General features: G+C 71.4%; 94 protein-coding genes and 3 tRNA genes (1 of these 97 running past the window's edge). 45 read left to right on the plus strand and 52 right to left on the minus strand.

What is annotated here, in order from left to right; genetic code table 11:
• The 3 genes from IE278_RS26820 to IE278_RS26830 form a co-directional block, all read left to right on the plus strand.
• The coding region (locus tag IE278_RS26820; RefSeq protein ID WP_189775844.1) for an HAD family hydrolase at positions 1–764 on the plus strand (764 nt) is incomplete at its 5' end.
• Positions 765–980: 216 nt separating this feature from the next.
• Positions 981–2,018: a rod shape-determining protein gene (locus tag IE278_RS26825; protein WP_189775845.1), complete on the plus strand. Its 1,038-nt coding sequence runs from the start codon at positions 981–983 to the stop codon at positions 2,016–2,018.
• Positions 2,019–2,076: 58 nt separating this feature from the next.
• On the plus strand, positions 2,077–3,780 hold the full coding sequence (locus IE278_RS26830) for a GAF domain-containing protein (protein ID WP_189775846.1): 1,704 nt from the start codon (positions 2,077–2,079) through the stop codon (positions 3,778–3,780).
• Between the two features lie 393 nt (positions 3,781–4,173).
• Here the strand turns inward: IE278_RS26830 and IE278_RS26835 are convergent.
• From IE278_RS26835 to IE278_RS26845, 3 genes are all read right to left on the minus strand, one after another.
• Positions 4,174–4,250 (minus strand) — tRNA-Ile (locus IE278_RS26835).
• Positions 4,251–4,427: 177 nt separating this feature from the next.
• Positions 4,428–4,500: transfer RNA gene (locus IE278_RS26840), tRNA-Asn, on the minus strand.
• 6 nt (positions 4,501–4,506) lie between these two features.
• Positions 4,507–4,579 (minus strand) — tRNA-Asn (locus IE278_RS26845).
• 164 nt (positions 4,580–4,743) lie between these two features.
• Here IE278_RS26845 and IE278_RS26850 point away from each other — a divergent pair.
• The 4 genes from IE278_RS26850 (at position 4,744) to IE278_RS26865 (ending at position 10,535) form a co-directional block, all read left to right on the plus strand.
• Positions 4,744–5,052, plus strand: a complete 309-nt coding sequence (locus IE278_RS26850) for a YtxH domain-containing protein (protein ID WP_189775847.1) — start codon at positions 4,744–4,746, stop codon at positions 5,050–5,052.
• Between the two features lie 172 nt (positions 5,053–5,224).
• Positions 5,225–6,679, plus strand: coding sequence for an FGGY family carbohydrate kinase (locus IE278_RS26855; RefSeq protein WP_189775848.1), 1,455 nt, complete (start codon positions 5,225–5,227; stop codon positions 6,677–6,679).
• A 194-nt stretch (positions 6,680–6,873) separates the two neighbouring features.
• Positions 6,874–8,607 carry an ABC transporter ATP-binding protein gene (locus IE278_RS26860; RefSeq protein ID WP_189775849.1) on the plus strand — a complete coding sequence of 578 codons (1,734 nt, stop codon included), beginning with the start codon at positions 6,874–6,876 and terminating at the stop codon, positions 8,605–8,607.
• Positions 8,607–10,535 carry an ABC transporter ATP-binding protein gene (locus IE278_RS26865; RefSeq protein WP_189775850.1) on the plus strand — a complete coding sequence of 643 codons (1,929 nt, stop codon included), beginning with the start codon at positions 8,607–8,609 and terminating at the stop codon, positions 10,533–10,535. Before IE278_RS26860 ends, IE278_RS26865 begins: the two co-directional genes overlap by 1 nt.
• 215 nt (positions 10,536–10,750) lie before the next feature.
• On the opposite strand, the gene IE278_RS26870 is transcribed toward IE278_RS26865, so the two are convergent.
• The 5 genes from IE278_RS26870 to IE278_RS26890 form a co-directional block, all read right to left on the minus strand.
• Positions 10,751–12,067, minus strand: coding sequence for an RNA polymerase sigma factor (locus tag IE278_RS26870; RefSeq protein WP_189775851.1), 1,317 nt, complete (start codon positions 12,065–12,067; stop codon positions 10,751–10,753).
• Between the two features lie 179 nt (positions 12,068–12,246).
• A complete protein-coding gene (gene dnaG / locus IE278_RS26875; protein WP_189775852.1) occupies positions 12,247–14,157 on the minus strand; it encodes a DNA primase in 1,911 nt (636 codons plus the stop codon).
• Positions 14,158–14,213: 56 nt separating this feature from the next.
• Complete coding sequence (locus tag IE278_RS26880; protein ID WP_189775853.1) at positions 14,214–15,479, minus strand: NAD(P)/FAD-dependent oxidoreductase; 1,266 nt, start codon at positions 15,477–15,479, stop codon at positions 14,214–14,216.
• A gap of 115 nt (positions 15,480–15,594) precedes the next feature.
• Entirely contained in the window at positions 15,595–16,953 is a 1,359-nt protein-coding gene (locus IE278_RS26885) for a deoxyguanosinetriphosphate triphosphohydrolase (RefSeq protein ID WP_189775854.1), read from the minus strand.
• 112 nt (positions 16,954–17,065) lie between these two features.
• On the minus strand, positions 17,066–17,842 hold the full coding sequence (locus IE278_RS26890) for a sirohydrochlorin chelatase (protein WP_189775855.1): 777 nt from the start codon (positions 17,840–17,842) through the stop codon (positions 17,066–17,068).
• A gap of 198 nt (positions 17,843–18,040) precedes the next feature.
• Here IE278_RS26890 and IE278_RS26895 point away from each other — a divergent pair, with 198 nt between their 5' ends.
• The 3 genes from IE278_RS26895 (at position 18,041) to IE278_RS26905 (ending at position 21,638) form a co-directional block, all read left to right on the plus strand.
• Entirely contained in the window at positions 18,041–18,760 is a 720-nt protein-coding gene (locus IE278_RS26895) for a SanA/YdcF family protein (protein WP_189775856.1), read from the plus strand.
• Between the two features lie 153 nt (positions 18,761–18,913).
• Positions 18,914–19,213, plus strand: coding sequence for a hypothetical protein (locus IE278_RS26900; RefSeq protein WP_189775857.1), 300 nt, complete (start codon positions 18,914–18,916; stop codon positions 19,211–19,213).
• A gap of 256 nt (positions 19,214–19,469) precedes the next feature.
• Positions 19,470–21,638 (plus strand): molybdopterin oxidoreductase family protein, encoded by a 2,169-nt coding sequence (locus IE278_RS26905; RefSeq protein ID WP_189775858.1) that lies wholly within the window; start codon positions 19,470–19,472, stop codon positions 21,636–21,638.
• Positions 21,639–21,700: 62 nt separating this feature from the next.
• Here the strand turns inward: IE278_RS26905 and IE278_RS26910 are convergent, their stop codons facing one another.
• The gene (locus tag IE278_RS26910; protein ID WP_189775948.1) at positions 21,701–22,129 is read right to left on the minus strand and encodes a gamma-glutamylcyclotransferase family protein; all 429 of its coding nucleotides are present in this window, start codon (positions 22,127–22,129) and stop codon (positions 21,701–21,703) included.
• 316 nt (positions 22,130–22,445) lie between these two features.
• Between IE278_RS26910 and IE278_RS26915 the strand changes: the two genes are divergently transcribed.
• Positions 22,446–23,333, plus strand: coding sequence for an aminoglycoside phosphotransferase family protein (locus IE278_RS26915; RefSeq protein ID WP_189775949.1), 888 nt, complete (start codon positions 22,446–22,448; stop codon positions 23,331–23,333).
• Positions 23,334–23,369: 36 nt separating this feature from the next.
• Here IE278_RS26915 and IE278_RS26920 read toward each other — a convergent pair whose 3' ends face one another.
• Positions 23,370–23,993: an NADPH-dependent FMN reductase gene (locus IE278_RS26920; protein WP_189775859.1), complete on the minus strand. Its 624-nt coding sequence runs from the start codon at positions 23,991–23,993 to the stop codon at positions 23,370–23,372.
• Positions 23,994–24,317: 324 nt separating this feature from the next.
• Between IE278_RS26920 and IE278_RS26925 the strand changes: the two genes are divergently transcribed.
• On the plus strand, positions 24,318–24,881 hold the full coding sequence (locus IE278_RS26925; RefSeq protein ID WP_189775860.1) for a GVDTG sorting domain-containing protein: 564 nt from the start codon (positions 24,318–24,320) through the stop codon (positions 24,879–24,881).
• Positions 24,882–25,001: 120 nt separating this feature from the next.
• Positions 25,002–25,634 (plus strand): class F sortase, encoded by a 633-nt coding sequence (locus IE278_RS26930; protein ID WP_373312089.1) that lies wholly within the window; start codon positions 25,002–25,004, stop codon positions 25,632–25,634.
• A 68-nt stretch (positions 25,635–25,702) separates the two neighbouring features.
• On the opposite strand, the gene IE278_RS26935 is transcribed toward IE278_RS26930, so the two are convergent.
• The 3 genes from IE278_RS26935 to IE278_RS26945 all read right to left on the minus strand — a co-directional run bounded on the left by IE278_RS26935 (position 25,703) and on the right by IE278_RS26945 (position 28,629).
• Positions 25,703–26,485: a sulfite exporter TauE/SafE family protein gene (locus tag IE278_RS26935; RefSeq protein WP_189775861.1), complete on the minus strand. Its 783-nt coding sequence runs from the start codon at positions 26,483–26,485 to the stop codon at positions 25,703–25,705.
• A gap of 119 nt (positions 26,486–26,604) precedes the next feature.
• Entirely contained in the window at positions 26,605–27,258 is a 654-nt protein-coding gene (locus IE278_RS26940) for a response regulator transcription factor (protein WP_189775862.1), read from the minus strand.
• A gap of 60 nt (positions 27,259–27,318) precedes the next feature.
• On the minus strand, positions 27,319–28,629 hold the full coding sequence (locus IE278_RS26945; RefSeq protein ID WP_189775863.1) for a sensor histidine kinase: 1,311 nt from the start codon (positions 28,627–28,629) through the stop codon (positions 27,319–27,321).
• Positions 28,630–29,011: 382 nt separating this feature from the next.
• On the opposite strand from IE278_RS26945, the gene IE278_RS26950 reads away from it, so the two are divergent.
• The 5 genes from IE278_RS26950 to IE278_RS26970 all read left to right on the plus strand — a co-directional run bounded on the left by IE278_RS26950 (position 29,012) and on the right by IE278_RS26970 (position 35,281).
• Positions 29,012–30,265, plus strand: coding sequence for an NAD(P)/FAD-dependent oxidoreductase (locus IE278_RS26950; RefSeq protein ID WP_189775864.1), 1,254 nt, complete (start codon positions 29,012–29,014; stop codon positions 30,263–30,265).
• Entirely contained in the window at positions 30,265–32,898 is a 2,634-nt protein-coding gene (nirB, locus tag IE278_RS26955) for a nitrite reductase large subunit NirB (protein WP_189775865.1), read from the plus strand. The genes IE278_RS26950 and nirB overlap by 1 nt, the downstream gene beginning before the upstream one ends.
• Complete coding sequence (gene nirD / locus IE278_RS26960) at positions 32,895–33,263, plus strand: nitrite reductase small subunit NirD (RefSeq protein WP_189775866.1); 369 nt, start codon at positions 32,895–32,897, stop codon at positions 33,261–33,263. Before nirB ends, nirD begins: the two co-directional genes overlap by 4 nt.
• Before the next feature lie 225 nt (positions 33,264–33,488).
• Positions 33,489–34,649 (plus strand): alkaline phosphatase PhoX, encoded by a 1,161-nt coding sequence (locus IE278_RS26965; protein ID WP_189775867.1) that lies wholly within the window; start codon positions 33,489–33,491, stop codon positions 34,647–34,649.
• Between the two features lie 191 nt (positions 34,650–34,840).
• The gene (locus IE278_RS26970; protein ID WP_189775868.1) at positions 34,841–35,281 is read left to right on the plus strand and encodes an excalibur calcium-binding domain-containing protein; all 441 of its coding nucleotides are present in this window, start codon (positions 34,841–34,843) and stop codon (positions 35,279–35,281) included.
• 153 nt (positions 35,282–35,434) lie between these two features.
• Here the strand turns inward: IE278_RS26970 and ppdK are convergent, their stop codons facing one another.
• Positions 35,435–38,209, minus strand: coding sequence for a pyruvate, phosphate dikinase (gene ppdK, locus IE278_RS26975; protein WP_373312090.1), 2,775 nt, complete (start codon positions 38,207–38,209; stop codon positions 35,435–35,437).
• Between the two features lie 448 nt (positions 38,210–38,657).
• On the minus strand, positions 38,658–39,875 hold the full coding sequence (locus IE278_RS26980; RefSeq protein WP_189775869.1) for an ROK family protein: 1,218 nt from the start codon (positions 39,873–39,875) through the stop codon (positions 38,658–38,660).
• 145 nt (positions 39,876–40,020) lie between these two features.
• On the opposite strand from IE278_RS26980, the gene IE278_RS26985 reads away from it, so the two are divergent.
• Both IE278_RS26985 and IE278_RS26990 read left to right on the plus strand, forming a co-directional pair.
• Complete coding sequence (locus IE278_RS26985) at positions 40,021–41,613, plus strand: MGH1-like glycoside hydrolase domain-containing protein (protein ID WP_189775870.1); 1,593 nt, start codon at positions 40,021–40,023, stop codon at positions 41,611–41,613.
• Positions 41,610–43,556: an amylo-alpha-1,6-glucosidase gene (locus IE278_RS26990; RefSeq protein ID WP_189775871.1), complete on the plus strand. Its 1,947-nt coding sequence runs from the start codon at positions 41,610–41,612 to the stop codon at positions 43,554–43,556. The genes IE278_RS26985 and IE278_RS26990 overlap by 4 nt, the downstream gene beginning before the upstream one ends.
• A gap of 135 nt (positions 43,557–43,691) precedes the next feature.
• On the opposite strand, the gene dusB is transcribed toward IE278_RS26990, so the two are convergent.
• The gene (gene dusB, locus IE278_RS26995; protein ID WP_189775872.1) at positions 43,692–44,870 is read right to left on the minus strand and encodes a tRNA dihydrouridine synthase DusB; all 1,179 of its coding nucleotides are present in this window, start codon (positions 44,868–44,870) and stop codon (positions 43,692–43,694) included.
• Positions 44,871–44,950: 80 nt separating this feature from the next.
• On the opposite strand from dusB, the gene IE278_RS27000 reads away from it, so the two are divergent.
• The gene (locus IE278_RS27000; protein WP_189775873.1) at positions 44,951–46,393 is read left to right on the plus strand and encodes an MFS transporter; all 1,443 of its coding nucleotides are present in this window, start codon (positions 44,951–44,953) and stop codon (positions 46,391–46,393) included.
• 246 nt (positions 46,394–46,639) lie between these two features.
• Here the strand turns inward: IE278_RS27000 and IE278_RS27005 are convergent, their stop codons facing one another.
• Positions 46,640–47,665 (minus strand): helix-turn-helix transcriptional regulator, encoded by a 1,026-nt coding sequence (locus IE278_RS27005; RefSeq protein WP_246570709.1) that lies wholly within the window; start codon positions 47,663–47,665, stop codon positions 46,640–46,642.
• A 112-nt stretch (positions 47,666–47,777) separates the two neighbouring features.
• Between IE278_RS27005 and IE278_RS27010 the strand changes: the two genes are divergently transcribed.
• Positions 47,778–49,208, plus strand: a complete 1,431-nt coding sequence (locus tag IE278_RS27010) for an MFS transporter (protein WP_246570710.1) — start codon at positions 47,778–47,780, stop codon at positions 49,206–49,208.
• Between the two features lie 18 nt (positions 49,209–49,226).
• Here IE278_RS27010 and IE278_RS27015 read toward each other — a convergent pair whose 3' ends face one another.
• Entirely contained in the window at positions 49,227–49,421 is a 195-nt protein-coding gene (locus IE278_RS27015) for a hypothetical protein (RefSeq protein ID WP_189775875.1), read from the minus strand.
• Between the two features lie 29 nt (positions 49,422–49,450).
• Between IE278_RS27015 and IE278_RS27020 the strand changes: the two genes are divergently transcribed.
• Positions 49,451–49,804, plus strand: coding sequence for a hypothetical protein (locus tag IE278_RS27020; RefSeq protein WP_189775876.1), 354 nt, complete (start codon positions 49,451–49,453; stop codon positions 49,802–49,804).
• Between the two features lie 61 nt (positions 49,805–49,865).
• Positions 49,866–50,066, plus strand: coding sequence for a hypothetical protein (locus IE278_RS27025; RefSeq protein ID WP_189775877.1), 201 nt, complete (start codon positions 49,866–49,868; stop codon positions 50,064–50,066).
• Between the two features lie 82 nt (positions 50,067–50,148).
• On the opposite strand, the gene IE278_RS27030 is transcribed toward IE278_RS27025, so the two are convergent.
• On the minus strand, positions 50,149–51,531 hold the full coding sequence (locus IE278_RS27030) for a glycine--tRNA ligase (protein ID WP_189775878.1): 1,383 nt from the start codon (positions 51,529–51,531) through the stop codon (positions 50,149–50,151).
• 231 nt (positions 51,532–51,762) lie between these two features.
• On the opposite strand from IE278_RS27030, the gene IE278_RS27035 reads away from it, so the two are divergent.
• From IE278_RS27035 to IE278_RS27050, 4 genes are all read left to right on the plus strand, one after another.
• Complete coding sequence (locus IE278_RS27035) at positions 51,763–52,740, plus strand: metal ABC transporter substrate-binding protein (RefSeq protein ID WP_189775879.1); 978 nt, start codon at positions 51,763–51,765, stop codon at positions 52,738–52,740.
• 62 nt (positions 52,741–52,802) lie between these two features.
• Positions 52,803–53,603 carry a metal ABC transporter ATP-binding protein gene (locus tag IE278_RS27040; protein ID WP_189775880.1) on the plus strand — a complete coding sequence of 267 codons (801 nt, stop codon included), beginning with the start codon at positions 52,803–52,805 and terminating at the stop codon, positions 53,601–53,603.
• A gap of 5 nt (positions 53,604–53,608) precedes the next feature.
• Positions 53,609–54,523, plus strand: coding sequence for a metal ABC transporter permease (locus tag IE278_RS27045; protein WP_189775881.1), 915 nt, complete (start codon positions 53,609–53,611; stop codon positions 54,521–54,523).
• Positions 54,524–54,582: 59 nt separating this feature from the next.
• Positions 54,583–55,002: a Fur family transcriptional regulator gene (locus IE278_RS27050; protein ID WP_189775882.1), complete on the plus strand. Its 420-nt coding sequence runs from the start codon at positions 54,583–54,585 to the stop codon at positions 55,000–55,002.
• Positions 55,003–55,095: 93 nt separating this feature from the next.
• Here IE278_RS27050 and IE278_RS27055 read toward each other — a convergent pair whose 3' ends face one another.
• The 5 genes from IE278_RS27055 to IE278_RS27075 all read right to left on the minus strand — a co-directional run bounded on the left by IE278_RS27055 (position 55,096) and on the right by IE278_RS27075 (position 58,790).
• A complete protein-coding gene (locus IE278_RS27055; RefSeq protein WP_189775883.1) occupies positions 55,096–55,947 on the minus strand; it encodes an isoprenyl transferase in 852 nt (283 codons plus the stop codon).
• Positions 55,948–56,006: 59 nt separating this feature from the next.
• Positions 56,007–56,759, minus strand: a complete 753-nt coding sequence (recO, locus tag IE278_RS27060) for a DNA repair protein RecO (protein ID WP_189775884.1) — start codon at positions 56,757–56,759, stop codon at positions 56,007–56,009.
• A gap of 46 nt (positions 56,760–56,805) precedes the next feature.
• The gene (locus IE278_RS27065; protein WP_189775885.1) at positions 56,806–57,021 is read right to left on the minus strand and encodes a hypothetical protein; all 216 of its coding nucleotides are present in this window, start codon (positions 57,019–57,021) and stop codon (positions 56,806–56,808) included.
• Between the two features lie 661 nt (positions 57,022–57,682).
• On the minus strand, positions 57,683–58,552 hold the full coding sequence (locus IE278_RS27070; RefSeq protein WP_373312091.1) for a DUF2637 domain-containing protein: 870 nt from the start codon (positions 58,550–58,552) through the stop codon (positions 57,683–57,685).
• Positions 58,545–58,790 carry a hypothetical protein gene (locus tag IE278_RS27075; RefSeq protein ID WP_189775887.1) on the minus strand — a complete coding sequence of 82 codons (246 nt, stop codon included), beginning with the start codon at positions 58,788–58,790 and terminating at the stop codon, positions 58,545–58,547. Before IE278_RS27075 ends, IE278_RS27070 begins: the two co-directional genes overlap by 8 nt.
• A 417-nt stretch (positions 58,791–59,207) precedes the next feature.
• On the opposite strand from IE278_RS27075, the gene IE278_RS27080 reads away from it, so the two are divergent.
• Positions 59,208–60,821, plus strand: coding sequence for a subtype B tannase (locus IE278_RS27080; protein ID WP_189775953.1), 1,614 nt, complete (start codon positions 59,208–59,210; stop codon positions 60,819–60,821).
• An 87-nt stretch (positions 60,822–60,908) separates the two neighbouring features.
• On the opposite strand, the gene IE278_RS27085 is transcribed toward IE278_RS27080, so the two are convergent.
• Positions 60,909–61,355 carry a protein-tyrosine phosphatase family protein gene (locus IE278_RS27085; RefSeq protein ID WP_189775888.1) on the minus strand — a complete coding sequence of 149 codons (447 nt, stop codon included), beginning with the start codon at positions 61,353–61,355 and terminating at the stop codon, positions 60,909–60,911.
• Positions 61,352–62,122, minus strand: a complete 771-nt coding sequence (locus tag IE278_RS27090) for a FadR/GntR family transcriptional regulator (protein ID WP_189775889.1) — start codon at positions 62,120–62,122, stop codon at positions 61,352–61,354. The genes IE278_RS27085 and IE278_RS27090 overlap by 4 nt, the downstream gene beginning before the upstream one ends.
• Before the next feature lie 231 nt (positions 62,123–62,353).
• Between IE278_RS27090 and IE278_RS27095 the strand changes: the two genes are divergently transcribed.
• The 5 genes from IE278_RS27095 (at position 62,354) to IE278_RS27115 (ending at position 69,094) form a co-directional block, all read left to right on the plus strand.
• Positions 62,354–63,982: an ABC transporter substrate-binding protein gene (locus IE278_RS27095; RefSeq protein ID WP_189775890.1), complete on the plus strand. Its 1,629-nt coding sequence runs from the start codon at positions 62,354–62,356 to the stop codon at positions 63,980–63,982.
• Between the two features lie 97 nt (positions 63,983–64,079).
• On the plus strand, positions 64,080–65,042 hold the full coding sequence (locus IE278_RS27100) for an ABC transporter permease (RefSeq protein ID WP_189775891.1): 963 nt from the start codon (positions 64,080–64,082) through the stop codon (positions 65,040–65,042).
• A complete protein-coding gene (locus IE278_RS27105; RefSeq protein ID WP_189775954.1) occupies positions 65,042–67,057 on the plus strand; it encodes a dipeptide/oligopeptide/nickel ABC transporter permease/ATP-binding protein in 2,016 nt (671 codons plus the stop codon). The genes IE278_RS27100 and IE278_RS27105 overlap by 1 nt, the downstream gene beginning before the upstream one ends.
• A gap of 1 nt (position 67,058) precedes the next feature.
• Positions 67,059–68,159, plus strand: coding sequence for an oligopeptide/dipeptide ABC transporter ATP-binding protein (locus IE278_RS27110; protein ID WP_246570711.1), 1,101 nt, complete (start codon positions 67,059–67,061; stop codon positions 68,157–68,159).
• Positions 68,159–69,094 (plus strand): dihydrodipicolinate synthase family protein, encoded by a 936-nt coding sequence (locus IE278_RS27115; RefSeq protein ID WP_189775892.1) that lies wholly within the window; start codon positions 68,159–68,161, stop codon positions 69,092–69,094. Before IE278_RS27110 ends, IE278_RS27115 begins: the two co-directional genes overlap by 1 nt.
• Before the next feature lie 196 nt (positions 69,095–69,290).
• On the opposite strand, the gene IE278_RS27120 is transcribed toward IE278_RS27115, so the two are convergent.
• The 6 genes from IE278_RS27120 to leuA all read right to left on the minus strand — a co-directional run bounded on the left by IE278_RS27120 (position 69,291) and on the right by leuA (position 77,698).
• A complete protein-coding gene (locus IE278_RS27120) occupies positions 69,291–70,505 on the minus strand; it encodes a sialidase family protein (protein WP_189775893.1) in 1,215 nt (404 codons plus the stop codon).
• Positions 70,506–70,633: 128 nt separating this feature from the next.
• Positions 70,634–71,302, minus strand: a complete 669-nt coding sequence (locus tag IE278_RS27125; RefSeq protein ID WP_189775894.1) for a response regulator — start codon at positions 71,300–71,302, stop codon at positions 70,634–70,636.
• Positions 71,299–72,543, minus strand: a complete 1,245-nt coding sequence (locus IE278_RS27130) for a sensor histidine kinase (protein ID WP_189775956.1) — start codon at positions 72,541–72,543, stop codon at positions 71,299–71,301. The genes IE278_RS27125 and IE278_RS27130 overlap by 4 nt, the downstream gene beginning before the upstream one ends.
• A gap of 191 nt (positions 72,544–72,734) precedes the next feature.
• Complete coding sequence (locus IE278_RS27135; protein ID WP_189775895.1) at positions 72,735–74,858, minus strand: MMPL family transporter; 2,124 nt, start codon at positions 74,856–74,858, stop codon at positions 72,735–72,737.
• A gap of 234 nt (positions 74,859–75,092) precedes the next feature.
• Complete coding sequence (locus IE278_RS27140) at positions 75,093–75,803, minus strand: tellurite resistance TerB family protein (protein WP_189775896.1); 711 nt, start codon at positions 75,801–75,803, stop codon at positions 75,093–75,095.
• A 173-nt stretch (positions 75,804–75,976) separates the two neighbouring features.
• On the minus strand, positions 75,977–77,698 hold the full coding sequence (leuA, locus tag IE278_RS27145; protein ID WP_189775897.1) for a 2-isopropylmalate synthase: 1,722 nt from the start codon (positions 77,696–77,698) through the stop codon (positions 75,977–75,979).
• 615 nt (positions 77,699–78,313) lie between these two features.
• On the opposite strand from leuA, the gene IE278_RS27150 reads away from it, so the two are divergent.
• The 4 genes from IE278_RS27150 to IE278_RS27165 all read left to right on the plus strand — a co-directional run bounded on the left by IE278_RS27150 (position 78,314) and on the right by IE278_RS27165 (position 82,478).
• Positions 78,314–79,384, plus strand: coding sequence for a M4 family metallopeptidase (locus IE278_RS27150; protein WP_189775898.1), 1,071 nt, complete (start codon positions 78,314–78,316; stop codon positions 79,382–79,384).
• Positions 79,385–79,423: 39 nt separating this feature from the next.
• Positions 79,424–79,690, plus strand: a complete 267-nt coding sequence (locus tag IE278_RS27155; RefSeq protein WP_189775899.1) for a protealysin inhibitor emfourin — start codon at positions 79,424–79,426, stop codon at positions 79,688–79,690.
• 113 nt (positions 79,691–79,803) lie between these two features.
• Entirely contained in the window at positions 79,804–81,204 is a 1,401-nt protein-coding gene (locus tag IE278_RS27160; RefSeq protein WP_189775900.1) for a GH1 family beta-glucosidase, read from the plus strand.
• Entirely contained in the window at positions 81,201–82,478 is a 1,278-nt protein-coding gene (locus tag IE278_RS27165) for an MFS transporter (protein WP_246570713.1), read from the plus strand. Before IE278_RS27160 ends, IE278_RS27165 begins: the two co-directional genes overlap by 4 nt.
• A 180-nt stretch (positions 82,479–82,658) precedes the next feature.
• Here IE278_RS27165 and era read toward each other — a convergent pair whose 3' ends face one another.
• Positions 82,659–83,618 (minus strand): GTPase Era, encoded by a 960-nt coding sequence (gene era, locus IE278_RS27170; RefSeq protein WP_189775901.1) that lies wholly within the window; start codon positions 83,616–83,618, stop codon positions 82,659–82,661.
• Positions 83,619–83,814: 196 nt separating this feature from the next.
• Between era and IE278_RS27175 the strand changes: the two genes are divergently transcribed.
• Complete coding sequence (locus IE278_RS27175) at positions 83,815–85,170, plus strand: ammonium transporter (protein WP_189775902.1); 1,356 nt, start codon at positions 83,815–83,817, stop codon at positions 85,168–85,170.
• Complete coding sequence (locus IE278_RS27180; RefSeq protein ID WP_189775903.1) at positions 85,167–85,505, plus strand: P-II family nitrogen regulator; 339 nt, start codon at positions 85,167–85,169, stop codon at positions 85,503–85,505. Before IE278_RS27175 ends, IE278_RS27180 begins: the two co-directional genes overlap by 4 nt.
• A gap of 77 nt (positions 85,506–85,582) precedes the next feature.
• Here IE278_RS27180 and IE278_RS27185 read toward each other — a convergent pair whose 3' ends face one another.
• From IE278_RS27185 to IE278_RS27215, 7 genes are all read right to left on the minus strand, one after another.
• Positions 85,583–86,053, minus strand: coding sequence for a hypothetical protein (locus IE278_RS27185; RefSeq protein WP_189775904.1), 471 nt, complete (start codon positions 86,051–86,053; stop codon positions 85,583–85,585).
• Between the two features lie 443 nt (positions 86,054–86,496).
• The gene (locus tag IE278_RS27190; RefSeq protein WP_189775905.1) at positions 86,497–86,850 is read right to left on the minus strand and encodes a cytidine deaminase-like protein; all 354 of its coding nucleotides are present in this window, start codon (positions 86,848–86,850) and stop codon (positions 86,497–86,499) included.
• A 23-nt stretch (positions 86,851–86,873) separates the two neighbouring features.
• Positions 86,874–87,233, minus strand: a complete 360-nt coding sequence (locus IE278_RS27195; RefSeq protein WP_189775906.1) for an MmcQ/YjbR family DNA-binding protein — start codon at positions 87,231–87,233, stop codon at positions 86,874–86,876.
• On the minus strand, positions 87,230–88,543 hold the full coding sequence (locus IE278_RS27200; protein ID WP_189775907.1) for a hemolysin family protein: 1,314 nt from the start codon (positions 88,541–88,543) through the stop codon (positions 87,230–87,232). The genes IE278_RS27195 and IE278_RS27200 overlap by 4 nt, the downstream gene beginning before the upstream one ends.
• Positions 88,540–89,037, minus strand: coding sequence for an rRNA maturation RNase YbeY (ybeY, locus tag IE278_RS27205; protein WP_189775908.1), 498 nt, complete (start codon positions 89,035–89,037; stop codon positions 88,540–88,542). The genes IE278_RS27200 and ybeY overlap by 4 nt, the downstream gene beginning before the upstream one ends.
• A gap of 12 nt (positions 89,038–89,049) precedes the next feature.
• Positions 89,050–90,108 (minus strand): PhoH family protein, encoded by a 1,059-nt coding sequence (locus IE278_RS27210; protein WP_189775909.1) that lies wholly within the window; start codon positions 90,106–90,108, stop codon positions 89,050–89,052.
• A 194-nt stretch (positions 90,109–90,302) separates the two neighbouring features.
• Positions 90,303–91,412 (minus strand): carbohydrate kinase family protein, encoded by a 1,110-nt coding sequence (locus tag IE278_RS27215; RefSeq protein ID WP_189775910.1) that lies wholly within the window; start codon positions 91,410–91,412, stop codon positions 90,303–90,305.
• A 304-nt stretch (positions 91,413–91,716) separates the two neighbouring features.
• On the opposite strand from IE278_RS27215, the gene IE278_RS27220 reads away from it, so the two are divergent.
• Positions 91,717–93,048, plus strand: a complete 1,332-nt coding sequence (locus tag IE278_RS27220; RefSeq protein ID WP_189775911.1) for an MFS transporter — start codon at positions 91,717–91,719, stop codon at positions 93,046–93,048.
• Between the two features lie 22 nt (positions 93,049–93,070).
• Here the strand turns inward: IE278_RS27220 and IE278_RS27225 are convergent, their stop codons facing one another.
• The 9 genes from IE278_RS27225 to hrcA all read right to left on the minus strand — a co-directional run bounded on the left by IE278_RS27225 (position 93,071) and on the right by hrcA (position 103,636).
• Entirely contained in the window at positions 93,071–94,072 is a 1,002-nt protein-coding gene (locus IE278_RS27225; RefSeq protein WP_189775912.1) for an adenosine deaminase, read from the minus strand.
• Positions 94,073–94,092: 20 nt separating this feature from the next.
• The gene (locus IE278_RS27230; protein ID WP_189775913.1) at positions 94,093–94,998 is read right to left on the minus strand and encodes a ribonuclease Z; all 906 of its coding nucleotides are present in this window, start codon (positions 94,996–94,998) and stop codon (positions 94,093–94,095) included.
• 6 nt (positions 94,999–95,004) lie between these two features.
• The gene (locus IE278_RS27235) at positions 95,005–95,358 is read right to left on the minus strand and encodes a histidine triad nucleotide-binding protein (RefSeq protein WP_189775914.1); all 354 of its coding nucleotides are present in this window, start codon (positions 95,356–95,358) and stop codon (positions 95,005–95,007) included.
• Between the two features lie 132 nt (positions 95,359–95,490).
• Positions 95,491–98,742, minus strand: coding sequence for a S41 family peptidase (locus IE278_RS27240; RefSeq protein WP_189775915.1), 3,252 nt, complete (start codon positions 98,740–98,742; stop codon positions 95,491–95,493).
• 90 nt (positions 98,743–98,832) lie between these two features.
• A complete protein-coding gene (locus IE278_RS27245) occupies positions 98,833–99,369 on the minus strand; it encodes a hypothetical protein (RefSeq protein ID WP_308434947.1) in 537 nt (178 codons plus the stop codon).
• A gap of 172 nt (positions 99,370–99,541) precedes the next feature.
• Positions 99,542–100,288, minus strand: coding sequence for a 16S rRNA (uracil(1498)-N(3))-methyltransferase (locus IE278_RS27250; protein WP_189775916.1), 747 nt, complete (start codon positions 100,286–100,288; stop codon positions 99,542–99,544).
• Positions 100,285–101,370 carry a nitronate monooxygenase gene (locus IE278_RS27255; protein WP_189775917.1) on the minus strand — a complete coding sequence of 362 codons (1,086 nt, stop codon included), beginning with the start codon at positions 101,368–101,370 and terminating at the stop codon, positions 100,285–100,287. The genes IE278_RS27250 and IE278_RS27255 overlap by 4 nt, the downstream gene beginning before the upstream one ends.
• A 109-nt stretch (positions 101,371–101,479) precedes the next feature.
• A complete protein-coding gene (dnaJ, locus tag IE278_RS27260; protein WP_107016318.1) occupies positions 101,480–102,619 on the minus strand; it encodes a molecular chaperone DnaJ in 1,140 nt (379 codons plus the stop codon).
• A complete protein-coding gene (hrcA, locus tag IE278_RS27265; RefSeq protein ID WP_189775918.1) occupies positions 102,620–103,636 on the minus strand; it encodes a heat-inducible transcriptional repressor HrcA in 1,017 nt (338 codons plus the stop codon).
• A gap of 249 nt (positions 103,637–103,885) precedes the next feature.
• Between hrcA and IE278_RS27270 the strand changes: the two genes are divergently transcribed.
• Complete coding sequence (locus IE278_RS27270; RefSeq protein ID WP_246570715.1) at positions 103,886–104,674, plus strand: MBL fold metallo-hydrolase; 789 nt, start codon at positions 103,886–103,888, stop codon at positions 104,672–104,674.
• A gap of 79 nt (positions 104,675–104,753) precedes the next feature.
• Positions 104,754–105,563 (plus strand): DUF3097 domain-containing protein, encoded by an 810-nt coding sequence (locus IE278_RS27275; RefSeq protein WP_189775919.1) that lies wholly within the window; start codon positions 104,754–104,756, stop codon positions 105,561–105,563.
• A gap of 169 nt (positions 105,564–105,732) precedes the next feature.
• Here IE278_RS27275 and hemW read toward each other — a convergent pair whose 3' ends face one another.
• Positions 105,733–106,965, minus strand: coding sequence for a radical SAM family heme chaperone HemW (gene hemW, locus IE278_RS27280; RefSeq protein WP_189775920.1), 1,233 nt, complete (start codon positions 106,963–106,965; stop codon positions 105,733–105,735).
• A 75-nt stretch (positions 106,966–107,040) separates the two neighbouring features.
• A complete protein-coding gene (locus IE278_RS27285) occupies positions 107,041–109,242 on the minus strand; it encodes a SpoIIE family protein phosphatase (RefSeq protein WP_246570717.1) in 2,202 nt (733 codons plus the stop codon).
• A gap of 181 nt (positions 109,243–109,423) precedes the next feature.
• Here IE278_RS27285 and IE278_RS27295 point away from each other — a divergent pair, with 181 nt between their 5' ends.
• Entirely contained in the window at positions 109,424–113,500 is a 4,077-nt protein-coding gene (locus tag IE278_RS27295) for a HAMP domain-containing protein (RefSeq protein WP_246570725.1), read from the plus strand.
• Positions 113,501–113,518: 18 nt separating this feature from the next.
• Positions 113,519–114,103, plus strand: coding sequence for a response regulator (locus tag IE278_RS27300; RefSeq protein ID WP_189775921.1), 585 nt, complete (start codon positions 113,519–113,521; stop codon positions 114,101–114,103).
• A 200-nt stretch (positions 114,104–114,303) separates the two neighbouring features.
• Here IE278_RS27300 and IE278_RS27305 read toward each other — a convergent pair whose 3' ends face one another.
• Positions 114,304–115,343, minus strand: partial view of an AMP-dependent synthetase/ligase gene (locus tag IE278_RS27305; RefSeq protein ID WP_189775922.1) — the 3' portion only. It continues 847 nt past the right edge of the window; 1,040 of the gene's 1,887 nt are visible here — the last part of the coding sequence; the start codon falls outside the window, past its right edge; it ends in the stop codon at positions 114,304–114,306.

Consider the following 115,343-nt stretch of genomic DNA (forward strand, 5'->3'; position numbering starts at 1 on the left):
CCCCGCCGCGCGGTCGGCCGGGGCCGGCGGCGCGGCGCCCGGAGCACGCGGCCGCGGCCGCGGCCCTGCTGGAGCGCCCCTGCGTACTCCTCGGCTTCGACGGCCCCCTCGTCCGCCTCTACACGAGTGACACCGAGAAGCAGGCCACCCGGGAACTCGCCGCGCTCCTCGCCGAGCTGCGGGACCCCGAGGCCGCGCTGAGGGGCGAGCCGCTCTCCCCTCAGGGCGGACCCACGCAGCCGCTGGAGGGGCGCTCGAACCCCCTCGACCTGCTGCGCGCCTTCGCGGGCCATCCGCTGGGCGCGGATCTGCGCCGACGGCTCAACCGGATCGAGGAGCGGGCCGTGTCGACCGCGGCGCCCACCCCGTTCTCGGACGCCCTGATCACCACGCTCAGCTCGCTCGGGCGGCGCACCGCCGTCGTCGCGGACAACGCGCCCAGCGCCGTCTGGAGGTACCTGCACTCCCACGGCAGGCTGACCGGCCTGGTGACCGGCGGGGTGCACGGCCGCGCGGACGACCTGACCCTGCTGATGCCGAACCCCGACTGCCTCCTGCGCGCCCTGGACCACCTCGGCGTGCCGCCGAAGGACGCCGTACTGGTCGGCTCGTCGGTCGCCGAACTGACCGCGGCGCGCGCCGCCAGCGTGCGCTTCCTCGGCTACACCCGCTCCGAGGGGCACAAGCGGCGCCTGGTCGGCGCGGGCTGCGAGGTGACCACGGCCTCCTGGGCCCCCCTCCTCCGGTCCCTCCCCAACACCTGAGCCCCCCTCGGCAGCCGGGGTGCCCGCCCGTCAACTGCCGGCCCGTCCGCCGTCCGCTGCCCGCTGCCCTCCGCCCTCCGCCCGCGAAGACCACCCGTCCAGCGGCACCCCGCCCGGCCCACCCCGAAAGGCGACGCCCCGTCAGTTCCCGCACTATGCGTAGGAGGACCGCCGCCCGGTGGAGTCCCACGGTCTGTGCTCTCGGGAGGACCCGCCATGACCGCCAGCCTGGAGCAGTTGCGCCGCTGCCATTTCGCCGTCGACCTCGGCGCGGCGAGAACGCGCGTCTTCGTGAAGGGGGCCGGGCTGATCGTCGACCAGCCCAGCGTCGCCGCGGTGAACACGAAGACCGGCGCCCTGATCGCGGTCGGCGAGTTCGCCGAGAAGATGACGGGCCGCACCCCCCACTACATCCGTGTCGTACGCCCCGTCTCGGGCGGCACGGTCGTCGACATCGAGATGGCCCAGCGCATGCTGCGCCAGCTCCTCGGCGACAAGGTCCGCCGCACCCTGCGCCGCAAGCCCCGGCTGCGGGCCGCCGCCTGCACCCCGCACGACTCCGACCCGCTCGCCCAGCGCGCGACGGTCGAGACGCTCGTCGGTCTCGGCGCCCGCCGCGTCGAACTGGTCGACACGCTCATCGCCGCCGGTGTCGGCTGCGGACTGCCCGTGGAACGCCCCGAGGCCACCATGATCATGGTGTGCGGGGCCGCCGCCACGCAGGTCGCCGTGCTGTCGCTCGGCTCGATCGTCACCGCCGAACGCATCCCCGTGGGCGGCGAGGCCATCGACCACGCGATCGTCCAGCACCTGCGCCACCACCACGAGTTGATGCTCCCCTCGCAGTCCGTACGCCCTCTGCAGCTGGCCCTCTCGGGAAACGGGCTCACCTCGCAGGGCCCCACGTCCACCGAGATCCACGGCCGGGACGTGGCCACCGGCCTCGCCCGTTCCGTACAGGTCGACACCGCCGCCGTGCGCGACGCCATCCAGACCCCGCTGACCGCCGTGCTCGACGGCATCGGCAAGGTGCTGCGCGTCTGCCCGCCGGACCTGGTGGCCGACCTCGTGGACCGCGGGATCATGATGGTCGGCGGCAGCGCGCTGCTGCCGGGCCTCGACCAGATGCTGCGCCAGGCCACGGGGATGCCGGTGCACATCGCCGAACGGCCCGACGTGTGCGCGGTCCTCGGCCTGGGCGCGATGCTGGAGGGCCGTATCGAGCCCCTGGTCCTCGACTCGACGGCCGGCTGAACGCCCGCCCGACCCCGCAGGCACAGCACCCCGAGCCCCCGCCACCGCCACCACACCCATGACGGAACCCACGCCACCCCCGGACCCCGCGGACCCGCCGGACCCCGCGAACCCGTCGGACCCGCCGGACCCACTGGGACGGACGGACCCCACCGACTCCGCCGCCCCGGACCACCCGCGGCCCTCCCCGGACCTCCCCCGCCTCCCCCTCCCCCGTCTCCTCGAAGCCGTACTCGGTGTCGGCAGCGATCTCGAAGTGCGCGCCACGCTCCAGCGCATCGTGGAGAACGCGGCGGCGCTGACCGGCGCCCGGTACGCGGCCCTGAGCGTGCTCGCCCCCGGCGGCAGCGGCCTGGCGGAGTTCTGCACGGCCGGGCTTGCGGCGGCCGAGCGCGCGCGTATCGAGCGGCCGCCCAGCGGACGCCGGGGCCTGCTCGGCGCGCTCGTCCACGAGTCCGCGCCGCTCAGGCTCACCGACCTGACCGCCGACCCGCGCTCGTGCGGCTTCCCGCCCGGACACCCGCGGATGCGCAGCTTCCTCGGCGTACCCCTGTTCGTGGAGGACGAGGTGTACGGCAACCTCTACCTCACCGAGAAGCGCGGCGGCCCCTTCACCGACGAGGACGAGCAGATGGCGCGGCTGCTGGCCGCCCAGGCGGGCATCGCGATCGGCAACGCCCGTCTGTACGAGACGGCCCGTCAGCGGGAGCGGTGGATCGAGGGCGCGGCGGCGGTGACGACGGCGCTGCTCACCGGTGAGGCGGCGGCCGACGCGCTGATGACGGTCGCCGAGCGCGCCCGCGTCCTCGCCGACGCGTCGGCCGGGGTGATCCTCCAGCCCACGGACGAGGGCGGCATGGAGATCGTCACGGCGTCGGCGCCGGCCGGCCGGGGCGGTCTGATCGGCACGACGATCGCGCCGGGCAGCGCGGTCCTGGAGCAACTTCTCGGGGGCGAGCCGGTGTTCCTGGACGACTCGGCGACCGACGCGCGGATGACGACCCCCGTACGGCACCGGTTCGGGCCGAGCATGATGCTGCCGCTCCAGGCCGGGGGCCGGCTCATCGGCACCCTCGCCCTGCCGCGCCGGCGCGGCGATCCCCCGTACAGCCCGGCCGAGAAGCTGCTGGCCACGCAGTTCGCCTCGCAGGCCGCGCTGGCGCTGGTGCTGGCGGACGCGCGGCAGCGCCGGGAGCGGCTGGCGGTCTTCGAGGACCGCGACCGGATCGCCCGTGACCTGCACGACCTGGTCGTCCAGCGGCTCTTCGCCACCGGCATGATGCTGGAGTCCACGCAGCGCCGCACGGCCGCGGAGGAGCGGGAGGCGGAGGTCCACGCGACGATCGGGCGGGCCCTCGACGAACTCAGGTCCACCGTCCAGGAGGTCCGTACGACGATCTTCGCCCTGCAGCAGCCGCCCGCGGACGCCCCGACCAGTTTCCGGGGCAAGGTGCTCCGTGAGACGGCGGGCGCGGCGGCGGCTCTCGGCGTCCAGCCGTCGGTCCAGTTCACGGGGCCGGTCGACACGCGGGTCCCGGACGCGGTGGCGGGGCAGCTCCTCACGGCCCTGCGTGCCGCCCTCGCCACGGCGTCGCACCGGGCCGGCACGACCCGTATCGGGGTCACGGTCGACGCGACGGTGAGCCTGCCGGACGGCCGCCCGGGAGTACGCCTGACGGTCTCCGACAACGGCACCCCGGCCCCCGCCACGGCCGCCCCCGGCCAGGAGGGCACCACGACGACGTGGCAGGCCCCCCTCTGACCGCCCCCGGCCCGAAGCCCTGACGCGATCGGCCCCGATCCCCGACGCGATCCCCGACCGAGCGAGACCACGCCCCGCGGGAAGGCGACCACGCGAAGGGGCGCAGGGAACGGCGCGGGCAACGACGAGGTACCCGCACCCGTCTCTTCGGGCCAGCCCTCACCCGGAAGGGCCGACGCGGGGCCCGGGACAGGGGTCAGGGACGCTGTTCGATCAAGGTCGGGCGGGCGGTTCCGCAGCGTCCGAGCGGTGCGGCGGCGTGGGTCGTCCGCCGGGCGAACCGACCCGCGGGGCCCTGTCTCACAGAAGCCGCGAGGAGGGTCGCAAGGACCCCTCAACTCGCCTGATCCTCCAGCGACGTTGCTGGTCAGATCGTTTCTCCACGCGTAGCGCTGGTGGGGCGGGTGGGACTCGAACCCACGGCCGGCGGATTATGAGTCCGCTGCTCTAACCGGCTGAGCTACCGCCCCATTACGGCGCGTCGCGCACATGTGTGCGCGCCGTCTGCCGCAGCATAGCCGCTCATACGATCTCCTGCTTCGGATGGTCGACTTCGCCTGCCCTCTAGGACCTCACCTGGGGCGCAGCGGTTCCCACGGCCATGAAAAAGGACCCCGATGGGGTCCATGGGGTCCTCGTTCACACTGCTCTCCCGACTGGACTCGAACCAGTAACCTGCCGGTTAACAGCCGGCTGCTCTGCCAATTGAGCTACGGAAGACCGAAGCTCCCCCGACTGGACTCGAACCAGTAACCTGCCGGTTAACAGCCGGCTGCTCTGCCAATTGAGCTACAGGGGATTGCCTCGTTTGCATCGAACGTAGCTCCCTGGGTATTCGCCAGAGGGCGTGCGCTCGCTGCGACACATACATTAGCGCAAGCAGGGGGGTGCTTCGCCAATCGGTAACCCGCCTGCGACCGACGCCGCCGCAAAGGACCGATCCACAAGAGGAAGGGTGGCCCCATGCGCTACCGGCTCACGTTCGTCGTCGGACTCGCTCTGGGATACGTGCTCGGCACACGCGCCGGGCGCGAGCGCTACGAGCAACTGAGGAAGACCGCCCGGCAGGTCTCGCAGAACCCGGCGGTGCGCAACACCGCCGAATCGGCGGCCCAGCAGGGCCGGGTGATCGCCGGGAAGGCGTTCCACGTGGTGAGCGAGAAGGTCGGCGACCGGGTCCCCGACTCGGTCTCCGAGCGGGTGCGCTCCCTGCGCGAACGCAACGCGAACGGCACCCGTACCGAGGACGACTGGGGCACGAGCAACACCTAGCCGCCCTCTCCGGCACGGGATCAGTCCCCCCGCCCGAGGGGCGCGGGGCTGTGACATCGCGGCTCCGCCGCGGGGCGCGACCAGCCACAACGGCGCCGCGGACGAAGCGGAACGGGCACCCCGACGACGCCCACGGCCCGAGCCGGCGCGGCGATACGGCAGAATTTCCGCCATGGGGATAGTCGCCGGGCTGGACAGTTCGCCCGATTTCACACGCATCGTCGTCTGCGACGCGGACAGCGGAGCCGTACTCCGGCAGGGGTATGCCCCGCATCCGTTGGACGGCTCGGCGGAGGGCTCCCGGCCCTCGGACGTCGACCCGCAGGCCTGGCTGCTCTCCCTGGGCGAGGCCGCGGGCGGCGGCCTCCTGGAGGGCGTCCAGGCCATCGGTGTGTCCGCGCAGCAGAACGGCCTCGTCCCCGTCGACAGCCAGGGCAACACCATCCGCCCCGCGATGGTCGGCGGGGACAAGCGTGCCCAGGTCGCCGCCGCCGACCTCGTCGACGCGCTCGGCGGGCGGGAGGCCTGGGCGCAGGCCGTGGGCTCCGTGCCGCAGGCGGCGCAGCCGGTGACGAAGCTGCGCTGGCTGGCGCGGACCGAGCCCGAGGCGGCGGCGCGCACCGCGATGCTGCTCCAGGCGCACGACTGGCTGGTGTGGCAGCTGCTCGGCAGGCCCGCCCGCCGCACCACCGACCGGGGCGGCGCCTCCAGCACCGGTTACTGGTCGGCGGCGACCGGCGCGTACCGGCCTGATCTGGTGGAGCTGGCGCTCGGCCACCAGGCGCTGCTCCCCGATGTGCTCGGACCGTGGGAGGCCGCGGGCACGACGCCCGAGGGGCTGCTGATCTCGGCGGGCACGGGCGAGACGATGGCGGCGGCCTTCGGTCTGGGCATCGGTCTCGGGGACGCGGTGGTGTCGCTCGGCGCCTCCGGTTCCGTGATGGCCGTCCACCACGAGGCACTGGTCGACTCCTCCGGCATGATCACCTCACTGGCGGACGCGACCGGTATGCATCTGCCGGTCGTCACCACGCTCAACGCGGTACGGGCCCTGCGCGGGGCCGCCGAGATGCTGGGCGTACCCGATCTGGAGGCCCTCTCCGACCTGGCGATGAAGTCGACCCCGGGCTCCCACGGGCTGGTCATGCTGCCGTATCTGGAGGGTGAGCGGACGCCCAATCTGCCGCACACGGCGGGCACGCTGGCCGGGCTGCGGCGCGAGTCGATGAAGCCCGAGCATCTGGCGCGGGCGGCCTTCGAGGGCATGCTGTGCGGGCTCGCCGACGCCCTGGACGTGCTGCGCAAGCGGGGCGTGGAGGTCCGGCGGATCTTCCTGCTGGGCCAGGCCGCGGAGCTGGGCGCGGTGCAGGCGTGCGCGCCCGCGCTGCTCGGTACGCAGATCGTGGTGCCGCAGCCCGCGGACTACGCGGCGATCGGCGCGGCCCGGCAGGCCGCGTGGGCGCTCGGTGTCCAGCAGGGCACCATCCAGCCGGGTCTGCCGCCCGTCTGGCAGGGCGCCGCCGCGCAGGTCCTGGAGCCGGGCGAGGAGCTGGCGGTGGGGCAGGCGGTGCGTCAGCAGTACGTGTCGGTACGCAACCAGACCCACCCGGGCGCCTTCCGGTCCTGAAGTGACCTGAAATGATCCGGGAGGGACACGGGGGTCCTGACGGGATCCGGGGGGCGGCCTACGACTTCGGACCGAAAGCTGGTCCGCTCTTGGACCTCTCTTGGGTTAATCAGTTGAGGTAACACCGGGGGAGTGTTCGACGATGGGGGCCAAGGGCAACCAACCGCCCCGCCGCCGACCCCGAGAGACCCAGCGTGCTCATAAGACTTCTGCGTACCTATCTCACGCCCTACAAGAAACCCATCGGCCTGCTCGTCCTGCTCCAGTTCCTGCAGACCTGCGCCACGCTCTTCCTGCCGACCCTGAACGCCGACATCATCGACAACGGTGTCGTGAAGGGCGACACGGGATACATCCTGAACTTCGGCGCCCTGATGATCGGCATCTCGCTGGCGCAGGTCGTCTGCAACATCGGCGCCGTCTACTACGGCGCCCGTACGGCCTCGGCGGTCGGCCGGGACCTGCGGGCCGCCGTCTTCGACCGGGTGCAGTCGTTCTCCGCGCGTGAGCTGGGCCAGTTCGGGGCGCCCTCCCTGATCACCCGTACGACGAACGACGTCCAGCAGGTGCAGATGCTGGCCCTGATGACGTTCACGCTGCTGGTGTCCGCGCCGATCATGTGCGTGGGCGGCATCGTGCTGGCGCTCGGCCTGGACGTACCCCTGTCCGGGGTGCTGCTCGCCGTCGTGCCGGTGCTCGGGATCTCGGTCAGCCTCATCGTGCGGCGGCTGCGGCCCCTGTTCCGGACGATGCAGGTGCGCCTGGACACGGTGAACCGGGTGCTGCGCGAGCAGATCACCGGCAACCGCGTCATCCGTGCCTTCGTGCGCGACGCGTACGAGGAGGAGCGTTTCCGGAAGGCCAACACCGACCTCACCGAGGTGTCGCTGGGGACCGGGCGGATGCTGGCGCTGATGTTCCCCATCGTCATGACGGTGGTGAACGTCTCATCGATCGCCGTGGTGTGGTTCGGTGCCCACCGCATCGACAGCGGCGGGATGCAGATCGGCGCGCTGACCGCGTTCCTCGCCTATCTGATGCAGATCGTCATGTCCGTGATGATGGCCACCTTCATGTTCATGATGGTGCCGCGCGCGGAGGTGTGCGCCGAGCGCATCCAGGAGGTCCTGGAGACCTCCAGCAGTGTGGTCCCGCCGAAGGCTCCCGTCCTGGAGCTGCGGCGGCACGGTCATCTGGAGCTGCGCGGGGCGGGCTTCCGCTACCCGGGCGCCGAGGAGCCGGTCCTGAAGGCCGTCGACCTGGTGGCACTGCCCGGCGAGACGACCGCCGTCATCGGCTCGACCGGCAGCGGCAAGTCGACCCTCCTCGGTCTTGTCCCCCGGCTGTTCGACGCCACGGACGGGCAGGTGCTGGTCGACGGCGTCGACGTCCGGACGGTCGAGCCGCGGCTGCTGGCGCGCACGGTGAGCCTCGTACCGCAGAAGCCGTATCTGTTCGCGGGGACGGTGGCCACCAACCTGCGGTACGGGAATCCGGACGCCACGGACGAGGAACTGTGGCACGCGCTGGAGGTGGCGCAGGCCAAGGGCTTCGTGGAGGGGCTTGAGAACGGGCTGGACTCGCCGATCGCGCAGGGCGGCACGAACGTGTCCGGCGGTCAGCGGCAGCGGCTCGCCATCGCCCGGACCCTCGTACAGCGTCCCGAGATCTATCTCTTCGACGACTCGTTCTCCGCGCTCGACTACGCGACGGACGCGGCGCTGCGTGCGGCGCTCGCGCGGGAGACCGCCGAGGCGACCGTCGTGATCGTCGCCCAGCGGGTGTCGACCATCCGCGACGCCGACCGGATCGTGGTCCTCGACGAGGGCCGGGTCGTCGGGACAGGACGCCATCACGAGCTGATGGCGGACAACGAGACCTATCGGGAGATCGTGCTCTCGCAGCTGACGGAAGCGGAGGCAGCCTGATGGCCGGGCCCATGGGGCGCATGATGGCCGGGTCGGGACCCGACCATCACTCGATGGATTTCAAGGGGTCGGGCAAACGGCTGCTGGCGCAGTTCAAGCCGCAGCGCGCCACGCTGTACGTGATGCTCGCCGCCGTGGTCTGCAGTGTGGGCCTGTCGGTACTGGGGCCGAAGATCCTGGGGCGGGCCACCGACCTGGTCTTCGCCGGGGTCGTGGGGCGGGAGCTGCCGGCCGGGCAGTCGAAGGCCGAGGTGCTCGCGGCGATGCGGGAGCGCGGCGACGGCGGTATGGCCGACATGCTCTCGGGCACGGACTTCACCCCGGGCCAGGGCATCGACTTCGACGCGGTCGGCGAGGTGCTGGGGATCGCGCTGGTGGCGTTCCTGCTGGCCGGTCTGCTGATGGCGACGGCGACCCGGCTGGTGAACCGGGCCGTCAACCTGACCATGTACAAGATGCGCGAGGACGTGCAGACCAAGCTGTCGCGGCTGCCGCTGTCGTACTTCGACAAGCGGCAGCGCGGTGAGGTCCTCAGCCGCGCCACGAACGACATCGACAACATCGGGCAGACCCTCCAGCAGTCGATGGGCCAGCTCGTGAACTCGCTGCTGACCATCGTCGGCGTGCTGATCATGATGTTCTACGTGTCGTGGCTGCTGGCGCTCGTCGCGCTCATCACCGTGCCGCTGTCGTTCGTCGTCGCGACCCGGGTCGGCAAGCGGTCGCAGCCGCACTTCGTGCAGCAGTGGCGGACCACCGGCAAGCTCAACGCGCACATCGAGGAGATGTACACCGGGCACAACCTGGTGAAGGTCTTCGGACGGCAGGACGAGTCGGCGGCGCAGTTCGCCGAGGAGAACGACAAGCTGTACGAGGCCGGGTTCCGGGCGCAGTTCAACAGCGGGGTCATGCAGCCGCTGATGATGTTCGTGTCGAACCTGAACTACGTGCTGGTGGCGGTGGTCGGCGGTCTGCGGGTGGCCTCCGGCTCCCTCTCGATCGGTGACGTCCAGGCCTTCATCCAGTACTCCCGGCAGTTCTCCATGCCGCTCACCCAGGTCGCCTCCATGGCGAACCTCGTGCAGTCCGGGGTCGCCTCGGCGGAACGGATCTTCGAGCTGCTGGACGCGGAGGAGCAGGAGGCCGACCCGGTGACGGGGGCGCGACCGAAGGAGCTGCGGGGCCGGGTCGCCCTTGAGGGCGTCTCCTTCCGGTACGACCCGGAGAAGCCGCTCATCGAGGACCTGTCGCTGTCGGTGGAGCCGGGCCACACGGTCGCCATCGTCGGCCCGACGGGCGCCGGCAAGACGACCCTGGTGAACCTGCTGATGCGGTTCTACGAGACCACGGGCGGCCGGATCACCCTCGACGGGGTCGACGTCGCCACGATGTCCCGCGACGAACTGCGCTCCTCCATCGGCATGGTGCTGCAGGACACCTGGCTGTTCGGGGGCACGATCGCCGACAACATCGCGTACGGGGCCTCATCCGAGGTCACTCGCGGGGAGGTCGAGGAGGCGGCTCGGGCGGCCCACGCGGACCGGTTCGTGCGGACGCTGCCCGACGGGTACGACACCGTCATCGACGACGAGGGGGCGGGGGTCAGCGCCGGTGAGAAGCAGCTGATCACGATCGCTCGGGCGTTCCTGTCCGATCCGGTGATCCTCGTTCTCGACGAGGCGACGAGTTCTGTGGACACCCGGACGGAGGTGCTCATCCAGAAGGCGATGGCGAAGCTCGCGCACGGGCGGACGTCGTTCGTCATCGCTCATCGTCTGTCGACGATTCGCGATGCCGACACGATTCTCGTCATGGAGGACGGGGCGATCGTGGAGCAGGGCGCGCACGCGGAGCTGCTGGCGGCGGGGGGTGCGTACGCGCGCCTGTACAAGGCCCAGTTCGCCCAGGCAGCGGTAGAGGTCGACTGACCTTTCGTCTCGCCCCCGCCGCCCCTACCCGACCCGTCACTGACTCGGGGGCGCTGCCCCCGAACCCCCGCTCCTCAAACGCCGGAGGGGCTGAGGTGTCGCCGGACGGGCGTATGTCTTTCAGCCCGTCCGGCGTTTGAGGACAACGGGGGCGAGGGGGCGGAGCCCCCATGCAGTGACGGGAAGGGTAGGGGCGGCGGGGGCGCGGAAAAGTCCTAGTCCAAGTAGCCGCGGAGTTGGTCCGCGAACGCGTGGTCTCGGAGTTTGTTGAGGGTCTTGGACTCGATCTGGCGGATGCGTTCGCGGGTGACGCCGAAGATCCGCCCGATCTCCTCCAGGGTGCGGGGCCGGCCGTCCGCAAGCCCGTAGCGGAGCTGGACCACCTTCCGTTCCCGCTCCCCCAGCGTCGACAGCACCGCCTCCAAGTGCTCCCGCAGCAACAGGAACGCCGCCGACTCCACAGGACTCGCCGCATCCCCGTCCTCGATCAGGTCACCGAGCGCGACATCGTCCTCCTCCCCCACCGGCGCGTGGAGCGACACGGGCTCCTGGGCGAGCCGCAGCACCTCACTGACCCGCTCACTGGGCAGGTCGAGGTGCGCCGCGACCTCCTCGGGCGTCGGCTCGTACCCCCGCTCCTGGAGCATGCGGCGCTGCACCCGGACGACCCGGTTGATGAGTTCGACCACGTGGACGGGGACCCGGATGGTGCGGGCCTGGTCCGCGAGGGCCCGGGACATGGCCTGGCGGATCCACCAGGTCGCGTACGTCGAGAACTTGTACCCCCGGGCGTAGTCGAACTTCTCGACCGCCCTGATCAGCCCCAGGTTGCCTTCCTGGACGAGGTCGAGCATGGTCAGCCCGCGCCCCACGTACCGCTTGGCGACGGAGACGACGAGCCGCAGGTTGGCCTCGATGAGGCGCCGTTTGGCCATCCGGCCCATGACGACCAGTTTGTCGAGGTCGAGGGCGAGTTGGCTGTCGAGGTCGGAGGCCAGCCGGAGTTTCTCCTCGGCGAAGAGCCCCGCTTCGACCCGGCGGGCGAGTTCGACCTCCTCCACCGCGGTGAGCAGCGGGATCCGGCCGATCTCCCGCAGGTACTGGCGGAACAGGTCGGAGGAGGGCCCGCCGGTGTCGGCGCGTCCGCGCGGCACCTCCACCGGCTCCGGCGTCTCGGTCTCGCTCTCCACGAGGACCGCGGCGGGCGGCTCCGGCGTACTCTCCGGCTCCGGTGCGCCCTCGGGGTGGCTCTCGGGGTGGTGGGCGGCACGGTTCTGCGGTGGTACGGCCGCGAGGACATCGGCGTCCGTGTCCTTGTGCGCGGGGTGCGCGGGGTGCGTGCTGTTGTCGGTCAGGGTCTGGGTCTGCACGGGGGCGACCTCCAGGAATGTCGCTGCTGAGGCGTGCGGCAGCGGTACGTCGGGGATGGGGTCGACGGCCTCGCCGCTGTCCATCCCGAAGTCATTGAGCGGAACCGCGGGGACTTCGGACCCGTCGCGTTCGGGTCGGCCGCGCTCCGAGGACTCAGGCACCGGAACCCAGTGTGGAGTACGACACATCCTCGCCACGAGGGGCGTGCGGTGACTTTTTGAGTCCTGTCCGTGACTGCGTGGTTACCCTCGCGGAAAGTGCGTGTGCTCGCCGTGCCCTGATCTGGCATGTTCCCCGGGCGGCCGGTCCGCGCCGATGCGGAACCGGTCCGTCGGCCCGCTCAGAGCGCGGCCGGGCCCTTTTCGCGCAGGGCCTGGTCGTACTGCTGGAGCACCCACAGCTCGTTCTGCACGGCGGCCAGCTGGGCCGGGTCCCCCTGCGCGCTGGCGCGCGCGAGTGCGCCCTGGACGTCACGGACCCGGCGCTCGACGGCGCGCCTGCGGACGGTCACCAACTGCTCGCCGGCGTAGGCCTCGTCGACGGTCTTGCGCATGATGGCCTCGACGGCCAGCTCCGTGACCATGGCGCGAACCACGTCGTCCCGGGCGGCCTCGCGGACCTGTACGAGGTATTCCTGCGGGTCCTGGACGCCGTACTCCGCGCCGCCCGCCTCCATGATCGTCTCGCGGACGGCCGCGTACGGCGGGGCGGTGAACTCGTCCACGCCGTACGCGTCGAAGGCCGGGGAGACCAGGTCGGGGCGCTGCAGGGCCAGCTTGAGCAGTTCGCGCTCGGTGGCGAACACCGGGTTGCGCAGGGTCAGGGCCGGGCCGGAGGGGGGTCTGGGACCGCTGGTCTCGTACTGCTGCTGCGGGGGGCGGCCGTTGGCCGTCGGCGCGGGGCCCTTGCCGCCGCGGTCGCGGGCCCAGCGGGCCATCTGGGCGACCCGCTTGACGACGAACTGCGTGTCGAGGATGCCGAGCATGCCGGCGAGCTGGACGGCGACCTCGTGCTGGGCGCCGCTGTTCTTGATGCGGGCCACGACGGGCGCGGACTCGTCGAGCGCGGCGGCGCGGCCCGCGGGGGTCTCCAGGTCGTAGCGGGCGATGATCTGGCGCAGGGCGAACTCGAAGAGCGGGGTGCGCGGTTCGACGAGGTCGGCGACGGCCGCGTCGCCCTTGGCGAGGCGCAGGTCGCAGGGGTCCATGCCGTCGGGGGCGATCGCGATGTAGGTCTCGGCGGCGAACTTCTGGTCGTCCTCGAAGGCGCGCAGGGCGGCCTTCTGGCCGGCCGCGTCCCCGTCGAAGGTGAAGATCACCCGGGCCGAGCCGTTGTCCATCAGGAGCCGTCGGAGGATCTTGATGTGGTCGTTGCCGAAGGCGGTGCCGCAGGTCGCGATGGCGGTGGTGATGCCGGCGAGGTGGCAGGCCATCACGTCGGTGTAGCCCTCGACGACGACGGCCCGGCTGCTCTTGGCGATGTCCTTCTTGGCGAGGTCGATGCCGTAGAGGACCTGGGACTTGCGGTAGATCGGCGTGTCGGGCGTGTTCAGGTACTTCGGCCCGTTGTCCGACTCGTAGAGCTTTCGGGCGCCGAAGCCGACGACGTCGCCGCCGATGTCGCGGATCGGCCACATCAGCCGGCCGCGGAAGCGGTCGATGGGGCCGCGGCGGCCCTCCTGGGCGAGGCCGGAGAGCAGCAGTTCCTTGTCGGTGAAGCCCTTGCCGCGCAAATAGCGGACGAGGTGGTCCCAGCCCTGGGGGCTGTAGCCGACACCGAAGTGCGTGGCGGCAGCCTGGTCGAAGCCGCGCTCCGCGAGGAACGTACGGCCGGCGTCGGCCTCGGAGCCGGTGTCGAGCTGTTCGACGTAGAACTTGGCGGCGGCCTGGTGGGCCTCGACCAGGCGGATCCGCTCGCCGCGCTGGTGGGAGGGGTTGTACCCGCCCTCTTCGTAACGAAGGGTGATGCCCGCCTGGCCGGCGAGGCGCTCGACCGCCTCCGAGAAGGTGAGGTGGTCGACCTTCATCACGAACGTGATGGTGTCGCCGCCCTCCTGGCAGCCGAAGCAGTGGAAGAGCCCCTTGCTCGGGCTGACCTGGAAGGAGGGCGACTTCTCGTCGTGGAACGGGCACAGTCCCTTGAGGTTTCCGCCGCCCGCGTTGCGTAGTTGGAGGTACTCGGACACCACGGCGTCGATCGGGACCCCGTCCCGAACCGCCTTCACGTCCTCGTCGTTGATCCTGCCGGCCACGCGCCGAGTCTACGGGGACGGTGTGACAGCGGAGTCCCCCCGAGTCCCTCCGTCGGTCATGGGACCAGGCTGTCCAGCGGAACGTGCGGGTCCGCGAGCGCCTCGGTGTCCACCTGCACCCCCGTGCGAATCAGCTGCTGGATCGGTTCTGTGACGTCCCACACATTGACGTTCATCCCGGCGAGCACGCGCCCCTCCTTCACCCAGAAGGCGATGAACTCGCGCTTGCCCGCGTCTCCCCGGATCACCACTTGGTCGTACGTCCCCGGGGGCGCCCAGCCCGAGTACTCAAGCCCTACGTCGTACTGGTCGGAGAAGAAATAGGGCACCCTGTCGTACGTCGTTGCGCGGCCCAGCATCGCTCGGGCGGCGGCCGGGCCGCCGTTCAGCGCGTTCGCCCAGTGCTCGACGCGCAGCTGCTTGCCGAACAGCGGGTGGGGGAAGGCGGCCACGTCACCGGCGGCGTAGATGTCGGGGTCGGAGGTGCGCAGCCGCTCGTCGACCGCGATGCCGCCGCCGTGCGCCCGGTCGGCGAGCTCCAGGCCCGCCGCCTCGGCGAGGCCGGTGCGCGGGGCCGCGCCGATCGCGGCCAGGACGTCGTGCGCGGGGTGTTCCTCGCCGTCGTCGGTACGGGCGGCCAGGACCATGCCGTCGTGGCCGGTGATCTCGGTGAGGCGGGCGCCGAAGTGGAAGCGGACGCCGTGCTCGCGGTGCAGGTCGGCGAAGATCTCGCCCAGCTCGGGTCCGAGGACGCCGTGCAGCGCGGTCTGCTCGGGCTCGACGACGGTGACCTCGGCCCCGTACTCCCGGGCCGCCGCGGCGATCTCCAGGCCGATCCATCCCGCGCCCGCGATGACCAGGTGGCCGTTGTCGCGGCCGAGGGCGGCCAGTACGTTCTTCAGGCGCTCGGAGTGGGCGAGGCGCCGCAGGTGGTGGACTCCGACGAGGTCCGTGCCCGGGATGTCGAGGCGGCGCGGTTCGGCGCCGGTCACGAGCAGCAGCTTGTCGTAGTGGACGAGTGTGCCGTCGTCACCGAAGCGGACGGTCTTCGCGGTCCGGTCGATCGCGTCGACGGTCTGGCCGAGGTGCAGCTCGACGTCGTTCTGCGCGTACCAGGCGGGCTCGTGGACGAAGACGCTGTCGCGCTCCTCCTTGCCGAGCAGGTATCCCTTGGACAGCGGCGGCCGTTCGTACGGGTGGTCCCGTTCGTCACAGATCAGTATCACCCGGCCGTTGAAGCCCTCCGCCCGGAGCGTTTCGGCCGCCTTGGCGCCGGCCAGGCCTCCTCCGACGATGACGAATGTCTGATCTGCGTCGACCACTTGATGCCTCCTCGTTACGGTGTCGCCACCTGCGAGCGTCCCGCACGCAGGGTGATGGGGGAAGAGGGAGCGGCCCCTTCAGGCCACGCAGGGTCACTTCCGCCCCCTCCGGACGTCACATCTGCACCCTGAGCCTCGCATGCAGTGATCGTGCGGCGGCGTCCGTGAGCGAGGCGATCTGGTCGACGATCACCCTCTTGCGGGCCCGGTCGTCGCACGCCTCGTCGAACAAGGCCCGAAACTGCGGGTCGAGGCCTTCCGGCGCCCGCGCGGTGAGCGCCTCTGCCAGCTCGGCGACGACGATCCGCTGGTCGGCGCGGAGCAGCTCCTGCTCGGCGCGCTGCATGACGTACCGGTCGGCGACGGCCTTGAGGACCGCGCACTCCAGGCGCGCCGCGCGCGGGACGACCAGCTCGGCGGCGTACCGCGTGAGCCTGCCCGTCCCGTACCTCGCGCGGGTGGCGCTCTCGGCGGCGAGGCAGAACCGGCCGATGAGCTGGCTGGTGGCGTCCTTCAGCCGGGCCTGGGCGACGGCCGAGCCGTCGTAGCCGTTCGGCCACCACTGCTGGGCCAGGAGCCGGTCCAGGGCCTCGGCCAGCTCCGCGGGGTCGGTGTCCGCCGCCACGTACCGACCGACGGCGACCTGGAAGATCTCCTGGCGCTCGGGCTCCGCGTGCAGGCAGCCGGGGTCGATGTGCCCCGCGTGCAGACCGTCCTCCACGTCGTGCACCGAGTACGCCACGTCGTCGGCCCAGTCCATGACCTGGGCCTCGAAGGTGGTGCGGGTGCCGGGGGCGCCCTCGCGGATCCAGTCGAAGACGGGGCGGTCGTCGTCGTAGACCCCGAACTTCGGGGAGTGCGGGTCGGTGGGGTGGGCGCCGCGCGGCCAGGGGTACTTCGTGGCGGCGTCGAGGGTGGCGCGGGTGAGGTTGAGGCCGACGCTGACCAGGCCGTCACCGTCCGCGAGGGCCGCCGCCGGGACGGCCGCGCCGCGCACGAAGCGCTTGGGCTCGATACGGGTGAGGAGTCTGAGCGACTGGGCGTTGCCCTCGAAGCCGCCGCAGTCCTCGGCGAACTCGTTCAGCGCCTGTTCTCCGTTGTGCCCGAACGGCGGGTGGCCCAGGTCGTGGGAGAGGCAGGCCGCCTCCACGAGGTCGGGGTCGCAGCCGAGGGCGGCGCCCAGCTCGCGGCCGACCTGGGCGCACTCCAGGGAGTGCGTCAGACGGGTGCGGGGGCTGGCGTCCCAGACCTGACTGCGTGTGCCGGGGGTGACCACCTGGGTCTTGCCCGCGAGACGGCGGAGGGCGGAGCTGTGCAGTACGCGGGCGCGGTCTCGCTGGAAGGCGGTGCGGCCGGGGCGTTTGTCCGGCTCGGTGGCCCAGCGGGCCACTGACTTGGGGTTGTAGGCCGGGGGGTCGGACCGGTGCTCTTGGGTCTGCCGGGGGCGGGTGGTTTCGGTGCTGGTGCCTTCCATGTCTTGACAGTAAGCGGAGGGGCTGACAAATGGGGTGTGCGGGTGGGGGTGGGGGGGTTGCGCCGTTCCCCGCACCCCTGAAGGGCGACGGGCTGCGCCGTTTTCCGTGCCTCTAAGCCGTTGCTGCCAGGGTGGTGGTCAGTGCCTCGTCGTAGCGGTGCAGAGTCAGGTGGGCCATTGCCGGGTGGGCACCCAGCGGGGGCGATGCCAGGCCGGGGGCCGCCGCCGCGCACTCCGTCGCGAAACGGCCGGGGGCCGTGAAGTACGAGGCCACCGCGACGCGGGGGCGGCCCCGCGCGGCGAACGCGCGTACGGCGGCCGCGACCGTGGGTGCGCTCGCGGAGGCGTACGCGGGTACGACGGGTACGCCGAGGCGGTCCGCGAGCAGCCCGGCGGTGCGGCGGGTGTCGACGGCCGCGTCGGGGTCGCGCGAGCCGGCCGCGGCGAGCACGACCGCGCTCGTCCGGCGCTCGGCGGCGTCCGGCGTGCGCCAGCCGGCCTCGACGAGCCGCTCGTACAGCGTCTCGACGAGCAGCGGGTGCGGGCCCAGCGGACCGGCGATCCGGGTGTGCGCCGACGAGGCGGCGGCGGCCTTCGGGATGTCCCGCTTGACGTGGTGGCCGCGGCTCAGCAGCAGCGGTACGAGGACCGCGTCACCGGTGCCGAGGGCGGCGAGCGTGTCGGGCAGCAGGGGTTCGTTCAGCTCGATGTGCCCGAGGTGCACGGGCAGACCGGGGCGCAGCTCACGGATCCGCTCCATGAGGGTCCGTACGGTGCTCAGGGCGCGCGGGTCGCGGCTGCCGTGGCCCACCAGGACGAGCGCGGGCGGGGCGGGACGCCGGGTGCCGAGCCGACTGCTTCTGTTCCGGTTCATGAGGTGCGCCGTCATGCGTCAAGGGTGCAGGCAGGAGGTTGCTACCCCGTTGCGCCGCCGTCACGGGGCTTTTCCGGGGCTTCACGGTGGGGTGCGCGGCCGTGTGAGGTGCCGGACGAGGTGCCGTGTGAGGTGTCGCGCCCTGCGCGGAGTGAACCGGATGACCGTGTGCCGCGTCTCCCGGAGCGAGGCCACCCGGGGAGGGACCGTCCCATGCGTCGTCCGAGACGTCCGCGACTGCCGCAGTTCCTGCGACCGCGGCTGCCGCGTACCCGTACCGGGCAGCGCCGGGCCGTGCAGGCGGTGATGGCCGGGTGTGTGCTCGCGCTGCTCCCCGCGACCTGGATGTACGCGGTCACGGGCGACCGGCTGCGGACCGCGGCGGACGTGCCGCGCACCGAGGTCGCGGTCGTCTTCGGCGCCGGGCTGTGGCAGGGCGAGCCGTCCCCGTACCTCGCGCACCGGCTGGACGCGGCGGCGGAGCTGTACCGGTCCGGCCGTATCCAGGTGGTGCTGGTCACCGGCGACAACAGCCGCGAGGACTACGACGAGCCGGACGCCATGCGCGCCTATCTCACGAAGCGGGGTGTGCCCGACGGGCGGATCGTCAGCGACTACGCCGGCTTCGACACCTGGGACTCCTGCGTACGGGCCAAGAAGATCTTCGGCGTGGACGAGGCCGTACTGATCAGCCAGGGCTTCCACATCCGGCGGGCGGTCGCGCTGTGCCAGGAGGCGGGCGTGGCGTCGTACGGGGTCGGGGTGGACGCCGTGCACGACACCACCTGGTACTACGGCGGGGCCCGCGAGGTGATCGCGGCGGGCAAGGCGCTCCTGGACGCCGCCTTCGAGCCCGACCCCCTGTTCCTGGGACCCCAAGAACCGGGCGTGGAAAGGGCGTTGGCGTCCGCCAAACGGTCTGCCGGGCAGTAGCGACGAGAGGGATGTCACGCCGCCGACGGGGTTTGGCGGCGGTCGCTCACCCTGCCGCGTGAAAGCGGGGTCGATGCGTTCTGTAGTCAACTGACTACGGATAGTGTCTTTTTCAGCAGCCCGGACCTTCAACCGGGCTTGATGGAAGGACACATGATGACTGGACTTCGTACCGCTTTCGTCGCCGCCATGGCGGCCGCGCTGCTGTCGGTGCCCGGTGCCGTGGCGACCGCCTCGGCGGACAGCGACGAGTCGCTGCGCGAGCCCGGATGTGCCAAGCTCGGCGCCTCCGGCTGGGGCTGGGCCGACATCCACAACGTGTGCGGCCACACGATCTCCGCCTCTGTCGAAGTCGACGGGTGGGACCCCAGCTGTATCCAGATCGGACCCGGTGGGGTCGGGCGCATCGGCCTGGAGGCGGGCGACGAGCCGTACTACGCGTACGAGTGCTGAGCGGGGCCGCGCGAGCTGATCGGGTGTGCGGGGCCGGGTGCGCGTGGCCGCGCGTGCCCGGCCGGGCGAGCGCGACCGGGTGAGCGCGGTCTCCGGGCGGGCGGTGGGGCGGGAGCACTGGCGGGTGCTCCCGGCCCGCCGCCCCTCCTCATGCGGGCGCCCTCACGGTCGGCCGCTGCCGGCGGGGAGGTCCCCGTGCCTGCCGCGTAACGGGGTGCGTCGTGCCGTGTAACACGTCCGACGCACGCTGGGCGGTATGCAGACCTCCGTGACGCCCACCCACTGCCCGTACTGCGCGCTGCAGTGCGGCATGAACCTGACGCCCGTGCCGGACGGCGACGGCGGCAGCGTGGTCGAGGTGACGGAACGCGCCGACTTCCCGGTGAACCGGGGCGCCCTGTGCGGCAAGGGCCGCACCGCGCCCGCGCTGCTCTCCTCCCGGGTGCGGCTGACCTCCCCGCTGATCCGCAGGGACGGCGAGCTGCGCCCGGCCGGCTGGGACGAGGCGCTGGACCGGATCGCCGAGGGGCTGTCCCGCACGCGTACGGAACATGGCCCGGACGCGTGCGGGGTCTTCGGCGGGGGCGGGCTGACCAACGAGAAGGCGTACACACTCGGCAAGTTCGCCCGGGTCGCGCTCGGCACCTCGCAGATCGACTACAACGGACGTTTCTGCATGTCGTCCGCGGCGGCCGGCGGCATCAAGGCCTTCGGCCTGGACCGAGGGCTGCCCTTCCCGCTGGAGGACATCCCGAGGACGGGCTGTGTCGTCCTCGTCGGCTCCAACCTCGCCGAGACGATGCCGCCCGCGCTGCGCTACCTCACGGAACTGAAGGAGAACGGCGGCACGTTGATCGTCATCGATCCGCGCCGCACCCGTACCGCCGAACAGGCCGACCTGCATCTCGCGCCGCGGCCCGGCACAGATCTCGCCCTGGCGCTCGGGCTGTTGCACCTGGTGGTGGCGGAGGGGCGTACGGACGAGGCGTACATCCAGGAGCGCACGAGCGGCTGGGAGGAGGCGCGGGCCGCGGCGATGGCGCACTGGCCGGAGTACGTGGAACGGATCACGGGGGTGTCCGTTCCCCAACTCCGCGAGACCGTGCGGATGTTCTGCGAGCCGGAGTCCGCGATGGTGCTCACCGCGCGCGGGCCCGAGCAGCAGTCCAAGGGCACGGACACGGTCGGCGCGTGGATCAACCTCTGCCTGGCGACCGGGCGGGCGGGCCGGCCCTTCTCCGGGTACGGCTGCCTCACCGGACAGGGCAACGGGCAGGGCGGGCGTGAACACGGGCAGAAGGCCGACCAGTTGCCCGGCTACCGCAAGCTCGACGACCCGGCCGCGCGGCGGCACGTGGCCGAGGTCTGGGGTGTCGACCCCGACTCGCTGCCGGGGCCCGGGCGCAGCGCGTACGAACTGCTCGACGCCATGGGTACGGACATCCGCTCGCTGCTGGTGATGGCCTCGAACCCGGTGGTGTCCGCGCCCCGGGCCGCCCATGTCGAGGAGCGGCTGCGGTCGCTGGACTTCCTGGCCGTCGCCGACGTGGTGCTGTCCGAGACGGCGGCGCTCGCGGATGTCGTGCTCCCCGTCACGCAGTGGGCCGAGGAGACGGGCACGACGACCAACCTGGAGGGGCGGGTGCTTCTGCGCAAGCAGGCGATCACTCCTCCGGAGGGCATCCGCAGCGATCTGTACGTGATACGTGAACTCGCCGCCCGGCTGGGTGTGGAGAAGGGCTTCCCCACGGACCCGGAGGAGGTCTTCGAGGAGCTGCGGCGGGCGAGCGCGGGTGGGGCCGCGGACTACTCGGGGATCACGTATCGGCGGCTGGCGGAGGAGAACGGGGTGTTCTGGCCGTGTCCCGCGGAGGAGCCCGGTGGTCCGACGGGGGTCGCCGCCGGTGCCGGTGCCCCTGCCGGTGCGGGTGCCGGTGCGGGCGGGGTGCATCCCGGTACGCCCCGGTTGTTCCTCGACCGGTTCGCCACGCCCGACGGGCGGGCCCGGTTCGTCGCCGTGAACCATCGGCCGCCGGCGGAGGAGCCGGACGAGGAGTACCCGGTGCTGCTCACCACGGGGCGGGTCGTCTCCCAGTACCAGTCGGGTGCGCAGACGCGGCGCGTCGACGAGTTGAACGCCGCCGCGCCCGGTCCGTTCGTGGAGCTGCATCCCCGGCTGGCCGAGCGGCTGGGGGTCGTGGAGGGGGAACCACTGGCCGTGGTGTCGCGGCGGGGGCGGGCGGTGGCGCCGGCGCGGATCACCACCGCGATCCGGGCCGACACGGTGTTCATGCCGTTTCACTGGCCGGGGGAAGGGCGGGCCAACACGTTGACCAATCCCGCGCTTGATCCGGTGTCGCGGATGCCGGAGTTCAAGGCGTGTGCGGTTCGGGTGGAGCGGGTGGCGGGACGCGGCGGGCGGTGAGGGCTGGTTGCGCCGTTCCCCGCGCCCCTGAAAGGCGAAAGACTGCGCCGTTCCCCGGGCCCCTAGAGGGGGTGCCAGTTGCCGTTGTTGATGAGGGTGCCGGTCGCTCTTAGTTCTGTTGCTACCGCTGGGGCGGCCACGTATACCCAGGCTCGTATGCGTGTGGCGTCCGTCAGACGGGTCACGTCTCTGGCCACTCGTTCGTAGAGGTTGGCCGGGTTGCCGGGGGTGTACTCCTCCAAGTGGTCGAGTGCGGCCAGGAGTTGGGTGTACTCGGCGGGGTCCGCTGTGACGAGGGTGCCGTGGACCACGCCCCCTTCCTCGGGTGCCTCGACGGCGTACGGGTAGCCGGGACCGTCGTACAGCAGCGCGCCCGTGAGGATCGCCGGGGTCTCCGAGAGTGTGCGGCCACGAAGGAAGATGTCGTGGTTCCTCTCGCCTCGCAGCAGCGTCCCGTAGACGAAGAACGGCAGTTGGCTCACCGTAACGATTCTTGCTCCTCGCACGTCCGCCCACCACGACGGGAGGTCCGGTCAGCCGCCACCGCGTGCGTGTCGTGCGATCCGGCCGCGCCCCCGTCGGGTGCGAACTCCACGCGTAAGAGGTCCAGTTCGCACCAGACGGACCTGCCGACGGTCAGCGTGTCCACGCCCCACCGGTCGGCCACGTGCCCGACGATCAGCTGAGCGAGACTCCGTGTCATTCCTCCACACCCTCGGCAAGGAGCCCTGAACAGTGCCCGCGTTCCGCTATCGCAAGTCCACGTACAGCGACGACCTGGCCGGGTGCGTCGAGACAGCCCCCAAGATGCACCCCGACGAACTCGACATCGACGGGGCGCTCGTCGGGCGGCTCGTCGCCGAGCAGTTTCCGGGGTGGGCCGGGCTGTCCGTGGTGAAGGTCGCGTCCGCCGGGACCGACAACGCCATGTACCGGCTCGGCGCCGACATGGTCGTACGGCTGCCGCGGCGCCCCGGCGGCGCGGGGCAGGTCGAGAAGGAGCAGCGCTGGCTGCCCACGCTCGCGCCGCGGCTGCCGCTCGCCGTCCCCGTGCCGCTCGCGGAGGGCGCGCCCGGGCAGGGGTACGCGCTGCCGTGGGGTGTGTTCCGGTGGCTGGACGGCGAAAACGTCTACGACCGGCCGCTCGGCGGGGGCGCCGCGCTCGCCGACGCCGCCGTCGAGCTGGGGCGGTTCGTCGCCGCGTTGCGGGAGGTCGACGCCGGGGGCGGGCCGCCCTCCTGGCGTGGCGGGCCCCTCACCGACGACCGGCACGTCCGGGCCGCGATCCGTGAGCTGGGCGCCGACGGCACGTTGGACGCGAGCGAAGCGACCGCCGGCTGGGAGGGCGCCCTGCGGGTCCCCCGGTGGACCGGCGAGCCCGTCTGGCTGCACGGCGACCTCCTGCCCGGCAATCTGCTGGCCCAGGACGGCCGCCTCAGCGCGGTCATCGACTTCGGCGGGCTCGGCACCGGCGACCCGGCGGCCGACGTACTCGCCGCCTGGGCCGTGTTCGACGCCGGGACCCGGCCCCTGTTCCGCGAGGCCGCCGGCGTCGACGACGACACCTGGGCCCGGGGGCGCGGCTGGGCCCTGTACTTCGGGCTGACGGCCGCGCACCACTACCGGGTCACCAATCCCGTACTCGCGGCCGTGGGCCGCCGGGCGGTGGCGGAGGCGCTCGCGGACGCCGGGTGACAGGCCGGGTGACTGCCCGGGTGACTGCCCGGTCGGTCAACTGCCGTACGGGCGCACCGCCTTGGCGTCCCGTAGCGCCGAGGCCCACCACGCCAGCTGGTCCAGCATCACCTTCGCCGCCGCGTCCGGCGCCGCGGGGTCCCGGTGGCGGCCCTCGTCGTCGAAGGACGCGCCCGCGTTGTGGAAGGACACCGTGTCGCGGACGGTGACGGCGTGCAGCTCCGCGAAGACCTGGCGGAGCTGTTCGACGGCCCGCAGGCCGCCCGAGACCCCGCCGTACGAGACGAAGGCGACCGGCTTGGCCCGCCACTCCTCGTAGTGCCAGTCGATGAGGGCCTTGAGGGATGCCGGGAAGGAGTGGTTGTACTCGGGGGTCAGGACGACGAAGGCGTCGGCGGCGGCCAGCTTGGGCGTGACCTTGGCCAGCTCGGCGGTCACTTCGGGGGGCGGGGAGTAGGAGAGGGCGGTCGGCAGCCTCGTATCGGCCGTGTCGACGACCTCGGCCGTGAGGTCGTCGCGTTCGCGGAACCGGCCGAGGAGCCAGTCCGCGACGACGGGACCGAAGCGGCCCTCGCGGTTGCTGCCGACGATGACGGCGACCTTGAGGGGGGCCGGGAGAGACACACTGAGAGGGGCGGAGACGTCCGCTGTCGGGTTCATGGGACCGAGCCTCACACCTGAACCAAACTTGAGGTCAAGCCGATGACGCGTGGACTCCGGCGCGTACCGGTCACCCGTTCACACGTGCCGCCCGCCGTCTTCGGGTTCTTGTCGCCGAGGCGTCGCCCGTACGCCGGTGACCTGCTGAAACGTCCCCGGATTGGCCGCGCGCGGCTTCCGTCTGACACCCGTTCACCGCACTTCTGACGTGACATCAGGAGGCGGGTGCCCGCGACTGCCACTTACCTCGGTAGGGCAGGGCGTGACCGACGCAGCGACACATGGCGGTGTCGCGGGTCGCGCCCCCTCGGAGGAGCCAGCACGATGTGTACAGCCCGCCTGCTGACCGGTACCGCGCTCGCCGTCGCCTCGGCGGCCCTCTGCGCGGCGCCCGCGTACGGGGCGCCCACATATGGGGCGGAGGCGGGGCCGAAGGCGGGTACCGGGTCCATCGAGCTGTATCCGTCCACCGTCGCGCCCGGCGCCGAGGTCACCGTCAACACCGCCTCGTGCGAGGCCGACGACGCCGTGTCGGGTGACGCCGGGGCCGTCGGCGCGGGCGGTTTCACGCTGATCCCCAGCGCGCACGAAGGGGACGCGGTCGGCCACTTCGAGGTGCCGCCGTCCGCGCAGCCCGGCACGTACGAGATCGTCGTGCGCTGTTCGAGCGGTACGCGGATGACGGGCGACCTGGTGGTCACGCTCACCTCCACCCAGGAGAGCAGGCCGCAGACGCAGGTCCATCCGCGCGGAAGTGTGAAGACGGGGGTCGGCGGCGCACTCGGCCCCGACCCCGTGCAGACCGCGGCGGGAGTGGCCGCCCTGGCCGTCGCCGCCGCGGGCGGTACCTGGCTCCTGCATCGCCGGGCGAGAGGCGACGGGATCTGACGGACATCCTCCGCTGTCCACCGGTACCGCCGTCCCCTCCCCCTCCCGGCCCGACGCCCCTCGCGGCCCGGAGGGGGACGCGGGACCCGAAGAACCGTCACAGGAGGAGAGGGGGCCCACGTGCGGGTGCGTCCGTTCAGCAATGTCTCGATAGCCGCCGCCACCCTCGTCGCGCTGCTCTGCGGGGCCTGGCTGCTGCACCGCGGCGCCCAGACGCACGCGCCGCCCCAGCCGTCCGCCGCGCAGGCCCGCGCGGGCGGCCATGTGGACCGGCCCGCGGCCGACGCGCTGCCGCACTCGCCGCCCGACCGCGTCCGCATCCCCTCGATCCGGGTGGACGCCCCCCTCATGGGCCTCGGCCTCTCCCCGCAGGGCAGCCTCGACGTGCCGCCGGCCGCCAGGAAGAACCTGGCCGGCTGGTACGAGGCCGGTACCGCGCCCGGTGAGAAGGGCACCGCGATCGTCGCCGGCCATGTCGACAACGCCGAGGGACCCGCCGTCTTCTACCGGCTCGGCGCCCTCAAGAAGGGCAGCACGATCGAGGTCGGACGCCGGGACGGCAGCGTCGCCCTCTTCTCCGTCGACACGGTCGAGGTGTACGACGCCCGCGACTTCCCGGACGAGCGGGTGTACGGGGCCGCGGGGCGCCCGGAGCTGCGCGTGATCACCTGCGGGGGCGGCTACGCGGCGGGCACCGGCTACCAGGGGAATGTGGTCGTCTTCGCCCATCTCACGGGCAGCCGCCGGGCCTGACCGTCGGGGGACGGTGGGGGGCGGTGGGTCTGACCGCCCGGGGGGGGGACAGTGGGGGGCGTTGGGGCTCAGAGCCAGAAGTCGTACGCCAGCTTCGCCACCAGCGCGAACACCACCGTCAGCAGCACACCCCGTACGAAGCCGCTGCCCTTCTTGAGCGCGGTGCGCGCCCCGGCCATCGCGCCGACGAGGTTGAACACGGCCATCAGCGCGGCCAGCTGCCAGAACACCGTGCCCTTCCAGGCGAAGGTCGCCAGCGCGCCCGCGTTCGTGCAGCAGTTGATGATCTTCGCGGTGGCGGAGGCCGACACCAGGTCGAGGTGGAGCAGCGCGGTCAGGGCGAGGACCAGGAACGTGCCCGTGCCGGGGCCGACCAGCCCGTCGTAGAAGCCGATGCCCAGGCCCGCTAGTCCGATCGCGGCGAGGACGCGGCGCGGTGAGACGGGCTCGGTCGAGGGCGCCGTACCGAACGCGGGCTTCAAGATCACGAAGGTGCCGACGCCGAGCAGGACGACCATGACCACCGGTTTCAGGATCTCGGTGCTCATCCCGGTGGCGACGAACGCCCCGGCCGTGGACCCGGCGAGCGCCGCGAGCCCGATCCGTATCGCCGTGCGGACGTCCACGGGCGCCTTGCGCGCGTACGTCACCGCCGCGCCCGTCGTCCCGACGATCGCCACGGCCTTGTTGGTGCCGAGCGCGTACTGGGCCGCCGAGCCCGAGTTCGGCAGGCCGAGGAGCAGGGCGGGGAGGAGGAGCAAGCCGCCGCCGCCCACGACCGCGTCGATCCAGCCGGCCGCGAGGGCGGCGAGGCACAGGACGACGACCATGGTCAGCGATATGTCGGGCATGATCGCGACCCTATGGACGGGATAGATGCGCCGTCCATGAATTTCTTGAAGCTTGAGGGTCTTCTGAGGTAGCGCCGAGGCAGTGCTGCTGAGCAGCGCGTCGGTAGTGCCGTACGAGGTCAGGCGGCCGTCGTCTTGAGGTAGCGCAGTACCGCGAGGACCCGGCGGTTCTGGGTGTCGGAGGGCGGCAGGCCGAGCTTGGCGAAGATGTTGGCGATGTGCTTCTCCACGGCCCGTTCCGAGACGGTGAAGGACGCGGCGATCGCCTGGTTCGTACGCCCCTCGGCCATCAGCGCCAGCACCTCGCGCTCGCGGGGCGTGAGGGCGTCCAGGGCGGTGGCGCGGCGGCTCGCGCCGAAGAGCTGGGCGACGACCTCGGGGTCGAGGGCGGTCCCGCCCGCGGCGATCCGCTCCAGCGCGTCCACGAACTCGCCGATGTCGACGACACGCTCCTTGAGCAGGTAGCCGACGCCGCCCGGGTGGGTGCCGAGGAGCTGGGACGCGTACTTCGTCTCGACGTACTGGGAGAAGATCAGCACCCCGGTGGTGGGGTGGTCGGCGCGCAGCCGTACCGCCGCCCTGATCCCCTCGTCCGTCTGGGTCGGCGGGAGCCGGATGTCGACGACGGCGGCGTCCGGGCGGTGCTCGGCCACGGCGGTCAGCAGGGCGTCGGCGTCCCCGACGGCCGCGACGACCTCCACGCCGCGCAGCTGGAGGAGCTGGGACAGGCCGTCGCGCAGGAGGGCGGAGTCCTCGGCGATGACAACGCGCATGTGCTCCTCGTCAGCATGAAGACCGGAAGACCGGCAGATGTCGGTGCGGGGGTCTGTCGCTCAGTACGGCAGCTCGACCGTGACCACCGTAGGGCCTCCCGGTGGGCTGTCGCAGGTGAGCGTGCCGTCGACGGTCCGTACCCGGGTCAGCAGGCCGGTGAGTCCCGAGCCCGCGCCGATCGCCGCGCCCCCGCGGCCCTCGTCCCGGACGGTGAGCGCGAGCAGCCCGGCGCGGGCGGTCACCCGCACCGTGGCGCGCGGCGCTCCGCTGTGTTTGGCCGCGTTGGCGAGGAGTTCGGCGACGCAGAAGTAGGCGATCGACTCGACGGCGGGCGCGGGGCGGTCCGCGACGTCGGTGACGACCTCGACGGGCAGGGCCACGTCCGCGGCGAGGGTGGCGAGGGCCGTGTCGAGACCCTGGTCCAGTACGGGCGGATGGATGCCCTTGACGAGATGGCGCAGGTCGGCGATGGCTTGCTTGGCGTTGCCCCGGGCGGTGTCCACGACGGCGAGAAGCCGCTCGTGGTCCACGTCCGCATGCGCCTCTGTACCGATCAGCTCGCGGATCATCGTCAGCTGCATGGCGAGCCCGACGAGCCGGGCCTGTGTCCCGTCGTGCAGGTCGCGTTCGATGCGGCGGAGGGTGGCCGCCGCGTCGTCCACGGCCTGCGCGCGCGTCTCCTCCAGGGTGCGGATACGGCGGTCCGCGGCGCTCGGGCCGAGCGTGGCGGTGAGCAGCAGGCGGTGCGGGGTGAGGGCGTGGCGCATCAGCCAGGGCGCGGCCGACAGGAGCAGGAGGCCCGCGGTCACCGGGATCAGCCACCGGGGCCAGGAGTCGAGCTGGACGCCGAGGACTTCGAGGGACACGTGCCGTACGGAGTCGCCGTCGCGCACGGTGTGGTCGTTCCAGCGCTTGAGGAGGGGGTGGAGGGCCAGCTGGGTCCCGTAGGCGTACGTGCCGAGGGCGGCCGCGTAGGCGAGTACGGCCGTGAAGGGCACGCCGAGCGCGCAGCCGACGGCGCGCCAGCCGGTCCGGCCGAGGAGCAGGGCGCGGCGGCGGCCGAGTACGCCGCGCGCGACGGGTGTCGGCGGCTCCTCGATGTCCAGGTGCAGGAGGCGGCGTGCGAGGGCCCGTTGGAGCGCCCCGAGCGCGAGCGCGCCCCGCACGGTCAGCGCGAGGACCCACAGCCCCAGCGTGGTCACGGACAGGACCCCACCGACGAGCAGCCCCGCGAGGGTCAGCAGACAGCCGACGAGGGCGAGCGGAAGCGCGACGAGCGCGTACAGGAGCCCGGCGAGGGCCCGCGGCGCAAAGGCCCCGAGCGGCCACCGAGCGACCGCGCGCACCCCCGCGGGAGTCAGGTGCCGCATCCCTACCCCCTCGCCCTCATCGCGCCGCCGACAGCCCGGATTACGCCGCCCGCACGGGTCGCGCGGCTCGCGCGGGCCGCGCGGGTCGCACGGACCACACGGGTCACACGGGTCACACGGTGGCCCGGCCCCCAAGCCTTCCGTGTTCCGGGCCCGCGGGCGATGGTGCCCGCACGGGGGTGAAGGGTTCGGCTATCCCCACCCCGGGGCCCGGCCTGGCCCTCACTCCGGAGCCAGGCCGAGGGCCAGGCCTGCTCACCAGGCACTCTCCCCCGGGGGTGGGAACCCTCACATCCGGGGGTGGGGGTCGCTGAGGGCAGCGTTCCTCGTGGGAAACAGTTGTGATGCTGCCGGGTAACACCGGCACCGCACGCTGCCGTACATGACCTCGAATACGCGTGTGGTGGTGATCGGCGCCGGCCTCGCGGGCGTACGGCTCGCCCGCAGGCTCGGAGAGCTCGGCGTGTCCGCCGTACTCGTCGGCGAGGAGGAGCACCCCCCGTACAACCGGGTGCTGCTCGCGGAGGTCCTGGCGGGGCGGTACGCCCCCGAGGTCATCGCGCTCCCGGCGCCCGAGCGGCTGACCCGCGGCCGGGTGGTGCACATCGACCGCGCCCTGCGGCACGTACACCTCGCCGACGACACGGTGATCGCATACGACACGCTGGTCCTGGCCACCGGCTCGAACCCGGTACTGCCGCCGCTGCGCGGCCTGTTCGCCCCGGACCGGCACGAACTGCCCGCGGGCGTCCACGCGTTCCGCACGATGGACGACTGCCTGGGCCTGTCCGCCGCCGTACGGCAGGACACCCGGGCCGTCGTCATCGGCGGCGGACTGCTCGGCGTCTCGGCCGCCCGCGCCCTCGCCGAACGCGGTGCACAGGTGGTCCTGGCCCAGCAGGGCGAGCGCCTGATGGAACGTCAACTGGACCCGTCTGCTTCCAAGTTGGTGCACCGGCACCTCAAGAACCTCGGCGTCGAGGTGCACACCGAGACCCGGGTGCGCGGCGTGCGCTGCGTCGAGGGCGCGGTCCGCTCGGTCGAGATGGCCGACGGCTACACCCTCGGCGCCGACCTGGTGGTGCTGGCCTGCGGAGTGCGTCCGCGCGCGGGCCTCGCCCAGGACGCGGGTCTCGCCGTCCACAAGGGCGTCATCGTCGATAACGAGCTGCGCACCTCCGACCCGCACATCCGGGCGATCGGCGACTGCGCGCAGCACGACGGCCAGGTGTACGGGCTGGCCGCGCCCGCCCTCGAACAGGCCGATGTCCTAGCCGAGTTGCTGGCCGAGTCGCCCATCGCGTCACCGGCGGGTGCCGCCGGTTACAGCGGCACCCGTGCCCTCACCCGGCTGACACTCGCCACCGGCAGCTCCCACACCTCCGGGGGTCCTCTCGACCTCGCCGCCTTCGGGGAGCACACCGCGCTCCCCGGGGACGACGTCATCCAGCTCACCGACGCCACCCGCGGCACCTACCGGAAGGTCGTCGTCCGCGACGACCGCCTGGTGGGCGGCGTACTCGTCGGCGAGCTCGGCACCGTCGGCGCGCTCGCCCGCGCCTGGGAGGGAGCGGAACCGCTCCCCGCGGACGGCGCCCCGCTGCTCCACCTGCTCACCAACGATGGAGGCTCCTGATGTCCACGACCGCACCTGTGGGAACCGGCCCCCGCCCCACGATCGTGCTCGTCGGCCACGGCATGGTCGGCCAGCGCTTCCTGGAGGCGCTCGCCGAGCGCGGCCTGACCGCGACGCACCGGGTGGTCGTGCTGTGCGAGGAGCCGCGGCCCGCGTACGACCGCGTACAGCTCACCTCGTACTTCTCGGGCCGTACGCCCGAGGAACTGTCCGTCACGGACATGGAGTTCATCGCGGAGCACGGGATCGAGCTGCACCTCGGGGACCCGGCCGAGACCGTCGACCGGGCCGCCCGTAAGGTCACCGCCCGCTCGGGCCTCGTCGTCGGCTACGACACGCTGGTCCTCGCCACCGGTTCGTTCCCCTTCGTGCCGCCCGTGCCGGGCAAGGACGCGGAGGGCTGCTTCGTCTACCGCACGATCGAGGACCTGCTCGCCATCGAGGAGTACGCGAAGGCGCGGGCGACGACCGGCGCGGTGGTCGGCGGCGGACTGCTCGGACTGGAGGCCGCCGGCGCGCTGAAGGGGCTCGGACTCGCCACGCACATCGTGGAGTTCGCGCCCCGGCTGATGCCCGTCCAGGTCGACGAGGGCGGCGGCGCGGCGCTGCTGCGCACCATCGAGAACATGGGCCTCACCGTCCACACCGGCACGGGTACGCAGGAGGTCGTCACCGGCGACGACGGCGCGGTGACCGGCATGAAGCTCTCCGACGGTTCGACGGTCGCCACCGACCTGGTGGTGTTCTCGGCCGGGGTACGCCCCCGTGACCAGCTCGCCCGCGACTGCGGGCTGACCGTGGGCGAACGCGGCGGCATCAGCGTCGACGACCAGTGCCGTACCGTCTCCGACCAGCGGGTCTTCGCGATCGGCGAGTGCGCGCTGGCCTCGGACGGCCGGGTGTACGGGCTGGTGGCGCCGGGTTACGAGATGGCGGAGACGGCCGCCGCCACGATCGCCGCCGAGACGGCCCCCACCGAGACCGCCGACGAGGCCGCCTTCACCGGGGCCGACCTGTCCACCAAGCTGAAGCTGCTCGGTGTCGACGTCGCCTCCTTCGGTGACGCGCACGGCGCCGCCGCCGACTGCCTCGACGTCGTCTACGCGGACTCCCGCTCGGGCACGTACAAGAAGCTGGTCATCGGGCCGGGCGGGGAGCTGCTCGGCGGCATCCTGGTCGGCGACGCGGACGCCTACGGGACCCTGCGGGCGTTCACCGGTTCGGTGCCGCCGATCGCCCCCGAGCAGCTCGTCCTCCCGGCCGGCGCGGGCGCGCCCGTCCAGCTCGGCCCGTCCGCCCTTCCGGACGAGGCGATCATCTGCTCCTGCCACAACGTCACCAAGGGCGCGATCCGCGGCGCGGTCACCGAGCACTCCTGCACGACGGTCCCCGAGGTCAAGAAGTGCACCAAGGCCGGTACCGGCTGCGGCAGTTGCGTGAAGGTCCTCGGCCAGCTGGTCACCTCCGAGCTGGAGGCGAGCGGCGTCGAGGTCGACAAGGGCCTGTGCGGCTGCTTCTCCCAGACCCGCGAGGAGCTGTACGAGATCGTCCTCGCCCTGCGCATCTCCTCGTACCAGCAGCTCCTCGACCGGTACGGCCGCGAGAACGCGCGGGGCGGTGACGGCTGCGAGGTCTGCAAGCCCACGGTCGGCTCGATCGTCGCGTCGCTCGCGCCCACGATCGGCGCCGAGGGGTACGTCCTCGGCGGCGAGCAGGCCGCCCTCCAGGACACCAACGACCACTTCCTCGCCAACCTGCAGAAGAACGGCTCGTACTCGATCGTGCCGCGCATCCCCGGCGGCGAGATCACCCCCGAGAAGCTCATCGTGATCGGGGAGGTGGCGCGGGACTTCGGCCTCTACACGAAGATCACGGGCGGCCAGCGGATCGACATGTTCGGCGCGCGCGTCGAGCAACTTCCTTTGATCTGGGCGCGGTTGGTGGACGCGGGCTTCGAGTCCGGGCACGCGTACGGGAAGTCGCTGCGGACGGTGAAGTCGTGCGTGGGGCAGACCTGGTGCCGCTACGGCGTCCAGGACTCGGTGCGCATGGCGATCGACCTGGAGCTGCGCTACCGGGGACTGCGGTCCCCGCACAAGCTCAAGTCGGCGGTGTCCGGGTGCGCCCGTGAGTGCGCCGAGGCCCAGTCGAAGGACTTCGGCATCATCGCGACGGCGGCCGGGTGGAACCTGTACGTCGGCGGCAACGGCGGCGCCACCCCGCGCCACGCGGACCTGCTGGCCCAGGACCTCTCCGACGCCGAACTGATCCGCCTGATCGACCGGTTCCTGATGTTCTACATCCGTACGGCCGACCGGCTGGAGCGCACCTCGACGTGGCTGGAGCGGATCCCCGGCGGTCTCGACCACGTCCGTGACGTGGTCGTGGACGACTCGCTGGGCATCTGCGAGGAGCTGGAGTCCCTGATGACGGCGCATGTCGCCGCGTACCGCGACGAGTGGGCCGAGACCATCAACGACCCGGAGAAGCTGTCCCGCTTCGTCTCGTTCGTGAACGCGCCGGACACGCCCGACCCGGTCGTCGGGTTCGTCCCCGAGCGCGACCAGATCAAGCCCGACCTGCCGCTGCTGACCATCGGCACCCGTCCCCTGGAAGGAAGCGCCCAGCGATGACGCTCGCACCGGAGACCACGACGCTCAGGGTCCAGCTGCGGCTGGCCGGCCCCGACGGCACCGACGACGACTGGTTCGCGGTGTGCGACCTGTCCGTGCTGATGCCTGGGCGGGGGGTGGCGGCGCTGCTGCCCGACGGGCGTCAGGTGGCGCTGTTCCTGGACCGCACGGGGCGCATGTACGCGATCGACAACCGGGATCCGTTCTCGGGGGCGGCGGTCCTCTCGCGCGGGCTGACCGGGTCCCACGAGGGCCGCCCGTTCGTGGCCTCCCCGCTCCTGAAGCAGCGGTTCGACCTGGCGTCGGGGGTGTGCCTGGACGACGAGTCGGTACGGGTGACGACGTACGAGGTACGGGCGCGCTAGGGGGCTTCCCTGCGCCGTTCCCCGCGCCCCTTGGGGGCGGGGGGGAACTGCGCGGCTCACCTCGGGCGGCCCGCACCTGCGTCCAGCCCTTCCCATTCCCAGTGGACGAGCCCTCGTCATTGCGTGGCCACGACACGTCCACCCCCCGCTTCTAAGCTGCCGACGTTGCGCGACCCCGTCCCCGACCGGTGGACGGGGCAGCCTCGGCACCCCCTTGGAGCGACAGTGGAACGTCGTACTCTCCTGCGCGCGGCCGTACTCGGTGGTTCATCGGCCGTCTTCGGCGGCACCCTGTGGCGCGGCGCCGCCCACGCCGCGCCCGCCCAGCCCGGCACGGGCCCGTACGGGGCACTCGGCTCGGCGGACGCGAACGGCGTCAGGCTGCCGAGCGGCTTCACCAGCCGGGTGATCGCCAGGTCGGGCCAGACGGTCACCGGTACCTCGTACACCTGGCACAGCGCCCCCGACGGCGGGGCCTGTTACGCCGACGGCACAGGGTGGATCTACGTCTCGAACTCGGAGATCAACCCGTCCGGCGGTACCAGCGCCGTGAAGTTCTCCTCGGCGGGCGCGATCACGGGCGCGTACCGCATCCTGTCCGGCACGCGGCAGAACTGCGCGGGCGGCAGGACACCGTGGAACACCTGGCTGTCCTGCGAGGAGGTGTCGCTCGGGTACGTCTACGAGACCGACCCGTGGGGTGTGAACGCCGCCGTGCGCCGCGACGCGATGGGCCGTTTCAAGCACGAGGCCGCCGCCGCCGACCCGGTGCGCAAGGTGGTGTACCTGACCGAGGACGAGACGAACGGCTGCCTGTACCGCTTCGTGCCGACGACCTGGGGCAGCCTCTCCGCCGGCACCCTCCAGGTCCTGGTCGCCGGTACCGCCACCTCCGGCTCCTTCACCTGGGCGAACGTGCCCGACCCGGACGGCTCCCCCACCACGACCCGTACGCAGGTCTCCGGTTCGAAGAAGTTCAACGGCGGCGAGGGCTGCCACTACGCCGACGACACGGTCTGGTTCACCACCAAGGGCGACAACCGCGTCTGGCAGCTCAACCTGAACAGCGACACCTACGAACTGGCCTACGACGACTCGCTCGTCACCTCCGGCACCGCCCCGCTGACCGGCGTCGACAACATCACCGGCACCTCCTCCGGTGACCTGTTCGTCGCGGAGGACGGCGGCAACATGGAGATCTGCGTGATCACGCCCGACGACGTGATCGCCCCGTTCCTGCGCATCGACGGCCAGTCCGGCTCGGAGATCACCGGACCCGCCTTCTCCCCCGACGGCTCCCGTCTCTACTTCTCCAGCCAGCGCGGCACCAGCGGCAGTTCGTCCGGCGGCATCACGTACGAGGTGAAGGGCCCGTTCCGCGCGTAACCCCGTCCGAGGCTTTACAGAAGACGGGCCCGTGAGCGGAGAGTTACCGTCCGGTCACGTCACGTTCGCATCACGGGTCCGTCATTCCGCCGCAGCACCGAGAGCCCCTCTCATACTTTCGTCACCTCACATCCGACTGATCACCCTCGTGATCATGCATACGGATATCGACAGATATCTGGGGGCTCACCGTGAACCTGTTCCGCAAGTCCGCCTCCGTGGCCGTAGCCGCGCTGGCCGTCGCCGCCTTCTCCGCAACCGCCGCCGAGGCCCACGACGGCCTGCACCCGTTCAAGAACTGCACCGAGGCGTACGAGAACGGGTACTCGAACATCGTCAAGGGCGACGACCACTACGGCGAGCACCTCGACCGCGACAAGGACGGCATCGGCTGCGACCAGCCGCCCGCCGACTTCGTCCCCGCGAGCGACCAGGACACGGACAACCAGGGCACGGACGGCCAGAACGCGGACAGCCAGGACACGGACTCCGGGCAGGAGAAGAAGTCCCCCGACCTGGCGGAGACCGGCGGCAGCGGCGCCACCCCGTACCTCGCGGCGGGCGGCGCGGCCGTCCTGCTGGCCGGCGGCGGCGTGCTGTTCACCCTGCGCAGGCGCCGCGACATCCGCTGACCCCGCCGCGCCCGCGGTCAGGGGCACGGACACGCACAAGAAGAGGCGGCGCCCCCGCACAGGGCGTCGCCTCTTCCTTTTCGTGCACCGGTGCCGCGGTCCGTCGGTGAGGGTGGGATGGCGGACCGCGGCCCCGGAGCCCTGCGGGGCGGCCTACCGGTGGTCGCTGCCCGTCGAGGTGGAGGCCGCGCGGCCCGCTTCCAGACGAGCGACCGGGATGCGGAACGGTGAGCAGGAGACGTAGTCGAGTCCCACCTCGTGGAAGAAGTGGACCGACTCCGGGTCGCCGCCGTGCTCGCCGCAGACGCCGAGCTTGAGGTCGGGGCGCGTCTCACGGCCCGCCTTCACCGCGTCGCGTACGAGCTTGCCGACGCCGTCCCGGTCGATCGTCTCGAACGGGGAGACCCCGAAGATGCCCTTCTCCAGGTAGGCCGTGAAGAAGCTGGCCTCCACGTCGTCCCGGCTGAAGCCCCAGACGGTCTGCGTGAGGTCGTTCGTGCCGAAGGAGAAGAACTCCGCCGCCTCCGCGATCTGACCGGCGGTCAGCGCGGCGCGCGGCAGCTCGATCATCGTGCCGAGGGAGAGTTTCAGGTCCACGCCCGTGTGCTCCTGCACCTCGGCGATGACCTGCTCGGCCTCCTCGCGGACGATCTCCAGCTCCTGGACCGTGCCGACGAGCGGGATCATGATCTCGGCGCGCGGGTCGCCCTTGGCGTTCTTGCGCTCGGCGGCGGCCTCGGCGATCGCCCGTACCTGCATGGTGAACAGGCCCGGGATGACCAGCCCGAGGCGTACGCCGCGCAGGCCCAGCATCGGGTTCTGCTCGTGCAGCCGGTGGACGGCCTGGAGGAGTCGCAGTTCGTTCTCGTGGGGGTCCTGGCGGGCCTCCGCGAGCGCCACCCGCACCGACAGCTCGGTGATGTCGGGCAGGAACTCGTGCAGCGGCGGGTCCAGGAGCCGGACGGTGACGGGCAGGCCGTCCATCGCCTCGAAGAGCTGCACGAAGTCCTGCTTCTGCAGCGGCAGAAGCTCCTTCAGGGACTCCTCGCGCTCGGCGTCGGTGTCCGCGAGGATCAGCCGCTCCACCAGCTCGCGCCGGTCGCCGAGGAACATGTGCTCGGTGCGGCACAGGCCGATGCCCTGGGCGCCGAAGCGGCGGGCGCGCAGCGCGTCCTCGGCGTTGTCGGCGTTGGCCCGCACCCGCAGGCGGCGCTTGCGGTCGGCGAAGGCCATGATCCGGTGGACGGCCTCGACCAGTTCGTCGGCGTCGTCGGCGCCCGCGTGCATGCGGCCCTCGAAGTACTCCACGACGGGGGACGGCACCACCGGGACCTCGCCCAGGTAGACCTTGCCGGACGAGCCGTCGATGGAGATGACGTCGCCCTCCTCCACCACGTGCCCGCCGGGGACGGTCATCCGGCGCCGCTTGGTGTCGACCTCCAGCTCCTCCGCGCCGCACACACAGGTCTTGCCCATGCCGCGGGCGACGACGGCCGCGTGGGAGGTCTTGCCGCCGCGCGAGGTGAGGATGCCCTCGGCGGCGATCATGCCGTCGAGGTCGTCGGGGTTGGTCTCCCGGCGGACCAGGATGACCTGCTCACCGGAGCGCGACCACTTGACGGCCGTGTACGAGTCGAAGACCGCCTTGCCGACCGCGGCGCCCGGCGAGGCGGCGATGCCCCGGCCGATCTGCGACACCTTCGCCGTGTCGTCGAAGCGGGGGAACATCAATTGCGCGAGCTGGGCGCCGTTGACGCGCTGCAGCGCCTCGGCCTCGTCGATGAGGCCCTGGTCGACGAGCTGGGTGGCGATCCGGAAGGCGGCGCCGGCCGTCCGCTTGCCGACGCGGGTCTGGAGCATCCACAGCTGCCCGCGCTCGATGGTGAACTCGATGTCGCACAGATCCCGGTAGTGGTTCTCCAGGGTCTTCATGATCTGCATGAGCTGGTCGTACGACGTCTTGTCGATCTGCTCCAGATCGGCGAGCGCGACGGTGTTGCGGATGCCCGCGACGACGTCCTCGCCCTGCGCGTTCTGCAGGTAGTCGCCGTACACGCCCTGGTGTCCCGAGGCCGGGTCGCGGGTGAAGGCGACGCCGGTGCCCGAGTCGGGGCCGAGGTTGCCGAAGACCATGGAACAGACGTTGACGGCGGTGCCGAGGTCGTGCGGGATGCGCTCCTGGCGGCGGTAGAGCTTGGCCCGCTCGGTGTTCCAGGAGTCGAAGACCGCGTGGATGGCGAGGTCCATCTGCTCGCGCGGGTCCTGCGGGAAGTCCCGGCCGGCCTCGGTCTTGACGATCTTCTTGAACTTGGTGACGAGCTTCTTCAGGTCGGCCGCTTCGAGATCGGTGTCGACCGCGACCTTCTTGGTGTGCTTCGCCGCCTCCAGCGCGTCCTCGAAGAGCTCGCCGTCGACGCCGAGGACGGTCTTGCCGAACATCTGGATGAGCCTGCGGTACGAGTCCCACGCGAAGCGGTCGTCGCCGGCCTGCTTGGCCAGGCCCTGCACGGACTTGTCGGAGAGGCCGATGTTCAGGACGGTGTCCATCATGCCGGGCATGGAGAACTTGGCGCCGGAGCGGACCGAGACGAGGAGGGGGTCGTCGGCCTGTCCGAGCTTCTTGCCCATCTTCGCTTCTAGGGCGTCGAGGTGCGCACTCACCTCGTCACGCAGTGCCGCGGGCTCGTCGCCGCTGTCGAGGTAGGTCTTGCAGGCCTCGGTGGTGATGGTGAAGCCGGGAGGGACGGGAAGGCCCAGGTTGGTCATCTCCGCGAGGTTGGCACCCTTGCCGCCGAGGAGATCCTTGAGTTCCTTGTTGCCTTCGGTGAAGTCATAAACGAACTTCACGCTCCCGGCGACGCTCTCGACACTGCTGCCGACGCCGCTGTCGCCGCTCGCGGCTACGTGGGGATCTTTGTTTTCCGACACGGGTCTCGACTCCTCGACGACGCGGTGGCTGCCCTGACGACGGGGAACATACCCAGATCGAAGGCGTCTGGGTACGTCCACTTGTGCGTCATACGGCTGTAACCACGCGTCCGCCAGCAGATCGAAAGTCAAGGGACGGTAAGCCGATGGGGCGTACAACGTTCACTTCTTGAAGGCAGCGGCGCCCACAGACCCGGCAATGCGCTCAACTGAGCGGCTATCGGCACGTCTGAGTTCACGTCGTCAATGATCAAAGGGTGGCACTGAGTGCCACCCTTTGGAGAAGTGCAGCCATCCATGATCCGCTCATCTGAGCGAAACATTGATCATGCGTGGCGAGAATCACGCCGTTTTCCGCGCCCGGATTTCACCATGCGGACGCGTTCCCCGACCGGAAACACCACCGTCACACCGCCGCGCACGGGTGCCCCGCACGCGCCCCGTCGCCTCACACACCCAGGACGAGCAGGCGCTCCTCGATCCGCTCGGGCGCGTACAGGTGCTCCACGACCAGCGCACCGGCCCCGACCAGGGCCGCCCGGTCGCCGAGCCTGGACGTGACCACGTCCAGGTGTGCGGTGGAGCGGGGCAGGGCCCGCTGGTAGAGCAGTTCGCGCACACCGGTGAGGAAGGCGGTTCCGGCCAGATCCCCTGCGATCATCAGGACCCCGGGGTTCAGCAGGGTCACCACCGTGGCCAGGACGTCACCGACGTGCCGCCCCGCCTCCCGCGCGAGCGCCGCCGCGCCGGGGTGCCCCGAGGTGAGCAGATCGCGTACATCCGAGCCCGACGCCGCCGGAACCCCCGTCTCCGCCAGTCTGCGCGCCACGGCGCCCCCGCTGGCGACGGCGGCGAGACAGCCGTACGAACCGCATCTGCACAGCGCGTCGGCGCCCTCCGGGACCCGGATGTGCCCGATGTCCCCGGCCCCGCCGTCGATGCCCCGGTAGATCGTGCCGCCGACGACCACGCCCGCGCCGATACCGGTGGAGACCTTCACCAGGACGAAGGCCGAGCAGTCGGGGTGGGCGGTGCGCTGCTCCCCGTACGCCATGAGGTTGGCGTCGTTGTCGACCAGGACGGGGACCGGCCCGGCGCCCGTGTGTTCGGTGAAGGCGCGCGTCAGGCGGGCCCTTATGTCGTAGCCGTCCCAGCCGGGCATGATCGGCGGCTGGACGACCCGGCCCGTGTCGGAGTCCACCGGCCCCGGCACGGCGAGCCCGATCCCGCACACCTCGGCCGCCCGGTGCCCGGCCTTCTCGAGCAGTTCGGCGAACCAGCGGCCCAGTTCGCCGAGGACCACGTCCGGGCCGTCCTCGACGAGCAGCGGCCCGGCGTGCTCGGCCAGCAGCTCACCGGTGAGGGACAGCACGGCGGCGCGCGCGTGCCGGGTGTCGAGGTCGGCGGCGAGAACAACAGCGTGGGAGTCGTCGAACTCCAGGCGCACCGACGGGCGTCCGCCGAGCGGTGAGTCCACCGGGCCCGCGGCACCCTCGCGCAGCCAGCCGGCCCGGAAGAGTCGGTCGAGGCGCTGTCCGACGGTGGCCCGGGACAACCCGGTGACCTGTTGCAACGCTCCTCGGGTGGTGGCGCGCCCGCTGCGCACCAGCTCCAGCAGGTCGCCGGAGCTGGCCTGGCTCCCGGCCTTCCCGGTCCTGACGGCCATTCCGCTCCTCCCTACGGTCCCGGTCATACAGACCCCTTGCGTTCCCCAACTCTGCATTACATATTGAGTTCTGCGTGTTAAATAGACGTAACTCTACGGTGGTTACTGCCGAACCGATCGGCCGCATGTCTTCGGGGAGACCTGAGTGGACCGCACGACCCAGCTCACCGCCCGTCCTACCGCCCGCCGCACCGTGCACCACGACCTCGGCCTGGCGGGAACGGCCGTATACGACCCGGTCGATCCGCTCGATCCGGTCCGCCAGGCGGAGTCGCTGCACGCCAGGGCGGCCCGGGTGCTGGACACCAACTGGACGGGCACATCCACGGTGCCCTCGCGCAGCCTGTATCCGCACCAGTGGTCCTGGGACTCCGCGTTCATCGCGATCGGACTGCGGCACTTGTCGCCGCTGCGGGCCCAGACCGAGCTGGAGACGCTGCTCGGCGCGCAGTGGGGCGACGGCCGGATCCCGCACATCGTGTTCAACCCCTCCGTCCCCCTCGACGCGTACTTCCCGAGCCCGGACTTCTGGCGCTCCTCGACCGCGGGGCGCACGGCGGGCGCTCCGCGCACCGTACAGACCTCGGGCATCGTGCAGCCACCGGTGCACGCGCTCGCCGTGTGGCTCGTGCACTCCGCCGACCCGGGTCTTTCCCGGTCGAGGTCCTTCCTGTCCCGGATGTACCCGCGCCTCGCGGCCTGGCACCGCTATCTGCTGCACCGCCGGGACCTGGGCGGCGGGGGGCTCGCCTCGGTGGTCCACCCCTGGGAGCAGGGCATGGACAACGCGCCGAGCTGGGACGCGCCGCTGTCCCGCGTCACACCGGCCCCGGCCCGTTCCTTCCGCCGGGCCGACCTGGACCACGGCGCCGCCGAGGACCGGCCGACGGACCTGGACTACGGCCGGTACGTACGCCTGGCGGCGGACTACCGGGACGGCGGGTACGCGGACGGGGGTGCCGCGGACGGCGGTCACGGAGGCGGCGGGCGCCTCGGCAGCGGTGTCGGCGGCCGGATGGGCAGCGTCGGTGGCGGTGGCGGTGGATTCGCCGTGGAGGACCCGTCGTTCAACGCGCTGCTGATCGCCTCCGAGCACGCCCTGGCGCGGATCGCCCGGGAGCTGGGCGCGACGGGCACCGCCCGGCACGCGCGCGCCGAGCGGCTGACGGCGGCGCTGGTCGAGCGGCTGTGGGATCCGGCGCAGGGCATGTTCTTCTGCCGGAACGTGCGCACGGACGAGCCGATCCCCGAGCGCGGGGTCTCCGGTCTCGTCCCGCTGATCCTGCCGACCCTGCCCCGCGAGACGGCCGCCACGCTCGTACGGACCCTGCGCGGGCCGCACTTCGGGCTCGGCGACACGACCCGGCTCGTACCGAGTTACGACCTGACCGGGCACGCCTTCGACCCGCACCGGTACTGGCGGGGACCGGCCTGGTTCAACACCAACTGGCTGGTGGAGCGGGGGCTCCGGCTGCACGGGGAACTCTCCGTCGCGGCCGGGCTGCGCGGCGCCCTGCTGGAGACCGCGGACACGTCCGGGTTCGCCGAGTACGTGGATCCGTACACCGGTGAGGCCTGCGGGGCGCTCGGTTTCAGCTGGACCGCGGCGCTGACGCTGGACCTGCTGCACGAGACGCCGCGGACGCCCCAGGGGCCCGACGCGGCGCACGGCACGACCGAAGAGTTGAGCACGACGGAGAAGTTCGGCGAGGGTGCCTTGGGAGGGGACCTGCGATGACGGACCGGCAGCATCTGCTCGTACACGGCGGGACGTTCGTCGCGGTGGGCGACGGCGGGGACATCAGCGGAGTACGCGGCGGGGGCGGGTCGCACTCCGCTCCCGACGGGATGTTCGTGCGCGACGCCCGGCATCTGAGCCGCTGGCAGCTGACCGTCGACGGCGCGGTGCCCGAGGCGCTGTCGCCGGTGACGGACGGCGACAGCGCGCGCTGCGTCCTCGTGCCGCGCGGCGGCCGGCAGGAACCGCCCGCCCACACCCTCTTCCGCGAACAGGCCGTCACCGACGGCTCGTTCGTCGAGTCCCTGCGGATCACCAGCAACCGCCCGGTGCCGACGACGGTCCGCGTCGCGGTCACCGCCGACGCCGACTTCACGGACCAGTTCGAACTGCGCTCCGACCACCGGACGTACGCGAAGACCGGCGCCGTACGCTCCCGCCAGGTCCTCGACGACGGGGTGGAGTTCCGCTACCAGCGCGGCGAGTGGCGGTCCTGTACGACCGTCACCTGTGAACCCGCGCCCGACGGCGTCGAGGAGACCGGCACGGGCGCGCGGCGCCTGGTGTGGGCCCTCGACCTCGAACCGCACGGCTCGGCCGAACTGGCCCTGCGGGTGGCGGCCCGCCCGCACGGCATGCCGGCCCCGCAGGTGCCCCCCACCCCGGCCGTCGCGAACGCCCGACTCCTCGCGCTGGAAGGGGAGTTCGCGGAGGGCGTGCCGTTCCCGAGCGGCTGGCCCGAGCTGGCCGCGGCCTGTGCGCGGGGCCTGGCCGACCTGGCCGTGCTCCAGGTACCGGCGACGGGTCCCGACGGGGAGGAGCTGCGGGTGCCGGCGGCCGGGGTGCCGTGGTTCCTGACGCTGCTCGGCCGCGACGCGCTGCTGACCTCGCTGTTCGCGCTCCCCTACCGGCCGCAACTGGCCGCCGCCACCCTGCCCGCGCTCGCCGCCGCCCAGGCCACCGAGGTCGGCGTGGGCACGGTGGCCCAGCCGGGCAAGATCGTGCACGAGGTGCGGCACGGGGAACTGGCCCACTTCGGACAGGTGCCGTACGGGCGGTACTACGGCTCCGTCGACGCGACCCCGCTGTTCCTCGTGTTGCTCGGCGCGTACGTCGAGCAGACCGGTGACACCGCCCTGGCCCACCGCCTGGAGCCCAACGCCCGTGCGGCGATCGGCTGGATGCTGGACCACGGCGGACTGACCTCGCGCGGCTATCTCGTCTACCGCGCCGACGAGGGCGGCCTCGCCAACCAGAACTGGAAGGACTCCCCCGGCGCGATCTGCTCGGGCGACGGCAGCCGGCCGACCGGCCCGGTGATGGCCGCGGGGGCGCAGGGGTACGCGTACGACGCGCTGCGCCGGACCGCGCAGCTCGCCCGGACGGTGTGGGACGACGAGGTGTACGCGGCACTCCTCGAACAGGCCGCCGGGGATCTGCGGGACCGGTTCCAGCGGGACTTCTGGATGGCCGACCGCGCCTTTCCCGCGCTCGCCCTCGACGGCGACGGGAACCACGTCGACGCGCTCGCCTCCGACGCGGGGCATCTGCTGTGGTCCGGGCTGCTGGACAAGGAGTACGGCGAGCTGGTGGGGCGGCGGCTGCTGGAGCCGGACTTCTTCTCCGGGTGGGGGGTGCGGACGGTCGCCTCGGGGCAGCCCGCGTACCACCCGCTGTCGTACCACCGGGGGTCGGTGTGGCCGCACGACAACGCGCTGATCACGTTGGGGCTGGCGCGGTACGGCCTGCACGACGAGGCGCGGGCGGTGGCGCACGGGCTGGTGGACGCGGCGACCGTGGCGGGGTATCGGCTGCCGGAGGTGCTTGCGGGGTACGGGCGCGGTACGCATGCGGAGCCGGTGCCGTATCCGCACGCGTGCGTGCGGGAGTCGCGGTCTGCGGCCGCGCCGCTGGCGTTGCTCACCGCGGTGGGGGGCGCGTAGTCGGGTGCGGGCCGGTGGGGGCGGGCCCAAAGGACTGCGCCGTTCCCCGCGCCCCTGAAAGCCACAAGACTGCGCCGTTCCCCGCGCCCCTTGAAGGGCGCGGGGAACGGCGCAACAAGGCCCCGCGGAGCACCGTCACCCCCCGGACGTGTCCAACTCCGCATCCTCACTGACGCTGGCACAGTCATACGGATCCCTCAACCACCCGTCCGGCAGGACAACCCGCCCATTGCCGGACGTACGCCCCCGCGGCCCATCCGCCCCCACCGGCCACGGCTGATCGAGCTCCAACTCCTCCAGCCCCTCGGCCAGTTCACTCAAGGACGACGTGACGGCGAGCCGCCGCCGCATCTCCGACCCGACCGCGAACCCCTTCAAGTACCACGCCACATGCTTGCGGAAGTCGATGACCCCGCGCGCCTCGTCCCCGATCCACTCCCCGAGCAGGGTCGCGTGCCGCACCATGACGGCCGCGACCTCGCGAAGGGCCGGCTGCGCGTACTGCCCGCCCCGTCCCTCGAACGCCGCGACCAGGTCACCGAACAGCCACGGCCGCCCGAGGCACCCCCGGCCCACGACGACCCCGTCGCACCCGGTCTCCCGCATCATCCGCAGCGCGTCGTCGGCGGACCAGATGTCCCCGTTGCCGAGGACGGGGATCTCCGGAACGTGCTCCTTCAGCCGAGCGATGGCGTCCCAGTCGGCGGTCCCGCCGTAGTGCTGCGCGGCGGTGCGCCCGTGCAGCGCGATCGACGTGACACCCTCCTCGACCGCGATACGGCCCGCGTCGAGGAACGTGATGTGGTCGTCGTCGATGCCCTTGCGCATCTTCATGGTGACCGGCAGGTCCCCCGCCCCGGCCACCGCCTCCCGCAGGATCGCCCGCAGCAGCGGCCGCTTGTACGGGAGGGCCGAGCCGCCGCCCTTGCGGGTCACCTTGGGCACCGGGCAGCCGAAGTTCAGGTCGATGTGGTCGGCGAGGCCCTCGTCCGCGATCATGCGGACGGCCTTGCCGACGGTCGCGGGGTCGACGCCGTACAGCTGGATCGAACGCGGGGTCTCCGACGCGTCGAAGCGGATCAGCTGCATGGTCTTCTCGTTGCGTTCGACCAGCGCCCGCGTGGTGATCATCTCGCTGACGAACAACCCCTTGCCCCCGCTGAACTCCCTGCACAGCGTACGGAACGGGGCGTTCGTGATCCCCGCCATGGGCGCGAGCACGACGGGCGGCTGGACGGTGTGCGGCCCGATCTGCAGAGCGGTGTTCACCGTGGACGCGAGTGCGGCAGGGGGCGCGGAAGTGGGCGTGGACATTCCCCCATTGTCACGTACGCCGACCCATGGCGGTAGTCGTTAGTTAGGCACACTACCGACATGAGCGTAACCTTGTACCCATGCCTGAGCTCAGCCCCCGCCGGCGTCAGCTGGTGCTCGCGATCTGCTGCATGAGTCTGCTGATCGTGAGCCTCGACAACACCGTTCTCAACGTCGCGCTCCCCTCCATGCAGAAGGATCTGCACGCGAGCCTGGCGGGCATGCAGTGGACGATCGACGCGTACACGCTGGTGCTCGCCTCGCTGCTGATGCTCGCGGGCTCGACCGCCGACCGCATCGGCCGCCGGAAGGTCTTCATGGCGGGCCTCGTCGTCTTCACCGTCGGCTCGGTCCTGTGCTCGCTCGCGCCGAACCTCGAATCGCTCGTGGCGTTCCGCATGATCCAGGCGGTCGGCGGCTCGATGCTCAACCCGGTCGCCATGTCGATCATCACCAACACGTTCACGGACCCGCGCGAGCGCGCCCGCGCGATCGGTGTCTGGGGCGCGGTGGTCGGCATATCCATGGCCGCGGGCCCGCTGGTCGGCGGCCTCCTGGTGGACTCGGTCGGCTGGCGCTCGATCTTCTGGGTCAACCTGCCGGTGGGCCTGGCCGCGCTCCTGCTCACCCTGCGGTACGTGCCCGAGTCCCGCGCCCCGAAGGCGCGCCGCCCCGACCCGGTGGGGCAGCTCCTGGTGATCGCGCTGCTCGGGTCGCTGACGTACGCGATCATCGAGGCGCCCAGCTCGGGCGCCGGCAAGGTCCTCGTCTTCGGCGGGATCGCGCTCGTGGCGCTCGTCACCCTCCTCTGGTACGAGCCGCGGCGCGACGAACCCCTCATCGACCTGCGCTTCTTCCGGTCTGCGCCGTTCAGCGGGGCGACGGTGGTGGCGGTCAGCGCGTTCGCGGCGCTGGGCGGCTTCCTCTTCCTCTCCACGCTGTACCTCCAGAACGTCCGAGGCCTGAGCGCCCTCGACGCGGGCCTGTGGATGCTCCCCATGGCGGCGATGACCTTCGTCTGCGCCCCGCTGTCGGGCCGCCTGGTGGGCAACCGCGGACCCCGCTTCTCCCTCCTGATCGCCGGTACGGCGATGACGGTGAGCGGGGTGCTGTTCGCGGCGTTCGAGGCGGAGACGGCGAACGTGACGCTCGTCATCGGGTACGTGCTCTTCGGGCTCGGCTTCGGTTTCGTGAACGCGCCCATCACGAACACGGCGGTGTCGGGCATGCCCCGCGCGCAGGCGGGGGTGGCCGCGGCGGTGGCGTCCACGAGCCGCCAGATCGGCCAGACGCTGGGCGTCGCGGTGATCGGCGCGGTCCTGGCGTCGGGAGTCGGTACGTCGTCCTACCGGGACACGTTCGTCTCGGCGGCGCGTCCGGCGTGGTGGATCATCGCGGCGTGCGGCCTCTCGGTCCTGGTGGTCGGCGCGGTGTCGAGCGGCCCCTGGGCCCGCGCCACAGCCGCCCGCACGGCAGACCGCCTCTCCTCCCCGGAGGTGAAGGAGTCGGCGGGGATCGCGTAAGGGCCCTCACGAAGCCCCGTGGGGGACGGCGACCCCGGTGGATGCTGGCCGCGCCGTTCCCCGCGCCCCTCGGGGCGGGGCTGCGCCCCAGCCCTCGACCCTCAAGGGGCGCGGAGAACGGCGCAGTCTTTCGCCCTTCAGGGGCGCGGGGAACGGCGCAATCTTTGAGCTTTTCAGGGGCGCGGGGAACGGCGCGGCCAGCCCCCACCGGCCGCACCCGACAACCAGCCGCGCGCAGCCCAGCCCTCAGGGGCGCGGGGAACGGCGCGAGGCGGCGAGTGCGTGGAGCTCCTCCAAGCGCCCCCGCGACTCCTCGTCCGCAGCCGCGTACGTGACCATCCGCGGCCCCTCCCCCGGCCCCAGCCAAAGATCCGTATGGACGAGCGTCAACCGCCCCACATACCGGTTGTCGAACAGCTTCGTCTTGCTGCGCGCCCCCACCACCTCGTGCCGCTCCCACACCTCCCGGAACTCCTCCGACTCCGCGCACAGCCGCTTGAGCAGCATCTTCCACGCGGGATCGGCCAGATGCCCGGCCATGGAGCCCCGGAACTTCGCGGCCATCAGCCGCACCGTCTCGTCGAGCAGCACGATCGAGGAGCGCCACTGCTCGTTCGTGGTGACGAGGAGCATGCAGTTGCGGTCCTCGGGCGGCACCTCGTCGAGGTCGCACAGCAGCAGCCCGTACGTGCGGTTGTACGCGAGGACGTCGTACCGGCTGTTCTGGATACAGGCCGGCAGCGGCTCCAGCTGCTCCAGCGTCTGCAGCAGCGCCGGAGTGATCGTCGGGCAGCGCGAGGCCGGGGTGGGATCGACGGCCGCGGCCAGCTGGAAGAGGTGGGCCCGCTCGTTCGAGTCGAGCATCAGCGTGCGGGCGAGCGCGTCGAGGACCTGCACGGAGACCTGGATGTCCCGGGCCTGTTCGAGCCACGTGTACCAGGTGACGCCGACCGAGGAGAGTTGCGCGACCTCCTCCCGGCGCAGGCCGGGGGTACGCCGTCGGCGGCCCCGGGGCAGCCCCACCTGCTCGGGGGTGATGTGCTCACGGCGGTGGCGGAGAAAGGCGGCCAGCTCATGCCGCCGAATCTCAGACTCCCCGACCCCGACCCCGACCTCGACCCCGGCCCCGGCGTCCGCCACCCCCACCCCGGTGACACCACCCGTCACCCCGGTGACCGTGCCCGCCACCCCGGCGAGCGCGCCCGTCACCACCATGACCCCGCCCGTCCCCGTACCCGTCCCCGCCGTCGTCCGCTCGGCCATGGTCGTCATGTCTCCAGCCTGCCGTCCCGCGGCCCTGTCGCGGACCCTGTTGCCGGGTACTCCTTCTACCAGGATAAGGAGACTCTGGTACCCGTCTGCGAGCAGGCGCAGGATCGGTCCCGTGACCGAAATCCTCGCTCCCCGCACCACCCCCTCCGCGACCGCCGGCCCACCCGTGCTCGGCGCGCTCGGGCTGTTCACCGTGCTGCTCGGCGCGGCCCTGCCCCTCATCGACTTCTTCATCGTGAACGTCGCCCTGCCCACGATCGGCCACGACCTGGCCGCGAGCGACTCCGTCCTGGAACTCGTCGTCGCCGGCTACGGGGTCGCGTACGCCGTGCTCCTCGTCCACGGCGGACGGCTCGGCGACATGTTCGGCCGCCGCCGGCTCTTCCTCGGCGGCATGGTGGCCTTCGGCCTGACCTCGCTGGCGTGCGGCCTCGCCCCCACCGCGTGGACGCTCGTCGTGGCGCGCGTCGCCCAGGGCGCGGCGTCCGCGGCGATGCTCCCGCAGGTCCTCGCCACCATCCAGTCGGCGACCCAGGGCCCGCGCCGCGCCAGGGCGATGGGCCTGTACGGGGCCACGGCCGGGCTCTCCATGGTGGCCGGGCAGATACTCGGCGGCGTCCTGGTCGCGGCCGACATCGCGGGCACCGGCTGGCGCGCGGTCTTCCTCGTGAACGTACCGGTCGTACTGCTGGGCCTCGTCCTGGCCGCCCGGGCCGTCCCCGAGACGCGCTCGCAGCACCCGCAGCCGGTGGACGCCCCCGGCACGGTCCTGCTGGGCGTGGCCCTGGTGTCGCTGCTGGCCCCGCTGACCGAGGGCCGGGCGGCGGGCTGGCCGCTGTGGACCTGGCTGTCCCTGGCCCTGTTCCCCGTCGCCGCGACCGCCTTCTACCTGGTGGAACGCCGTGAGGAACGCCGGGGCCGCACCCCGCTGGTCCCGCCGAGCCTCTTCGCCAATGTGCCCCTGCGCCGCGGCCTGATCATGATCCTCCCCTTCTCCATCGGGTTCAGCGGCTTCATGTTCGTCATCGCGGTGGCCCTCCAGGAGGGGGTCGGCCTGAGCCCGGTCCGCGCGGGCCTCACCCTCGTACCGATGGCGGTGTCCTTCTTCGTGGCCTCGCTCCTGGGCGCCCGGCTGGTGGCCCGCTGGGGTACGCGCGTGGTGACCGCGGGCGGCCTGCTCCAGGCGGTCGGTGTGGGCGTCCTCGCCCTCACCGTGTGGGGTTCCTGGCCCGACCTCGGCGGTCCGCAGCTCTGGCCGGGCCTGATGATCGCGGGCGCGGGGCAGGCCCTCCAACTGCCCGTCCTCTTCCGCGTCATCCTCTCCGAGGTGCCCGCTGCCCGCGCCGGCGTGGGCAGCGGAGTGATGATCACCGCCCAGCAGTCCGCGCTGGCCCTGGGCGTGGCCACCCTCGGCACGCTGTTCCTCACCCTGGTACCGGGCCGGGGCATGGGCGACGCCCTGGCCACCACCCTGCTGGTACAGCTCGCCGCCGTCGTCCTGACGACGGGCCTGAGCCTGCGCCTGCCCCGCCGGATCGCATGAACCACCTTTGCGGACCGGTCAGCTGGGGAACATCCCCGCGATCACGTTGACCCAGGTGCCGGTGAGGCCGGCCGCCGCGTCGGAGGCGAGGAAGGCCGCCAGGGCCGCGATGTCCGCGATGTCCGCGATCCGGGACGAGCGCTTCGTCATCCGCAGGCTGTCGAGGTGCGCGCGGATGCCTTCCACGGCGGCCTCGTCCGCCGCGGGGCGCACCCGCGGCGCTCAGCTTCTCGGGGGTGAGGGTGTCGACCACGCCCGCGGTCCGGATGCCGAGGGCACGCACCCCGGCGGGACCGGCCTCCTGGGCGAGTTGGCGGATCAGCGCGTCGAGCGCGCCGTCGGCCGCCCCCGTACCGCCCAGCACCGGACTGCCGTTGTGGGACCCGCTGTTGAGAGCGAGGATCACCCCGGGCCCCTGGGCGGACGCCGGCCCGCTCGGCCACCGAGGCGGCGTGCGCCTCGACGGCGCCCTCGTCACCGGCATCGAGCACGTCGCACTCGGCCCCGGTCGCGTCGGCCGGCTTCCCGGCCATGCCGACACGCTGGTGCCGTACGCGGAATGCGCACAGAACTCACCGCTTACGAGCCCCCGTTGATGTTGTTCTTGTTGCACACTCCATAGCGCGCGCAAGGTGAGCGCGACCACCAGGAGGCGTCATGCTGCAGATCAACACCAGCAAAGTCAGCCGCTGGGACCAACACGGCCGCGAGCACGTCGTACGGGTACAACGCACGGGCATGCAGCGGACGATCAGATGCGACACGTGCGGCTGGCGCAAGCCGGCCCAGTTCCTGCCCTGGCTGAAAGCGGAGGAACACCTCACGGAGGCCCACCAGGCAACGGTGGACCCCAGCTGACCCCAAAAAAGATTGCGCCGTTCCCCGCGCCCCTTTTCAGGGGCGCGGGGAACGGCGCAATCTTTTGCTTCTAGGGGCGCGACTAGCAGCCGATGAGGCGGCTCGCCAGGTAGCCCTCGATCTGGTCGAGGGACACCCGCTCCTGCTTCATGGTGTCCCGCTCGCGAACCGTCACCGCGTTGTCGTCGAGCGTGTCGAAGTCGACGGTGACACAGAACGGCGTACCGATCTCGTCCTGCCGCCGGTAACGCCGACCGATCGCACCGGCGTCATCGAAGTCGATGTTCCAGTTCTGCCGCAGAGCCGTCGCGAGACCCTTCGCCTTCGGCGAGAGCTCCGGGTTGCGGGACAGCGGCAGCACCGCGACCTTCACCGGCGCGAGCCGCGGGTCGAGCCGCAGAACCGTCCGCTTCTCCATCTTGCCCTTGGCGTTGGGCGCCTCGTCCTCGACGTAGGCGTCCAGGAGGAACGCCAGCATCGCGCGGCCGACACCGGCCGCGGGCTCGATGACGTACGGGGTCCAGCGCTCGCCGGCCTCCTGGTCGAAGTAGGACAGGTCCTGGCCGGACGCCTTGGAGTGCGCGGACAGGTCGTAGTCCGTGCGGTTGGCGACGCCCTCCAGCTCACCCCACTCGTTGCCGCCGAACTGGAAGCGGTACTCGATGTCGGCGGTGCGCTTGGAGTAGTGCGAGAGCTTCTCGGCCGGGTGGTCGTACCAGCGCATGTTCTCCTCGCGGAGACCGAGGCCGGTGTACCAGTTCCAGCGCTCCTGCATCCAGAACTCCTGCCACTTCTCGTCCTCGCCCGGCTTGACGAAGAACTCCATCTCCATCTGCTCGAACTCGCGGGTCCGGAAGATGAAGTTGCCGGGCGTGATCTCGTTGCGGAAGGACTTGCCCATCTGCGCGATGCCGAACGGCGGCTTCTTGCGCGAGGTCTGCTGGACCTGGGCGAAGTTGGTGAAGATGCCCTGCGCGGTCTCGGGGCGCAGGTAGGCGACGGAGCCGCTGTCCTGCGTCGGGCCGAGGTGCGTGGAGAGCAGGCCGGAGAACTGCTTGGGCTCGGTGAACGTGCCCTTGTTGCCGCAGTTGGGGCAGTTGAGGTCGGCGAGCCCGTTCTCGGGGAGGCGGTTGTGCTTGGCCTCGTACGCCTCCTCCAGGTGGTCGGCGCGGTACCGCTTGTGACACGAGGTGCACTCGGTGAGCGGGTCGGAGAACGTGGCGACATGGCCGGAGGCCACCCAGACCTCGGTCGCCAGGATCACGGACGAGTCGATACCGACGACGTCCTCGCGCGACGTCACCATGTAGCGCCACCACTGACGCTTGATGTTCTCCTTGAGCTCGACACCCAGCGGCCCGTAGTCCCAGGCGGCTCGCTGGCCGCCGTAGATCTCACTGCACGGATAGACGAAGCCACGGCGCTTGCTCAGGCTGACGATGGTGTCGATCTTGTCGGCGGCCACGGTGCTCTCTTCATTACGACGACGGGCGTTGAAGCGGATTGCTTCACAGCGATTGCTTCAGAGCGAATGCCTCAGATTACCGGCGGCCCCGCCCCCCGGATCAAATCGGTTGGGGTACGGGCCGGACGCCGCCCCCGCGCTCATCGTCACAGCCCTCGCATACCGGGATGAAGTCCAGATCACAGGGCAGCTTATTGACAATCGTTTCCACATCAGCTGAAAATGAGTGTCATGAACGTACGACGACGCCACATATCCGCCACCGTGATCGCGGCGGCCACCGCCCTCACGCTCGGCTCCCTCTCCGCCTGCTCGTCCGACTCCAGCGCGGCCGACGGCGAGGGCGGCAAGCTCGACGTCGTGGCGTCGTTCTACCCGCTGCAGTTCCTCGCCGAGGAGATAGGCGGGAGCCACGTCAGCGTGAACACACTGACCGAGCCCGGTCAGGAGCCTCACGACCTGGAGATCAGCGCCAAGCAGACCGCGCAGCTCCAGGAGTCGGACGTGGCTCTCTACCTGAAGGATCTCCAGCCCTCCGTCGACGAGGCGATAGGCCAGTCCGAGGTGAAGACGAAGGTCGACGCGGCCACCCTCACCACCCTGGAGAAGCACGGCACCGAGGTCGGCGGCCACGCGGCCGAGCACGAGGACGAGGACGAACACGGCCACGAGGACGAGGAAGGTTCCGGCCTCGACCCGCACATCTGGCTCGACCCCGTGAAGTACGCCGAGGTCGCCGAAGGCGTGGGCAAGGCCTTCGAGAAGGCCGACCCGGACAACGCGGCGACGTACAAGAAGAACACCGCGGCCCTGGTGAAGAAGCTGGACGGACTCGACACCCGCTTCGAGAACGGCCTGGGGGACACCAAGACCAAGGTCTTCATCACCACCCACGCCGCCTTCGGCTACCTCGCCGAGCGCTACGGCCTCACCGAGGAGGCCATCAACGGCCTGGACCCGGAGAGCGAACCCAGCGCCAACCGCGTCAAGGACCTTGAGAAGATGGCCAAGGCCGACGGTGTCTCCACGGTGTTCTACGAGACGCTCGTCAGCGACAAGACCGCCAAGACCATCGCCGCGGACGCGAACCTGAAGACCGATGTGCTCGACCCGATCGAGGGCATCACGGAGAAGTCCAGGGGCGACGACTACATCCAGGTCATGGACGCCAACCTCAAGGCCCTGCAGACGGCCCTGGGCGCCGAGTGACCGTGAAATGACAGCATCATGAGCAGCACGATCACCCCGATCAGCCTTCGGAGGACGTCGGCATGACGAACGAGTCCGGCACACCGGCCGCCGACCCGCGCCCGCCCGTCATCGCGCTGCGCGGTGTGACGGCCGAACTCGGCTCGCGCCCCGTCCTGCGTGGCATCGACCTCACCGTGCACCGCGGTGAGGTCGTCGCGCTGCTCGGCGCCAACGGCTCCGGCAAGTCGACCGCCATCCGTACGATCATCGGCCAGGTCCCGGTGACGGGCGGCGAGGTCGAGCTGTTCGGCACGCCCCGGCGCCGCTTCCGCGACTGGGCGCGCGTGGGCTACGTACCGCAGCGCACGACGGCCGCCGGCGGAGTGCCCGCCACGGTGACCGAGGTGGTGTCCTCCGGCCGGCTGTCCCGCGCCCGCTTCGGCGTCCTGCGCAAGGCCGACCGCGAGGCCGTACGGCACGCCCTGGAGCTGGTGGGCCTCGCCGACCGCGCCAAGGACTCCGTGGACGCCCTCTCCGGCGGCCAGCACCAGCGCGTCCTCATCGCCCGCGCGCTGGCCTCCGTACCCGAACTGCTGATCATGGACGAGCCGATGGCGGGCGTGGACCTGGCGAGCCAGGAGGTCCTCGCGGCGACCCTGCGGGAGCAGGTCGCGGCCGGCACCTCCGTCCTCCTCGTGCTGCACGAGCTGGGCCCGCTGGAGCCGCTCATCGACCGCGCGGTCGTGCTGCGCGACGGCTGCGTCCTGCACGACGGCCCGCCCCCGCGGGCCCTCGGCCAGCACGCGCTGCCCGGCCACGACCACGTACACCCCCACGCGGCTCACAACGCCGAACCGATCCGGACGGGACTGCTGAGCTGATCGCCATGAACCTCGAAATCCTCGATTACGCCTTCATGCAGCGGGCCCTGCTCGCGGCCGTCCTCGTCGGCATCACCGCGCCCGCCGTCGGCATCTACCTCGTCCAGCGCCGCCAGGCCCTGCTGGGCGACGGCATCGGCCACGTCGCGATGACCGGCGTCGGCCTCGGCTTCCTGCTCTCCTGGTCCCCGGTGTGGATGGCGACGGCCGTCTCCGTGGTCGGCGCAGTCCTGATGGAACTGATCCGCTGGTACGGGAGGACGCGCGGCGACATCGCGCTGGCGATGCTCTTCTACGGGGGTATGGCGGGCGGTGTGATGTTCATCAACCTCGCGCCCGGCGGCTCCAACGCCAACCTGACCTCGTACCTCTTCGGCTCGCTCTCCACGGTCTCCGAGTCGGACGTGACGGCGATCTGCCTCCTGGCGGCCTTCGTCGTCCTGGTGACGATCGGGCTGCGCAGGCAGCTGTTCGCGGTCAGCCAGGACGAGGAGTTCGCGCGGGTGACGGGGCTGCCGGTGCGCGCCCTGAACCTCCTCACGGCGATCACGGCCGCCGTCACCGTCACGGTCGCCATGCGGGTCGTCGGCCTGCTGCTGGTCTCCGCGCTGATGGTGGTCCCGGTGGCCGCCGCGCAGCAGCTCAGCCGGAGTTTCGCCGCCACGTTCGCGATCTCGGTGGCGATCGGCGTCAGCGTGACGATCGGCGGCACGGTGACCTCGTACTACCAGGACGTACCGCCCGGCGCGACGATCGTGCTGCTGACCATCGGGGCGTTCATGCTGCTCACGGTGGCGGCGACGCCGCTGGCCAGGCGCCGTGCGCGGGCCGCCGCGCTGGTCGCGGCGCGGGAGGCGGGGGACCCGGCCGAGTGCGCCATTCCCGCCACACGCACACCGACCGGCAAGGTCGGCGTCTGACCGCGCCCAGCTCGGGCTGGCACAATGGCCCGGCAAGCCGCAGACGTTTGGAGGCAACGGTGACGACCGCTGGACCGCCCGTTCGGGGCCGTTCCACCCGGCAGCGTGCCGCCGTGGCGGCGGCGCTCGACGAGGTGGACGAGTTCCGTAGTGCGCAGGACCTGCACGACATGCTCAAGCACAAGGGCGATTCCGTAGGGCTCACCACGGTGTACCGCACGCTGCAGTCGCTCGCGGACGCGGGTGAGGTGGATGTGCTGCGCACGTCCGACGGTGAGTCGGTGTACCGCCGCTGCGCGAGCGGGGACCACCACCATCACCTGGTGTGCCGGGTGTGCGGCAAGGCCGTGGAGGTGGAAGGTCCGGCGGTGGAGAAGTGGGCGGAGGCGATCGCGGCGGAACACGGCTATGTGAACGTCGCGCACACGGTGGAGATCTTCGGCACCTGCGCGGACTGCGCGACCCGCAACCAGCCGTAGAAAGCACCGGCCCAGTGCTGGCGCGCCACAAAAGATTGCGCCGTTCCCCGCGCCCCTGATCAGGGGCGCGGGGAACGGCGCAATCTTTGAACGTCAGCTGGGGTCCGGGCGGCCCCTCATGTCCGCTTCCATGGCGAGGAGATCCTCGTTGGGGACCGCGCCGCCGAAGCGACGGTCCCGCGACGCGTACTCCACGCATGCCCGCCAGAGATCACGCCGGTCGAAGTCCGGCCACAGGACGTCCTGGAAGACCATCTCCGCGTAACTGGACTGCCAGATCAGGTAGTTGGACGTCCGCTGCTCGCCGCTGGGGCGCAGGAACAGGTCCACATCAGGCATGTCCGGGTAGTACAAGTACTTCTGGATCGTCTTCTCATTGACCTTGTCGGGGTCAAGCTTCCCGGCGGCGACATCAGCGGCCAGCGCCTTCGCCGCGTCGGCCAGCTCCGCCCGCCCCCCGTAGTTCACACAGAAGTACAGGGTCATCGCGTCGTTGTCCTGCGTCTGCTCCTGCGCGACCTGCAGCTCCTGCACGACGGACTTCCACAGCTTGGGCATCCGGCCGACCCACCGGATCCGGATGCCGAGGTCGTTCATCTCGTCGCGCCGGCGCCGGATGACGTCCTTGTTGAAGTTCATCAGGAAGCGGACCTCCTCGGGCGACCGCTTCCAGTTCTCCGTGGAGAAGGCGTACAGCGAGAGGTTCTTGACGCCCAGCTCCAGGCAGCCCTTCAGGACGTCCATGACGACGCCCTCACCGACCCGGTGCCCCTCGGTACGCGGCAGCCCGCGCTCCTTGGCCCAGCGCCCGTTCCCGTCCATCACGCACGCCACGTGGTTCGGGATCAGCTCACCGGGGAGCTTGGGCGCGCGGGCACCGGACGGGTGCGGTTCCGGCGTCTTGTACTCGCGGCGCTGGCGCCCCAGGATCCCGCGTACCACCATCTGCTTCTCGTCTCCTCAGATCTCGTACAGCCAGTACGGCAAGTACGGCCGGTTGTCGCTCACGTGCTTTTCTCGACGTACCGCAGGGAACGCAGTCCACGCTCCAGGTGCCAGTGCAGGTAGGCCGACACCAGGCCGCTGCCCTCCCTGACGTACCGCGGCTCGCACGCGTCCGCGTGCGCCCAGTCCCCCGTCAGCAGCGCGCCGAGCAGTTCGAGGGCCCCCGCCGAGGGTACGACGCTGCCGGGCACCCGGCAGTCGACGCAGACGGAACCTCCCGCGGCGACCGAGAAGAAGCGATTCGGGCCGGGCATACCGCATTTGGCACAGTCGTCGAAGCTGGGCGCGTACCCGTTCACGGCGAGGGAGCGCAGCAGGAACGCGTCGAGGATGAGGTGCGGCTCGTGCTCGCCCTGGGCGAGCGTGCGCAGCCCGCCCACGAGCAGCAGGTACTGCTGGACGGCGGGCTCGCCCTCGTGGTCCGTGAACCGCTCGGCCGTCTCCAGCATGGCCGTCCCGGCGGTGTAGCGGGCGTAGTCGGTGACGATCCCGCCGCCGTACGGAGCGATCGTCTCGCTCTGGGTGCACAGCGGCAGGCCGCGGCCGATCAGTTCGCTCCCGCGCGCGAAGAACTGCACGTCGACGTGGGAGAAGGGTTCGAGCCGGGCGCCGAACTTCGACTTGGTCCGGCGCACCCCCCGGGCCACGGCCCGTACGCGTCCGTGACCGCGAGTGAGCAAGGTGATGATCCGGTCCGCCTCACCCAGCTTCTGGGTGCGCAGCACGATGCCGTCGTCGCGGAACAGGCTCATGGCCCCATTCTCGCGTACCGGTCCGCCGGGTGTGGCCGGGGCCCGGTCAAGGGACCTCGCCCCGGCTGCGCGCGTTGGCGTACGCGGTCGCGGCGCTGAGCCGTTCCGCCACGGTGGCTCCGCGCACGCTGTCCGGCAGGCAGTCCCATTCGCGTCCGCCGCCGTACGGGCGCAGTTGTACGTACGGCCCCTCGTGGCCCATCACCCTGCCGACCCGCCCGGTCCTGGTGTCGACGACGTACGTCCCGACGTGCGGCTTCACCGGAGCACCGCCGCGAACCGGGCCGCCGTCCCGACGGAACACCGGCCCGGTTCCCCGAGGGGGCGGGGCGTCTTTCGCGCCAAGGTCGCCGGGTCGATCCGGGGTGTCGGCGACGTAATTCCTGCGGTGGCGAGTGCTTCGCGCAATTCCTTCACGGTTTCCTCCGCTTGTTCGACGCGGGCCGTCGAGTGCTGTGCGTCGGTTGCCCGGCGGGCAGACCTCACGGGTGTTCCCCTTCCTTTTCGGGTTCTACTCTTTCCCTCTCCACGGTGACGCCCACCACTTAGTCTTTGGAAGACCTCTACGCTCAGCGGCTTCGCTGCGGTACAGAGGGTTTTCCATGGCCAATGGTTCACGGCGGGCGGCTTGTGAGTTCTTCGGAACAGAGCGGGAGAGACAGCCGGAGGATGCGGGCCGACCCCAGGCGGAGTTGGGTTATCGCGTTCTTGTGTCGGGCGGCTGCGCCGACGGCATCAGGACATTCGAACAAGTAATGCGGAAGCCACAGTTCGATAGGAAGGACCGCTTCGACGGGGCTTTACAAACCGGCTGCCCTTTCCGAGCACGGCAAGGTCGTCGCGGGGCCCGTCCTCCTCCGCGGGCCCCGCGCCGGAGGGAGTTCACCGGCGCCGTGACGACGGCGTGACGCTCCGGCCCCCCTTCATCGCACGGCCACGTCCGGCGCCGGCGGGTCGGCCGGGGGAAGGACGGTCCGTGGCGCGGTGCTCGTGAACAGCCGGTGCCGCGGCAGGCTCTGCTGGGCCGGCCGGGTCATCGTGATCTGGCGGACGAGTTGCTGGAAGCAGGCGAGGGCCGCCACGGCCGGCAGGACCGCCGCGGCGATGCCGGTGAAGGTCCGGTCGGCCTGCGCCGCGCAGAGTGCCATCGCGACGGAGGAGAACAGCAGGACGACGAACCAGGAATGCGCGGCCCGGCGCTGGTGCAGTGCGGCGCGCAGAACGGAGAGCGAGGCGACCATCCACGGCCCGTAGACCAGCAGAGGCCACCAGACGGCCGTGCCGCTCTGCGTGCGGAACGCGACGTGGCGCAGGGGGACGTAGGACACGATCCCGCCGAAGACGCTCACCATCGACACGACCACGGCCGCCAGCGCGGCGATCAGGAAGCTGACGGTCTGCAGCCAGGTGAAGCGCACCCTGCGGACGCGTACCTTCCGATGCCCGGCGGGGTGGGACCTGATCGCCGGCAGTTCGGCGGTGATGGTGGCCAGGTTGTCCATCGGGTCACCGGTGAGGGCGACATGGGGCGCGCTTCCGCTGCGGGGCCGCGGCACGGTCGTGGCCTGCTCCTGCGCGCCGGCGTCCTGGACCGCGTCCTGGAGGAGGTAGGTCATCTCCTCGACCGGGTCCCAGGCCGAGTCGAGGGGATCCGCGGGCGCTCCCGCGTGCCGCATGTCGACGGGACCGCGGTGCCGTCCGCCGCCGACCCCGGCCTGCCGGGCACCGGAATAGTCGCCCGGTACGAAGAGGTCCGCGTAGTCGTCCATCGAATGCCTGCCCCGGTCAGACATGGGCCACATTCCCGTCGGACGGCTCCTGGGCACCCCATCGTTGATCGAGATCCTTCTGCGCCCTGCTCAGGTATTCCACGAATTCACCCAGCAGTGGCTCGGTAACATACAGCTCGACCGGTTTTCCGTCCCCGTGCAGAGTGCCGCGGGCCCCCGGGGCCGAATAGGCGGCGGCAGGGGTGAAGATGTACCGCCCCATCACCACCGCAGGGGTTCCCATGGCGTCTTTCCGCACCATGCGGACGGCGGTGGAAGTGTCGGCTGGCTTTGATTTTTTCATACGTCGCTAACGCGGCAGCCCCTACTCGGGTGCGCGGCAAAGGAGTGAGCATAAAGCCACCAAAATCATTGACACAGGATTTGTAATTCAGACTCCACGCTGCCCGAAGAGAAGTTTTTGCTACCGGGGATTCTTATACCTGGCGCCGCCCGCACCGCCGCGCCGGCGCCGGGCACGCCCGCCGCGGACAGCCGTCGAAAGCTGTGGGTTCCACGTGAACGGCTAGGTGCCGACAATGACTTCAACAGAATTGTTGACACTTTTCCCGGCGGCGAATTACGTTCGCGGAAGAGATCGGCGGTGGCCCGTACACCGCCGGCCGCGGACTTGGGAGACATCGTGAAGCACCGGGCAGTGAAGCGCAGGAGTGTCGTCATGGGCATCGGCGCGACCGCGGGAGTCGCGGCCGCCGGCGGCTTCGCCCTGAGCGCGCAGGCGTCGGGCGGGTCCGCCGCGAAAGCGTCGAACGCGTCCGGTGCCCTCGTCTTCGACAAGGACGCCTACACCGAGCTGACGACGACCATCACGGACGCCGCAGGTGACGACCACGAGGTGAAGTACCACTTCTACAAGGCCATCACCTACGTCACCAAGCCGGTGGACGAGAAGTACCAGAGCCTGAACATCAGCGTTCCGGTCGCGATCGACGGCAGGACGGTCGACGCCACCGGCGCCCCCATCCTTCTCGCCAACGCGGTCGGCGGATACATGCCGTCGTCCGTGGCCGACGCCACGGGCGTGGGCGGGACCGCCATGACGGGCGCCCCCGGCGCCGCGACAGGCGGCGCGGGCGCCGGTGCCAGTGCCTCTGCCGCGCCCAGCGCCTCCGCCTCCGCCTCCGCCTCCGGCGGTGTGCAGTCCGGCGGCAACGCGATGCTCGACGGCCGGGGCGAGATGGTCGACCTCGGCAAGCTGGCCCTGGTCACCGGGTACGTCGTCGTGGAGCCCGGCGCCCGGGGCCGTACCCTCGTCGACTCCTCCGGCACCTACTACGGCACCGCGCCGGCCGCCATCGTGGACCTGAAGGCCGCCGTGCGGTACCTGCGCGCCAACAAGGGCCGTATCCCGGGGAACACCGACCGGATCGTCTCCTCCGGGACCAGCGCGGGCGGCGCCCTGTCCGCCCTGCTCGGCGCCTCGGGCGACAGCCCGCTCTACGACGCGTACCTCAAGGAGATCGGCGCGGCCGACGCGAGCGACGCGATCTTCGCGAGCGGCGACTGGTGCCCCATCGCCGATCTGGAGCACGCCGACATGGCGTACGAGTGGAACTGGGGCGCGAACGAGCTCAGTTCCGGCTCACTCGTCGACCAGGCGGTCTCCAAGGAGCTGACCACCGCCTTCGCCGACCACCAGGCCTCCCTGAAACTGCGCGCCAAGGGCTTCGGCACGGTCACGGCCCGCAATCTCGACGCGTACCTCGTGCGTACGTACCTGGAGCCGTCCGCGACCAGGTACCTCGCCGCGCTCTCCGACACCGCGCGGGCGGCCTACCTCGCCGCGAACACCTTCATCACCTGGTCCGGCGGCCGGGCGACCTTCTCCTGGAAGGACTTCCTCACCCACGTGGGCGCCCGGAAGAAGGACGCGCCCGCGTTCGACGCCTTCGACCTGTCCTCCGGCGAGAACAACCTGTTCGGCACGGGGACCACCAAGGCGCGGCACTTCACGCTGTACAGCCTGCGGCACGAGGGCAGCTCCGGCGCACGGCCGGCCGGCGACCTGCCCGCGAAGATCGACCTGATGAACCCGATGTACTTCATCGGGAAGCACCATCCCGGCCGCTCCAAGCACTGGTGGATCCGGGTCGGCACCAAGGACAGCGACACCTCGCTGAGCGTCGTCGGCAACCTCGCCCTGAGCCTGGAGAACCTGGGGGACGACGTCGACGCCTTCATGTACTGGGACGCCGGACACGGCTCCAACGAGGACCCGGCCGACTTCATGGCCTGGATCGCCAAGGTGACGGGCTACCGGGTGAAGAAGTAGCCCCTGCCCCTGCCTCTCCCACCCTCTGTCACTCTCGCCCCACGCCCCGCGCCCCACGGACGCGGGGCACACGGACGCGGGGCACACTCACCCGAACGTGCGTACGTACCTTCGCTGCCACGGGGTCTCCACGGCGTGGCGGTCGTAGTTCCGTCGTACGAACTGCACGGCCTCCTCGGGCGGCACGCCGTCGAGGACCGCGAGGCAGGCCAGGGCCGTGCCCGTCCGTCCACGCCCGCCCCTGCAGGCGATCTCGACGCGCTGGGCAGGGTCCGCGGCCCGCTCCCAGGCGTCCGTCAGCACCGTCCGCGCCGCCGCCCGGTCCGTCGGCAGCCGGAAGTCCGGCCATCGCAACCACCGGGTCTCCCAGGGGAGTTCGGCGAGCGTGGACGGTTGTCTGCCCAGGAGGTAGACGCCGTACGTCGGGCGGACGAGCGCGGGGTCGAGTGTGTTGCGGAGCCCCCGTCCCCGTACCGCCCGCCCGGACGGCAGCCGGAGCACTCCGGGTGTCCCCTCGTCCCAACTCGCCGTCATCCGACCCCTCGTGACTCCTGGGCGGCCCTCGCCTCGATGCCCCGGAAATGGTCCGCCATCGCCCGCTGCGCCGCGTCGACGTCGTGCGCCCGCAGGGCGACGACTATGTCACGGTGGCGGCGGACGGTGACCGCGGGCGCCGGGTCGTCCGTCCAGCCCCGGACGCCGGAGACCCGCCGGAAGACGGTCCAGAAGGCGCCCAACAGCTGCGGCACCAGGGCATTTCCGAGGGGTGCGTACAGCAATTCGTGGAACTCGCGGTCGAGTTCGGGGAACGGGCGGCCCGCGAGGCCCGCCTCCTCCATCCGGTCCACCACCCCCTCAAGGCGCGCCAGCTCCCCGTCCGACAGCTCCCCCGCGACCCGCCGCATCAGCCCCTCCTCCAGGACTTCCCTGACCTGGAGTATCTCGGCCAACGCCCCTGTCTCGTCGGTGTCGTCGCCCTGCCGGGCCAGGGTGCGGAAGGTGAGGCCGTCGACGAACGGGGTCAGCGAGGCCTGCCCGACATAGGTGCCGTAACCGTGTCTGATCTCGACGATGTCGAGGGCCTGGAGCGCCTTCAGCGCCTCGCGCACGGAGTTGCGGCTGACGCCGAGGGACTCCATCAGCTCGGTCTCGGTGGGCAGGGGCGCACCGGCCCGGAGTCTGCGGTCGAGGATCAGCTGGGTGACCTCTCGCTGGATCTGACTGCTCACGCGCCGCTCGCGGGTGGAGCGCGCCGGGGGAAGGGAGTTCCTGGAGTCGTCGGATGCGCGCCGGTCGGGCATGCGCCGCATCGTACGCGGCAGGGACATCCCACGTCCCACCTCCGGACAGGATCCACGTCAATCCACGGTTGACCGTGCGTCAACTCTGGTCGTGCCGGGCCGACATTGGTCGCACCTCTGGCAGAAACGGCATTCGTGCGCGTTCCCTTGACCGCCCCCACGCCCCCTCTTATCGTCACGCTGCACCTATGACGTAGGACGTCGTATCTCCCACTCCTTGCTGGAGGAACCGTGCGCGACGCGACCCCCGCACCGGCGCTGCACCGCCGGTCGTTCCTGAAGTACACCGGCGCGCTCGGCGCCGCCGCCACGATCGCCTCCACGCTCTCCGCCTGCTCCTCGGGCCCGGAGTCCACGAACGAGACGGGCGGCGAGGGCGAGGGCGCCGACCGGACGCTCACCGCGGTCATCGGCTACGGCAACGACCAGAGCTGGGACCCGCTGATGACGGCCTCCGCCTTCGCCATGGCCGGCAACCACCACGTCTACGAGGGGCTGCTCGACACCGACCCGATCAGCCGTGAGCCGTACGCGGCGCTGGCGACCGCCATCCCGGCGGATCTCCAGGCGACCACCTGGAAGTTCACGCTGCGGGAAGGCGCGAAGTGGCACGACGGGCAGCCCGTCACCGCCGACGACGTGGTCTTCACCTACGACCGCGTACTCGATCCGAAGACGACGACCCTCGCCACGAACTTCTTCGCGTCCTGGCTGAAGGAGGTGAAGAAGGTCGACGACACCTCGGTGGAACTCATTCTCAAGTTCCCGTTCCCGGACGGGGCGCAGCGGCTCACGCTCGCGAAGATCATGCCGAAGCACGTGTTCGGCACGGCGGGTGCGCTGGACGAGGCGACAACGGGAAAGGCGGTCGGCTCGGGCCCTTATCGGCAGACCGCCCACCACCCGAAGTCCAACACCACCTTCGCCGCGTTCGCCGACTACAACGGGCCGCGAAAGGCCGCGTTCAAGAAGATGAACTGGCTGACGATAGTGGATGCCGCGCCGCGGGTGGCGAAGATCTCCGGTTCGAGCGCGGGCGCGCAGATCTCGGACAACATCCCGTACGCCAATATCTCCCAGCTGGAGAAGGGCGGCCTGAAGGTCGAGGGCGGGGCGGGCATGAACCACCTGTTCCTCCTCTTCAACATCGCCCACAAACCCTTCGACGACGTACGGGTGCGGCAGGCGCTGCATTACGCGATCGACAAGGAGAAAATGATCCAGGCCGCGCTGCGCGGGCACGGAAAGGCGGCCTCGTCGTTCCTCAACGAGGGCAATCCGACGTACCGCAGGGCGAAGCCCGTCTACGACTACGACCCGGACAAGGCCAAGGCGCTCCTGAAGGCCGCCGGGGTCAGCGGGCTGAAGGTCACGCTGATGGCGGTCAACGTGAGCTGGATCGTGGACTGTCTGCCGACGGTCAAGGCGTCCTGGGACGCGATCGGCGTCGAGACGACGCTCGAACCGCAGGAGACGGCCGCGCTCTTCACGAAGCTCGACCAGAAGAAGGACTTCCAGGTCGTCGCCGCCGCGTCCAACCCGAACCAGTTCGGGCTCGACGCGGATCTGATCATGCATTACAACTACGGGCCCGGGAACACCTGGATGCGCTATGCGCGCTGGGAGGGGAGTTCTGTGGCCAAGGACCTCTTCAAGCGGATGGACGCGGCTACGCGGGAGCCGGACGCCGAGCGGAAGAAGACGATGACTCAGGACTACATCGATGTCGTCGCCGAGAACGCGGTGATCTATCCGGTGGTGCACAACGAATTGATCACCGCGTGGGACGCGAAGGATCTTTCGGGTGTTCGGGCGCAGCCGTACCCGGGGATAAACGTACTTCAGGCGAAGTGGGTCTAGAGGCCGCGCGGAAAGTGCGGGTCCGTTGTGGCCGGACACGCTGCATCCGGCCATTCGAATCGGTATCGCCAGTGGCGGCGAGGAGACACAGGTAACCGTGGTCGCGGTCTTCAGAATTCTGATCCGGCGGATCGTTCTGCTTGTTCCGTTGATGCTCGGGATCATCATGTTCGTGTTCATCGTGATGCGGTTCTCGGACAGCGATCCGGCGTCCGCGTACTTCCAGGGCGCGAACCCGACCGAGCAGCAATTGCACGACTTCAGGGAGCGCAACGGACTGCTGGACCCGTTCATCGTGCGGTACTTCGACTTCGTCGGGGATCTGCTCCGGGGTGACATGGGAGTCAGCGCGCTGACCAGGGCCCCGGTCGTCGACCAGGTCACCACCGCGCTGCCGCTCACCATGCAGCTGACCTTCCTGGGCCTGGGCATCGCGGTGGTGCTGGCGCTGCTCGGCGGGGTCACCGCCGCGATCTACCGGGACCGCTTCCCCGACCAGCTGATCCGGGTCGTCTCGCTGACGGGGGTCGCGGCGCCCGGCTTCTGGCTGGCGCTGCTGATGATCCAGTACCTCGCCGTGGACGCGGGCTGGTTCCCGACCAGCGGATACGTCAATCCGGCCGACTCGTTGACCGGCTGGCTGAAGACCATGACGCTGCCCGCGCTTGCCCTGTCGCTGCCGGTCGCCGCCCAGCTCACCCGGATCGTCCGCACGGCCGTGGTGGAGGAGCTGGACCGGGACTACGTACGCACCGCGATCGGCAGCGGGCTGCCGCCGGTGGTCGTGGTCGGCCGGAACGTGCTGCGCAACGCCCTGATGAACCCGCTGACCGTGCTGGGGCTGCGCGTCGGCTATCTGCTCGGCGGGGCGGTCGTCATCGAGACGATCTTCAACCTGCCGGGGATGGGAAAGCTCATGATCGACGCCGTGAAGAACGGTGATCCGGCCGTCGTGCAGGGCGGCGTCCTGACGATCGCCTTCGGGTTCGTCATCGTGAACCTCTTCATCGACATCCTCTATCTGCTGGTCAACCCGCGTCTGAGGAGTGCCGAGGCATGATGCTGATGTACCGGAAGCGGCTCACCGACGCGCTCTCCCTGCCCGGCGTCCGCCTCAAGGGGTTCACCCGGCTGCCCCTGATGTCCGGGATCGCCGTCGTCGTCATCGGGGTCGTCGTCCTCACGGCGCTGCTGGCCCCGCTCATCGCCCCGCACGACCCGCTCGAACAGTTCCCGCGGATCGACGAGGGCCACGGCGAGGGCGCGCCCTCGGGCGACCACTGGATGGGCCAGGACAGCCTCGGCCGGGACATCCTCAGCCGGTTGATGTACGGGGCCCGCTGGTCCCTGGCCATCGGCCTCGGCGCGACCGGTCTCGCGCTGGTCGTGGGCGCGGTCATCGGCGCGATCGCGGCGACCTCCCGCAAGGCCCTGGACGAGACGCTGATGCGCGGCCTGGACATCGTCATGGCGTTCCCGGGCATCGCGCTCGCGGCCGTCTTCGTCGCGGTGTTCGGCGGCGGCATCCCGATCCTCATCGGCGCGATCGCGTTCCTGTACATGCCGCCGATGGCCCGGGTCGTACGGGCCAACGTGATGGCCCAGTACGGCGAGGACTACGTGACCGCCGAGCGGGTCATCGGAGCGCGCACCCCGCACATCGTGTGGCGGCACGTCGCCATCAACTGCGCCGCCCCGGTCCTGGTCTTCTGCACGGTGCAGGTCGCCGAGGCGATCGTCTTCGAGGCGTCGCTGTCCTTCATCGGCGCGGGTGTCAGGCCGCCCGACCCGTCCTGGGGCAGTGTCATCGCGGACGGCAAGAACATGGTGCTGACCGGCGGCTGGTGGGCGACCGTGTTCCCGGGCCTGCTGATGCTGGTCACCGTGCTCTCCCTGAACATCCTCTCCGAGGGCGTCTCGGACGCGTGGGCGGCGCCCGCGGCCCGGGACGTGTCGGCGCGCGAGGAGGAGGACCGTCTTGAGGCCCCCGAGCCCGGCAGCGGGAAGGTCCTTGAGCTGCCGGGCCTGACCGAGGCGGCCCGGCGGCTGCGCGGCCGGGCCCGCCCCCTGCCCCAGGGGCAGCAGCCGGTGCTGAGCGTCGAGAACCTGGCCATCGGTTTCGACGCCCGCCACGGCGGTGTGGACATCGTCGACGGCATCAGTTTCGACGTACAGCCCGGTGAAGTCCTGGGTCTGGTCGGTGAGTCCGGCTGCGGCAAGTCGCTGACCGCGCTCACGGTGATGGGCCTGGAGCCGAAGGGCGCGCGGGTCCGCGGCCAGGTGCGGTTCAACCAGCGGCAGCTGGTCGGCGAGCCGATGAGCGTACGGCGCAAACTCCTCGGCCACGAGATGGCGATGATCTACCAGGACGCCCTGTCCTCGCTGAACCCGGCGATGACGGTCCGCTCCCAGCTCAAACAGGTGATCAGAAGGGGCGGCACCCGCACGGGCACCGAACTCCTCGAACTGGTCGGCCTCGACCCGGAGCGCACCCTGCGCAGCTACCCGCACGAGCTGTCCGGCGGCCAGCGCCAGCGCGTACTGATCGCGATGGCACTCTCCCGCGACCCCAAGCTGATCGTCGCCGACGAACCGACGACCGCCCTCGACGTCACCGTGCAGGCGCAGATCATAGAGCTGCTGCTGCGCCTGCGGACCGAGCTGGACTTCGCGCTCGTCCTCGTCTCGCACGACCTGGCGCTCGTCGCGGACGTCACCGACCGGGTGGTCGTCATGTACGGCGGCCAGATCGTCGAGTCGGGCGTGACCGCGGACCTCGTGGAGTCGCCGTCCCACCACTACACGCGCGGCCTCCTCGGCAGCGTCCTGTCGCTGGAGTCGGCGGCCGAACGGATGACGCAGGTCAAGGGGGTCGTGCCGTCCCCGGCGGACTTCCCGGCGGGCTGCCGGTTCGCCGACCGCTGCCCGATGGCCACGGAGGTGTGCCGGACGACGGCTCCGCGCCTGGCGGGCCCGCCCGGCCACCACGAGGTCGCCTGCCACCACCCGGCGATCGTTCTGACGCCCACCACGACCACGGCCGGCCCGGCCGAGCCGACGGAAGCGAGGCCGTGACGTGAGCGGACCAGTCACCCCCCTGGTGGAACTCGACGACGTGCACGTCGTCCACAAGGCGCGCACCGGCGGCCTGTTCTCCCGCGACCGGGTGTACGCCCTGACGGGCGCCGGTCTCACCATCGCGCCCGGCGAGACGGTGGGCGTCGTCGGCGAGTCCGGCTGCGGCAAGTCGACGCTCGCCAAGGTCCTGGTGGGCGTGCAGAAGCCGACCTCCGGGACGGTGTCCCTGCGGGGCGGCGACCTGTGGACGATGGCCCCGGCGCTGCGCCGGACGACGGTGGGCGCGGGCACCGGCATGATCTTCCAGGACCCGTCGACGGCCCTGAACCGCCGGCTGACGGTACGGCAGATCCTGCGCGACCCCCTCGATGTGCACCGGCGGGGCACGCCCGCGCAACGGGACGACCGGGTACGCGAGTTGATGTCCCTGGTCGGACTCCCCCGGGCACTGGCGGACGGCCTCCCCGGCCAGCTCTCCGGCGGTCAGCGCCAGCGGGTCGCCATCGCGCGGGCACTGGCCCTCGACCCGGACCTGGTGGTCGCCGACGAACCGACGAGCGCGCTGGACGTCTCGGTCCGCGCCCAGATCCTCAACCTCCTCCTCGACCTGAAGGAACGGCTCGGCCTGGCCCTGGTCTTCGTCAGCCACGACATCCAGACCGTACGGAGGATGAGCGACCGCGTCATCACGATGTACCTCGGCCGGATCGTCGAGGAGTCCCCGGCCGACGAGGTGACCGACCGGTCCCGGCACCCGTACACCCGGGCCCTCTTCTCGGCGACGCCCGGTCTGCTGGACCCCATCGACCCGATCCCGCTCGTCGGCCCCGTCCCGTCGGCCACCCGCCCGCCGAGCGGCTGCCCCTTCCGGACGCGCTGCTGGAAGGCGGACGGGGTGTGCGCCGAGACGATGCCCGGCTTCGCGGCCGCGTCGACCCCCGGGCACCGCTTCCGCTGCCACCATCCTGTGGAGGACGGCCTGTCGACCCGCGACCTGGTCGCCCAGGCGGTCACCGCCGTACCGGAGGCGACGGCCCTGGCCATCACTCCCGCCGCCACTCCCGCCGCCGCTCCGGCCGACCTTCCGAAGGAGCCTTGATGACCCTTCCCGCCCCGCTGACCGGTGTCGTACCGCCCGTCTGCACGCCCCTGACACCGGACCGCGAGGTGGACGTCCCCTCACTGATCCGACTGGTCGACCATCTGCTGGAGGCCGGGGTGGACGGCCTGTTCGTCCTCGGCACGTCCTCCGAGGCGGCGTACCTGACGGACCGCCAACGGCGCCTGGTCGTCGAGACGGTCGTCGGCCATGTGGCGGGCGGGGTGTCCGTCCTCGCTGGCGCCATCGACATGACGACCCCGCGCGTCCTCGACCACGTCCGGTACGTCACGGACGCGGGCGCCGACGCCGTGGTCGTGACGGCGCCCTTCTACACGCGCACGCATCCGGCGGAGATCGCCCGCCACTACCGTCTCGTCGCCGCCCGTTCGCCGGTGCCCGTCTTCGCGTACGACCTGCCGGTCGCCGTCCACTCCAAGCTGGGCGCGGACCTCGTCCTCGAACTGGCGGCCGACGGGACGCTGGCCGGGCTCAAGGACTCCAGCGGGGACGAGGGCGGGTTCCGGGCGGTCGTGACCGGGGCCCGGGCGCACCCCGGCGTCACCGGTTTCAGCGTGCTGACCGGGTCCGAGCTGGTCGTCGACTCCGCGCTCGCGATGGGGGCGGACGGGGCGGTGCCGGGGCTCGCGAACGTCGACCCCGCCGGGTACGTCCGGCTGTACCGGCTGTGCCGTGCGGGCGAGTGGGCGCTCGCCCGGGCCGAACAGGAGCGGCTGTGTTCGCTGTTCGGGATGGTGCGGGTGGGGGACGGGGGGCGGATGGGCGGTTCCTCGGCGGCGCTGGGGGCGTTCAAGGCGGCGCTGCAGTTGCGAGGGGTCATCGCCTGCGCGGCCATGGCGGAGCCCCAGATCCCGCTGTCCGCGGAGGAGGTCGGAGGGGTCGGCAAGTTCCTGGCGGGGGCGGGCTTGTCGTAGCCGTTTCTACTCCCGCCCCCGCCGCCCCTACCCGTTCCCGTCACGCATGGGGGCTGCGCCCCCTCGCCCCCTTGTCCTCAAACGCCGGACAGGCTGAAGGATTAGCCTCTCCGGCGTTTGAGGAGCGGGGGTTCGGGGGCAGCGCCCCCGAGTCGTGGACGGGAACGGGTAGGGGCGGCGGGGGCGGGGAAAAGCCCTACAGGTCTGCCACGTTCACCCGCCGGAAGGTGATCGTCTCGTACGGGCCCGTCGTGCCCGTTTCGTACAGCACCCCCACCCGCCCCCCACCCAACTGCACCAGATCCGAATACGCCGCCCGCCACCCGGACAACGTCAGAGCCTTCGTGAAGCTCCCCCCGCCGTCCCCGCTCCGCCACACCGCCATCGCCTGCCGAGCGGTCGGCACGGACGGCCCCGAGAACAGCAGCGGAGCCCCCGCACGCCCCCGTACCTGCAGCACACTCCCCTGCACGACCGGCACGTCGGACAGCGTCGCCTGCACCCGGAAGGGCCGGTCGAGCGTGACACCCCCGTCACTGGAGTAGCTGTCGAGCCGGTTCCCGGGACTGCTCCCGTTCTGGTCCCGCGAGCTGAAGTACAGCCGCCCGTCGGGCAGTTGCGCCACGGCACTCTCGTTCGCGTTGTCGACCCCGTCGTACGAGTCGTCCACGAACCCGATCCGCCACGACACCCCGCCGTCGTCGCTGTAGAGGGCGTGCGCCCCGTAGTACCTGGCCTCCTGCCCGGTGTCGGCGGAGCCGTCCGGCGGCGCGGCCGAGTGGTTGGCGGGCACGACGAGCCGCCCGGCGTGCGGCCCCCGGGTCAGCGCGACCGCGTGCCCGGGCCCGGTGGCGTACCACCGCCAGCCCGGCAGCTTCACGGCGGCGGTGATCTCCCGGGGCGCCCCGAAGCGCCGCCCGTCGTCCCGGCTCGTCTGCACGAAGACCCGCCGGCTCTGCCCGGCCGTGACCTCGCCCCGCATTATCTGCGCCTCGGTCACCGCGCCGCTGTTGTAGGACGTGAGGAGGACGACCTTCCCGGTACGGGGATCGACCACGGGCGCGGGGTTGCCGCGGGTGTCGCCGTCACCGGCCGCGACGACGGTCAGCGGCCCCCACGTGCAGCCGCCGTCGCCCGACCGTCTGAGGACGACGTCGATGTTGCCGGTGTCCCCGGCGCCGTTGTGTCTGCCCTCGGCGAAGGCGAGCACCGTGCCGGCCCTGGTGGTGACGGTGGCGGGGATGCGGTACGTGTCGTAGCCGCTCTCCCCGGCCGTGAAGGGGACGGAGGAGACGCATCCCCGCGCGGGGCGTTCGGCCGCGTCCGCGGGCCCGGGGGACGCGAGCGCGGCGGCGAGTCCGGCGACGACGGCAGCGAGGGCGCTCGGACGAAGACAGCTCTTTATGGACACGGCTCACCCTTACCAAGACATGGGACGTGGGATGTCGGCGGTGAAACTAGTGCGCCCCGAGGGACAGGGCAATGCCCCTGCACTCACCGGAGTCACTGCCGGGAGTCACCGCCGGGAGTCGAGGCGGCTCAGACCGCCCCGGGTATCACGAGCCCCGACTCGTACGCCACGATCACGAGCTGTGCGCGGTCGCGCGCCCCCAACTTGCCCATGATCCGGCTGACATGGGTCTTCGCGGTCAGCGGGCTGAGCCCGAGCGCCTCGGCGATCTCGGTGTTGTTGAGCCCGCGCGCCACCAGGGCGAGCACCTGCCGCTCCCGTTCGGACAGCCCGTCGGGGCCGCCCACCGCGGACGTCACCGTGTCGGGCGCGCGCAGGAAGCGGGCGATGAGCCGCGCGGTGGGACCCGGCGAGAGCAGGGACTCCCCCGCGGCCACGGTCCGGATGGCGTCGAGGAGTTCGGCGGGACGGATGTCCTTCACGAGGAAGCCGGACGCCCCGGCCCGCAGCGCGTCGACGATGTGCTCGTCGGTGTCGTACGTCGTCAGGACCAGCACCTTCACCCCCGCGAGATCCTCGTCGGCGGCGATGAGCCGGGTCGCCTCGATGCCGTCCAGGTCGGGCATGCGGATGTCCATCACGACGAGGTCGGCCCGCGCGGAACGGGCCAGTGCCACCGCCTCCCGCCCGGTGGCCGCCTCGGCGACGACCTCCATGTCGCCGGCCGACGCCACGAGCATCGCGAACGAGGCGCGTACGAGGGTCTGGTCGTCGGCGAGCAGTACGCGGATCGTCATCGGGGCTCGTCCTCCCGGGGCAGCGGCAGCGCGGCGGTCACCTCGAAGCCCACCGTGGGGCCCGGTCCGGCGTCCAGTGTGCCGCCCACGCTACGGGCTCGCTCGCGCATTCCGACGAGCCCGAACCCCGGCGTGCCGTCGGTCGTCCCCGGTCCGCGGGGGCCCGCCCCGTCGTCCGTGACACGCACCCGCAACGCTCCCTCCGCCGTCCGCAGCCCCACCCTGACGGTGAGGTCGTCGCGGCCGCCGTGGCGCACGGCGTTGGTGAGCGCCTCCTGCACGATCCGGTAGGCGGCGGCGCCCACGGAGGGCGGTACGCCGTCCGCGTGGACGTCCAGTTCGACCTTGGCGCCGGCCGTCCTGGCGGCCTCCGCGAGCGCGGCCAGCCCGTCGAGCCCGGGCAACGGCCCCCGCCCGTCCCCGGAACCGAGACCGGAACCGGGCTCCGCCGCCGGTTCCCCTGCGACGTTCACGCTCAGCTCGTTCGCCCGCAGCACCTCCAGCGTCGTACGCAGCTCTCCCCTGGCGGTCCGGCAGGTCTCCGCGATGCCGTCGAGCGCCTGGGCGACGGCTCTGCGGTCGAGCCGTTCGGGATCGACGGTGAGGACGTGCGCCGCCACCGACGTCTGCACGCCGATCAGGGTGATGCTGTGCGCGAGCAGATCGTGCAGATCGCGTGCGATCCGCAGACGCTCCTCGGCGACGCGGCGCCGGGCCTCCTCCTCCCGGGTGCGTTCGGCGCGTTCGGCCCGTTCGACGATGGAGGCGACGTACTGGCGGTAGAAGCGGGCGTCGACGCCGAAGAACAGGACCGCGATGATCCAGCCGGAGGTCCGCAGCAGCTCCAGTGCCCCGTCCGGGTTGGTGAAACTGTTGATGATCAGCGTCGGGCCGAGGACGACGACGGCGGTGAGCAGCGTGCGGCGTACCGTGCCGGTCGCCGCGACCGTGTAGAGCGCCAGGAGGGTCGCGGGGATCGGCACGGCGTGGTTGTAGTCGAGGGCGTGGTACGGGCTCGCGCAGGCCGCCACCGCGAGCAGCACGAGCAGCGGACGGCCGCGCCGCCACACGAGCGGCACATGGGCGCCGGCCAGCAGGGCCCAGCCGAGCGGGTCGAGCGGGCGTCCGTCGACGACGAGCAGCGCGAGGAGGACGGCGACCACGGCGACGCCGGCGGTGAGGCACGCGTCGTTGCGGGTGCGGTGGGGTGCGGTGAGCGGGTCGCGGTTGATGACCGCCATGACGCGGTCGAGCCGGCGCGGCCGGGCGTCACGGCGTACGCCCGTGGTCCCCGATTCCCGCGCCGCTATGGTCGTTCCCCGTTCCTGCACGGCTCCATCCTCCGGTACGGGGGCGCCCCTCCGGCGGGAAGCGGGAGAGGCGCCCGGTCGAGTACGACGGTCCGTCGATCGGACGATCGGGGTCGGGCCGCTCAGGGCGCGCCGATCCTTTCCGGCCGCCGGGGCGGCTCGGTCGGTTCGCCGGGCCCGGCCGGTCCGGGTTCGCGGGAGAGCGCGCCCGGCCACCACACCTTGCGGCCCAGGGCGACACTGGCGCTGGTCACCAGGTACGTCCGTACGAGGAAGGTGTCGAGGAGCACGCCGACGGCGATCACGAAGCCGAGTTCGACGAGCTGCACGAGCCCCATGTTCGTCAGCACGGCGAAGGTCGCGGCGAGGACCAGGCCCGCCGACGCGATGACCCCGCCGGTGGTCCGCAGCGCGGTGAGCGCGGCGGCCACGGGGTCGGCGCCGGCCAGGGACTCCTCCCGCATCCGGTGCATGAGGAAGATGCCGTAGTCGACGCCGAGGGCGACGAGGAACACGAAGGACAGCAGCCCGAGCCCCGGATCGGTTCCCTCGAAGCCGAGGACCGGCCCGAAGACCAGACCGCCGATACCGAGGGCCGCGCCCCAGACGGCGACCACGGCAGCCACCAGGAGGAGCGGCGCGACGAGGCTGCGCAGCAGTCCGATCAGGATGAGCAGCACGGAGACGAGGACGAGCGGTACGACGATCTTCGTGTCCCGGCTGTTGGTGTCCTCCAGGTCGATCTGCTGGGCGCTGGCCCCGCCCACGTACGAGCCCTCCAGCTGACCGCGCAGGGCCCGGATGGTGGCGCTCTCCCCCGCCGACTGGGGCGCGTCCCCGGCGATGACGGAGATCTCCGTCCAGCCGTCCCCCGTACGGCCCTTCTCGGCGCTCTCGACGCCCCGCGTGTCCCGGATCGTCGCGAGCGCCCGGTCCGCGCCCGCCGCCGGGGTGATCACGTCGATGGGCTGGGTGCCGTGGCCGGGGTAGGCCCCGGCGAGGGTCTCCATGGCGGTGACGGCCTCCGGCTTGTCGACGAAGGAGTCCTCCTGCTTGACCGGCCCGGGCAGGTTGAGCGTGCCGAGGGCGAGGGCGCCGAGCAGGACGGCCCCGGTCGCGAGCACGGTGAGCGGCCTGCGGCCCGCGGAGCTGCCCATCGCGGCGAACAGGCTCCGGCGGCGCGGCTTGGGCTCGCTGCCGAAAGCGGGCACGAGCGGCCAGAACACCCGCCGTCCCAGCAGTACGAGGATCGCGGGGAGCAGGGTCAGCATCGCGAGGAGCGCGCAGAGCACCCCGACCGTGCCGAGGGGGCCCATCCCCCGGCTGCTGTTGAGGTCCGCGGCGAGCAGGCACAGCAGACCGACGGCGACGGTGCCGGAGGAGGCGAGCACGGCGGGCCCGCAGCCGCGCAGGGCAGCCACCATGGCGTCGTACGGGCGCTCGACGCGCCGCAGTTCCTCGCGGTAGCGCGACACGAGCAGCAGGGCGTAGTCGGTGCCCGCGCCGAACACGAGGATCGTCATGACGCCCGAGCTCTGGCCCGAGACGGTGGTCCCGAAGGCCTGGTTGAGCCCGTACGCGACGCCCATCGACAGATAGTCGGCGAGCCCGGCGACGGCGAGCGGGACGAGCCACAGCACCGGGCTGCGGTAGATGAGGATCAGCAGGAGGGCGACGACGGCGACGGTCGTGTAGAGCAGGGGGCCGCCGAGCGAGTCGTAGACCTTCCCCGCGTCCGTGGCGAGGGCGCCGGTGCCGCCGACCTCCACGCTCAGGCCGTCCTGGCCGTGGGCGATGTCCCGGACGTCCTCGACGAGCGCGTCGCGCAGCTTCTCGTCGGTGCCGGGTTCGTTGCTGACGACCGGGTACATGAGGGTCGTGCCGTCGTCGGACGGGATCCCCTCGGGTACGCGGTCCCCGCCGCTCAGTTCGTGCCTGCCCGCGATCTCCTCGACCTGCCCGGCCGCGGTCTCGCGGTCGGCGGCGCTGAGCCCGCCGTCCCGGTGGTACACGAGCACCAGCTCGGTGCTCTCGCCGCCGGGCAGCTGTTCCTGGACCTTCGCCACCTGGGTCGAGTCGGCGCTCGCCGGCAGGTAGTCGGTGACCCGGTCGTGCTGCACGTCGGCGAGCTTCGCCGCGAACGGTGCGGCCAGGACGAGCAGGGCGATCCACAGCCCCAGCACCGCCCAGGGAACAGCTCGCCTTCGTCCGGCGCCGCCCGCCGCGCTTGCCTTCCCGACCCCCATGAACGCACTCCCTTCCGACGACTTCCGCTTTCCCTTCGGCGTTCAGCCTTCCGGCAGGGAGAGCGGGTTACGTCGGGCGAGAGACGGAGCGGGCGGCTACCGCCGGGGGTGGCGGACGGGTCGGATTACTCCCGCGGGAGTAGTGGAAGGCCGGGTCCGCGAACGGCCGCCCCCCCGGTGGCGGTCACCTGCGCCGTTCCCCGCGCCCCTGAAGGGGCGCGGGGAACGGCGCGGTCAGGACGGCGTGCGGGCAGCCGTGAGCAACCGCGTCACATCGTCCGCGCAGATCGTGAGCGCCGCCCCCACCGTCGTGAGCGCCTCCCGCTCCGCCGGCGTGTACGGCCCGTCCGCGAGAGCGATCCGCGCCCCCTGGAGCAGGATCGCCTCACGCCCCGCCGGCGCGAGATGCGGCGCGAGCGGATCCAGCGCCTCGTGCAGCTCTATCGACAGTCCCGGCCCGCACGGCTCCCCGAAGATCCGCCCGGTGTCGGCGGCGAGCGCCTCGACGAGCGCGGCCAGCTGGTCCTCCGTACAGTCGTCGAACCCCGCGGAGCGCACCGCACCCGCAGCCGTCTCCAGCGACGTACGCGCGCACGTACCCCCCGCGGCGAGCACGGCGAGCGCGACCGTGTGGACGGCGTCGCGCAGCATCGCCGAGAAGCGGGTGGTCGTCGGATGGTCGAGGACGTCCGCGCTGTAGTGGTGGCCGCAGGCCGCGCACTCGACGACGGGCCCCGTCTCGCCGCGCGGCATGACCGGCACACCGAGGCAGGTGAAACGCCGGCGGCCGGTGAGGCGCTGGTAGTTGCGGTCGCCTCCGCAGCCCGGACAGAAGAACTCGCCGTCGCCGACGGTGGTCCACGCGGTCCTGGTTCCGAGGATGCGCGAAACGCCCATGGTGCCGGCGCGGACAAACCGGCCGTTTCGTCCCCATCCTGGCAGCACGTTCGCACCTCCGTAACCCCACGGCAACATCGCCGCGTTGGCGTGATGTTAGCCACATTGTTGATGCGGAGTCAGTACCCCGGGAGAGGCCACTCGTCGACATGGCCGGATAAACGCAGTGGTCCCGCCCGCCTGTGAGGCGGACGGGACCACAGAAACGCAGGTGAACGGCCCTATCGTGTGGCGCGGTTGACGGCGGAGACGACAGCCTTCAGTGAGGCGCGTGTCGTATTCGCGTCGATGCCGATTCCCCACAGGACCTTGTCGCCGATCGCGACCTCGATGTACGAGGCGGCCACCGCGGAGGCGCCCTCGCTCATCGTGTGCTCCTGGTAGTCCAGCAGGCGGGCGTCGACGCCGATGCCCTGCAGCGCGTGGAAGAACGCGGAGATCGGGCCGTTGCCGGTACCCACCAGGGTGGTCTCGGCGCCGTCCACCTCGGCCTCGACGGTGAGCGTGTCCACGCCGTCCTTGTCCGTCGTGGACTGGCCGTTGCGGACCTGGACGCGGCCCCACGGGTTGTCGGGGTTCGGCAGGTACTCGTCCCGGAAGGCCGCCCAGATGTCCTTCGGGGTGACCTCGCCGCCCTCGGCGTCCGTCTTCGCCTGGATGATCCGCGAGAACTCGATCTGCATCCGGCGCGGCAGGTCCAGCTTGTGGTCGTTCTTCAGGACGTACGCGATACCGCCCTTGCCGGACTGCGAGTTGACCCGGATGACGGCCTCGTACGAGCGGCCGACGTCCTTGGGGTCGATCGGCAGGTACGGGACGGCCCACTCGATGTCGTCGACGGTGACGCCCTTGGCGGCGGCGTCGGCCTCCATCGCGTCGAAGCCCTTCTTGATGGCGTCCTGGTGGGAGCCGGAGAAGGAGGTGTAGACGAGGTCGCCGACGTACGGGTGGCGGGCGTGGACCTCCATCTGGTTGCAGTACTCGGCGGTGCGGCGGACCTCGTCGATGTTCGAGAAGTCGATCTGCGGGTCGACGCCCTGCGAGAACAGGTTCATGCCCAGGGTGACCAGGTCGACGTTGCCGGTGCGCTCGCCCTGCCCGAACAGGCAGCCCTCGATACGGTCGGCGCCGGCCATCAGCGCCAGCTCGGCGGCGGCCACCGCCGTACCGCGGTCGTTGTGCGGGTGGACGGACAGGCAGACGTACTCGCGGCGGGACAGGTTGCGCGACATCCACTCGAAGCGGTCCGCGTGCGTGGAGGGGGTCGAGCGCTCCACGGTGGCGGGCAGGTTCAGGATGATCTCGCGGCCCGGGCCGGGCTGCCAGACGTCCATGACGGCCTCGCAGACCTCCAGGGCGAAGTCCAGCTCGGTGTCGGTGAAGATCTCGGGGCTGTACTGGTACCCGAAGGTCGTCTCGGGGCCCAGCAGCTTCTCCGCGTACTCCACCACCAGGCGGGTGCCGTCCACGGCGATCTGCTTGATGTCGTCCTTGGAACCGCGGAAGACGACGCGGCGGAAGACCGGCGCGGTGGCGTTGTACAGGTGGACGTTGGCGCGCTTGGCGCCCTTCAGCGACTCGACGGTCCGCTCGATCAGGTCCTCACGGGCCTGGGTCAGTACGGAGATCGTGACGTCGTCGGGGATCGCGCCCTCTTCCTCGACGATCGAGCGCACGAAGTCGAAGTCGGTCTGACCGGAGGCCGGGAAACCGACCTCGATCTCCTTGTAGCCCATCGACACCAGCAGGTCGAACATCTCACGCTTGCGCGCGGGCGACATGGGGTCGATCAGGGCCTGGTTGCCGTCGCGCAGGTCGGTGGAGAGCCAGCGGGGGGCGGTGGTGATCCGGTTGTCCGGCCACGTGCGGTCGGGGATGTCGACCTGGTCGTACGGGCGGTACTTGTGGATCGGCATGGACGTGGGCTGCTGGCGGTTCGCCATGATGCGAGGGCTCCTCTTGGTCCGCTTGATCCTCGGAACCGGTCGGTTCGCGATCCGAGGTACGGCCGACGGCGCAACGCCAGAACTCCGCGGGGAGGGAGTCGGCCTCGACTACAGGCCCTCGCCGCGGCAGCTAAGAAGGAGCAGCCCGATACGCATGATGCTCCGCATGCTATCGGAGTCCCGCGCGCCCGGATCCGGCGTATCACGATGCGGGACGAGCCATCACGCGCGGCTCACCGACCACACCCCAAAGACTGCGCAGTTCCCCGCGCCCCCAAGACGCCCACCTCACCCGCCGCGGTGCGCGCGCCTAAAAGATTGCGCAGTTCCCCGCGCCCCTAAAGGGGCCCGCAGACCACAGCGCAGGCCCGTTCCCCGCCCCCCCAGGGGCGCGGGGAACGGCGCAGTCTTTTGATCTTTTCGGGGGCGCGGGGAACGGCGCAGTCTTTCGCCCTTCAGGGGCGCGGGGAACTGCGCAGGGTTGGGACGTCCAGGGGCGCGGAGGTGTGTTCGTACACGAAAACGGACCCCCTCGTCCCCCTTATCCCCCCATTTCACCAATCATGGTTGCCCCTAGTGACAGTCACGTCACACAGTGCAATGGTGCCGGGCATGACGACATACGGGGGCTTCGAGCCCGTCTTCTGCACCATCATCCCGCCCCATGTCCTCGACACCCTCTCCCAGGCAGAGGACCGGGCGCTCGCCGGCAAGGCCCGCCGCACCCTGGAGCGGGACGCCTTCGAGCGCACCCACCGCCGGCTGACGACAGTCCTCGGCGCGCCCGCCCTCGCCCCGCCGGCCGGCGCCGCCGAGGACAAGCCGCACCGCACGATCTACGACGCGAGGCACAAGCAGGACCTGCCCGGCAGGAAGGTGCGCGGCGAGGGCGACAAGCCCGGCAAGGACGCCACGGTCAACCGCGCCTACGCCGGCCTGGGCGCGACCTTCGACCTGTTCCTGAAGGCGTACGCGCGCAACTCGATCAACGGCGAGGGGCTGCCGCTGAACGCGACCGTGCACTTCGACGAGGAGTACAACAACGCCTTCTGGAACGGCGAGCAGATGGTGTTCGGCGACGGTGACGGCGAGATCTTCCTCGACTTCACCATCCCCGTCGACGTCATCGGCCACGAACTCGCGCACGGCGTCACCCAGTACACGGCGAACCTCACGTACTTCGGCCAGCCCGGCGCGCTCAACGAGTCGATGTCCGACGTCTTCGGCTCGCTCATCAAGCAGTACACGCTCGGCCAGAGCGCCACCGAGGCCGACTGGCTGATCGGCGCGGGCCTGCTCGCCCCGCGCGTCACGGGCACGGCCCTGCGCTCGATGAAGGCCCCGGGCACGGCGTACGACGACGATGTGCTCGGCAAGGACCCGCAGCCCGCCACGATGGACGACTACGTCCGCACCGGCCGCGACAACGGCGGTGTGCACATCAACTCGGGCATCCCCAACCACGCCTTCTACCTGGCCGCGACCGCGCTGGGCGGGCAGGCCTGGGAGCGGGCCGGAAAGATCTGGTACAGCGTGCTGACCGGCGGCGAGCTGGACTCGAAGGCGAGCTTCTCGGACTTCGCGAGGCTGACCCTGGCCCAGGCGCGCGCCCTGTTCGGCGAGGGCGAGGAACTGCAGGCCGTCACCAAGGCCTGGGAACAGGTCGGGGTACCGACCGGGTGAGCGTGGCTCGGGCCCGCGATTCGTACTAGACAGGGACCCATGCGTATTCAGGTACGACGCACAGGCGGATTCGCGGGCATCGACCGGCATGCCGAGGTGAACACCTCGGGCCGCGCCGATGCCCAGGAATGGCAGGCCCTGGCCGAACAGGCGGTCGCCGCCGGCCGGGGCACGCCTCCCATAGGCGTCCCGGACGGCTTCAGCTACCAGATCACCGTGGACGGGAAGACGGTCTACTGCGCGGACCCGCGTCTGACGGACGAGCAGCGGAAACTGATCTCAAGGGTTCTGAAGGAGGGCGCGTAGGCACCCCGACGGAACCGGTACGGGGCCGTCGTCGAGACCGGTACGGGACAAGTAACGGCCAGTTCGCGCAACGCCGTTGACTTCGCTTACCGCCGGTACGGATGATCGCGCGCATGGCGAACACGGTGAACGCGGCGAGCACGGCGGCGACGACGAGCACGGCGGCGACGGACCCGATACCCCGGTTCCCGGCCGGTTTCCTCTGGGGGGTCTCCACCTCGGCCCATCAGATCGAGGGCGCGGCCGACCGCCGGGAGCGCTCCGTGTGGGATGCCTTCACGGCCGAACCGGGCCGTGTGAAGGACGGTTCGACGGCCGCGGTGGCCTGCGACCACTACCACCGCTACCCCGAGGACGTGGCGCTCCTGCGCGACCTCGGGGTGGACGCGTACCGCTTCTCGATCTCCTGGCCGCGGGTGAACTCCCCCGGCGGCCTGGACTTCTACGACCGGCTGGTCGACGAGCTGTGCGCGGCGGGCGTACGCCCTGTCCCGACCCTCTTCCACTGGGACCTGCCGGTGTCACGGGCCGAGGCGGGCGGCTGGCTCGAACGGGACACGGCCGGACGGTTCGCCGAGTACGCCGCGCTGGTCGCCGCCCGCCTCGGCGACCGGATCCACAAGTGGATCACCCTCAACGAGCCCGCCGAGCACACCCTGCTGGGCCACGCCCTGGGCGCGCACGCGCCGGGCAAGCAGCTCCTCTTCGACGCGCTGCCCGCCGCCCACCACCAGCTGCTGGCCCACGGCCTCGCCGTACAGGCCCTGCGGGCGGCCGGGGCCACGGACATCGGGATCGCCAACTCGCACGGCCCGACCTGGCCCGCCTCCCAGGAACCCGCGGACCTGGAGGCGGCCGGCTTCTACGACCTGCTCCTCAACCGCCTGTTCGCCGACCCGGTCCTGCTCGGGCAGTACCCGGACGGCATCGGCGAGCTGATGCCCGGCGACGCCGAGGAGATCGCGGCGGACCTGAAGATCATCGGTCAGCCGGTCGACTGGTACGGGATCAACTACTACGCGCCGACGAGGGTGGGCGCGCCGCAGGGCTCGGAGATCGAGTTCGGCGGTCTCACCCTGCCCGCCGAGCTCCCCTTCTCGGTAAGGGAGATCGAGGGCTACCCGGTCACGGACTTCGGCTGGCCCGTGGTGCCGGAGGCGCTGACCGAACTGCTGGTGGACTTCCGCGGCCGGTACGGCGACCGGCTTCCGCCCGTCGTCATCACTGAGAACGGCTGCTCGTACGAGGGACTCGACGACCAGGAGCGGATCGGCTACCTGGACGGTCATCTGCGGGCCCTGCACCGGGCGTCGGAGCAGGGTGTGGACGTCCGCGGGTACTTCGTGTGGTCGCTCCTCGACAACTTCGAGTGGGCGGAGGGGTACGCGCGCCGCTTCGGCCTGGTGCACGTCGACTTCGAGACCCTGGAACGGACCCCGAAGGCGTCGTACCACTGGCTGCGAGACGTGCTGAAGGCTCAGGGCCGACCCCAGCGGCGGGCGGCCACGGGGTGACGGCGTCCGCGCACGGGCCCGCGCAGGGGCCCGCGCCCGACCTGGCGCTCGCCGAGCCCGTCGAACGAGTGGGCCGGGGCTGGACGGCGACCCTCTCGCTCGCCAACGGGGCGATCTGGGTGGGCTGGTTCGGCCCCCTGCAGATCCTCCTGGCCTCCCAGGCCGAGGACTTCGCGCCCGGCACGGGCATGTCGAAGGAGGCCGTCCTCGCCTGGGTGACGGGCGCCGGCGCGGCGGTGTCGCTGCTCGCGAACCCGGTCTTCGGCGCCCTGTCGGACCGTACGACGTCGCGCTGGGGCCGTCGCACGCCGTGGATCGTGGCGGGCACCGCGGGCGGCGCGCTGTCGTTACTACTCCTCGGCGCGGCGGGCGGACCATGGACGATGGCGCTCGGCTGGTGCCTGGCACAACTGGCCCTGAACGCGGCCTGGGCCGCCGTGACGGCCGCCGTACCGGACCGGGTGCCCCGGCTCCAGCGGGGCGCGGTGGGCGGCTGGCTGGGCGCCGCGCAGATCCTGGGCGTGGTCGGCGGTACGGGCCTGGCGACGCTGGCCGGGGGCGTCACGGCGGGCTACGCGGCCTGCGCGGCGTTCACCCTGCTGGGCGTCCTGCCGTACGTGCTGCGCCACCGGGACATCCGGCTGCCCCGCGCGGCCCGCCCGGCCTGGTCCTGGCGCGGCTTCCTGGGCTCCTTCTGGCTGAGCCCGCGCCGCTACCCGGACTTCGGCTGGGCGTGGCTGACCCGGTTCCTCGTGAACCTGAGCAACAGCCTCGGCGTCATGTACCTCCTCTACTTCCTGCGGGACCGCCTGCACCACTCCGATCCCGAGCAGGGCGTGCTGATCCTGACGGCGCTGAACGCGTCGATGCTGCTCGCCACGGTCGTCGTCGCGGGCATGTGGTCGGACCGGGTGGGCCGCCGCAAACCGTTCGTGACCTGTTCGGGCGTCGTCATGGCCGTCGCGGCCGGGGTGATCGCGCTCTCGCCGACGTGGACCGGCACGGTCGTCGCGTCCGTCCTCCTGGGCCTTGGCTTCGGCGTCTTCGCGTCGGTGGACTTCGCGCTGATGACGGACGTACTCCCGAAGGCGCTGGACCGGGGCAAGGACCTCGGCGTGATCAACGCGGCGAACGCGGTGCCGCAGGTCGCCGCGCCTGCGCTCGCCGCGCCGATCGTGACGTATCTGGGCGGGTACCGGGTGCTGTACGCGGTGGCGGCGGCGGTGGGCCTGGCCGGGGCGGTTCTGGTGAACCGGATCAAGGGGGTGGACTGAGGGGGGTCCAGTCACCGACTCGGGGGCTCCGCCCCCGAACCCCCGTTGCGCAGTTCCCCGCGCCCCTGAAGGGGCGCGGGGAACTGCGCGACAAGGCCCCACGAACCCGCAGCCGAAGGGGGGTCTGGGGGCGCAGCCCCCAGTTTCGGGAAGGGGCGGGGCTGGGGAAAGAGGACTCCGTCAGAAGCCGAGTTTGCGGAGTTGACGTGGGTCCCTCTGCCAGTCCTTCGCGACCTTCACATGGAGGTCGAGGAAGACCGGCGTCCCCAGAAGCGCCTCGATCTGCTTACGCGACTTGATCCCGACCTCCTTCAACCGCTTCCCCTTGGGCCCGATGATGATCCCCTTCTGGCTCGGCCGCTCGATGTAGACGAACGCGTGGATGTCGAGCAACGGCTTGTCGGCCGGCCGGTCCTCGCGCGGCAGCATCTCCTCCACGACGACGGCGATGGAGTGCGGCAACTCGTCCCGCACCCCCTCCAACGCGGCCTCCCGGATCAGCTCGGCCACCATGACCTGCTCGGGCTCGTCCGTGAGGTCGCCCTCGGGGTAGAGGGCGGGGCCCTCGGGCAGCAGCGGCACGAGGAGGTTCGCCAGGAGGTCGACCTGCTGGTCGGCGACGGCCGACACGGGCACGATCTCGGCCCACTCGAAGCCCAGCTCCTTGCCGAGCTGGTCGATGGCGATGAGCTGCTCGGCGAGCGTCTTGCTGTCCGCGAGGTCGGTCTTCGTGACGATCGCGATCTTCGGCGTCTTCTTGATGGACGCCAGTTCCTTCGCGATGAAGCGGTCGCCGGGACCGAGCTTCTCGTTCGCGGGGAGGCAGAACCCGATCACGTCGACCTCGGCCCACGTCGTACGGACGACGTCGTTGAGCCGTTCGCCGAGGAGCGTGCGCGGTTTGTGCAGCCCCGGGGTGTCCACCAGGATCAACTGGGCGTCGGCCCTGTGCACGATGCCGCGTACCGTGTGCCGCGTGGTCTGCGGCTGGTTCGCGGTGATCGCGACCTTCTGGCCGACCAGAGCATTCGTGAGGGTGGACTTGCCCGCGTTGGGGCGGCCCACGAAGCAGGCGAAGCCGGCGCGGTGGGGTGCCCCCGAGGATTCCGGCGGCTCGGATGACTGGGTACGAACGCTCATGGCGCCCATTGTCCCTGATCGTCGGGGCTCCGCCGTACCAGGATTCCGGCCCTCACCGCCGATCGGGGGCCGGCCGGGCCCGGCGTGAGCTTCCGGAAACCCCCGCGCAACACGAAACGTGACGGAAACACACCTGTACGCGACCGGAAACGCGTAACGGTGACCCTCTGACGAGCCCCCACCCGTTGGAGACCCCGTGACTCTGGCCGCCCCGCCCGCCACGTCCACCGCGGCGTCCGCCGCCGCGTCCCTCGACACCGGTGACACCGCCTGGCTGCTCGCCGCCACCGCGCTCGTCCTGCTCATGACTCCGGGCCTCGCCCTGTTCTACGGCGGCATGGTCCGCACGAAGAGCGTCCTGAACATGCTGATGATGAGTTTCGTGTCGATCGCCCTGGTCACGGTCGTGTGGCTGGCCGTCGGCTACTCCCTCGTGTTCGGCGACGACCACGCCGACGCGGGAGTCGGCGGGCTCATCGGCGGCCTGGAGCACGCGGGCATGGCGGGCCTGGGCCCGGACAGCGTGCACGGCACGGTCCCGACCCTCCTCTTCGCCACTTTCCAGCTGACCTTCGCGATCATCACGGCGGCCCTGATCAGCGGCGCGGTCGCGGACCGCGCGAAGTTCGGGGCGTGGCTGGTCTTCGTCCCGCTGTGGGCGCTGCTCGTATACGTTCCGGTCGCGCACTGGGTGTGGGGTCCGGGCGGCTGGATCCTGGCGGACCTGGGTGCCCTGGACTTCGCGGGCGGACTGCCCGTGGAGATCACCTCGGGGGCGTCAGGGCTGGCGTTGTGCCTGGTCCTGGGCCCGCGGCTGGGGTTCAAGAAGGACGCGATGCGCCCCCACAACCTGCCGATGGTGATGCTGGGCGCCGGCCTGCTGTGGTTCGGCTGGTTCGGCTTCAACGCCGGTTCGGCGCTCGGCGCGAACGGTCTCGCGGCCGCCGCCTTCCTCAACACCCTGGCCGCCGGCTGCACGGGTCTGCTCGGCTGGCTCTTCGTGGAGCAGCGGCGCGACGGCCATCCCACCACCCTGGGCTCGGCGTCCGGCGCGGTCGCGGGCCTGGTCGCCATCACCCCGTCCTGCGGTGCGGTCTCGCTGCTCGGCGCGCTGGTCATCGGCCTCGCCGCAGGTGTCGTCTGCTCGTACGCCGTGGCCTGGAAGTTCCGCTTCGACTACGACGACTCGCTGGACGTCGTCGGCGTGCACCTGGTCGGCGGTGTGATCGGCACCCTGCTCATCGGGGTCTTCGCCACGCAGAGCATGACCGGCGGAGTCGAGGGCCTGCTGTACGGCGGCGGGTTCGGGCAGCTCGGCCGGCAGCTGGTGGCGATCGTGGCCGTCGGCGCGTACGCCTTCGCCGTCACGTACGGCGTCGCCAAGCTGATCGACAGGGTCGTCGGACTGCGGGCCGACGAGGAGCACGAGCAGACCGGCCTCGACCTTACGGTGCACGCCGAGACCGCTTACGATCACGGAGTCCTGGGCCAAGGCGCCCCGGTCTCCTCCTCCGTCCTCTCCGCCACGCAGAAGGCCAGGCCCCAGGCATGAAGCTCATCACCGCGATCATCAAGCCGCACCGCCTCGACGAGGTCAAGACCGCCCTTCAGGAGATCGGCGTGCACGGGCTGACGGTCACGGAGGCCAGCGGGTACGGGCGTCAGCGCGGCCACACCGAGGTGTACCGGGGTGCCGAGTACCGCGTCGACCTCGTACCGAAGGTCCGTATCGAGGTCGTCGTCGGGGACGCGGACGCCGAGCCCGTCATCGAGGCGATCGTGAACGCCGCGCGGACGGGGAAGATCGGCGACGGAAAGGTCTGGGCGGTACCGGTGGAGACGGTGGTGCGGGTCCGGACGGACGAGCGCGGCCCCGACGCCCTCTGACCCGCCCGGCACGGGCCCGTGCCGGGCGGTACCCGTGGGGGGATGACGCGTTCAGCTCGCGGCGCTCGCCCCGGCGGTCACTCGAACACGAACGGACCGGGCGACTGCGGCCCGTTCGCCGTGCACGTGATGGTGATCCCGAAGACCACCATCTGCAGGGAGCCGCCGAAGGCCTCCAGGCTGTCGCCGGCCGCGACCGTGCCGGTCAGCGGGCCGACCGTGACGCCCTCACCGGCGGCGATCGCGGGGTTCTCGGTGCCCGTGAAGACGGTCGTGCCACCGCCCGCCTTCACCAGGCTGAGAGTGGAGGCGATCGAGTCCTCGGCGAGCGCGAGCGGGGCGGTGATCGACGAGGTGACGGTGATGGTGGCGCCGGTGCCGTCCTGGGTGGCCGTGAGGGTGGCCGCGCCGCCGCCGTAGACACCGCAGTCGGCTTCGATGGTGGCGCTCTGCGGGACGACGGCCGCGGCGCCCGGGGCGAGCGCGAGGGATGCGGCGAGGGTGCTGGCGGCCAGCGCCGCACCGATTCCTAATCGCTTACAGATCATCGGATTCCCTTCCCTTGTACGGGAATTGCCATGTGGGGATGGCCGACGGGCGCCTCACCGACCGCTCGGATCTGACGGCCCGTCGGAGAACTGGCGTCTATTGAGACGCGAGGGGCCAACGATTGCAAGAGAAGCGGTGGTGATTCTTCCGGTAGGCGGGTTCTCCCCCACCGGCCGAGGACTTGAGGGCTCCGCCCCCACACCCCCGTTGCGCCGTTCCCCGCGCCCCCAGAAGACAAAAGACCGCGCCGTTCCCCGCGCCCCTTAACGGCAACAGATTGCGCCGTTCACCGCGCCCCTGTGGGGTGGGAGGGTGCCTGCGCAGGGCACCGTGCGGCACGGCGCTGGGAAGCTGGGGCGTGGCCCCGCTTTTCAGGGGCGCGGGGAACTGCGCGGCCCGCACCCACCGGGCCGCACCCGTGGACGAGCCCCGCCGACCGCAGTCAGCCCGCGGTCGCGGCGGACCGCACCACCCCGTCCGCCCCCGCGAGGAACACCCGCGTGGCCGCCCCGCCGAGGTCCCGCACCGCCGCCAGGTCCTCGTCCGGCAAGGACTCCCCCTCGCTCACCACCGCCGCCGCCTCAAGCGCCGTCGCCCCGGAGGCCACGGCCATCGCCACCGCGGTGCGCAGCGCGCTGAGCCGCAGCGAGGGCAGTGCGACGGTGCCCGCCACATACGTACGGCCGTTGTCGTCGCGTACGGCCGCCCCCTCGGGCACGCCGTTGCGGGCGCGGGCCGCACGGGCCAGGGTGACGATCTTGCGGTCCTCGGGATCGAGCGCGGTGCTGTCGGTCATGGCATGAGCATACGTACGGCCGCTCAGGGCCGGTCGAGCCGCAGCCGCTCCGCCCGCGGCAGCCCCGCCACCACCAGGTCGTACGAGTCCTCGACCAGCTCCCGGACGAGCCGGTCCGACAGCCCGCCGTCCACCGTCACCGTGTTCCAGTGCCGCTTGTTCATGTGCCAGCCCGGGACGATCAGCCCCTCGTACTCGCCGCGCAGCCGCACCGCGTCCTCGGGGTCGCACTTCAGGTTGACCGTCAGCGGGCTGCCCTCCAGGGAGCTGAGCGCGAACATCTTCCCCAGCACCTTGAAGACGGAGGTCTCCGGATTGAAGGGGAACTCCTCCACGGCGGCGTTGAAGGACAGGCAGAGCGCGCGCAGCTCCTTGGGGGTCACTCCGGCTTCTCCTCCGGGGTGTCGGAATCGGCGTCGGCCGGGACGACGGGCTCGACCAGCACCGTGACGATCTTGTTCCGGCGCCCGGCCGAGGCCTCCGCCGTCAGCAGCAGCTCGCGGCCGTCCGGCAGTTCCACCACGGAGGAGGCGCCGGCGATGGGCACGCGGCCGAGCGCCTTCGCGAGCAGTCCGCCGACCGTCTCGACGTCCTCGTCGTCGTACGCCTCGAAGCCGTACAGCTCGCCGAGGTCGCCGATGTCGAGCCGGGCGGTCACCCGGTAGCGGTCGTCGCCGAGGTCCTGCACGGGCGGCAGCTCACGGTCGTACTCGTCGGTGATCTCGCCGACGATCTCCTCGAGGATGTCCTCGATGGTGACGATGCCGGCCGTGCCGCCGTACTCGTCGATGACGACGGCGACGTGGTTGCGGTCCTGCTGCATCTCGCGCAGCAGGTCACCGGCGTTCTTCGTGTCCGGGACGAACGCGGCGGGCCGCATCGCCGTGGACACCAGCTCGCTTTCCGCGTCTCGGCTGATGTGCGTCTTGCGGGCCAGGTCCTTCAGGTACACGATCCCGACGATGTCGTCCTCGCTCTCCCCGGTGACGGGCACGCGCGAGAAACCGGACCGCAGGGCGAGGGTGAGCGCCTGCCGGATGGTCTTGTACCGCTCGATGACCACCAGGTCGGTGCGCGGGACCATGACCTCCCGGACCAGGGTGTCGCCCAGTTCGAAGACGGAGTGCACCATGCGGCGCTCCTCGTCCTCGATGAGCGACTCCTTCTCCGCGAGGTCGACCATCGCGCGCAGCTCGGCCTCGGAGGCGAAGGGCCCGCGGCGGAAGCCCTTGCCGGGCGTGAGCGCGTTGCCGATGAGGATGAGCAGCGGCGGGATCGGCCCCATGATCCTGGCCAGCGGCACCAGCACGTACGCGGACGCCGTAGCCGTGTTCAGGGGGTGCTGGCGGCCGATGGTGCGCGGTGAGACCCCGACGGCGACGTACGAGACGAGGACCATCACGCCGATCGCGATGGCCAGCGACTCCCAGGTCTCGTCGAACTCCTTCAGACAGGCGTAGGTGACGAGGGCGGCAGCGGCCATCTCGCAGGCCACGCGCACCAGCAGCGCCACGTTCAGATAGCGGGTCGGGTCGGCGGCGACCTGGGCGAGCTTGGCGCTGCCGCGGCGGCCGGACCGTACCGCTTCCTCGGCGCGGAAGCTGGAGACGCGGGCGAGGCCGGCCTCCGCGCAGGCGGCGAGCCAGGCGACCACGACCAGGGCGACGGCGCCCAGGACCAGTTGCGGGCTCATGAGACGGTCGGGGCCGGGGAGGGGCCTTCGAGGCCCTTCTCCGCGCGCCAGCCGTCCACGATGGCGGCCTGCAGACCGAACATCTCGGCCTTCTCGTCGGGCTCCTCGTGGTCGTACCCGAGCAGGTGCAGCACTCCGTGGACGGTGAGGAGCTGGAGCTCCTCGTCCATGGAGTGCTGCGTCTCGGCGTCCTTGCCCTGCTGCTCGGCGACCTCCGGGCACAGCACGATGTCACCGAGCAGCCCCTGCGGCGGCTCCTCGTCGTCCTTCGTGGGCGGCCGCAGCTCGTCCATCGGGAACGACATGACGTCCGTGGGGCCCGGCAGGTCCATCCACTGGATGTGCAGCTGCTCCATGGCGTCGGTGTCCACGACGATCACCGAGAGCTCGGAGAGCGGGTGGATACGCATCCGCGCGAGGGCGTAGCGGGCGATGTCGAGGATCGCCTGCTCGTCGACCTCGGTTCCGGACTCGTTGTTGACGTCGATCGACATGGTCGCGCTGGTCTACTTCCGTTTGGTACGGGCGCCCTTGTGGGTGCCGTTCTCCGTGCCGTTCTGGCTGTCGTACTTCTCGTACGCGTCGACGATACGGCCGACCAGCTTGTGCCGGACGACGTCCTGGGTCGTGAGCCGCGAGAAGTGGACGTCGTCGAGGCCCTCCAGGATGTCCTGGACCTGACGCAGCCCGGACTTGGTGCCGCTCGGCAGGTCGACCTGCGTCACATCCCCGGTGACCACGATCTTCGAATCGAAACCGAGCCGGGTGAGGAACATCTTCATCTGCTCGGCGCTGGTGTTCTGCGCCTCGTCGAGAATGATGAAGGCGTCATTCAGCGTACGGCCGCGCATATAAGCCAGCGGCGCGACCTCGATCGTGCCCGCCGCCATCAGGCGCGGGATCGAGTCCGGGTCGAGCATGTCGTGCAGCGCGTCGTACAGCGGGCGCAGGTAGGGGTCGATCTTGTCGTAGAGCGTGCCGGGCAGGAAGCCGAGCCGCTCTCCCGCCTCCACCGCCGGGCGGGTCAGGATGATGCGGCTGACCTGCTTGGCCTGCAGTGCCTGCACGGCCTTGGCCATGGCGAGGTAGGTCTTGCCCGTACCGGCGGGGCCGATGCCGAAGACGATGGTGTGCTTGTCTATGGCGTCGACGTACCGCTTCTGGTTGAGCGTCTTGGGGCGGATGGTGCGCCCGCGCGAGGACAGGATGTTCTGGGTGAGGACCTCGGCCGGGGTCTCCGGACCGTCGCCCTCCCCGTTCTCAGTCGCCCGCAGCATGGCGATCGAGCGTTCCACCGCGTCCTCCGTCATCGGCTGTCCGGTGCGGAGCACCAGCATCATCTCGTCGAACAGTCGCTGGACGAGGGCCACTTCACGGGCGTCGCCGATGGCGCTGATCTCATTGCCCCGGACGTGGATGTCGGCCGCCGGGAAGGCCTTCTCGATCACGCGCAGGAGGACGTCCCCTGATCCCAGCACGGTCACCATCGGGTGCGCCGCGGGGACGGTGAACTGGGCTCGTGACTGCCCCTGCGCGGGGGTGTGAGCTGTGGGTGTCTGCGTCATGGGCCGGCTCTGTAGGCCTGCTCATCCTCCTCGGTGAGGCACGCTTGCCGGTACGGCAGCCTTGTGTCTCCAAGAGTACGTCGGGGCACCGACAACACCGTAGGACTTTTCCGCCGCACCTGTGGCGCGCGGCGCGGGCGCGGGTACGGCCCCCGTGCCCCGTACCCCTCCCCCACCCTCTCCCGCGTGCGGGCTCACGCGGATCTGCGGAAGCCGATCGTCGGTACGGCCCGTCTCAGGGGCCACGCCCGCGCGCTCTCCGGAAGCAGCGGTTCCAGGAAGGCGTACCGGCCCAGCGCCGCGGGGTCCTGATGGGTGTAGGACTGCACGCGGCGCCACCAGGCGGCGATCTCGGACCAGCCGGGGGCGGACAGCGATCCCCCGAACTCCTGCACCGACAGGGCCGCGGTGAGGCCCGCGAAGGCGAGGCGGTCGGCGAGCGGCCAGCCGGCCAGCGTGCCCGTCACGAACCCCGCGACGAAGACGTCGCCGGCGCCGGTCGGGTCCATCGCCTCGACCTCGATGGCCGGAACCTCCGCCGTCTCACCGGTCCTGCGGTCGACGGCGTACGCGCCCTCGGCACCCAGCGTGACGACGGCGAGCGGTACGTGCTCGGTGAGCGCGTGCGCGGCGGCGCGGGGACACGAGGCGCCCGTGTACCGCATGGCCTCCTCGGCGTTCGGCAGGAACGCCTCGCAGTGCCGCAGGTCGGGGAGACCGGCGAGGTCCCAGCGGCCGGTGTCGTCCCAGCCGACGTCGGCGAAGATCCGGGTGCCCCGCTCCGCCGCCCCGGCGATCCAGTGCGCGCTCGTGCCCGGCGTCAGCGAGGCGACGGCCGCCCGCGCGCGGGGCGAGCAGTCGGGCGCGGGCTCCTCCGGGGGCGGCTCGTGGCCGTGGCTGACCATGGTCCGCTCGCCCTCGTACGCCATCGAGACGGTCACCGGGGAGTGCCAGCCGGGCGCGGTGCGGGAGGCGGAGAGGTCGATGTGCTCGCCCTGCTCCAGGGCGTCCCAGCAGTACTCCCCGTAGTGGTCGTCCCCGAAGGCCGCCGCGAGGGAGGTCTTCAGGCCCAGCCTGGCCAGCGCGGTCGCCATGTTCGCGACGCCGCCGGGGCTGGAGCCCATGCCGCGGGCCCAGGACTCGGTCCCGCGGACCGGGGCGGAGTCGAGTCCGGTGAAGATGATGTCGAGGAAGACGGTGCCGGTGAGGTAGACGTCCCAGGGCGGGTCGTCGGAGCGGCGCAGTTCGGCGAGGGGGTCGAACTGGGCCTGTCGGTACGGTCCCTTCCCGTTGGACGCGGTCACGGTGCGCTCCCTGAGTGGTGCGGATTCAGGCCAGTGTGCACCAAACGCTCTTCCGTGCGGGGAGCGTCACGCCGGGCCCTCGCGCCCCCGGCGGCCCCGCCTTCATGTCGCGGCCGAGTCGAAATCGCACTCTGTTACCCGGGCCGTCACACCCCAAACAACAAGTGCTCCAGATCACACCCCCCGCCTTATCGAATGCGCCCTTCCGCTTGATACAAATTGCCCGCGCGTTCCTGTCCGTCGACGGCCGCACCAACTCCCCCCGCTTGGCCCCCCTTTCCGTCCGCATGCCCAGGGAACGCCCGTGTCCGCCCGCACCACCGCTCCGTCCTGGCCCCTCGTCGCCCTTTTCACGGCGGGCTATCTGGCCCCGTACCTGCTGCCCACCACGGTCGGCAGACTCGACGCGGCCCTCCCCCTCTCCGCCACACAGGCCGGCGCCGTCGGCAGCCTGCTGCTCCTCAGCTCGGCCGCGGCGGGCTTCGCCCTCGCCTCCCGTATCCACCGGCTGGGCGCCCGGCGCCTGGCCCGCGCGGGTCTGCTGCTCGCCGTGGCCGGCTACGGCACGGCCGCGCTGTCGGCCAGCGTGCCCGTCGTCATCGCCGGCGCGCTGGTCGGCGGGCTCGGCTCCGGCACGGCCACCACGGTCGCCGCGGCCGGCACGGCCGCCCGGCGGGACCCCCACCGCACCACGACCCTCGGTCTGCTGAGCGTCTCCGCGCTCGCGGCGGCCGTCTATCTGACGGTCCCCCACCTGGGCCCGGGCCACGGCCTCCCCCTGGCGGCGGTGGCGCTCACGGCGGCCCTCGTCTGGCCCGCGACCGCCCATCTGCCCGCGGGCTCCGGTGAGGTCCCGGCGACCGCCCACCGCCCCGGTTCGACGCCCCCGCTCCCGCACCGCCGGGCCGGCCTGGTGCTCGCCACTTCCATGCTCTGCTGGTCCCTGGCCCAGAACTCCCTCTGGGGCGTCAGCAGCCACATCGGGACCCGGCAGGCGGGCCTCGGTGAGGCGACGGTCGGGGTGGTCTTCGCGGCGGCGCTCGGCGCGGGCCTGCTCGGCGTGCTGTGCGCGGGCGCTCTCGGACCCCGGATCGGCCGGGCACTGCCCGTCGGAGCGGGCACCGCCCTGATCGCGGTCTGCATCGTGGTCAGCGCGGGCGCGGACGGCCTGACGAGCTTCGCCGTGGGCGAGATCGCCTGGAACGCCCTCTACCCGGTGGTCCTCTCCTACCTGATCAGCCTGGCCGCGTCGCTCGACCCGCACGGCCGCTGGGCCGTCCTGGCGGGCTCGGCGTCCTCCCTCGGCACGGCGTGCGGCCCCCTGACGGGCAGCCTGCTCTCGGCCGCGGCGGGCTATCCCGCGATGGGCTGGGTCCTCGCGACGGCCCTGGTCCTGCTGTCCGTGCCACTGGCCGGGGTGGCCCTGCGGACCACGGGCGGCCCAGTCCTCCGGGGCCCGGAACCCGTCCTGCGCGGCGGCGCTGTCCCGCACCCGGACGTCGCCGTCCCGCACGCAAGCGCCGTGGAACAGCCCGTGGTGGAGATCACCGTGGACCACTCCTGGCCGCGGCAGCGGGAGTTCGACACGGCGGGCCCCCAGCACTCGGGCCCGTCACCGGCGCCGCCCGCGTCCTGAACCGGGCACCGGCGAACCCGCCCTACCGGAACTCGTACGCCTCCACCTCGGCGATGTACCGGGCCCGCCGCTCCTCGTCGTGTTCGAGGAACGACGCGACGAACGAGTTGCGGGCCAGTTCGCGCAGCCGCTCAGGGGAGAGCCCGAGGGCCTCGCGCACCGCCCGGAAGTTGTCCCCGGCGTACCCGCCGAAGTACGCGGGGTCGTCGGAGTTGACGGTGCACAGCAGTCCCGCGTCGAGCATCTTGGGCAGCGGGTGCTCCGCCAGTACGTCGACGGCCCTCAGCCGCACATTGGACAGGGGGCACAGCGTCAGCGGCACCCGGTCCCGCACCAGCCGGTCCACCAGCTCCGGGTCCTCCATGCAGCGCAGCCCGTGGTCGATCCGCTCGGCCCCGAGCACGTCGAGCGCCTCGGTGATGTACGCGGGCGGCCCCTCCTCGCCCGCGTGCGCGACCCGGCGCAGGCCGAGGGCCGCGGCGGCCCCGTACACCTCCGCGAACTTGGCTGGCGGGTGCCCGACCTCGGCGGAGTCGAGTCCGACGCCGATGATCGGGCCGCGCGGCGCCAGGTACGGCTTCGCGGCCTCCAAAGTCTCCATCGCGGATCCGGCGGACTCGTCCCGCAGGAAACACATGATCAGCTGGGTGGAGACGCCGTGCACGGCCTCGCTGCGGTCGAGCGCCCGCCCGAGCCCCGCCACCACGGTGCCCATGCCGACGCCCCGCGCGAGGTGCGCCTGCGGGTCGAAGAAGATCTCCGCGTGCCGCACCCCCTGCGCTGCGGCGCGCGCGAGATACGCGTCGGCGAGGTCCGCGAAGTCGTCCTCGGTCCGCAGCACGGCCATGAGCCCGTAGTACAGGTTCAGGAACGACTGCAGATCGGCGAACTCGTACGCCTTACGAAGCTCCTCCGTATCCGCGTACGGCAGCGTGACGCCGTTGCGGGCGGCCAGTGCGAAGGCCAGCTCGGGCTCCAGCGTGCCTTCGATGTGCAGGTGCAGTTCAGCTTTGGGGAGGGGCATCGAAGCATGGTACGGGTGTTTCACCGACGCTTCGGAACCGGCACCCTCAGCAGATCGTGCGCCACGGTCAGCTCCCCCTCGAACCCGGCGGCCCGTGCCTGCCGTTCGAACTCCGCCGGATCCGGGTACCGCTGGCTGAAGTGCGTGAGCACCAGATGCCGTACGCCCGCGTCCCGCGCCACGGCCGCCGCCTGCCCCGCGGTCAGGTGCCCGTGATCGACGGCGAGCCGTTCGTCCTCGTCCAGGAACGTCGACTCGATGACGAGCATGTCGCAGCCCTCGGCGAGCGCGTACACCCCGTCGCACAGCCGGGTGTCCATGACGAACGCGAACCGCTGCCCGCGCCGCTCCTCGCTGACGTCGTCGAGCAGGACGTCACCGAGCGAGCCCTCCCGCTGGATCCGCCCCACGTCCGGCCCCTTGATCCCGTGCGCGGCGAGCCGGTCGCCCAGCATCCGCCGCCCGTCGGGCTCGACGAGCCGGTACCCGTACGACTCGACGGGATGGGAGAGCTTCCGGGCCTCCAGCGTGTACGCCGCCGAGGTGGCGAGCGCTCCGTCCGAGTCCACCGGGGCCTCGGTGAGCGCGACCGTCTCGCGGTAGGCGGTCGCGTACCGCAACCGGTCGAAGAACTTCTGCCCGGAGCGCGGATAGTGCGCGCTGATCCCGTGCGGCACCCGGTCGAGGTTGATCCGCTGGATCACCCCGGCCAGGCCCAGCGAGTGGTCGCCGTGGAAGTGCGTGACGCAGATCCGGTGCAGGTCGTGCGCGGCGACCCCGGCACGCAGCATCTGCCGCTGCGTGCCCTCGCCGGGATCGAAGAGGATGCCCTCGCCGTCCCAGCGCAGCAGGTAGCCGTTGTGGTTGCGGTGCCGGGTGGGAACCTGGCTGGCGGTCCCGAGGACCACCAATTCACGTACGGACACGGCTCGTTATCCGGGCGGCCACTGGAGACCGCGGCCGCCCAGCACATGGGCGTGCGCGTGGAAGACGGTCTGGCCGGCCCCGCTCCCGGTGTTGAAGACGAGGCGGTAGCTGTCGAGCTTCTCCTCGGCGGCGACCTCACCGGCCTCGCGCACGACGTCGGCGAGGATCGCCGGTTCGGCGGCGGCGAGGGAGGCGGCGTCCGGGTGGTGGACCTTGGGAATCACCAGGACGTGGGTGGGTGCCTGCGGGTTTATGTCCCGGAAGGCCAGAGTCGTCCCGGTCTCACGAACGACGGTCGCCGGAATCTTTCCCCCGACGATCTTGCAGAACAAGCAATCGTCCTGCGTTTCCCCTGCCATGACACGCCCTCCTCAACTGGATGATCGATGCCCGCATGCTACCGAGCACCCGCGCCCCTCCAGGGGCGCGGGGAACGGCGCAGTCTTTCGCCTTTCGCCTTGTAGGGGCGCGGGGAACGGCGCGACCAGCCCTCATGCCCCCGGCAGAACGGGCGCGGCCTTCGCGGGCCGCTCCTCCAACCCGGCCAGCGCGATGCGAATCGCCTCGTCGAGCTGTACGTCACGGCCCGCGGCGTGATCCTGAGGCGCCTGGACCACCTCCACATCAGGATCGACCCCGTGGTTCTCCACCCCCCACTCGTATCCTTCGAGCCAGAACGCGTACTTGGGCTGAGTGACGAGCGTCCCGTCGACCAGCCGGTACCGGCTGTCGATCCCGACGACACCGCCCCACGTACGCGTACCGACCACGGGCCCGATCCCCAGCGCCTTGATCGCCGCGTTCACGATGTCCCCGTCGGACCCGGAGAACTCGTTGGCGACGGCCACGACAGGCCCCCGAGGAGCGTCCTCCGGATAGCTCGTCGGCCGCATCCCCCGCGCGAGGTCCCATCCCACGATCCGCCGCGCGAGCTTCTCGATCACCAACTGGGAGGTGTGCCCGCCACGGTTCTCGCGGACGTCCACGACCAGTCCCTCCCGCGCCACCTCGATCCGCAGATCGCGGTGGATCTGCGCCCAGCCGGGCGCCTGCATGTCGGGCACGTGCAGATACCCCAGCCGTCCGCCGGACTTCTCGTGCACATAGGCCCGCCGGTCGGCGACCCACGCGTGGTAGCGCAGCGGCTCCTCGTCGGACATCGGTACGACGACCGCGTGCCGCGGATCGCCGCCGCCCGCCGGGGAGACGGTCAGCTCGACGGGTTTGCCGGCCGTGCCGACGAGCAGCGGCCAGGGTCCCGCGACCGGGTCGACGGGCTGCCCGGAGACGGCCACGATCGCGTCGCCCGCGCGCACGGCGACCCCGGGCGCGGCGAGCGGCGACTGCGCGTCGGGGTCGGAGGTCTCCGACGGCAGGATGCGGTCGATACGCCACAGCGGCGCCCCCTGCGGGCCGTCCTCGTGGCGGGAGATGTCCGCGCCGAGCAGCCCCTGCCGCTCCCCGTGCCCGAATCCGCCGCGCGGCATGACGTACGCGTGCGAGGTGCCGAGTTCGCCCTGCACCTCCCAGAGGAGGTCGACCAGGTCGTCGTGGGTGCAGACCCGTCCGAGGACGGGCCGGTAGCGGTCCAGTACGCCGTCCCAGTCGACGCCGCCCAGGTCGGGCCGCCAGAAGTTGTCCCGCATGAGGCGGCCGGTCTCGTCGTACATCTGCCGCCACTCGGCGGCCGGGTCGACGTTCTGGCGGATGCGCGACAGGTCGACGGTGATGTTGGTGTCGCTCTCGTCGTCGTTCGAGGCGCGCCGGTCGCTCGGTACGACCTTGAGCTTCCCGTCGGTCCAGAGCAGGATCCGTTTGCCGTCGCCGGTGACCATGAAGCTGTCGGCGTCCGAGGCGAGATGCTCGATGCGCTGCTGGGCGAGGTCGTACCGCTCCAGGTCGGTCTTCGGGTCCGGGTCGTCCGGGGTGGCGCGGGAGGCGCCGAGCACACCCCGTACGGGGTGCCGCAGCCAGAGCAGCCCGTCCTTGGCGGCCCGCAGTCCGGTGTAGCGGGCGGCCTCCACCGGGAACGGCACGATGCGGTCGCCGAGGCCTTCGAGGTCGATGCGGGTGGCCGGGGAGCCCTCGCTGTCGGGGGTCTCGTCCTTGTCGGGCGCCTCGAAGGGCCGGCCGTGCCGCTGGGGCCCGAAGGGCGAGGGGGTGGTGGCGGCGAGGGTGATGAGATGCGGCCGCGAACCGCCGACGAAGGCGAGGTCGAAGACGTGCTCGTCGTAGACGGGGTCGAAGGAGCGGGCCGACAGGAAGGCCAGATGCTTGCCGTCGAGGGTGAACGCGGGCGCGTAGTCGCGGAATCGCAGCGGTGTCGCCTCCGTCACCGACAGGTCGGCGGTGTTGGCGAGCTTGAGCTGGCGCAGCGGGCGGGGGCCGGGGTGTGACCAGGCCAGCCAGGCGGAGTCGGGTGAGAAGACGAGTCCGGTGACCTCGCCGTCCTCGCTGCGGTCGACCTCGCGGACCTCGCCGGTCTCGCGCTCGACGAGCAGCACGCGTCCGTCGTGCGAGGCGACGGCGGCCCGGCTGCCGTCGGGGGCCATGGCGAGTCCGAGGACGCGGCCGAGCTGTCCGGCGGCGAGCCTGCGCGGGGTCGCGCCGGGTGCCACGCCGGTCGCCGGGGCGAACTCCAGCGCGTCGTCGCCCTCCGCGTCGGTCGCCCACACCACGTGCTCCTCGCCGTCGGCGCGGAAGGTGCGGGGCAGCCTGGCCCGTACGCCCTGTTCGGCGGCGAGTACGCGGGCGGGTCCGGAGCGGTGGGTGACCCAGTGGACGGCTCCGCGCACGGCGACCGCGCTGCCGCGTCCGGTGTGGTCGGGGGCTCCGGCGCCGAACCAGCGGGAGGCGTTCACGGGATGCGGTTGCAGGTCGACGCGCTGTCCGCCGAGCCGGATGTCGAGCCGGCGCGGCTCGGTCCCGTCGAGGTCGTCGAGGATCCACAGCTCACCGGCGGACGCGTACACGACGCGGGTGCCGTCGGTGGAGGCGTGCCGCGCGTAGAAGCCCTCGATGCCGGTGTGGCGCCGCAGGTCCGACCCGTCGGCGAGGGAGGAGTACACGGCCCCCACGCCTTCGTGGTCGGAGAGGAAGACGACCCGCTCGCCGACCCACGACGGGTACTCCAGGTTCCCGTCGAGCTCGGCGTGCAGCCGTACGAACTCCCCCTCGCCCTCCCGGTCGATCCACAACTTGCCCGCCGTGCCGCCCCGGTAGCGCTTCCACCAGGCGGCCTCACGCCCCATGGGCGCGGACAGCAGGACGGTGCCGGGCCCGTACGCGACATCGCCGACGGGCCCGTACGGGAGGGTGGTCGCGGGCCCGCCGTCGAGCGGGACGGCCCTGGCCCAGCTGCGGCGCAGGCTCGGCTGCCCCTGCGTGCTGAGCGCGAGCACCTCCCCCTCGGGGGTCCAGCCGCGCACCTGGGTCTTCCAACTGCCCCAGTACGTCAGGCGTTTGGCGGGGCCTCCGTCGACTGAGGCGGTATGCACCTCGGGGGCGCCGTCACGGGTCGAGGTCCAGGCGACCGTCGTCCCGTCCGGGGAGATCCGTGGGTGGTTCACGGGCACGTTGTCGGCACTGACCCGCCAGGCGCGGCCGCCGTCGAGCGGCGCCACCCAGACGTCGTCCTCGGCGGTGAAGGCGATCAACTCACCGTGCAGGTGCGGATACCGGAGATACGCGGAGGTCGCGGCGGATGCGGCGGATGCGGATGCGGCGGATGCAGGCTGTGTCACCCGATCACCCTATGCAGCCGTCCCAGCCGCGACCAGAGCTTTCGATCACTTCACCGGGCGGGCCGCTTCGTCGCATTGATCACTTTCCGATCACTTTCCAGAGATGCAGGAGCAACTCGGGTTCGGATACACGGTCTGCGTCCGGGTGACGGTGACGGTCGCTCCCGGCTGGTCGGGCGGCCGGGTCGTCGGGTTGTTCACGGGCGGCGTCGGCGTGCTCGCCTGGCAGTTGCCGAGGACGTTCAGCCGGAACACCTCGTTGCCACCCACCGTGGCGGTGAGATCGCCGCGTACGCAGGTGCCGTTGACCTCCTGGGTCACCTGGCCCTTGATGCTGATGTCCTGGCCGTCGCCGGTCTCGCCCACGCAGTCGACGGACGCCACGTTGCGCACGGTCGCGGAGGGTGTGGACGCGCTCTTCTCGCCGTACGAGGCGGTGCAGGTGAGCCACTGCACGTCGACGCCCCGCTCCTCCAGCTCACTCGTGCCCTTCTGGTCGGTGGTGATCGCGACGGCCGCGGTGCTCAGGCCGTCGCCCGGTTCACACGCGACCAGCGCGAACGTGGCCGCGACGGCGGCCAGGCCGATCGCCGGGCCTCGGTGCCGGATACGCCTCATTGCCCCCATGCACGGCAGCGTGCCACTGCTCGCCCGCGCGCGGTAGACCCCATGCGGCCACGCTCCCCCTCCCTCGGGGGCTCCGCCCCCGAACCCCCGCTGCGCAGTTCCCCGCGCCCCCAAGTACCTGGGGGCGCGGGGAACTGCGCAGTCCTGTACGCCCGCTCCCGCCGGACCCGCGCTACGACCAGCGCCCCGTGCGCCCCAGCAGCAGCGCCCCCGCCGCAGTCCCCGCCGTGGACGTACGCAACACACTCCGCCCCAGTCGGCAGACCGCCGCCCCGGCCTCCGTGAACATCGCCAACTCCTCCGGCGAGACGCCCCCTTCGGGCCCCACGACCAGCACGATCTCCCCCTCGGAGGGGAGTTCGACCGTCGCGAGCGGCAACCCCGGGTACACCCGGTCCTCATGCAGCACCGCCGCGAACTCCGCTTTGGCGAGAAACGCGGCAACCTGCTTCGTCGTCATCGCGTCCGCGACCTCCGCGAACCGCACCCGCCGCGACTGCTTGCCCGCCTCGCGGGCGGTGGCCCGCCACTTCGCCAGCGCCTTCAGCCCGCGCTCGCCCTTCCACTGCGTGATGCAACGGGACGCCGCCCAGGGGACGATCGCGTCGACACCGGTCTCCGACATGGTCTCGACGGCGAGTTCACCCCGGTCGCCCTTGGGCAGCGCCTGCACGACGGTGATCCGGGGCCGCGGGACGGGCTCCTCGCGCACCTCGTGGATCCCGGTCACGACGAGCCGGTCCTTGCCCTCGGCCGTCTTCACGACGCCCTCGGCCCAGCGGCCGAGCCCGTCGGTGAGGACCACGTCCTCACCGGCCCGCAGCCGCTTCACGGACACGGCGTGCCGCCCCTCGGGCCCGTCGAGCACGAACTCGGGCCCCCCGGGCACCTCGTCCACCACGAACACCGGCGCGGTCATCGCCCGACGCCCCCGCCCTGCTCGGCCGACAACGCTGTCCTGGCGGCGGCGAGTTCGGCCGCGAGCACCTCCACCAGCTGCCCGGCGGGCAGTTCGCGGGCGAGCCGGTGCCCCTGCCCCGCCCAGAGCGCCATGCCCTGCGCGTCCCCCGCCTTGGCCGCCGCCTTGCGCAGCCCGGAGGTGAGGTGGTGGACCTCGGGATAGGCGGCGGGCGCGTACGGCCCGTGCTCGCGCATGAACCGGTTCATCAGCCCGCGCGCGGGCCGGCCGGAGAACGCCCGCGTCAGCTGCGTACGGACGAAGAGGGGGTTGGTCAGCGCCTGCTTGTGCAGGGCGTTGGCGCCGGACTCGGGGGTCGCGAGGAAGGCCGTGCCCAGCTGGGCGGCGCTCGCGCCGGCGGCCAGCGCCGCGGCGATCTGGCTGCCGCGCATGATGCCGCCGGCCGCGATGATCGGGATCTGCACGGTCTCGCGGACCAGTGCGACGAGCGACAGCAGTCCGATGCCGGAGCCGTCCGCCTCGGGGTTGTCGCGGTGGGTGCCCTGGTGGCCGCCGGCCTCGACGCCCTGCACGATCACCGCGTCGGCGCCCGCCCACTGCACGGCCTGCGCCTCCTCGGCGGTGGTCGCGGTGACGAGGGTGACCGTGCCGGCCCGGCTCAGGGAGTCCAGGACGTCACGCGAGGGGCAGCCGAAGTGGAAGGAGACGACCGGCACCGGGTTGTCGAGGAGGACGGCGAGCTTGGCGTCGTAGCCGTCGTCGCGTCCGCTGTCGGGGTCGCCCAGTTCGGTCTCGTACCAGGAGGACTCACCGGCGAGCTGATGGGCGTACACCTCGACGGCCGACCGGTCGGCGTACTCGGGCTGCGGCATGAAGAGGTTCACGCCGAACGGCCTGCTGGTGGCCCCGCGCAGCTGCTTGATGTCCTGGTACATGCCGTCGGCCGTCTTGTAGCCGGCGGCGAGAAAACCGAGCCCCCCGGCCTCGGACACGGCCGCGGCGAGCTGCGGCACGGAGACGCCGCCCGCCATGGGGGCCTGCACGATCGGGAGGGGGAAAAGATCGGTCAGCGCGGAGGACATGACGGCATGTTGTCACGTCCTCCGTACAAGTCCGAATCCGGCCTTCCGCCGGGCATAAGCCACAGGAATCATCCTGCGGCACGCCCGGCGGTCACCAGCGGTTCACCCGTTACGTACGGCCGTTGAAGGCATCCTTCAGCCGGGAGAACAAGCCCTGCTGACCGGGCTGGAACTGCCCCGTGGGCCGCTCCTCGCCCCGCATCTGGGCCAGCTCCCGAAGGACCCGCTCCATCTCGGGGTCGAGCTTGGTGGGCGTCATGACCTCGACGTGCACGATGAGGTCGCCGCGCCCGCCGCCCCGCAGATGCGTGATGCCGCGCCCGTGCTTGGGGATCGACTGCCCGGACTGCGTTCCGGGGCGGATGTCGACCTCTTCGAGGCCGTCGAGCGTCTCCAGCGGGACCTTGGTGCCGAGCGCCGCCGCGGTCATCGGGATGGTGACCGTGCAGTGCAGGTCGTCGCCGCGCCGCTGGAACATGTTGTGCGGCAGCTCGTGGATCTCCACGTACAGGTCGCCGGCGGGGCCGCCACCGGGGCCGACCTCGCCCTCGCCCGCGAGCTGGATCCGGGTGCCGTTGTCGACACCGGCGGGGATCTTCACGGTCAGGGTCCGGCGCGAGCGCACCCGTCCGTCGCCCGCGCACTCGGGGCACGGCGTCGGGACGACCGTCCCGAAGCCCTGGCACTGCGGACACGGCCGGGACGTCATGACCTGGCCGAGGAAGGACCGCGTGACCTGGGACACCTCGCCGCGACCGCGGCACATGTCACAGGTCTGCGCGGACGTGCCGGGGGCCGCGCCCTCACCGCTGCAGGTGGTGCAGACGACGGCCGTGTCGACCTGGATGTCCTTCGTCGTACCGAAGGCCGCCTCGTCGAGCTCTATCTCCAGCCGGATCATCGCGTCCTGGCCGCGCCGCGTGCGCGACCGGGGGCCACGCTGCGACGCCGTCCCGAAGAACGCGTCCATGATGTCCGAGAAGTTACCGAAGCCACCGGCGCCGAAGCCGCCCGCGCCCCCGCCGCCCGCCTGGGACAGCGGGTCACCGCCGAGGTCGTAGACCTGCTTCTTCTGCGGGTCCGACAACACCTCGTACGCGGCGTTGATCTCCTTGAAGCGCTCTTGCGTCTTCGGATCGGGATTGACGTCCGGGTGCAGCTCGCGGGCGAGCCGCCGGAATGCCTTCTTGATCTCGTCCTGGGACGCGTCGCGGCGCACGCCGAGTACGGCGTAGTAGTCCGTGGCCACTTACGACTCCGCCAGGATCTGTCCTACGTACCGTGCCACCGCTCGTACCGCTCCCATCGTTCCGGGGTAATCCATGCGCGTCGGTCCGACCACGCCGAGTTTGGCGACTGCTTCGCCGCCCGAACCGTAGCCGACCGAGACCACAGAAGTGGAGTTGAGTCCCTCATGGGCGTTCTCGTGACCGATCCGTACGGCCATGCCCGAATCGTTGACCTCACCGAGGAGTTTGAGGAGCACGACCTGCTCCTCCAACGCTTCCAGCACCGGACGGATGGTGAGGGGAAAATCATGTCCGAAGCGCGTCAGATTGGCGGTGCCGCCGATCATCAGCCGCTCCTCGGTCTCCTCGACCAGAGTCTCCAGGAGGGTGGAGAGCACGGTCGCGACCGTCCCCCGGTCCTCCGACTCGAAGGCGTCGGGGAGATCCTGCACCAGTTGCGGGACATCCGCGAAACGGCGGCCCGTGATCCGGCTGTTGAGCCGCGCGCGCAGATCCGCCAGGGACGACTCCCCGAAGGGCGCCGGGCAGTCCACCATGCGCTGCTCGACCCGCCCGGTGTCCGTGATCAGTACGAGCATGACGCGGGCCGGGGCCAGCGACAGCAGCTCCACATGACGCACGGTCGAGCGGGTCAGTGAGGGGTACTGGACGACGGCCACCTGCCGGGTGAGCTGTGCGAGGAGCCGCACGGTCCGCCCCACGACGTCGTCGAGGTCGACGGCGCCGTCCAGGAAGTGGTGGATCGCCCGCCGCTCGGGCGCGGTCATCGGCTTGACACCCGCGAGCTTGTCGACGAACAGGCGGTAGCCCTTGTCCGTGGGGATGCGCCCGGCACTGGTGTGCGGCTGCGCGATGTACCCCTCGTCCTCCAGGACCGCCATGTCGTTGCGGACGGTCGCCGGGGAGACACCCAGCCGATGGCGCTCCGTGAGCGCCTTCGAGCCGACCGGCTCCTCGGTCCCCACGTAGTCCTGGACGATGGCGCGCAGCACTTCGAGCCTGCGTTCACTGAGCATCGCGCACACCTCCCGTGGTCTTCCGCGCGGTCATCGGTCGTCATCAGTCGTCTTCGGTGGCCTCGCCTGGCACTCAGCGTGCGCGAGTGCCAGCATCCCCGCGCCAAGTGTACGGCCGGTTGGTACGGGCCGGGCAAGGGCGGGCCTGCGATGTCGTGACGCCGGGCACATCGAACACGTCGACGTGTACGAGGGTGTCCCGCTCTGTCGGGAACATGCAGGCGCGGCCGACAGGGTTAGCGTCGGCTCATGAACGTGATGCGGGAAGGGTCCGGGCACGACGGGTCCGGCTGGGAGGAGCTGTCGCCGTACGTGGGGCGATGGCGGCTCCCGGGGTGGGACTGCACGGCGGGGCTCGTGGTGGGCGAGGACGCGGCGCTCATGATCGACGCGGGATCCGGCGTGCGCGAGGGCGCGTGGCTGCGCACGCGGGCGCGCCGGCTCCTCGGGGGCGGACGCGTCACACACCTCGCGCTCACCCATCCGCACTTCGACCATGTCTTCGGGGCGGCGGCGTTCGCGGGCGTGGAGGTCTTCGGCGCGGCGGGCGCCATGGGGGTCCCCCCGGTCGAGCGAAGCCGAGACTGGGGGAGGGTCCTCGCCGAAGGGCGGGAGGAGTTGCTGGCGGACGCCGTACGCAACGGCGCCGACCCCGAGGAGTCGGCCGAGGCGGCGGATCTCCTGATCCGCCCCCGGCATCTCGTCTGTGGCGAGTGGACGCTCGACCTGGGCGGCGGCCGGCAGGTCCTGCTGGCGAACGTGGGCCCGGGCCACACGGGCCACGACCTGGCCGTCCTGGTCGCCGGGACCGGCCCCGGCTCCCGCGCGATCGTCTTCTGCGGCGACCTGGTCGAGGAGTCCGGCGAACCCCAGGCCGGACCGGACGCCGTGCCCTCCCACTGGCCTGCCGCACTGGACCGCCTGCTGGCCCTCGGCGGCGAGGACGCGCTGTACGTGCCCGGGCACGGGGCGGTGGTGGACGCGACGTTCGTACGGGCCCAACGGGAGGCGCTGGCACGGCGCTTCGCGACGTTGTGAACAATGCTGCGACCGTGTCCCGGCGTGTCGCGGGGGGTACCCGTGCACACGGCCGTGACCTTCTCCTATCGTCATCCGAATGCGCCAGTACTCAGCGGACCTGACCCCTCCGTGGAAGAAGCCCACACCCGTGCCCGAGGTCGCGGCGGAGCCGGGGCTCGTGGTCGAGGAGCCCGGGACCGGGTTCTGCGGTGCCGTGATCCGCTGCGAGGCGGGCACGGTCACGCTGGAGGACCGCTTCGGCAAGCACCGGGTGTTCCCGCTGGAGCCGCGCGGCTTCCTGCTGGAGGGGCGCGTGGTGACGCTCGTACGCCCGTCCGCCGGGCCGGTACGCCCCACGCGCACGGCGTCGGGGTCGGTCGCCGTGCCGGGCGCGCGGGCCCGGGTGGCCCGCGCGGGACGCATCTACGTCGAAGGCCGCCACGACGCCGAACTGGTCGAACGGGTCTGGGGCGACGACCTGCGCATCGAGGGCGTCGTCGTCGAGTACCTGGAGGGCATCGACGACCTGCCCGCCATCGTCGACACGTTCGCTCCCGGGCCGGACGCGCGGCTCGGGGTGCTGGTGGACCACCTGGTGCCCGGCACGAAGGAGTCACGTATCGCGCAGGCCGTGACGAGCGAGTACGCGCTGGTCGTGGGCCACCCGTACATCGACGTGTGGGAGGCGGTGAAGCCGGCGTCCGTGGGTATCCCGTCCTGGCCGCGGGTGCCGCGCGGTCAGGACTGGAAGACGGGTGTCTGCCGTGCGCTCGGCTGGCCGGAGAACACGGGGGCCGCGTGGCAGCGGATCCTCGACTCGGTCCACTCGTACCGGGACCTCCAGCCGGAACTCCTGGGCCGAGTGGAAGAACTGATCGACTTCGTCACGACCCCGCCGGAGGAGTAGAACGTTTCCCTCGCCCACGTCTCGGGGCGCTGCCCCCGAACCCCCGCTCCTCAAACGCCGGAGGGGCTGATCCTTCAGCCCGTCCGGCGTTTGAGGACAAAGGGGGCGAGGGGGCGCAGCCCCCACGCGGGACGGGAACGGGTAGGGGCGGCGGGGGCGAGAAAAAGATCTAGTCCACCAGGTCGCGGACGATCCCGTCCGCCAGCAACCGCCCCCGCAGGGTGAGCACCGCACGCCCAGCCTCGTAAGGACCGGCCTGAAGCAGCCCCTCACCCACCGCCCGCCCAGCCGCCGCCAGCCCCTCCGCCCGCAGCAGCGACAACGGACACCCCGACAACAGCCTCAGCTCCAACAGGATCCGCTCGACCCGCCGGTCCTCCTCGGAGAGCAGCTCACGACCGGCCCCCGGGGACCGCCCCGCCGCCAACGCCCCCGCATACGCCCCGGGATGCTTGACGTTCCACCACCGCACCCCGCCCACATGGCTGTGGGCACCGGGTCCGGCCCCCCACCAGTCGGCCCCCCGCCAGTACAGCTCGTTGTGCAGGCACCGCCCGGCTTCGGAGGTCGCCCAGTTGGAGACCTCATACCAGGAGAAGCCCGCCTGCGACAGGCGATCCTCGGCCATCAGATAGCGGTCCGCGTGGACGTCGTCGTCGGTCATCGGCACCTCGCCGCGCCGGATGCGCCGGGCGAGCTGCGTCCCCTCCTCGACGATCAGCGCGTACGCCGACACATGGTCGGGCCCGGCGCCGATGGCCGCGTCGAGCGAGGCCCGCCAGTCGTCGTCGCTCTCACCGGGTGTGCCGTAGATGAGGTCGAGGTTCACATGGTCGAACCCGGCCGCGCGGGCCTCGGCGACGCATGCCTCGGGCCGGCCGGGGGTGTGGGTGCGGTCGAGGATCTGCAGCACGTGCTGCCGCGCGCTCTGCATCCCGAAGGAGATCCGGTTGAACCCGCCGGCCCGGAGCGTGGCCAGGTACGCGGGGTCCACCGACTCCGGATTCGCCTCCGTGGTGATCTCCGCGTCGTCCGCGAGCCCGAACTCGTCCCGGACGGCCCCCAGCATCCGTACGAGATCGTCGGCGGCCAGCAGGGTGGGCGTACCGCCGCCGACGAAGACCGTGCGGACGGGCCGCGGGTCGTCGCCGAGTACCTTGCGGGCGAGACGGACCTCGTCGATGAGGGTCTCGGCGTAGTTGTCACGGGAGGCCAGCACGCCTCCCGAGCCGCGCAGCTCGGTCGCGGTGTACGTGTTGAAGTCGCAGTAGCCGCAGCGCGTCGCGCAGTACGGGACGTGCAGGTAGAACCCGAGCGGGCGGTCGGCCGCGTCGGCCAGGGCGTGCGCGGGCAGCGCCCCGTCGTCGGGGACGGGCTCGCCGTCGGGAAGTGCGGAAGGCATGTCCTCCATTGTCCCGCACGCACGGCCGTCCCCCGCCCCGCAGGTACGCGGACGACCGCACCCCCCTCTGTTCCCCTACTCCGCCTGCAGCACCAGCAGCGCCAGGTCGTCCTCCGGCGGCTTGCCGCCGAACTCGTGCACCAGGCGGCGGATGCGCTCGGCGATCAGCTCGGCGTGCAGTCCCGCACAGCCGGTGAGCGCGGCGGCGAGCCCGTCCTCGTCGTCGAACTGCCGGTGTCCGTTACGGCGCTCCGTCACGCCGTCCGTGACACACAGCATGCTGTCGCCGGGCCGCAGCTCGAAGGTCCCGCAGCGGTAGCTGGCGTCCTCGAAGACCCCGAGGAGGGTCTGCGGCTGGGCCACCTCGCGGACCTCGCCGGAGGGCTCCAGGAGCAGCGGCAGCGGATGTCCGGCGGAGGCCACGGTGCAGCGCACGCCGCCCTCGACGGGGACGAGCTCGCCGTAGAGGAGGGAGAGAAACCGGTTCTGCGGGCCCTCGTCGGCGAGGCCGCGGCCGCCGTCCGCCACCAGGGCGCGGGCCGCGGCGTCCGCGGTCTCGGTGGCGTCGTCGAGGAGCAGCTGGTTGAGCCGGTCCAGGACGTCCGGCACGGCGTACCCCTCGCGGGCCAGCAGCCGCAGCCAGGGCCGGGCGAGGCCGATGACGACGGCCGCCTCGGGCCCTTTGCCCTGGACGTCGCCGAGGGCGAAGCACCAGCGTCCGTCGCCGGCGGGGAAGAGGTCGTAGAAGTCGCCGCTCGGGCCGCCCTTGTCGCAGGGCTCGTAGACGAGCGCGCTGCGCACGCCGGGGATCTCGGCGACCGCCCCGGGCAGCAACCCGCGCTGCAGCACCCGGCTGATGGTGGCCTGGCGGGCGTACTGGCGAGCCGCCCCGATCGCGAGGGCGACCCGGCGGCTGAGGTCCTCGACGAGGCCGGTGATCTCGTCGGGGAAGTGGTCCTGGCCGGCCCGTCCGATGACGAGGGCGCCAAGTGGCCGACCGCCCGCGATCAGCCGGAACGCCAGGGCCGATCCGTGCTCCGCCTTCGCGCCCAGGGCCTCGGCGGGCCAGGGCATCGGCACGGGTCCGGAGCGCGCCGACTCGGGCAGGTCGGGCGGGTCCTTCTCCAGCAGCCGGCGCAGTTCCTCCATGCGGTTCTCGCTGCCGTGCCAGACGCGGGCGAGGCGCGGTCCGCCGACGACGCCTCCGTCGGAGCGGCCCGGCGCCTCGTCCTCCAGCCACACCGCGCACCAGTCGGCGAGCCGCGGCACGACCAGTTGTCCGGTGAGCGCGGCGACCAGGTCCTCGTCGAGCTGTCCGCCGAGCAGGTCGGAGGCCTCGGCGAGGAAGGAGAGGGCGCCGCGGTTCAGCCAGTCCTGTTCCTGCACGCTGCGCCGGGGTGCGGGGGCGAGGATCTCGGCGGCCCGCTGTCCGCGCCGCAGCGCGTGTTCGCCCTCGTAGGCCTCCGCCGCCTCGGCGGTCGGGATCGTCTCCGCGGGCAGCCGCGCCCAGACGGTTTTCACGCCGGTGCGGTAGGTGATGCCCCAGGCGTCGGAGAGCGCGGAGACGAGCCGCAGACCGCGGCCGTACTCGACGGCGTCGTACGGCCGCCCGGCACTGTCGTCACGCACGACCCGCTCGGGGTGATGGTCGGAGACCTCGATGACAAGAGCCCGCTGCCACTCCCCACCCACCAACACATCCCGGCCCCCGCCGCGGCCACCCAAGGCGCCGCCCGCGGCAGCCCCCGGCCCGGTACCCGGTGCGGGGCCAGGCGTGAGGCCCGGTGCGGGGCCCGCCTCCCCTTCCGGCACGGAGGCCGGGCCGCCGTCCGGTACAGGAGCCGGGCCGCCGTCCGCCCTGCTCCCCGGCACGGCATCCGGCCCGGTGGTCGACGTGGATGTCGCCGCGAGGGCCGATGCCTCGCCCCCTGGGGCGTTCCGTGCGGCCCCCGTGCCCCCCGGCACACCCACCCCGCACTCCTCCGTGCAGGTGTCGAGGCGGCACAGTACCTCCACGTCCGTGCCGGCGTGTACGACGGCGTTCGTCACGAGTTCGCTGACGACCACCATCGCGTCGCCGACGAGCTGGTCGGTGATGAACTCCGTTCCGGGCAGGCCGAGTTCGGCCCAGCCGGCGAGTGTCGCGCGGACGAATCTGCGGGCCGCGGCCGGTGCGAGGGAGTTGCCCGGCAAGGACGTACGGGCCACCGTGTGCGGGCGCGCCGCAGCCCCAGGAGCACGGGACGCGGACTCCCGTTGCGTCGGAATGGCCCCCACGGTTCGTCTCCCTGAGCAGTTCGGACGAATACGCCCCAAGCGATGCAGACAGAGTGACAGACTGACTACGCCCATAAGCACCGAGTTACCGAAGTGGGCCACCATGAGTGAGAACAGTGCTATGCATGTGCTCGGAGACGGACAGATTCGCGCATCGGATCTGCGCCCCCTCCTGGCCGCCATGACATCCGCCCGGGACGGCGACTTCAGCAAGGTGCCCGAGACGACGGGGCACGGCATCGTGGCCGAGCTGGGCATGGTGTTCAACCAGATCCTGGACCGGAGCACGCACTTCAACGCGGAGGCCCAGCGGGTCCGTCGGGAGATCGTGCGCCACGGCCGGCTGGACGAGCGGCTCGCCGCGAGCCCCGGTCAGGGCCACTGGACGACCCGGATCAACGACGTGAACCAACTGCTCGACGCCCTGGTGGCACCGGCCGCCAACGCGACCCGTGTCCTGGACGCGGTGGCGGGCGGCGATCTGACCCAGCGCGTCGACCTGCACGACGGCAACCGTCAGCTCCGGGGCGATCTGCGGCGCCTGGGACGGGCCGTCAACAAGATGGTCGACCAGTTGTCCCTCTTCACGGGAGAGGTCACCCGGGTGGCGCGCGAGGTCGGCACCGAGGGCCGCCTGGGTGGCCGGGCCAAGGTGACGGGCCTGTCGGGCAGCTGGCGGGACGTGACCGAGGCGGTCAACACGATGGCGTCCCGGCTGACCGCGCAGGTGCGTGACATCGCCCTGGTGACCACGGCGGTGGCGCGCGGTGACCTGACCCGCACGGTGACGGTCGAGGCGACCGGTGAGCTGCTGGAACTGAAGCTGACCGTGAACACGATGGTGGACCAGCTCTCCGCCTTCGCCGACGAGGTCACCCGGGTGGCCCGCGAGGTCGGCACGATGGGTGAACTGGGCGGCCGGGCCCAGGTGCGCGGCGTGTCCGGGGTGTGGAAGGACCTGACCGACAACGTCAACTTCATGGCCTCGAACCTGACCTCGCAGGTCCGCAACATCGCCCAGGTGACCACGGCGGTGGCCAACGGCGACCTGAGCCAGAAGATCACCGTCGGCGCCCAGGGCGAGATCCTGGAGCTGAAGTCGACCATCAACACCATGGTCGACCAGCTCTCCGCCTTCGCCGACGAGGTGACAAGGGTCGCCCGCGAGGTCGGCACCGAAGGAAACCTCGGCGGCCGGGCCCAGGTGCGCGGCGTGTCCGGGGTCTGGAAGGACCTCACCGACAACGTCAACTTCATGGCGGACAACCTCACCTCGCAGGTCCGCAACATCGCGCTCGTGTCCACCGCCGTGGCCCAGGGCGACCTCGGCAAGAAGATCACGGTGGAGGCGAAGGGCGAGATCCTGGAGCTGAAGTCGACCATCAACACCATGGTCGACCAGCTCTCCGCCTTCGCCGACGAGGTGACAAGGGTCGCCCGCGAGGTCGGCACCGAAGGAAACCTCGGCGGTCAGGCCCAGGTGCGCGGCGTGTCCGGGGTCTGGAAGGACCTCACCGACAACGTCAACTTCATGGCCCTGAACCTGACCTCGCAGGTCCGCAACATCGCCCAGGTGACCACGGCCGTCGCCAACGGCGACCTCTCCAAGAAGATCACCGTCGACGCGCGCGGCGAGATCCTGGAGCTGAAGGACACCGTCAACACGATGGTGGAGCAGCTGCGCGCCTTCGCCGACGAGGTGACGAGGGTGGCGCGCGAGGTCGGCACCGACGGGCGGCTCGGTGGACGCGCCCAGGTCCTCGGCGTCTCCGGTGTCTGGCGCGACCTCACCGACAACGTCAACTACATGGCGGACAACCTGACTTCACAGGTCCGCAACATCGCGCAGGTCGCCACCGCGGTGGCCCAGGGTGACCTGTCGAAGAAGATCGACGTCGACGCGCGCGGCGAGATCCTGGAACTGAAGTCCACCATCAACACGATGGTGGACACGCTGTCGTCGTTCTCCTCCGAGGTCACCCGGGTGGCCCGCGAGGTGGGTTCCGAGGGGCAGCTCGGCGGTCAGGCGCGGGTCGAGGGCGTGTACGGCACCTGGAAGCGTCTGACGACGAACGTGAACGAGCTGGCGTCGAACCTCACCACCCAGGTCCGCGCGATCGCCGAGGTGGCGTCCGCGGTGGCCCAGGGCGACATGTCCCGCTCCATCACGGTGGAGACGCAGGGCGAGGTCGACGAGCTCAAGGACAACATCAACCTGATGGTGGCCAACCTCCGCGAGACCACCCGCGCCAAGGACTGGCTGGAGTCGAACCTCGCCCGCCTCGCCGCCCTGATGCAGGGCCACCGGGACCTGATGGAGGTCGCGGACCTGATCCTGCGCGAGCTGACACCGCTGGTGAACGCGCAGTACGGCGCCTTCTTCCTGGCCGACCCGGAGATGGACAAGACGACCCTGCAGACGGCCCTGCCCATCAAGGGGCTCGCCTTCATCGCCGGGTACGGCTCGGCGCAGAGCGCCACGGTCGACACGGTCAGCATGCCGGTGCACGGGCTCGTACGGCAGGCCGCGCGCGAGAAGAAGCGGATCCTGATGGAGGAGGCCCCGGCGGACTACATCAAGATCAACAGCGGTCTGGGGGAGGCGGCGCCCGCGAGCGTCGTCATCATCCCGATCCTCTTCGAGGACAAGCTGCTCGGTGTCATCGAGCTGGCCTCGTTCTCCCGCTTCTCCGACGTCCACCTGGCGTTCTTCGACCAGTTCGTGAACACCATCGGCGTCGCGATCAACACCATCATCGCCAACTCCCGTACGGAGTCACTGCTCGGCGAGTCCCAGCGCCTCGCGATCCAGCTGCAGGACCGCTCCGACGAACTCCAGTCCCAGCAGGCCGAGTTGCGCCGCTCGAACGCCGAGCTGGAGGAGAAGGCGGCCCTGCTGGCGACCTCCTCGCAGTACAAGTCGGAGTTTTTGGCGAACATGTCGCACGAGCTGCGCACCCCGCTCAACTCGCTGCTGATCCTCGCCCGGCTGCTCTCCGACAACCCGGACGGCCATCTCTCCGACCAAGAGGTGCAGTTCGCGGCGACGATCCACCGCTCGGGCTCGGACCTCCTCCAGCTCATCAACGACATCCTCGACCTCTCGAAGATCGAGGCCGGCCGGATGGACGTACGTCCCAAGAAGCTGCCGCTGATCAAGCTGCTCGACTACGTGCACGCCACCTTCCGGCCGCTCACCCTCGACCGGGGGCTCACCTTCGAGGTCGAGGTCGGCGAGGACGTGCCGCGCGAGATGTTCTCGGACGAGCAGCGGCTCCAGCAGATCCTGCGCAACCTCCTGTCGAACGCGATCAAGTTCACCGCGTCGGGCCGGGTCGAACTGCGCGTCAGCCGCGTCGAGAACCCCGAGCCGCACTTCACCCGGGAGAGCAGCGACAACGTCGTCGCGTTCGCCGTCTCCGACACCGGCATCGGTATCGCCCCGGAGAAGCTGCCGGTGATCTTCGAGGCGTTCCAGCAGGCCGACGGCACGACGAACCGCAAGTACGGCGGCACGGGCCTCGGACTGTCCATCAGCCGGGAGATCGCCGGACTGCTGGGCGGCCGCATCATCGCCGAGAGCGTGCCCGGCGAGGGGTCCACCTTCACGCTGTACGTGCCGGTCGTCAGCCCCGGGCACCTGCCGACCGGGCCGGACGTCGAGGACCAGGCCCTGTCCCTGCCCGAGCAGTTGTCCGTCGAGCCCTTCACCGTCCACGACCAGGACGACAGCTGGCCCGCGCCCACCAAGCTGGAGGCGTGGAAGACGGGCCGTGCGGGCCAGGTCCTGCCGGGGCGGCGGGTGCTGATCGTGGACGACGACATCCGCAACGTCTTCGCGCTCACCCATGTACTGGGCCGGGTGGGGATGCCCGTCCTGTACGCGGAGAACGGCCGCGAGGGCATCGAGGCCCTGGAGCGCAATCCCGACGTGGGACTCGTCCTGATGGACATCATGATGCCGGAGATGGATGGTTACGAGACCATCTCCGTCATCCGCCGCACCCCGCGCTGGGCCGGACTTCCCATCGTCGCCCTCACCGCCAAGGCAATGCCGGGCGACCGTGAGAAGTCCATCGCGCGCGGTGCGAACGACTACGTACCCAAGCCGGTGGACGTCGACCAGCTGCTGACCGTCGTCTGCGCCCTCCTGGACCCCGAGGGCGCGGACGACCAGGAGCAGGGGGACTCCACCGGTACCGTCACCGCGGGCGCCGGCACCTCGGAGGAACCCGCCGTCCCGCCGACGACCGAATGAGGCAGGCAATCGATCACCATGAGCACTGAGGCATCGACCGACGAGCGCGCCAGCATCCTCCTCGTGGACGACATGGAGGACAATCTGATCGCACTGGAGGCCGTCCTGGGGTCCCTCAACGAGCCGCTCGTACGCGCCCGTTCGGGTGAGGAGGCGATGAAGGCCCTGCTGCGGCAGCGGTTCGCGGTCGTCCTGCTCGACATCCGGATGCCGGGCATGGACGGGTTCGAGACCGCCGCGAACATCAAGCGGCTCGACCAGACGAAGGACGTGCCGATCATCTTCCTGACCGGCACGGACTCCGACGCGGGCTACGCGTTCCGCGGGTACGCCACCGGGGCCGCCGACTATCTCACCAAGCCGTTCGACCCCTGGGTGCTGCGCGCCAAAGTCACCGTCTTCCTCGACCTGCACCGCAAGAACCAGCAGCTGGAGCGGATGCTCGCCCACGAGCAGGCGCAGTTCGACGAACTCACGCAGCGGCTGCACGCGATCGAGACCACCATGTCGGCCAGCGGTCTCACCGACATGGCCGAACTGCGCCGGCACATCCGCCACATGGAGGACCTCCTGCGCGAGATGCGCAGGGGGCGAGGCCTGTGACCCCGCCCCCTGCCCGGCCCACCGGGACCGCACGAACGGCTACGCCTCGCGGGCGACACCCGCAGGCCCCGGGCACGCCCCGCATCACCGCTACGCCTCGCGCGTACCCGCGTACATCTCGTCGATCAGGTACTTGACGCATCACCGCGGGGGGCGACCCCCGCACCCCCAGCAGGCCCCGGGCGCGCCCCGCATCACCACTACGCCTCGCGTGTACCCGCGTACATCTCGTCGATCAGGTACTTGTACTCGCGCTCGACGACCGGGCGCTTGAGCTTGAGGCTCGGGGTCAGTTCGCCGTGCTCGATGTCGAGGTCGCGCGGCAGGAGCTTGAACTTCTTGATGGTCTGCCAGCGCTGAAGACCCTCGTTGAGCGTCCTGACGTGCTCGTCGATCAGCTCGACCGTCGCGGGCGCCGCGACGACCTCGGCGTACGACTTGCCGCCCAGGCCGTTGTCGGCGGCCCAGGTCAGGATGGACGGTTCGTCGAGGGCGATGAGCGCGGTGCAGAAGTTCCGGTCGGCGCCGTGCACGAGGATGTTGGACACGTACGGGCAGACGGCCTTGAACTGGCCCTCGACCTCGGCGGGCGCGATGTACTTGCCGCCGGACGTCTTGATGAGGTCCTTCTTGCGGTCGGTGATCCGCAGATACCCGTCCGGGGACAGCTCGCCGATGTCACCGGTGTGGAACCAGCCGTCGGACTCCAGGACCTCGGCGGTCTTCTCGGGCAGCCCCTGGTAGCCCTCCATGATGCCGGGGCCGCGCAGCAGGATCTCGCCGTCGTCCGCGATCCGCACCTCGGTGCCGGGCAGCGGCTTGCCGACCGTGCCCGTGCGGTACGCCTCACCGGGGTTCACGAAGGAGGCCGCGGACGACTCCGTGAGCCCGTAACCCTCCAGGATGTGGATTCCGGCGCCCGCGAAGAAGTAGCCGATGTCGGGCGCGAGGGCGGCGCTGCCGGAGACGCAGGCGCGGAGGTTGCCGCCGAAGGCCTCACGGATCTTGGCGAAGACGAGCGTGTCCGCGACCTTGTGCTTGGCCGAGAGGGCGAAGGGCGCGGAGGCGACACCGGTACGGCGGAAGTTGTCCTGGGTGGCCTTCGCGTACTCGCGGGAGACCTCGGCCGCCCACTGGAAGATCTTGTACTTGGCGCCGCCGCCGGCCCGTGCCTTGGCCGCGACCCCGTTGTAGACCTTCTCGAAGATCCGCGGCACGGCGGCCATGTACGTCGGCTGCA

Origin of the sequence: Streptomyces tauricus, from assembly GCF_014650955.1 — a bacterium.
In the GTDB taxonomy this organism is placed as follows: Bacteria; Actinomycetota; Actinomycetes; order Streptomycetales; family Streptomycetaceae; genus Streptomyces; species Streptomyces tauricus.

Coding starts and splice junctions, on each gene's coding strand:
- IE278_RS26825 (WP_189775845.1), top strand. CDS start 981: ATGACCGCCAGCCTGGAGCAGTTGCGCCGCTGCCATTTCGCCGTCGAC.
- IE278_RS26830 (WP_189775846.1), top strand. CDS start 2,077: ATGACGGAACCCACGCCACCCCCGGACCCCGCGGACCCGCCGGACCCC.
- IE278_RS26850 (WP_189775847.1), top strand. CDS start 4,744: ATGCGCTACCGGCTCACGTTCGTCGTCGGACTCGCTCTGGGATACGTG.
- IE278_RS26855 (WP_189775848.1), top strand. CDS start 5,225: ATGGGGATAGTCGCCGGGCTGGACAGTTCGCCCGATTTCACACGCATC.
- IE278_RS26865 (WP_189775850.1), top strand. CDS start 8,607: ATGGCCGGGCCCATGGGGCGCATGATGGCCGGGTCGGGACCCGACCAT.
- IE278_RS26885 (WP_189775854.1), bottom strand. CDS start 16,953: ATGGAAGGCACCAGCACCGAAACCACCCGCCCCCGGCAGACCCAAGAG.
- IE278_RS26890 (WP_189775855.1), bottom strand. CDS start 17,842: ATGACGGCGCACCTCATGAACCGGAACAGAAGCAGTCGGCTCGGCACC.
- IE278_RS26895 (WP_189775856.1), top strand. CDS start 18,041: ATGCGTCGTCCGAGACGTCCGCGACTGCCGCAGTTCCTGCGACCGCGG.
- IE278_RS26900 (WP_189775857.1), top strand. CDS start 18,914: ATGATGACTGGACTTCGTACCGCTTTCGTCGCCGCCATGGCGGCCGCG.
- IE278_RS26905 (WP_189775858.1), top strand. CDS start 19,470: ATGCAGACCTCCGTGACGCCCACCCACTGCCCGTACTGCGCGCTGCAG.
- IE278_RS26915 (WP_189775949.1), top strand. CDS start 22,446: ATGCACCCCGACGAACTCGACATCGACGGGGCGCTCGTCGGGCGGCTC.
- IE278_RS26920 (WP_189775859.1), bottom strand. CDS start 23,993: ATGAACCCGACAGCGGACGTCTCCGCCCCTCTCAGTGTGTCTCTCCCG.
- IE278_RS26925 (WP_189775860.1), top strand. CDS start 24,318: ATGTGTACAGCCCGCCTGCTGACCGGTACCGCGCTCGCCGTCGCCTCG.
- IE278_RS26935 (WP_189775861.1), bottom strand. CDS start 26,485: ATGCCCGACATATCGCTGACCATGGTCGTCGTCCTGTGCCTCGCCGCC.
- IE278_RS26940 (WP_189775862.1), bottom strand. CDS start 27,258: ATGCGCGTTGTCATCGCCGAGGACTCCGCCCTCCTGCGCGACGGCCTG.
- IE278_RS26945 (WP_189775863.1), bottom strand. CDS start 28,629: ATGCGGCACCTGACTCCCGCGGGGGTGCGCGCGGTCGCTCGGTGGCCG.
- IE278_RS26950 (WP_189775864.1), top strand. CDS start 29,012: ATGACCTCGAATACGCGTGTGGTGGTGATCGGCGCCGGCCTCGCGGGC.
- nirB (WP_189775865.1), top strand. CDS start 30,265: ATGTCCACGACCGCACCTGTGGGAACCGGCCCCCGCCCCACGATCGTG.
- nirD (WP_189775866.1), top strand. CDS start 32,895: ATGACGCTCGCACCGGAGACCACGACGCTCAGGGTCCAGCTGCGGCTG.
- IE278_RS26980 (WP_189775869.1), bottom strand. CDS start 39,875: ATGGCCGTCAGGACCGGGAAGGCCGGGAGCCAGGCCAGCTCCGGCGAC.
- IE278_RS26990 (WP_189775871.1), top strand. CDS start 41,610: ATGACGGACCGGCAGCATCTGCTCGTACACGGCGGGACGTTCGTCGCG.
- dusB (WP_189775872.1), bottom strand. CDS start 44,870: ATGTCCACGCCCACTTCCGCGCCCCCTGCCGCACTCGCGTCCACGGTG.
- IE278_RS27000 (WP_189775873.1), top strand. CDS start 44,951: ATGCCTGAGCTCAGCCCCCGCCGGCGTCAGCTGGTGCTCGCGATCTGC.
- IE278_RS27005 (WP_246570709.1), bottom strand. CDS start 47,665: ATGACGACCATGGCCGAGCGGACGACGGCGGGGACGGGTACGGGGACG.
- IE278_RS27025 (WP_189775877.1), top strand. CDS start 49,866: ATGCTGCAGATCAACACCAGCAAAGTCAGCCGCTGGGACCAACACGGC.
- IE278_RS27035 (WP_189775879.1), top strand. CDS start 51,763: ATGAACGTACGACGACGCCACATATCCGCCACCGTGATCGCGGCGGCC.
- IE278_RS27040 (WP_189775880.1), top strand. CDS start 52,803: ATGACGAACGAGTCCGGCACACCGGCCGCCGACCCGCGCCCGCCCGTC.
- IE278_RS27045 (WP_189775881.1), top strand. CDS start 53,609: ATGAACCTCGAAATCCTCGATTACGCCTTCATGCAGCGGGCCCTGCTC.
- IE278_RS27055 (WP_189775883.1), bottom strand. CDS start 55,947: ATGGTGGTACGCGGGATCCTGGGGCGCCAGCGCCGCGAGTACAAGACG.
- recO (WP_189775884.1), bottom strand. CDS start 56,759: ATGAGCCTGTTCCGCGACGACGGCATCGTGCTGCGCACCCAGAAGCTG.
- IE278_RS27070 (WP_373312091.1), bottom strand. CDS start 58,552: ATGTCTGACCGGGGCAGGCATTCGATGGACGACTACGCGGACCTCTTC.
- IE278_RS27075 (WP_189775887.1), bottom strand. CDS start 58,790: ATGGTGCGGAAAGACGCCATGGGAACCCCTGCGGTGGTGATGGGGCGG.
- IE278_RS27080 (WP_189775953.1), top strand. CDS start 59,208: ATGGGCATCGGCGCGACCGCGGGAGTCGCGGCCGCCGGCGGCTTCGCC.
- IE278_RS27085 (WP_189775888.1), bottom strand. CDS start 61,355: ATGACGGCGAGTTGGGACGAGGGGACACCCGGAGTGCTCCGGCTGCCG.
- IE278_RS27090 (WP_189775889.1), bottom strand. CDS start 62,122: ATGCCCGACCGGCGCGCATCCGACGACTCCAGGAACTCCCTTCCCCCG.
- IE278_RS27105 (WP_189775954.1), top strand. CDS start 65,042: ATGCTGATGTACCGGAAGCGGCTCACCGACGCGCTCTCCCTGCCCGGC.
- IE278_RS27115 (WP_189775892.1), top strand. CDS start 68,159: ATGACCCTTCCCGCCCCGCTGACCGGTGTCGTACCGCCCGTCTGCACG.
- IE278_RS27125 (WP_189775894.1), bottom strand. CDS start 71,302: ATGACGATCCGCGTACTGCTCGCCGACGACCAGACCCTCGTACGCGCC.
- IE278_RS27130 (WP_189775956.1), bottom strand. CDS start 72,543: ATGGCGGTCATCAACCGCGACCCGCTCACCGCACCCCACCGCACCCGC.
- IE278_RS27135 (WP_189775895.1), bottom strand. CDS start 74,858: ATGGGGGTCGGGAAGGCAAGCGCGGCGGGCGGCGCCGGACGAAGGCGA.
- leuA (WP_189775897.1), bottom strand. CDS start 77,698: ATGGCGAACCGCCAGCAGCCCACGTCCATGCCGATCCACAAGTACCGC.
- IE278_RS27150 (WP_189775898.1), top strand. CDS start 78,314: ATGACGACATACGGGGGCTTCGAGCCCGTCTTCTGCACCATCATCCCG.
- IE278_RS27155 (WP_189775899.1), top strand. CDS start 79,424: ATGCGTATTCAGGTACGACGCACAGGCGGATTCGCGGGCATCGACCGG.
- IE278_RS27160 (WP_189775900.1), top strand. CDS start 79,804: ATGGCGAACACGGTGAACGCGGCGAGCACGGCGGCGACGACGAGCACG.
- era (WP_189775901.1), bottom strand. CDS start 83,618: ATGAGCGTTCGTACCCAGTCATCCGAGCCGCCGGAATCCTCGGGGGCA.
- IE278_RS27180 (WP_189775903.1), top strand. CDS start 85,167: ATGAAGCTCATCACCGCGATCATCAAGCCGCACCGCCTCGACGAGGTC.
- IE278_RS27185 (WP_189775904.1), bottom strand. CDS start 86,053: ATGATCTGTAAGCGATTAGGAATCGGTGCGGCGCTGGCCGCCAGCACC.
- IE278_RS27190 (WP_189775905.1), bottom strand. CDS start 86,850: ATGACCGACAGCACCGCGCTCGATCCCGAGGACCGCAAGATCGTCACC.
- IE278_RS27200 (WP_189775907.1), bottom strand. CDS start 88,543: ATGAGCCCGCAACTGGTCCTGGGCGCCGTCGCCCTGGTCGTGGTCGCC.
- ybeY (WP_189775908.1), bottom strand. CDS start 89,037: ATGTCGATCGACGTCAACAACGAGTCCGGAACCGAGGTCGACGAGCAG.
- IE278_RS27210 (WP_189775909.1), bottom strand. CDS start 90,108: ATGACGCAGACACCCACAGCTCACACCCCCGCGCAGGGGCAGTCACGA.
- IE278_RS27225 (WP_189775912.1), bottom strand. CDS start 94,072: ATGCCCCTCCCCAAAGCTGAACTGCACCTGCACATCGAAGGCACGCTG.
- IE278_RS27235 (WP_189775914.1), bottom strand. CDS start 95,358: ATGGCAGGGGAAACGCAGGACGATTGCTTGTTCTGCAAGATCGTCGGG.
- IE278_RS27245 (WP_308434947.1), bottom strand. CDS start 99,369: ATGGGGGCAATGAGGCGTATCCGGCACCGAGGCCCGGCGATCGGCCTG.
- IE278_RS27250 (WP_189775916.1), bottom strand. CDS start 100,288: ATGACCGCGCCGGTGTTCGTGGTGGACGAGGTGCCCGGGGGGCCCGAG.
- IE278_RS27255 (WP_189775917.1), bottom strand. CDS start 101,370: ATGTCCTCCGCGCTGACCGATCTTTTCCCCCTCCCGATCGTGCAGGCC.
- hrcA (WP_189775918.1), bottom strand. CDS start 103,636: ATGCTCAGTGAACGCAGGCTCGAAGTGCTGCGCGCCATCGTCCAGGAC.
- IE278_RS27270 (WP_246570715.1), top strand. CDS start 103,886: ATGAACGTGATGCGGGAAGGGTCCGGGCACGACGGGTCCGGCTGGGAG.
- IE278_RS27275 (WP_189775919.1), top strand. CDS start 104,754: ATGCGCCAGTACTCAGCGGACCTGACCCCTCCGTGGAAGAAGCCCACA.
- hemW (WP_189775920.1), bottom strand. CDS start 106,965: ATGCCTTCCGCACTTCCCGACGGCGAGCCCGTCCCCGACGACGGGGCG.
- IE278_RS27295 (WP_246570725.1), top strand. CDS start 109,424: ATGACATCCGCCCGGGACGGCGACTTCAGCAAGGTGCCCGAGACGACG.
- IE278_RS27300 (WP_189775921.1), top strand. CDS start 113,519: ATGAGCACTGAGGCATCGACCGACGAGCGCGCCAGCATCCTCCTCGTG.